At 37.4% G+C, this 115343-nt stretch carries 117 protein-coding genes and 1 tRNA gene (2 of these 118 running past the window's edge); 46 read left to right on the top strand and 72 right to left on the bottom strand.

Features of this window, described 5'->3' with window-relative positions; all coding sequences use genetic code 11:
• Positions 1-573, top strand: partial view of an aspartate--tRNA ligase gene (gene aspS, locus QF004_RS03560; protein ID WP_307422761.1) — the 3' portion only. 1188 nt of this gene lie to the left of the window's left edge; 573 of the gene's 1761 nt are visible here — the last part of the coding sequence; its start codon lies beyond the left edge, outside the window; it ends in the stop codon at positions 571-573.
• A gap of 52 nt (positions 574-625) precedes the next feature.
• On the opposite strand, the gene QF004_RS03555 is transcribed toward aspS, so the two are convergent.
• On the bottom strand, positions 626-1327 hold the full coding sequence (locus QF004_RS03555) for a hypothetical protein (RefSeq protein ID WP_307422758.1): 702 nt from the start codon (positions 1325-1327) through the stop codon (positions 626-628).
• 224 nt (positions 1328-1551) lie between these two features.
• Between QF004_RS03555 and recQ the strand changes: the two genes are divergently transcribed.
• On the top strand, positions 1552-3753 hold the full coding sequence (gene recQ, locus QF004_RS03550) for a DNA helicase RecQ (protein WP_307422755.1): 2202 nt from the start codon (positions 1552-1554) through the stop codon (positions 3751-3753).
• 148 nt (positions 3754-3901) lie between these two features.
• Here the strand turns inward: recQ and QF004_RS03545 are convergent, their stop codons facing one another.
• From QF004_RS03545 to eno, 7 genes are all read right to left on the bottom strand, one after another.
• Complete coding sequence (locus tag QF004_RS03545; RefSeq protein ID WP_307422752.1) at positions 3902-4669, bottom strand: enoyl-CoA hydratase/isomerase family protein; 768 nt, start codon at positions 4667-4669, stop codon at positions 3902-3904.
• Positions 4669-5358 carry an SMUG2 DNA glycosylase family protein gene (locus QF004_RS03540; RefSeq protein ID WP_307422749.1) on the bottom strand — a complete coding sequence of 230 codons (690 nt, stop codon included), beginning with the start codon at positions 5356-5358 and terminating at the stop codon, positions 4669-4671. Before QF004_RS03540 ends, QF004_RS03545 begins: the two co-directional genes overlap by 1 nt.
• Before the next feature lie 136 nt (positions 5359-5494).
• Positions 5495-5719 carry a DUF6150 family protein gene (locus tag QF004_RS03535; RefSeq protein WP_307422746.1) on the bottom strand — a complete coding sequence of 75 codons (225 nt, stop codon included), beginning with the start codon at positions 5717-5719 and terminating at the stop codon, positions 5495-5497.
• Between the two features lie 115 nt (positions 5720-5834).
• Positions 5835-8330, bottom strand: coding sequence for a phenylacetic acid degradation bifunctional protein PaaZ (gene paaZ / locus QF004_RS03530; protein WP_307422743.1), 2496 nt, complete (start codon positions 8328-8330; stop codon positions 5835-5837).
• Positions 8327-8611: a hypothetical protein gene (locus QF004_RS03525; RefSeq protein ID WP_133439526.1), complete on the bottom strand. Its 285-nt coding sequence runs from the start codon at positions 8609-8611 to the stop codon at positions 8327-8329. Before QF004_RS03525 ends, paaZ begins: the two co-directional genes overlap by 4 nt.
• A gap of 354 nt (positions 8612-8965) precedes the next feature.
• On the bottom strand, positions 8966-10252 hold the full coding sequence (locus QF004_RS03520; RefSeq protein WP_133439524.1) for a citrate synthase: 1287 nt from the start codon (positions 10250-10252) through the stop codon (positions 8966-8968).
• An 82-nt stretch (positions 10253-10334) separates the two neighbouring features.
• Positions 10335-11627 (bottom strand): phosphopyruvate hydratase, encoded by a 1293-nt coding sequence (gene eno / locus QF004_RS03515; RefSeq protein ID WP_307422737.1) that lies wholly within the window; start codon positions 11625-11627, stop codon positions 10335-10337.
• 177 nt (positions 11628-11804) lie between these two features.
• Here eno and QF004_RS03510 point away from each other — a divergent pair, with 177 nt between their 5' ends.
• Positions 11805-12227: a hypothetical protein gene (locus tag QF004_RS03510; RefSeq protein ID WP_307422735.1), complete on the top strand. Its 423-nt coding sequence runs from the start codon at positions 11805-11807 to the stop codon at positions 12225-12227.
• A gap of 167 nt (positions 12228-12394) precedes the next feature.
• Here QF004_RS03510 and rplQ read toward each other — a convergent pair whose 3' ends face one another.
• From rplQ to clpB, 45 genes are all read right to left on the bottom strand, one after another.
• Positions 12395-12925, bottom strand: a complete 531-nt coding sequence (rplQ, locus tag QF004_RS03505; protein WP_133439518.1) for a 50S ribosomal protein L17 — start codon at positions 12923-12925, stop codon at positions 12395-12397.
• 6 nt (positions 12926-12931) lie between these two features.
• Positions 12932-13927: a DNA-directed RNA polymerase subunit alpha gene (locus QF004_RS03500; RefSeq protein ID WP_133439516.1), complete on the bottom strand. Its 996-nt coding sequence runs from the start codon at positions 13925-13927 to the stop codon at positions 12932-12934.
• 34 nt (positions 13928-13961) lie between these two features.
• Complete coding sequence (gene rpsD, locus QF004_RS03495; protein ID WP_133439514.1) at positions 13962-14570, bottom strand: 30S ribosomal protein S4; 609 nt, start codon at positions 14568-14570, stop codon at positions 13962-13964.
• 89 nt (positions 14571-14659) lie between these two features.
• Positions 14660-15049, bottom strand: a complete 390-nt coding sequence (rpsK, locus tag QF004_RS03490; protein ID WP_027376638.1) for a 30S ribosomal protein S11 — start codon at positions 15047-15049, stop codon at positions 14660-14662.
• A gap of 12 nt (positions 15050-15061) precedes the next feature.
• Positions 15062-15439 carry a 30S ribosomal protein S13 gene (rpsM, locus tag QF004_RS03485; protein WP_133439512.1) on the bottom strand — a complete coding sequence of 126 codons (378 nt, stop codon included), beginning with the start codon at positions 15437-15439 and terminating at the stop codon, positions 15062-15064.
• A 9-nt stretch (positions 15440-15448) separates the two neighbouring features.
• Positions 15449-15565, bottom strand: a complete 117-nt coding sequence (gene rpmJ / locus QF004_RS03480) for a 50S ribosomal protein L36 (RefSeq protein WP_007839480.1) — start codon at positions 15563-15565, stop codon at positions 15449-15451.
• Between the two features lie 137 nt (positions 15566-15702).
• On the bottom strand, positions 15703-15918 hold the full coding sequence (gene infA / locus QF004_RS03475) for a translation initiation factor IF-1 (RefSeq protein ID WP_031503426.1): 216 nt from the start codon (positions 15916-15918) through the stop codon (positions 15703-15705).
• Between the two features lie 8 nt (positions 15919-15926).
• Positions 15927-17309: a preprotein translocase subunit SecY gene (gene secY / locus QF004_RS03470; RefSeq protein ID WP_133439511.1), complete on the bottom strand. Its 1383-nt coding sequence runs from the start codon at positions 17307-17309 to the stop codon at positions 15927-15929.
• Positions 17310-17317: 8 nt separating this feature from the next.
• Positions 17318-17764, bottom strand: coding sequence for a 50S ribosomal protein L15 (gene rplO / locus QF004_RS03465; RefSeq protein ID WP_307422715.1), 447 nt, complete (start codon positions 17762-17764; stop codon positions 17318-17320).
• Positions 17765-17841: 77 nt separating this feature from the next.
• Complete coding sequence (gene rpmD, locus QF004_RS03460) at positions 17842-18018, bottom strand: 50S ribosomal protein L30 (RefSeq protein WP_133439507.1); 177 nt, start codon at positions 18016-18018, stop codon at positions 17842-17844.
• Between the two features lie 11 nt (positions 18019-18029).
• Positions 18030-18551 carry a 30S ribosomal protein S5 gene (rpsE, locus tag QF004_RS03455; protein WP_133439506.1) on the bottom strand — a complete coding sequence of 174 codons (522 nt, stop codon included), beginning with the start codon at positions 18549-18551 and terminating at the stop codon, positions 18030-18032.
• A gap of 18 nt (positions 18552-18569) precedes the next feature.
• On the bottom strand, positions 18570-18917 hold the full coding sequence (gene rplR / locus QF004_RS03450; RefSeq protein WP_133439505.1) for a 50S ribosomal protein L18: 348 nt from the start codon (positions 18915-18917) through the stop codon (positions 18570-18572).
• A gap of 17 nt (positions 18918-18934) precedes the next feature.
• Positions 18935-19480, bottom strand: coding sequence for a 50S ribosomal protein L6 (rplF, locus tag QF004_RS03445; protein ID WP_133439504.1), 546 nt, complete (start codon positions 19478-19480; stop codon positions 18935-18937).
• 17 nt (positions 19481-19497) lie between these two features.
• Entirely contained in the window at positions 19498-19896 is a 399-nt protein-coding gene (gene rpsH, locus QF004_RS03440; RefSeq protein ID WP_133439503.1) for a 30S ribosomal protein S8, read from the bottom strand.
• A gap of 149 nt (positions 19897-20045) precedes the next feature.
• Positions 20046-20315 carry a 30S ribosomal protein S14 gene (rpsN, locus tag QF004_RS03435; protein ID WP_133439502.1) on the bottom strand — a complete coding sequence of 90 codons (270 nt, stop codon included), beginning with the start codon at positions 20313-20315 and terminating at the stop codon, positions 20046-20048.
• Position 20316: 1 nt separating this feature from the next.
• A complete protein-coding gene (rplE, locus tag QF004_RS03430; RefSeq protein ID WP_133439501.1) occupies positions 20317-20868 on the bottom strand; it encodes a 50S ribosomal protein L5 in 552 nt (183 codons plus the stop codon).
• Between the two features lie 10 nt (positions 20869-20878).
• Positions 20879-21205: a 50S ribosomal protein L24 gene (gene rplX / locus QF004_RS03425; RefSeq protein ID WP_133439500.1), complete on the bottom strand. Its 327-nt coding sequence runs from the start codon at positions 21203-21205 to the stop codon at positions 20879-20881.
• 18 nt (positions 21206-21223) lie between these two features.
• Entirely contained in the window at positions 21224-21592 is a 369-nt protein-coding gene (gene rplN / locus QF004_RS03420) for a 50S ribosomal protein L14 (RefSeq protein WP_133439499.1), read from the bottom strand.
• Positions 21592-21849, bottom strand: coding sequence for a 30S ribosomal protein S17 (gene rpsQ / locus QF004_RS03415; RefSeq protein ID WP_088263399.1), 258 nt, complete (start codon positions 21847-21849; stop codon positions 21592-21594). Before rpsQ ends, rplN begins: the two co-directional genes overlap by 1 nt.
• 10 nt (positions 21850-21859) lie before the next feature.
• Positions 21860-22051, bottom strand: coding sequence for a 50S ribosomal protein L29 (gene rpmC / locus QF004_RS03410; RefSeq protein WP_133439498.1), 192 nt, complete (start codon positions 22049-22051; stop codon positions 21860-21862).
• Positions 22052-22062: 11 nt separating this feature from the next.
• Complete coding sequence (rplP, locus tag QF004_RS03405) at positions 22063-22488, bottom strand: 50S ribosomal protein L16 (protein WP_133439497.1); 426 nt, start codon at positions 22486-22488, stop codon at positions 22063-22065.
• A gap of 83 nt (positions 22489-22571) precedes the next feature.
• The gene (rpsC, locus tag QF004_RS03400; protein WP_133439496.1) at positions 22572-23315 is read right to left on the bottom strand and encodes a 30S ribosomal protein S3; all 744 of its coding nucleotides are present in this window, start codon (positions 23313-23315) and stop codon (positions 22572-22574) included.
• 7 nt (positions 23316-23322) lie between these two features.
• A complete protein-coding gene (gene rplV, locus QF004_RS03395; protein WP_125024494.1) occupies positions 23323-23724 on the bottom strand; it encodes a 50S ribosomal protein L22 in 402 nt (133 codons plus the stop codon).
• A 2-nt stretch (positions 23725-23726) separates the two neighbouring features.
• A complete protein-coding gene (gene rpsS / locus QF004_RS03390; protein ID WP_039341565.1) occupies positions 23727-24005 on the bottom strand; it encodes a 30S ribosomal protein S19 in 279 nt (92 codons plus the stop codon).
• Between the two features lie 2 nt (positions 24006-24007).
• Positions 24008-24829: a 50S ribosomal protein L2 gene (rplB, locus tag QF004_RS03385; protein ID WP_133439495.1), complete on the bottom strand. Its 822-nt coding sequence runs from the start codon at positions 24827-24829 to the stop codon at positions 24008-24010.
• A 60-nt stretch (positions 24830-24889) separates the two neighbouring features.
• Positions 24890-25180: a 50S ribosomal protein L23 gene (gene rplW / locus QF004_RS03380; RefSeq protein WP_133439493.1), complete on the bottom strand. Its 291-nt coding sequence runs from the start codon at positions 25178-25180 to the stop codon at positions 24890-24892.
• Between the two features lie 3 nt (positions 25181-25183).
• On the bottom strand, positions 25184-25813 hold the full coding sequence (gene rplD / locus QF004_RS03375; RefSeq protein WP_133439492.1) for a 50S ribosomal protein L4: 630 nt from the start codon (positions 25811-25813) through the stop codon (positions 25184-25186).
• Complete coding sequence (gene rplC, locus QF004_RS03370; protein ID WP_133439491.1) at positions 25804-26430, bottom strand: 50S ribosomal protein L3; 627 nt, start codon at positions 26428-26430, stop codon at positions 25804-25806. The genes rplD and rplC overlap by 10 nt, the downstream gene beginning before the upstream one ends.
• 452 nt (positions 26431-26882) lie before the next feature.
• Positions 26883-27677, bottom strand: a complete 795-nt coding sequence (locus tag QF004_RS03365; RefSeq protein ID WP_307422691.1) for a GLPGLI family protein — start codon at positions 27675-27677, stop codon at positions 26883-26885.
• On the bottom strand, positions 27674-27946 hold the full coding sequence (locus QF004_RS03360; RefSeq protein ID WP_307422688.1) for a DUF1294 domain-containing protein: 273 nt from the start codon (positions 27944-27946) through the stop codon (positions 27674-27676). Before QF004_RS03360 ends, QF004_RS03365 begins: the two co-directional genes overlap by 4 nt.
• A 79-nt stretch (positions 27947-28025) precedes the next feature.
• Positions 28026-28853: a GLPGLI family protein gene (locus QF004_RS03355; RefSeq protein WP_307422682.1), complete on the bottom strand. Its 828-nt coding sequence runs from the start codon at positions 28851-28853 to the stop codon at positions 28026-28028.
• A complete protein-coding gene (locus QF004_RS03350; RefSeq protein WP_307422679.1) occupies positions 28837-29589 on the bottom strand; it encodes a GLPGLI family protein in 753 nt (250 codons plus the stop codon). Before QF004_RS03350 ends, QF004_RS03355 begins: the two co-directional genes overlap by 17 nt.
• Before the next feature lie 48 nt (positions 29590-29637).
• Positions 29638-29946 (bottom strand): hypothetical protein, encoded by a 309-nt coding sequence (locus QF004_RS03345; protein ID WP_307422674.1) that lies wholly within the window; start codon positions 29944-29946, stop codon positions 29638-29640.
• A gap of 340 nt (positions 29947-30286) precedes the next feature.
• Positions 30287-30592, bottom strand: a complete 306-nt coding sequence (rpsJ, locus tag QF004_RS03340) for a 30S ribosomal protein S10 (protein WP_056035238.1) — start codon at positions 30590-30592, stop codon at positions 30287-30289.
• Between the two features lie 19 nt (positions 30593-30611).
• Complete coding sequence (gene fusA / locus QF004_RS03335; RefSeq protein WP_133439484.1) at positions 30612-32729, bottom strand: elongation factor G; 2118 nt, start codon at positions 32727-32729, stop codon at positions 30612-30614.
• 6 nt (positions 32730-32735) lie between these two features.
• Positions 32736-33212: a 30S ribosomal protein S7 gene (rpsG, locus tag QF004_RS03330; RefSeq protein WP_133439483.1), complete on the bottom strand. Its 477-nt coding sequence runs from the start codon at positions 33210-33212 to the stop codon at positions 32736-32738.
• Between the two features lie 25 nt (positions 33213-33237).
• Complete coding sequence (gene rpsL, locus QF004_RS03325) at positions 33238-33651, bottom strand: 30S ribosomal protein S12 (protein ID WP_034718671.1); 414 nt, start codon at positions 33649-33651, stop codon at positions 33238-33240.
• A 412-nt stretch (positions 33652-34063) separates the two neighbouring features.
• Positions 34064-35257, bottom strand: coding sequence for an ADP-forming succinate--CoA ligase subunit beta (sucC, locus tag QF004_RS03320; protein ID WP_307422667.1), 1194 nt, complete (start codon positions 35255-35257; stop codon positions 34064-34066).
• A gap of 116 nt (positions 35258-35373) precedes the next feature.
• Positions 35374-36240 (bottom strand): DMT family transporter, encoded by an 867-nt coding sequence (locus QF004_RS03315; protein ID WP_307422664.1) that lies wholly within the window; start codon positions 36238-36240, stop codon positions 35374-35376.
• 2 nt (positions 36241-36242) lie between these two features.
• Entirely contained in the window at positions 36243-36503 is a 261-nt protein-coding gene (locus QF004_RS03310; RefSeq protein WP_307422662.1) for a hypothetical protein, read from the bottom strand.
• 23 nt (positions 36504-36526) lie between these two features.
• Entirely contained in the window at positions 36527-36913 is a 387-nt protein-coding gene (locus QF004_RS03305) for a DUF423 domain-containing protein (RefSeq protein ID WP_307422658.1), read from the bottom strand.
• A gap of 1 nt (position 36914) precedes the next feature.
• Positions 36915-37085 carry a hypothetical protein gene (locus tag QF004_RS03300; RefSeq protein ID WP_165983196.1) on the bottom strand — a complete coding sequence of 57 codons (171 nt, stop codon included), beginning with the start codon at positions 37083-37085 and terminating at the stop codon, positions 36915-36917.
• A 1-nt stretch (position 37086) separates the two neighbouring features.
• Positions 37087-38415: a hydroxymethylglutaryl-CoA reductase, degradative gene (locus QF004_RS03295; protein WP_307422655.1), complete on the bottom strand. Its 1329-nt coding sequence runs from the start codon at positions 38413-38415 to the stop codon at positions 37087-37089.
• A gap of 139 nt (positions 38416-38554) precedes the next feature.
• On the bottom strand, positions 38555-40480 hold the full coding sequence (locus tag QF004_RS03290) for an ABC-F family ATP-binding cassette domain-containing protein (RefSeq protein ID WP_307422653.1): 1926 nt from the start codon (positions 40478-40480) through the stop codon (positions 38555-38557).
• Between the two features lie 1088 nt (positions 40481-41568).
• Entirely contained in the window at positions 41569-44160 is a 2592-nt protein-coding gene (clpB, locus tag QF004_RS03285; protein WP_307422650.1) for an ATP-dependent chaperone ClpB, read from the bottom strand.
• 339 nt (positions 44161-44499) lie between these two features.
• Between clpB and QF004_RS03280 the strand changes: the two genes are divergently transcribed.
• The 9 genes from QF004_RS03280 to pyk all read left to right on the top strand — a co-directional run bounded on the left by QF004_RS03280 (position 44500) and on the right by pyk (position 52461).
• A complete protein-coding gene (locus QF004_RS03280) occupies positions 44500-45588 on the top strand; it encodes an FAD-binding oxidoreductase (protein ID WP_133439475.1) in 1089 nt (362 codons plus the stop codon).
• 27 nt (positions 45589-45615) lie between these two features.
• Positions 45616-45873 (top strand): hypothetical protein, encoded by a 258-nt coding sequence (locus QF004_RS03275; protein ID WP_133439474.1) that lies wholly within the window; start codon positions 45616-45618, stop codon positions 45871-45873.
• A 28-nt stretch (positions 45874-45901) separates the two neighbouring features.
• On the top strand, positions 45902-46843 hold the full coding sequence (paaA, locus tag QF004_RS03270; RefSeq protein WP_307422646.1) for a 1,2-phenylacetyl-CoA epoxidase subunit PaaA: 942 nt from the start codon (positions 45902-45904) through the stop codon (positions 46841-46843).
• A gap of 184 nt (positions 46844-47027) precedes the next feature.
• The gene (hutG, locus tag QF004_RS03265; RefSeq protein ID WP_307422644.1) at positions 47028-47951 is read left to right on the top strand and encodes a formimidoylglutamase; all 924 of its coding nucleotides are present in this window, start codon (positions 47028-47030) and stop codon (positions 47949-47951) included.
• A gap of 341 nt (positions 47952-48292) precedes the next feature.
• A complete protein-coding gene (locus QF004_RS03260; protein ID WP_002976354.1) occupies positions 48293-48532 on the top strand; it encodes an acyl carrier protein in 240 nt (79 codons plus the stop codon).
• Positions 48533-48558: 26 nt separating this feature from the next.
• Positions 48559-49803, top strand: coding sequence for a beta-ketoacyl-ACP synthase II (gene fabF, locus QF004_RS03255; RefSeq protein ID WP_133439470.1), 1245 nt, complete (start codon positions 48559-48561; stop codon positions 49801-49803).
• Positions 49804-49813: 10 nt separating this feature from the next.
• Complete coding sequence (gene rnc / locus QF004_RS03250) at positions 49814-50578, top strand: ribonuclease III (protein WP_307422638.1); 765 nt, start codon at positions 49814-49816, stop codon at positions 50576-50578.
• Complete coding sequence (locus tag QF004_RS03245; RefSeq protein ID WP_133439468.1) at positions 50553-51023, top strand: IPExxxVDY family protein; 471 nt, start codon at positions 50553-50555, stop codon at positions 51021-51023. Before rnc ends, QF004_RS03245 begins: the two co-directional genes overlap by 26 nt.
• Complete coding sequence (pyk, locus tag QF004_RS03240; protein ID WP_133439467.1) at positions 51016-52461, top strand: pyruvate kinase; 1446 nt, start codon at positions 51016-51018, stop codon at positions 52459-52461. Before QF004_RS03245 ends, pyk begins: the two co-directional genes overlap by 8 nt.
• A gap of 206 nt (positions 52462-52667) precedes the next feature.
• On the opposite strand, the gene groL is transcribed toward pyk, so the two are convergent.
• From groL to QF004_RS03220, 4 genes are all read right to left on the bottom strand, one after another.
• Positions 52668-54293 (bottom strand): chaperonin GroEL, encoded by a 1626-nt coding sequence (gene groL / locus QF004_RS03235; protein WP_133439466.1) that lies wholly within the window; start codon positions 54291-54293, stop codon positions 52668-52670.
• 98 nt (positions 54294-54391) lie between these two features.
• A complete protein-coding gene (gene groES, locus QF004_RS03230; RefSeq protein ID WP_133439465.1) occupies positions 54392-54670 on the bottom strand; it encodes a co-chaperone GroES in 279 nt (92 codons plus the stop codon).
• A 162-nt stretch (positions 54671-54832) separates the two neighbouring features.
• The gene (locus tag QF004_RS03225; RefSeq protein ID WP_307422629.1) at positions 54833-57205 is read right to left on the bottom strand and encodes a M1 family metallopeptidase; all 2373 of its coding nucleotides are present in this window, start codon (positions 57203-57205) and stop codon (positions 54833-54835) included.
• A gap of 81 nt (positions 57206-57286) precedes the next feature.
• Entirely contained in the window at positions 57287-57865 is a 579-nt protein-coding gene (locus tag QF004_RS03220) for a HupE/UreJ family protein (RefSeq protein ID WP_307422626.1), read from the bottom strand.
• 163 nt (positions 57866-58028) lie between these two features.
• Between QF004_RS03220 and QF004_RS03215 the strand changes: the two genes are divergently transcribed.
• Both QF004_RS03215 and QF004_RS03210 read left to right on the top strand, forming a co-directional pair.
• Entirely contained in the window at positions 58029-61274 is a 3246-nt protein-coding gene (locus tag QF004_RS03215; RefSeq protein WP_307422623.1) for a S8/S53 family peptidase, read from the top strand.
• Positions 61275-61352: 78 nt separating this feature from the next.
• Positions 61353-61868, top strand: coding sequence for a DUF6702 family protein (locus QF004_RS03210; protein ID WP_307422620.1), 516 nt, complete (start codon positions 61353-61355; stop codon positions 61866-61868).
• On the opposite strand, the gene QF004_RS03205 is transcribed toward QF004_RS03210, so the two are convergent.
• The 4 genes from QF004_RS03205 to QF004_RS03190 all read right to left on the bottom strand — a co-directional run bounded on the left by QF004_RS03205 (position 61865) and on the right by QF004_RS03190 (position 65097).
• Positions 61865-62437 carry an ACP phosphodiesterase gene (locus QF004_RS03205; protein ID WP_307422617.1) on the bottom strand — a complete coding sequence of 191 codons (573 nt, stop codon included), beginning with the start codon at positions 62435-62437 and terminating at the stop codon, positions 61865-61867. The two genes, QF004_RS03210 and QF004_RS03205, sit on opposite strands and share 4 nt — an antisense overlap.
• A 55-nt stretch (positions 62438-62492) precedes the next feature.
• Positions 62493-63071, bottom strand: coding sequence for a transposase (locus tag QF004_RS03200; RefSeq protein WP_307422615.1), 579 nt, complete (start codon positions 63069-63071; stop codon positions 62493-62495).
• Between the two features lie 58 nt (positions 63072-63129).
• Positions 63130-64476, bottom strand: a complete 1347-nt coding sequence (gene radA, locus QF004_RS03195; RefSeq protein ID WP_307422612.1) for a DNA repair protein RadA — start codon at positions 64474-64476, stop codon at positions 63130-63132.
• Positions 64477-64569: 93 nt separating this feature from the next.
• Positions 64570-65097 (bottom strand): YceI family protein, encoded by a 528-nt coding sequence (locus QF004_RS03190; protein ID WP_133439456.1) that lies wholly within the window; start codon positions 65095-65097, stop codon positions 64570-64572.
• Positions 65098-65310: 213 nt separating this feature from the next.
• Between QF004_RS03190 and QF004_RS03185 the strand changes: the two genes are divergently transcribed.
• Complete coding sequence (locus QF004_RS03185) at positions 65311-66918, top strand: CTP synthase (RefSeq protein WP_133439455.1); 1608 nt, start codon at positions 65311-65313, stop codon at positions 66916-66918.
• Positions 66919-67083: 165 nt separating this feature from the next.
• Positions 67084-68895 carry a membrane protein insertase YidC gene (yidC, locus tag QF004_RS03180; RefSeq protein WP_133439454.1) on the top strand — a complete coding sequence of 604 codons (1812 nt, stop codon included), beginning with the start codon at positions 67084-67086 and terminating at the stop codon, positions 68893-68895.
• A 644-nt stretch (positions 68896-69539) separates the two neighbouring features.
• On the opposite strand, the gene QF004_RS03175 is transcribed toward yidC, so the two are convergent.
• A complete protein-coding gene (locus QF004_RS03175) occupies positions 69540-70181 on the bottom strand; it encodes a ribonuclease HII (RefSeq protein ID WP_307422607.1) in 642 nt (213 codons plus the stop codon).
• 112 nt (positions 70182-70293) lie between these two features.
• On the opposite strand from QF004_RS03175, the gene QF004_RS03170 reads away from it, so the two are divergent.
• The 9 genes from QF004_RS03170 (at position 70294) to QF004_RS03130 (ending at position 80451) form a co-directional block, all read left to right on the top strand.
• A complete protein-coding gene (locus QF004_RS03170) occupies positions 70294-73302 on the top strand; it encodes a SusC/RagA family TonB-linked outer membrane protein (RefSeq protein ID WP_307422604.1) in 3009 nt (1002 codons plus the stop codon).
• A gap of 10 nt (positions 73303-73312) precedes the next feature.
• Complete coding sequence (locus QF004_RS03165; protein WP_307422601.1) at positions 73313-74752, top strand: SusD/RagB family nutrient-binding outer membrane lipoprotein; 1440 nt, start codon at positions 73313-73315, stop codon at positions 74750-74752.
• An 80-nt stretch (positions 74753-74832) separates the two neighbouring features.
• Positions 74833-76611, top strand: coding sequence for an arginine--tRNA ligase (argS, locus tag QF004_RS03160; protein WP_307422598.1), 1779 nt, complete (start codon positions 74833-74835; stop codon positions 76609-76611).
• A 106-nt stretch (positions 76612-76717) separates the two neighbouring features.
• Positions 76718-77752 (top strand): AMP-binding protein, encoded by a 1035-nt coding sequence (locus tag QF004_RS03155; RefSeq protein WP_307422595.1) that lies wholly within the window; start codon positions 76718-76720, stop codon positions 77750-77752.
• A gap of 96 nt (positions 77753-77848) precedes the next feature.
• Positions 77849-78241, top strand: a complete 393-nt coding sequence (gene arfB / locus QF004_RS03150; protein WP_307422592.1) for an alternative ribosome rescue aminoacyl-tRNA hydrolase ArfB — start codon at positions 77849-77851, stop codon at positions 78239-78241.
• Positions 78242-78261: 20 nt separating this feature from the next.
• Positions 78262-78618, top strand: coding sequence for a hypothetical protein (locus QF004_RS03145; RefSeq protein WP_307422590.1), 357 nt, complete (start codon positions 78262-78264; stop codon positions 78616-78618).
• A gap of 37 nt (positions 78619-78655) precedes the next feature.
• The gene (locus QF004_RS03140; RefSeq protein WP_307422587.1) at positions 78656-78910 is read left to right on the top strand and encodes a hypothetical protein; all 255 of its coding nucleotides are present in this window, start codon (positions 78656-78658) and stop codon (positions 78908-78910) included.
• Between the two features lie 30 nt (positions 78911-78940).
• On the top strand, positions 78941-79915 hold the full coding sequence (locus tag QF004_RS03135) for a deoxyhypusine synthase family protein (protein ID WP_133439447.1): 975 nt from the start codon (positions 78941-78943) through the stop codon (positions 79913-79915).
• Between the two features lie 230 nt (positions 79916-80145).
• The gene (locus tag QF004_RS03130; RefSeq protein WP_307422583.1) at positions 80146-80451 is read left to right on the top strand and encodes an MGMT family protein; all 306 of its coding nucleotides are present in this window, start codon (positions 80146-80148) and stop codon (positions 80449-80451) included.
• A gap of 108 nt (positions 80452-80559) precedes the next feature.
• Here the strand turns inward: QF004_RS03130 and htpG are convergent, their stop codons facing one another.
• On the bottom strand, positions 80560-82452 hold the full coding sequence (gene htpG / locus QF004_RS03125) for a molecular chaperone HtpG (RefSeq protein WP_307422581.1): 1893 nt from the start codon (positions 82450-82452) through the stop codon (positions 80560-80562).
• Between the two features lie 427 nt (positions 82453-82879).
• Entirely contained in the window at positions 82880-83887 is a 1008-nt protein-coding gene (gene recA / locus QF004_RS03120; RefSeq protein WP_133439444.1) for a recombinase RecA, read from the bottom strand.
• A 146-nt stretch (positions 83888-84033) separates the two neighbouring features.
• Here recA and QF004_RS03115 point away from each other — a divergent pair.
• Positions 84034-84104 (top strand) — tRNA-Gln (locus QF004_RS03115).
• Positions 84105-84589: 485 nt separating this feature from the next.
• Here QF004_RS03115 and QF004_RS03110 read toward each other — a convergent pair.
• Positions 84590-86809 carry a M1 family metallopeptidase gene (locus QF004_RS03110; protein ID WP_307422578.1) on the bottom strand — a complete coding sequence of 740 codons (2220 nt, stop codon included), beginning with the start codon at positions 86807-86809 and terminating at the stop codon, positions 84590-84592.
• Positions 86810-87195: 386 nt separating this feature from the next.
• Between QF004_RS03110 and QF004_RS03105 the strand changes: the two genes are divergently transcribed.
• Entirely contained in the window at positions 87196-87864 is a 669-nt protein-coding gene (locus QF004_RS03105) for a carbonic anhydrase (RefSeq protein ID WP_133439442.1), read from the top strand.
• Between the two features lie 102 nt (positions 87865-87966).
• Here the strand turns inward: QF004_RS03105 and pth are convergent, their stop codons facing one another.
• From pth to mfd, 4 genes are all read right to left on the bottom strand, one after another.
• A complete protein-coding gene (pth, locus tag QF004_RS03100; protein WP_133439441.1) occupies positions 87967-88530 on the bottom strand; it encodes an aminoacyl-tRNA hydrolase in 564 nt (187 codons plus the stop codon).
• Between the two features lie 9 nt (positions 88531-88539).
• Positions 88540-89418 carry a hypothetical protein gene (locus QF004_RS03095; protein ID WP_133439440.1) on the bottom strand — a complete coding sequence of 293 codons (879 nt, stop codon included), beginning with the start codon at positions 89416-89418 and terminating at the stop codon, positions 88540-88542.
• A gap of 88 nt (positions 89419-89506) precedes the next feature.
• Positions 89507-90310 (bottom strand): hypothetical protein, encoded by an 804-nt coding sequence (locus QF004_RS03090; protein WP_307422565.1) that lies wholly within the window; start codon positions 90308-90310, stop codon positions 89507-89509.
• 20 nt (positions 90311-90330) lie between these two features.
• Positions 90331-93744 carry a transcription-repair coupling factor gene (gene mfd, locus QF004_RS03085; protein ID WP_307422562.1) on the bottom strand — a complete coding sequence of 1138 codons (3414 nt, stop codon included), beginning with the start codon at positions 93742-93744 and terminating at the stop codon, positions 90331-90333.
• A gap of 273 nt (positions 93745-94017) precedes the next feature.
• Between mfd and QF004_RS03080 the strand changes: the two genes are divergently transcribed.
• The 7 genes from QF004_RS03080 (at position 94018) to QF004_RS03050 (ending at position 99229) form a co-directional block, all read left to right on the top strand.
• A complete protein-coding gene (locus QF004_RS03080) occupies positions 94018-94446 on the top strand; it encodes a hypothetical protein (RefSeq protein WP_307422560.1) in 429 nt (142 codons plus the stop codon).
• A gap of 329 nt (positions 94447-94775) precedes the next feature.
• The gene (locus QF004_RS03075; RefSeq protein ID WP_133439436.1) at positions 94776-95057 is read left to right on the top strand and encodes a hypothetical protein; all 282 of its coding nucleotides are present in this window, start codon (positions 94776-94778) and stop codon (positions 95055-95057) included.
• A 67-nt stretch (positions 95058-95124) separates the two neighbouring features.
• On the top strand, positions 95125-95493 hold the full coding sequence (locus QF004_RS03070; RefSeq protein ID WP_133439435.1) for a hypothetical protein: 369 nt from the start codon (positions 95125-95127) through the stop codon (positions 95491-95493).
• Entirely contained in the window at positions 95490-96104 is a 615-nt protein-coding gene (locus QF004_RS03065) for a hypothetical protein (RefSeq protein ID WP_307422557.1), read from the top strand. Before QF004_RS03070 ends, QF004_RS03065 begins: the two co-directional genes overlap by 4 nt.
• 69 nt (positions 96105-96173) lie before the next feature.
• Positions 96174-97673, top strand: coding sequence for a GH3 auxin-responsive promoter family protein (locus QF004_RS03060; RefSeq protein WP_307422553.1), 1500 nt, complete (start codon positions 96174-96176; stop codon positions 97671-97673).
• Positions 97674-97858: 185 nt separating this feature from the next.
• On the top strand, positions 97859-98065 hold the full coding sequence (locus QF004_RS03055; RefSeq protein WP_307422550.1) for a hypothetical protein: 207 nt from the start codon (positions 97859-97861) through the stop codon (positions 98063-98065).
• A 186-nt stretch (positions 98066-98251) separates the two neighbouring features.
• Positions 98252-99229, top strand: a complete 978-nt coding sequence (locus QF004_RS03050; RefSeq protein ID WP_307422548.1) for a T9SS type A sorting domain-containing protein — start codon at positions 98252-98254, stop codon at positions 99227-99229.
• Between the two features lie 72 nt (positions 99230-99301).
• Here QF004_RS03050 and QF004_RS03045 read toward each other — a convergent pair whose 3' ends face one another.
• Complete coding sequence (locus QF004_RS03045; protein WP_133439430.1) at positions 99302-99640, bottom strand: multidrug efflux SMR transporter; 339 nt, start codon at positions 99638-99640, stop codon at positions 99302-99304.
• A gap of 465 nt (positions 99641-100105) precedes the next feature.
• On the opposite strand from QF004_RS03045, the gene QF004_RS03040 reads away from it, so the two are divergent.
• From QF004_RS03040 to QF004_RS02990, 11 genes are all read left to right on the top strand, one after another.
• The gene (locus tag QF004_RS03040) at positions 100106-101344 is read left to right on the top strand and encodes an MFS transporter (protein WP_307422544.1); all 1239 of its coding nucleotides are present in this window, start codon (positions 100106-100108) and stop codon (positions 101342-101344) included.
• A gap of 249 nt (positions 101345-101593) precedes the next feature.
• Positions 101594-103189, top strand: a complete 1596-nt coding sequence (gene dnaB / locus QF004_RS03035; RefSeq protein ID WP_307422542.1) for a replicative DNA helicase — start codon at positions 101594-101596, stop codon at positions 103187-103189.
• Between the two features lie 2 nt (positions 103190-103191).
• A complete protein-coding gene (gene rnhA / locus QF004_RS03030) occupies positions 103192-103674 on the top strand; it encodes a ribonuclease HI (protein ID WP_307422538.1) in 483 nt (160 codons plus the stop codon).
• A 245-nt stretch (positions 103675-103919) separates the two neighbouring features.
• Entirely contained in the window at positions 103920-104549 is a 630-nt protein-coding gene (locus QF004_RS03025) for an NAD(P)H-dependent oxidoreductase (protein ID WP_133439426.1), read from the top strand.
• Between the two features lie 41 nt (positions 104550-104590).
• Positions 104591-106162, top strand: coding sequence for an L-aspartate oxidase (gene nadB / locus QF004_RS03020; protein ID WP_307422535.1), 1572 nt, complete (start codon positions 104591-104593; stop codon positions 106160-106162).
• A 71-nt stretch (positions 106163-106233) separates the two neighbouring features.
• Positions 106234-107076, top strand: coding sequence for a sulfurtransferase (locus QF004_RS03015; RefSeq protein ID WP_307422531.1), 843 nt, complete (start codon positions 106234-106236; stop codon positions 107074-107076).
• Positions 107077-107134: 58 nt separating this feature from the next.
• Entirely contained in the window at positions 107135-107995 is an 861-nt protein-coding gene (gene nadC / locus QF004_RS03010) for a carboxylating nicotinate-nucleotide diphosphorylase (RefSeq protein ID WP_307422528.1), read from the top strand.
• Positions 107996-108150: 155 nt separating this feature from the next.
• On the top strand, positions 108151-111504 hold the full coding sequence (locus tag QF004_RS03005; RefSeq protein ID WP_307422525.1) for a TonB-dependent receptor: 3354 nt from the start codon (positions 108151-108153) through the stop codon (positions 111502-111504).
• Positions 111505-111644: 140 nt separating this feature from the next.
• On the top strand, positions 111645-112091 hold the full coding sequence (locus QF004_RS03000) for a hypothetical protein (protein ID WP_133439421.1): 447 nt from the start codon (positions 111645-111647) through the stop codon (positions 112089-112091).
• A 25-nt stretch (positions 112092-112116) separates the two neighbouring features.
• On the top strand, positions 112117-113109 hold the full coding sequence (locus QF004_RS02995; RefSeq protein WP_307422522.1) for an aspartate-semialdehyde dehydrogenase: 993 nt from the start codon (positions 112117-112119) through the stop codon (positions 113107-113109).
• 78 nt (positions 113110-113187) lie between these two features.
• Positions 113188-114189, top strand: coding sequence for a cation diffusion facilitator family transporter (locus QF004_RS02990; protein ID WP_133439419.1), 1002 nt, complete (start codon positions 113188-113190; stop codon positions 114187-114189).
• Between the two features lie 102 nt (positions 114190-114291).
• On the opposite strand, the gene QF004_RS02985 is transcribed toward QF004_RS02990, so the two are convergent.
• Positions 114292-114729, bottom strand: a complete 438-nt coding sequence (locus QF004_RS02985; protein ID WP_307422518.1) for an exosortase F system-associated protein — start codon at positions 114727-114729, stop codon at positions 114292-114294.
• Positions 114716-115258 (bottom strand): exosortase family protein XrtF, encoded by a 543-nt coding sequence (xrtF, locus tag QF004_RS02980; RefSeq protein WP_133439417.1) that lies wholly within the window; start codon positions 115256-115258, stop codon positions 114716-114718. The genes QF004_RS02985 and xrtF overlap by 14 nt, the downstream gene beginning before the upstream one ends.
• A gap of 53 nt (positions 115259-115311) precedes the next feature.
• On the opposite strand from xrtF, the gene QF004_RS02975 reads away from it, so the two are divergent.
• Positions 115312-115343, top strand: the 5' portion of a protein-coding gene (locus QF004_RS02975; protein ID WP_307422513.1) for an aminoglycoside phosphotransferase family protein. The gene runs 988 nt beyond the window's last position; the window shows 32 of its 1020 coding nt (coding positions 1-32); its start codon is at positions 115312-115314; the stop codon falls past the right edge of the window.

The following is a 115343-nucleotide window of genomic DNA, read 5'->3' as shown; positions in this document are numbered from 1 at the left end:
AAAGTAAGAACCCAACTGTCCGCTCTGAGAATGGAATTGGGGAACAGATTGGGATTAAGAAATCCGAAAGAATTTGCACCACTTTGGGTGATCGATTTCCCACTTTTGGAATGGGACGAAGAAAGCGGAAGATATCACGCAATGCACCATCCTTTCACTTCACCGAAACCGGAAGATGTACATTTATTGGAAACCGATCCGGGAAAAGCCAGAGCGAATGCTTACGATTTAATTCTTAATGGAAATGAAATCGGCGGTGGTTCTGTGAGAATTTTCGATAAAGATTTACAGGCGAAAATGTTTAATCTTTTAGGGTTCACAAAAGAAGATGCAGAAGCACAGTTCGGGTTTCTGATGAACGCTTTCCAATATGGTGCACCGCCACATGCTGGTCTGGCATTAGGTTTCGACCGTTTGGTTGCGATTCTCGACGGAAATGAAGTGATCCGGGATTATATCGCCTTCCCGAAAAATAACTCGGGACGTGATGTGATGATTGATGCGCCGAGTGCGATTGCGGATGAGCAGTTGGATGAGCTATTTTTAAAAATTCAAACGAAGGCTCTTAATTAAAGATAAAATCCCGGCAAATTGTCGGGATTTTATCTTTGAAAATTTTTATTATTTATTTTCTAATTTCTGCAACTAAATTTCTAGTTGCAGCTTTGATAAATTCTTCTAATTCATTTTTTTCTACACCTTCATATGGTTGGATACCCGTTTTTCTTATCGTTTTTATTTGGTTTTTAACATCTTTAAAAGACTGAGCAATGACACATCCATCAGTACAAGGTGTATAATTAAAATCATACAACCCAGCAAACTGGTTATTTTTAATAAGAACAACTTTAAATTCCACTGTTGCTCCATATTTTCTAAAAGGACCGTTAAACTCATCCGCCTTTTCATTTCCGTTTGAATCAAAGTACTTATTAGTTTCATATAAGACACTTCTGTCAAGCTTTGTCAATTCAATAATTAAATCTGTATCCGATTTTTTATTTAAATTTTCATAGTTCACATTATTCTCCGCGTTACCAATAATTTGATTAAAAAGCTGTCTATCTCTAACAATAAAGCCACTTGCCATTAATTGATTCTCAATCGCATTATACAAATAATCGTTATTTTCTTTATCCGTAACATTATTTGAAGTTTCTCTTACCCTGAGGACAACTTTAGGGTTTTTCACTTTAGATAAGAATAAACTCAATGCATCGGTTGTCTGTACCTCATTTGATTTCTGTGTGAACTTAATCGTTTTCATTGTAGAACAACTGCTTAGTAAAAAAACCATTAAAATAATGAGGAAATAAATGTTTTTCATAATATTAAATTTTTATATTTTTTCAAAATTATCTTTATTAATTCAATTGTAATTACGGATTTCCGTAAAAGAAAATAATTATTTCTTATTTTTATTTATTTCTAAGAAAATATCATTAATTTCAAACTTATTATTTTCAAAATAGATGCGGTTTTTTTATTATATATAAAATTCATTCTCAAAATAATTAAAATTTATTATTTTTACCATAACACAAATTTTGAATGATGAAATCTCCGTTAGAAATATTACAAAAATATTTTGGTTATACTCAGTTCCGACTCGAACAAGCAAGTGCAGTTGAAAACGTAATTGCAAAAAAAGATACATTTGTCTTGATGCCGACTGGCGGTGGAAAATCTTTGTGCTACCAAGTTCCAGCGCTGGTTTTGGACGGAACAGCAATTGTAATTTCGCCCTTAATCGCTTTGATGAAAGACCAGGTTGATGCTTTGCGTACGAATGGAATCCCTGCAGCTTTCCTCAATTCTTCGATGAATCCTTTGGAGCAGAATCAAACTTTTCATCAATTAAAAGAAGGAAAACTCAAACTTCTGTATGTTGCGCCCGAAAAACTGAGTGCAGATAACGGTTCGTTTTTAAACTTGCTGTCAGACCTCCACATTTCCTTATTTGCGGTAGATGAAGCGCATTGTGTTTCACATTGGGGACATGATTTCCGTCCGGATTATTTATTTTTAAATGGATTAAAAAGGCAGTTTCCACAAACACCAATTATTGCATTAACGGCAAGTGCCGATGAAATTACGAGGCAGGACATTATTAAACAACTTAATCTCCGAGAACCGGCTGTTTTGATTTCATCTTTTGACAGAGGCAATATTAAATATTTTGTACAGCCAAAACAGTCCGTTCTCAATCACATTGTTCAATATCTTAATGAACATCCGAATGATTCGGGAATTATCTACTGTTTGTCCCGGAAAGGAACGGAAGATATGGCAAATAACCTCAAAGAAAACGGCGTAAATGCAGCGTTTTATCACGCAGGAATTCCTTCATCAGAACGGGCGCAGATTCAGGATGATTTCATCAAGGATAAAATCAGAATAATGGTGGCTACCATTGCGTTTGGAATGGGGATCGATAAGAGTAATGTCCGTTTTGTAATGCATGCAGATCTTCCCAAAAACATAGAAAGCTACTACCAGGAAACGGGAAGAGCCGGAAGAGATGGATTGCCGAGTGAAGCGATTTTATTTTACTCCAATGCGGATGTAATGAAGTTGAAGAAATTTGCAATGATCGAAGGTAACGAGGAGCAATCTACTTTGATGTTGAAAAAATTGCAACAAATGACCGACTTTGCCGAGATGCAAAAATGCAGACGACAATATCTGATGGAATATTTTGGCGAATCACATCCCGGAAACTGTAATTCCTGCGATTATTGTCTCAGCGATTTTGAAAATTGGGACGCCACTATCGATGCCCAAAAATTACTGAGTGCCATTTTCCGTTTGAAAGAACGTTACGGAAAAAATTTAATTATTGATTTTCTCCGCGGATCAAAAGGAGCGAAAATTACGGATTACATGCGTGGTTTACCAACTTATGGGATCGGCAGAAACACTGAAAAAACATATTGGCACCAATTAATAAAACAATTACTGCTCAATGGTTTTTTACAGGAATCGAACGAAGAATTCCCTGTTTTAAAACTGACAGAAAAAAGTAAAGAAGTTTTATTTAACCGGAAAAAAGTCAACCTTCAAAAAGTAAGAGCGTTCGCCAAAGCAGTGACTGTAGCAGAAACAGAAATCTCATATCCGAAAAATGAAGTAGAAGAACATCCGGAATTATTTAATGAATTAAGAGTTTTAAGAAGACAGCAAGCCGAGCACGAAAATGTACCTCCTTATGTTATCTTTTCTGATGCAACGCTGCTCGAATTAGCAAGTTATCTTCCCCATACCAAAGAAGAACTTAGCCAGATCAGTGGTTTCGGAGCCTTTAAAATTGAAAAATACGGGGAAATATTTTTAGATTTAATCTCAGAATACTGCAGCAAAAATAATCTGACCAGTAAGATCTCCGAAAAAAAGCCGAAGAAACAAAGTACGCCGAAAAAAGAAAATCAATACCAAGCCGGAACTTATACCACAACTTTTCAGATGTACAAAGCGGGCAACAGTATAGAAGATATTGCAAAAAACAGAAATTTGTCTTTGAATACGATTCAAAATCACCTAGCCAATTTTGTGGAGGTGGGCACCATTAAAGCTAGCGAACTGATGGATACCAATAAAATAGATCCGATTATTTCTTTTGCTAAAACGCAGACTATTCCATCTTTAAAAGCAATAAAAGAAGAACTGGGCGAAGAGTTTTCTTATTTTGAAATTCATGTAGCACTTGCTTTTTATAAAAGGAAGGAAAAAGAAAACAGCACAAATCAAAAGTAATCAGGTCTAATAACCGAAACCGAAAATATATTTTAGTGAAAATAAAAGAAGCGGAAAAATTAATTTCTGCTTCTTTGATAATATGTTTTGCACTATCAAAATTAGCGCATAAAATCAGAACTTTTTCTATAAATATTTGTCTTCATCACTATTTCGCACGAAGCCTTTCTTTAATTTTCCCAATATTTTCTTTGGCAGAATCTTCTAAAATCAAAGAAGCACTCATCAATATTCTTTCCGGCATTAATTGGTCAAAATGTTCGGTTCCTTCCCACGAAACTTTTTTAATTAAAGCCAAAGCATCTGAACTTCTTGAAGATAATTTTTCCATGAACGCATTAATTTTCTCATCCATTTTCTCAATATTTTCTGATACCGAATGATAAACATCGTGCATTTCACACCAGTCGGCACTTCGGAAATCTGCATCAACCGACATCGCTGAATAGGCTGATTTTCCAATTTTTCTTTCTACGAAAGGCCCGATCACAAACGGTCCAATTCCCAAATTCAATTCCGTTAAAGCCATTGCAGAATCTTTGGTAGCGAAACAATAATCTGCGGCACAGGCGATTCCCACGCCGCCTCCGGTTGTTTTTCCCTGAACTCTTACGATGACTAATTTTCCGCAATTTCGCATGGCATTCAAAACTTTAGCAAATCCACCGAAAAATATTTTTGATTTTTCCAGTTCTTCAATTTCCAGTAATTCATCGAAACTTGCTCCGGCACAAAAGGCTTTTTCACCTTCCGATTTTAAAAGGATTGCTTTTACATTTTGATCTTTGCCGCTTTCTAAAATCGTTTTTGCGAGTTTTTCTAAAATCTCTCCCGGCAAAGAATTGCTTTTTGGTGTACCGAAAGTGATTTCGGCGATGTTGTTTTTTATTTCCTGGGTTACAAATCCGTTGTTCATTATGCTTTATTTAAGGCGATTAAATATTTATCGATGTATAATTGTTTCTCTTTGCTTTTGTATTGCTGAATATATCTGGGATGTTCCAGCACCGTCATTTTATCAAAAAAATGTTCCTGACTGTTGATTTTATCAATAAAAGTAGCATTCTTTTTTCCTAAAATAAAGACCTCTGAAGTGTCTAAACCCAGACTGATATGATCCTTTAAACTTTGAATCATAAAAGGTTTTACAGCTTCGAATAGATTTTTGTCGTCGTAATAATTGGCGTTTAAATTACCTCTAACCGTATTTCTGACAATCGCTAAAGGGAAAGGCGAGTTGATATAAAACTCTTTATAAAACTGTTCCGGCCCTCCAAACTGTCCGATCACGTCATATAGGAAAACAGAGGAAATCTCATGCGTATGAGCCGATTTCATTTCGATTCCGCAAACGGTTTCCAATCTTTTGGTGTCGGTAAATGGAACGCCGGTAACTCCTGCTCCGTGGCGGCTGGGATTTATTCCGATTATGAATTTCCTCTGGTTATGGTCATTGTAAAATTTCTGATAAAATTCGGTCATCACCGTTAAAGTTTCGGGATTATCGAAGAACGGATTGAGCACGTGGAAGCCTTCAGGAAGATCGCCTGAATAATGCAACTGCCTGTTGAATGCCACAACTTGTTCTCCGATGTTTTTTTTCAAAATAGTACCTTTAGTTTAATGGTCATTAGATAGCGTTCCTCCGGAACGCAAATTCATTATTTTTAATTCAATGCTACAGAGATAATATTCCTTTGGAACATTTACACCATTAATAAATGTGTTTTAAATCATCCCTTCAATACATCAACTGCTTCTTTTCTTTCTTATTCCAGCCAGCCTGACTTTGATATTTCACAAAAAATATTTTCAAATCTGCCTGACTTTCATAATCAACGAAATAAATCTTCTTATCTGCCTGACCCGAATATTTAACAAAGAACCATTTCCCTTCATTTCCGTCTGCTTGACTTTGATAATCTACTTTATAAACATTCAAATCTGCCTGGCTTTCATATTTCACCACAAAAACTTCACATCGGCTTGACTTTGATACTCAACATAGAAAACTTTCTGCGCAGAAAACTGCAAGGCAAAAAAGACACCAAAAAAGAAGGCTAAAGATTTTCTTATGGCAATTAACTGGTAAAAAGTCCAAATTGTTCAAAGTGATGGGTCACATGCTTTTGATGAAATAATTCCATCATCTCTTTATTTAATTTTCCGAAAACAAAATGTAAATGTTCAGCTTCCGGATTTTCACGGTAATAAATCTGATAATTCTTTACCGATTCTATAAAATGAGTTTTGGCTTCATCCAGGTTTTTATATTTTAATTCGGGTAGTTTTCCCTCTTCTAAAAAAGGGGCGGGAAAATCTTTCGGCATTTTTCTGAAATTATAAAGTGAATCCTGATATTTTTCTAAATGTTCTTCCGGTGTTTTACATTCCGAAGTTTCCAATTCTCCAGTGCTGTATTTCATGGTGGTTTCTAAATGTTCCAACATTTGTTGTGCATTCATTTTTCCCCAAATCGGCGCAGATTGCTCATTTAAATTGTTTAATCTTTTCGCAAAATCTTTATAGTCAATTTTTATGAAAGGAGATTTTTTTGCTACCAAAGTCAAGATTGTGGCGACGCAAACAGTTTCTTCGCGCTGATTAACCACTTCCACCAACCACTTTACAACGCCACTCGGAATATTTCTTCCTTTCACGCCTTTGTTGATTTTCTCTTTTGCCGTTAAATAAACTGTGATTGTGTCTCCGGCGTAAACGGGTTTAAAGAAATTTGCATTTTCTAAACCATAATTGGCAATGACCGGACCTTTTTTCCCTGAAACAAATAATCCTGCTGCCGCGGAAAGAATAAAATATCCATGCGCAACCGTTTGATCGAAAATGGTTCCGTTCAGAGAAGTTGAATCGGTGTGAGCATAGAAATGATCCCACGAAACATTGGAAAAATTAACGATATCGGCTTCCGTTACAGTTCTTCCGGCTGTTTCCAATGAATCACCAACTTCTACTTCTTCGAAATATTTTCTGAATGGATGTTTGTCTGAAAAATGTTGAGTTGCCCCTTGCTGATAAATTTTGGTAATTGCCGTCAAAATATCCGGAGAACCCTGAATCGCTGTTTTCTGAAGAAAGAAATGAAGACCGTTCAATCCGCCCATTTCTTCTCCACCGCCTGCTCTTCCGGGACCGCCGTGCATTAAGGTTGGCAAAGGCGAACCGTGACCGGTCGATTCTTTGGCATTATCTCTGTTTAACACGAAAATTCTTCCATGAGAGGAAGCCATTTTCCAGGAGGTTTCTGCAACGAATTTTTCATCGTGAGAAATAATGGAACCTACCAAACTTCCTTTCCCCCGTTTTGCCAAAGCGGCGGCTTCTTCTGCATCTTTGTACGGCATAATCGTTGAAACCGGACCGAAAGCTTCTACTTCGTGGGAAGAGTTCTTTTGAAAAGGCTTGTCATTGTAGAATACTTTAGGAGTCACAAAGGCACCTTTTTCATAATCTGCATCTATCAATTCCTGTTTCCCATCGTAAATCAATTCTGTTTCGGCTTTAAGCAGTTCTATTTTTTCTTCCAAAACGGCCATTTCTTTTTTACCAACGATGGAACCCATTCTGGTTTCACGGCTTAAAGGATTTCCAATTTTGGTTTGATCTAAAGCTTTGGACAAAGCATTCTGAACATCACCCACTAAATTTTCTGGGACAATGATTCTTCGGATTGCCGTACATTTCTGTCCTGCTTTGGTCGTCATTTCTGTCCGAACTTCTTTGATGAACAGATCAAATTCCGGTGTTCCGGGTTTTGCGTCGAGACCGAGGATTGAACAGTTTAAAGAATCTGCTTCCATATTGAAACGGGCCGCATTTCTAGAAATGGATGGTAAAGATTTTAATTTTTTTCCGGTCGAAGCTGAACCTGTAAAAAGCACAGAATCGCCATCCTGAACATAATCAAGAATATTTCCCGGTTCTCCACAAACTAACTGAATTGCACCTTCGGGAAGGAAACCGCTTTCGATCATATCCTGAAAAACCGCGTTGGTTAAATAGGAACCTGGTGTTGCAGGTTTTACAATACTTGGAACTCCCGCTAATAGAGAAGTTGATAGTTTTTCTAACATTCCCCAAACAGGGAAGTTGTACGCATTAATCTGAACGGAAACGCCTTCGCTTGGCGTCAAAATATGCGTCCCAATAAAAGTTCCGTTAGCAGAAAGTTTCTGCGTATCGCTATCAACCCAAAATGGAGTGTTGGGTAACATTCTTTTTGCAAGTCCTGAATAAGTGAAGAATGTTCCGAAACCTCCTTCGATATCCACCCAGGAATCGGCGTGAGTTGCACCAGTTTTATAAGATAAATCGTAATATTTTTTCTTTCTTTCTAATAAATAAAGAGCCACTTTCTTCAACATTTCACCTCGATCGTAGAAGGTCATGGAAGAAAGATTTTGGTAACCTACAGTTCTTCCGTAATCTAAGGCTTGTTCAAAATTGATTCCTTCGGTATCTGAAATCGCGACCAATTCGCCATTTACGGCGTTATATAATGGTATTTCATTTCCTGATCCTTCGATCCATTGTCCGTTGATGTAATTTTTTAATTTCATTTTTGAGTAGGTGTGGATTTTTTTAAACTTTTGAAGAGCATTTTAATTAGGAGATAACATACAAAGAATATCAATGCAATATCGATGGTAAAAACAAGTGATGGAAAAACATCACTGAAAATTTGTTTTTGCTCTAATGACTTTAAGACTTCTTTATTTTCGGTATTTTTGATTGCTTTTGCGATCCCGATTCCTTCCTGAATAACGTAAAATGCAACCGCATTCAAAGCAATTAGAATTAAAAATGCGGCAATTATTATTTTTTTATTTTTGGGATTCATTATCAGTACTACTATTTATTTGGGATGAAGTGAAGTTGCGAAATTAAGATTTTTGATATGATTTTTTTCAAACATTAAGGTATTAAGAGGGCTAAAGCCCGTTCCTATTGAATTAAAAAACAGATGCTTTTCCGTGGGTTAAGATACAGAAATTTTCAATTTTGCTAAAATTTTGTTTTAGTTACGAATCTGCGCCCCGGATGGAACGGTATGTTTGAGCTCTTTTTCTTAGGCATGGATAAAGCTTGGGCAAGAAAAAAGCGAGTAGTGACAGCCGGAAATGTGCGCCCAAGTACTTCAAAAAAAATCCCTCTCAAAATAAATTGAAAGGGAAATTTGTAATATCATTTAAGATTATCTTGCGTTCATATCAACGTAATCACGTTTTGGCGCTCCCTGATAAACCTGTCTTGGACGTCCGATTGGATCGTTGTGCAAACGCATTTCTTTCCACTGAGAAATCCAGCCTGGTAATCGCCCTAACGCGAACATTACGGTGAACATTTCGGTTGGGATTCCTAAAGCGCGGTAAATAATTCCGGAATAGAAATCTACATTTGGATATAATTTTCTGCTTACGAAATAGTCGTCTTCCAAAGCTACTCTTTCTAACTGACGTGCAATATCTAAAGCTTTGTCCTGAATTCCTAATGAATTCAAAATATCATCTGCTGCTTTTTTGATGATGGTTGCTCTTGGATCGAAGTTTTTGTAAACTCTGTGTCCGAAGCCCATTAGACGGAAATCATCGTCTTTATTTTTAGCTTTTTCCACATATTTTGCAACATTTCCTCCATCCTGTTCAATCATTTCCAACATTTCGATCACTGCCTGGTTTGCCCCACCGTGAAGTGGTCCCCAAAGTGCAGAAATACCTGCTGAAACGGACGCGAATAATCCTGTGTGAGCTGAACCAACCATTCTTACCGTTGATGTAGAACAGTTTTGTTCGTGATCTGCGTGAAGCATTAATAATTTATCTAAAGCTCCAACAACGACAGGATCCAGTTCAAATTCCTGGTTTGGACGACGGAAACACATTTTGTAGAAATTCTCCACATAGTTTAGACTGTCATCTCCGTGATTGATCGGAAGTCCCATTTTTTTACGGTACGTCCACGCACAAAGGTGAGAGAATTTGGCGATCAACATTTCTGCGGCGTGGTCCATTTCTTCTTTTGACCGTACGTCTACCGCTTTTGGATTAAATGCAGTAAGCGCAGAAGTTAATGAAGATAAAACTCCCATTGGATGGGCAGAACGAGGGAAAACATCGATCAGTCTTTTCATTTCGTCCGCCACGAAATTGTATTTTTTAATTCCTTTTTCGAAACCTGCGAACTGATCTGTTGTTGGTAAATTACCGTTTAACAAAAGATACATTACTTCTGTAAAGTTTGATTTTTCGGCGATTTGCTCGATTGGATATCCTCTGTAATACAGTTCACCCTTGTCACCGTCAAGATAAGTGATGTCACTTAAAGTAGCTCCTGTGTTCTTATATCCTAAATCTAAAGTAATCAAACCGGTCTGGTCTCTTAGCTTTGATATATCTATTCCTCTATCACCGATAGTGCTTTCTACGATTGGATATTCAAATGCTTTACCATCATAGTTTAATATAACTTTGTTATCTGACATTATAATTTAATTTTTTACTAATTTATAAATATTGGAATAATACCGCAAGTGTTTTTGGCAGTCTTTCCATGAATTTTTTCTATTATCGTTTTATTTTGAATGCGTCAAGTCCCGGGAAATATGCAGTTTCTCCCAAAGCTTCTTCAATACGCAGTAACTGGTTGTATTTCGCCATTCTGTCTGAACGGGAAGCGGAACCGGTTTTGATCTGTCCGCAATTCATTGCAACGGCTAAATCTGCGATCGTATAATCCTCCGTTTCACCAGATCTGTGAGACATCACGGTTGTATAACGGTTGTGCTGAGCCATTTGAACAGCATCCATCGTTTCTGATAATGTTCCGATTTGGTTTACTTTAACGAGAATTGAATTTGCGATTCCTTCGTTGATTCCTCTTGAAAGTCTTTCAACATTAGTTACAAATAAATCGTCACCAACCAATTGAACGCGGTCACCGATTTTCTCAGTTAACATTTTCCAACCTTCCCAATCGTCTTCGTGCATTCCGTCTTCTATCGAAATAATCGGATATTTCGCTGCCAGGTCTGCTAAGTAATTCACCTGTTCGCTTCTGTTGAAATGCGCAGATTCCGGAGTCTCAAATTTTCTATAATCGTACATTCCGTCTTTATAGAATTCTGACGCAGCACAATCTAAGGCAAACATAATATCATCTCCTACTTTGTAACCTGCTTTTTCAACCGCTTGTGAAAGCGTATCTAAAGCGTCTTCAGTTCCTTTGAATTTCGGTGCAAAACCACCTTCATCACCAACCGCAGTTGACAAACCTCTGTCGTGTAAAATTGATTTTAAACTGTGGAAAATTTCGGTTCCTTTTCTTAGAGAATCAGAAAAAGACTCTGCTTTGACCGGCATGATCATGAATTCCTGAAAAGCGATTGGCGCATCAGAATGCGAACCACCATTAATTACGTTCATCATCGGAACAGGAAGTGTATTGGCATTAACTCCGCCAACATATTTATACAAAGGCATTCTTAATTCTGTCGCTGCAGCTTTTGCGGCGGCCAAAGAAACACCTAAAATAGCATTGGCTCCGAGATTACTTTTATTTTTGGTACCGTCTAATTCGATCATAATCTGATCGATAAAGTTTTGATCCCACACGGGAAGTCCAACTAATTCCGGCGCGATTACTTCTCTTACATTTTCGACTGCTTTTAAAACACCTTTTCCTAAGAAATCAGAGCCGCCATCACGTAATTCCACGGCTTCATGCTCACCGGTAGATGCTCCGGAAGGAACAGCAGCACGACCCATCGCACCATTCTCTGTGAACACATCAACTTCGATGGTAGGATTTCCTCTGGAATCTAAAATCTGCCTCGCTTCAATGTAAGAAATATAACTCATTGTATGATTTTTTAGTATTATTTAATATGAAGTACAAATTTAGTGAAAATTGAATGATTGTAAGGGTTATATGCGATGATTTTAAATAGGTTTGAGTTAAATTTTAGTTAATTTTAACAGGATATTGATAATTAGAAAACTTATCATTAAATTTGATTTACCACTAAAACTTTAACAATGAAAAAAATATTCATCCTCGCAGCAAGTTCATTGCTTCTTCTCACATTCAGCTGTAAAAAAAACACCGAAGGAAATAAAAGCATTATCAAACAGGAAAACGGGTATTCTGCAGATCTTCCCAAGGACAGCATGACTACTCCCGCAATTACAACCGGTGTAAACACTGATGCACCTGAATACACGGAACGCTATGTAGCAGATGATGGATCATCGGCTTTGGTTACTTTTAAAAACACGCCTAAAGAAAAAACAATCAGCATCCGAAGTAATAATAAGACCATTTCCGCTCCACAAAAAGAGGGTTGGCCAAAAGGAGGCGTTTATGGAAATTTTGATATTACGATTGTGGCTAAAAACGACTCTGTTACTATTACACAGGAAAAAAATGTGATTCATTTGAAGAAAGCGAGAGGACAATAGGAAGAGCCAAGTAAGAAATATTTGGATTTTACATTTTGATTTCAAAAGTAAATTACAACGATCAAAATAAAAAGTTAAGGCAGATAAAAACAAACCTTAATTCTTAAAATAAAAAATCCGTTCAAATTAAATTGAACGGATTTTTATGTATAAAAAGTCGGGGAATATTATTCTCCCGCTTTTTCTTCTGTAGCGTCAGCAGCTTCTGCAACTGGCTCGTCAGTTTTAACTTCTTTAGCAGGAGTTTCTTTTACTTCCGCAACAGCTTCTGCTGCTTTAGGAGTAGATCTTCTGCTTCTTCTTGTTACTTTTTTCTCTTCAGCGTTCGGGTTGTAAAGTTCGTTGAAATCTACAAGTTCGATCATTGCCATATCGGCAGCATCGCCCTGTCTGAATCCAGTTTTGATGATTCTTGTGTAACCACCGTTTCTTTCTGCGATTTTAGGAGCAATTGTTCTGAATAATTCAGTAACTGCTTCTTTGCTTTGCAGGTAAGAGAAAACTGTTCTTCTGTTGTGTGTTGTATCTTCTTTCGCTTTTGTAAGGATCGGCTCAACATATACTCTTAAAGCTTTCGCTTTAGCAACAGTTGTGTTGATTCTTTTATGCTCAATAAGAGAACAAGCCATATTAGAAAGCAAAGCACTTCTGTGAGAAGCTGTTCTAGATAAGTGATTGAATTTTTTACCGTGTCTCATTGTTTGTTATTTATCAGCGTCTAATTTATATTTAGCAACGTCGAAACCGAAGTTAAGACCTTTTGCATGCACTAATTCTTCTAATTCTGTTAAAGATTTTTTACCGAAATTTCTGAATTTCATCAAATCAGACTTGGTGTAAGAAACCAGTTCTCCTAAAGTTTCCACTTCAGCAGCTTTCAAGCAGTTTAATGCTCTTACCGACAAATCCATATCTACTAATTTCGATTTCAGTAGTTGTCTGGTATGTAAGGTTTCTTCATCGTATTGAATCGACGCTTTTACCGCTTCAGTTTCCAGCGTAATTCTCTCATCGGAGAACAGCATGAAATGATAAATTAATATCTTAGAAGCTTCAGTTAAAGCATTTTGAGGACTGATAGAACCATCAGTTTCAATATCCAAAACGAGTTTTTCGTAGTCTGTTTTTTGCTCGACACGATAGTTTTCAACACTGTACTGTACTTTTTTGATCGGAGTATAGATGGAATCAATAGCAATAGTTCCGATAGGAGCATTGTTTGATTTGTTTTGTTCGGAAGGAACATAACCTCTACCTTTCTCAATATTGAACGTGATTTCAAATTTCACGTCTTTGTTTGTTGAACAGATAACTAAGTCAGGATTCAATACTTCAAAATCTTGCATTGATTTTCCTAAGTCGCCAGCTGTTACAGTAGTTTGCCCAGATACTTTGGCAGTCACTTCTTCTGCAGTTGCAGTCTCAGATTTCGCTCTCAGTCTTAATTGTTTCAGGTTCAGAATAATTTCTGTAACGTCTTCAATTACACCTGGAATTGTTGAAAATTCGTGCTCTACGCCTTCTATTTTGATAGATGAAATAGCATATCCTTCAAGAGAAGAAAGTAAAACTCTTCTCAAAGCATTACCGATGGTAAGTCCAAACCCTTGCTCTAATGGTCTGAATTCAAATTGGCCTTTGAATTCATTGGAGTTAAGGAGGATTACTTTATCGGGTTTAATAAATGTTAAAATTGCCATATAATTTGGGTTGAGCAAAAATTTGAAAAAATTATTATTTAGAGTAAAGTTCGACGATCAATTGTTCTTTCAAATCTTCCGGGATTTGGATTCTCTCCGGAGCAGCTACGAAAGTACCTTCTTTTTTCTCGTCGTTAAATTGCAACCACTCATAAGTAGATCTGTAAGCCAATGAATCAGCAATTACTTCAAGAGATTTTGATTTCTCTCTCACTGCAACTACGTCTCCTGCTTTCATTGAATATGAAGCGATGTTTACCAATTCTCCATTTACTGTGATGTGTCTGTGAGAAACCAATTGTCTTGCTCCAGCTCTGGTTTTCGCAAACCCTAATCTGTATACTACATTGTCTAATCTCGATTCACATAACTGCAAAAGAACTTCACCTGTAACTCCTCTAGCTCTTACCGCTTTTTGGTATAGGTTAGCAAATTGCTTTTCTAAAATACCATAAGTATATTTCGCTTTCTGCTTTTCCATCAACTGAACAGCATACTCGGATTTCTTCTGGTTTCTTCTTTTATTTACACCGTGTTGTCCCGGCGGTTGGTTTTTTCTTTTCTCGAAGTTTTTGTCATCTCCGTAGATTGCAACTCCAAACTTTCTTGCAATCTTTGTTTTTGGTCCAATATATCTTGCCATATTTTTTAAGATTTTAGATTCTAGATTTTAGATTTTAGATTAATAATGTTTGCTCATTATTATTTAAAGCTAAAACATAAAATAATAGATTATACTCTTCTTCTTTTTGGTGGTCTACAACCATTGTGTGGCATTGGAGTCACATCAACGATTTCACTAACTTCAATTCCTGAATTGTGAATAGTTCTGATTGCAGATTCTCTACCTGCTCCAGGACCTTTCACGTAAACCTTTACTCTTCGTAGTCCAGCGTCGTGTGCTACTGTTGAGCAATTTTCCGCAGCCATTTGAGCCGCAAAAGGAGTATTCTTCTTTGAACCTCTGAATCCCATTTTTCCGGCAGATGCCCATGAGATTACTTCTCCACTTTTATTTGTTAAAGAAATGATGATATTGTTGAAAGTCGCCTGGATATGTGCTTCACCAATTGCTTCAACTTTTACTTTTCTTTTCTTAACTGCTTTTGTCTGTTTTGCCATAATTCTTACCGATTATTTACTTGCTTTTTTCTTGTTAGCAACAGTTTTTCTCTTTCCTTTTCGGGTTCTAGAATTATTCTTCGTTCTTTGTCCTCTTAAAGGTAATCCCAGTCTGTGACGTATTCCTCGTTGGCAACCAATATCCATCAATCGCTTGATGTTTAGTTGTGTTTCAGAACGCAATTCACCTTCCACTTTGATGTTTTCAGTGATGTAGTTTCTGATCAATGCCAATTCATCGTCATTCCATTCGTTGACTTTCTTGTCTTCGCTGATGCCGGCTGCTTTCAAGATTTCAGAAGAAGTACTTCTTCCGACACCATAGATATAAGTTAAACCGATAACGCCTCTTTTGTTTTTTGGTAAATCAATACCGGAAATTCTCGCCATAATTTAATTTTAGCCTTGTCTTTGTTTAAATTTTGGGTTCTTCTTGTTGATTACAAACAGAACGCCTTTCCTGCGAACGATTTTACAATCAGCACTTCTTTTTTTGATAGATGCTCTAACTTTCATTTGATTTTGTTTAATTTTCCAACGGTTAAATGGAATCCTGTGATTACATTCCCTTTTGTTTAAATATTTAAATGACAAATGGAATCCTGCGATTTCATTTTGTTTCCGTTTATAATAATTCCCAGATTGCTCTGAAATTAATATCTAAATGTGATTCTTCCTTTTGACAAGTCATAAGGAGATAACTCTAATTTTACCTTGTCTCCAGGTAAAAGTTTAATATAATGCATTCGCATCTTACCAGAAATGTGTGCAATAAGTACATGCCCATTTTCTAGCTCGACACGGAATTGGGCGTTCGAAAGTGCTTCCGTAATAACGCCGTCTTGTTCAATATGTTTTTGTTTTGCCATTTATCTAATTACAAATTATTGTTTGTTCTAGACAATTTAGACTGCATTAACCCATCGTAATGATGATTCAACAAATACGTATTGATTTGCTGTACAGTATCTAAGATCACCCCGACCATAATCAAAAGTGATGTACCCCCGAAAAACAGGGCAAAACGATCGGTCTGAACAAACGCTCCATGCACAAGTGCCGGAAGGATTGCAAAGATAGCTAAAAAGATAGAACCTGGCAAGGTAATTTTTGACAAAATATCATCCAGATAATCAGCGGTTTCTTTCCCGGGTCTTACCTTAGGAATCAGTCCACCATTTCTCTTTAAATCATCAGCCATTTGATTCACCGGAATCGTAATTGCGGTATAGAAAAATGAGAAGATGATAATTAATAAAGCAAACAATACATTGTACTGCCAACTAAATACATTTTTGAATCCTGCTAAGAAGGTATTTGATTCATCAACTTTCGTTAATAATCCAGGAACAAACATTAAAGCCTGCGCGAAGATGATTGGCATAACTCCAGAAGCATTTACTTTTAAAGGAATCCATTGTCTTGCACCTTGCATTAAATTTTTATTTACCCCACCTCTTGCTTGCGCTCTACTTACATATTGAATAGGAATTTTGCGAACTGCGACCGAAAGAACGATTGCCAAAAGAACAACCAACATCCAAAACAGCACTTCAATAAGGATCATAATGGTACCAAAACCACCTTTACCTGTTTGAGTTGCAACTTCCTGAATGAAAGCACCTGGAAAATCAGCAAGAATCCCCACCATAATAAGGATGGATATCCCGTTTCCGATTCCTTTATCGGTAATCTTCTCTCCTAACCACATCGCGAATACAGAACCAGCGACCAAAATTACGATACTAGGCAACCAGAACATAATGGACTGCGGATTTACATAGTAAGCAGAAGCAAACTGTGCGTGCGGCAAGAACATCTGAGTGATTGAAGTAAGGTAAGAAGGTGCCTGTACCAAACAAACTGCAATAGTTAACCATCTTGTAATTTGGTTTAAGGTATTTCTACCACTTTCTCCATCTTTCTGCAATTTCTGAAGGTACGGAATTGCCATACCCATTAACTGCACAATAATGGAAGCAGAAATATAAGGCATAATTCCGAGCGCCATAATGGACGCCCGGCTAAATGCCCCACCTGTAAACGAAGAAAGCAAGCCAAGAAGTCCTGCTCCTTGCTTGTTGCCTCCCTGGTTTTTATAAATATCCAAAAGATTCCCTACCTCTGCCATGTTAATGGCCGGTAAGGAAATATAAGATGCGAATCTATACACTAGGACGATTCCAAGAGTAAAAAGTATCTTTTCTCTCAGTTCCTTAAGACTCCAAATGTTTTTTAGTGTTTGTATAAATTCTTTCATTGTAAATATTAAAGAGTAATTGCTTTACCTCCAGCTTTAGCAATAGCTTCTTCTGCAGATTTAGTGAATTTGTGTGCAGAAATTGAAATACCAGCTTTCAACTCTCCTCTACCCATAATTTTCACGATTTCGCTTTTTTTAGCTAAACCATTTTCTACTAATACTTCTTGAGTAATTTCAGTGATATTTTTGGTATCAGCCAAAAGTTGAAGGGTATCAACATTAATTCCTCTATACTCTTTTCTATTGATATTGGTAAAACCGAATTTCGGTAATCTTCTTTGCAAAGGCATTTGTCCACCTTCGAAACCAATTTTCTGAGAATAACCAGCTCTTGCTTGCTGACCATTGTGACCTTTCCCAGCTGTACCCCCTTTACCACTACCTTGTCCTCTACCGATTCTTTTCGTACTGTGAGTAGAACCTGCTGCAGGTCTAATATTATTTAAATTCATTATTTTTAGATTTGAGATTTAAAGATTAGAGATAAGAGACTATCATTATCAAGTCTCTTGGTCTCTTTGTCAATTTTCTATTTTTGTACTTCTAATAAGTGACCTACCGCCGCTACCATTCCTAGAATTGCAGGAGTATCGTCATGTTCTACCACTTGGTGAAGTTTTTTCAATCCTAATGCTTCAAGCGTTCTCTTTTGAGTTTTGGTTCTACCAATAGCGCTTCTTACTTGTTTGATTTGAATTTTTGCCATTGCTTTACTTATTAACCGTTAAACACTTTATTTAATGAAATACCTCTCAATCTTGCAATTTCCTCTGGTCTTCTGATATCCAATAATGCTTTGAAAGTTGCTTTCACCACATTATGCGGGTTAGATGAACCTTTAGATTTTGAAAGGATATCTTTAATACCAGCAGCTTCAATAACCATACGAACTGTACCACCAGCGATTACACCGGTACCGTGAGTTGCAGGTCTCAGGAAGATATCTGCTCCACCGTATCTTGCAGATGTTTGGTGAGGAATAGTATGGTTTACTACCGGAACTTTCACTAAATTTTTCTTTGCATCTTCTACCGCTTTTGCAATAGCTGAAGCAACTTCTTTAGATTTTCCTAAACCGAAACCAACAGTTCCTGCTTCGTCTCCTACAACCACGATTGCAGAAAATCCGAAAGCTCTACCACCTTTGGTTACTTTTGTTACTCTGTTTACTGAAACGAGACGATCTTTAAGTTCTAATCCTCCCGGTTTTATTTTTTCTATATTATCTAGTCCTAACATATTTCCGAAATTTAATGATTAGAATTTTAGTCCGCCTTCTCTCGCACCGTCAGCCAGAGCTTTCACTCTACCATGATATACGAATCCGTTTCTGTCGAACACTATTTTTTCAATTCCTACAGCTTTAGCTTTTTCAGCGATTGCTTTACCTACTTCTGCAGAGATTTCTGTTTTGTTACCTTTCGCATTCAACGTTCTAGATGAAGCTGAGGCTAAAGTTTTACCATCTTTATCGTCGATCAACTGCGCGTAAATTTCTTTATTGCTTTTGTAAACTGATAATCTTGGTAATTCAGCAGAGCCAGAGATTTTTCCTCTTACTCTTCTTTTAATTCTATTTCTTTTTTGTACTTTGCTTAGTGCCATGTTCTTAAGTTTTAAAATTAAGCAGATTTACCAGCTTTACGTCTTACAATTTCTCCAACGAATCTAACACCTTTTCCTTTATATGGTTCTGGTTTTCTGAAAGATCTGATCTTTGCAGCAACCATTCCTAATAATTGTTTGTCAAATGATGTTAAAGTAATGATAGGGTTTTTACCTTTTTCAGATAAGGTTTCTACCACGATTTCTTTAGGAAGATCCAGTACGATCCCGTGTGAGAATCCTAAAGCTAAATCTAATCTGTTTCCTTGATTAGATGCTCTGTATCCTACTCCTACCAATTCCAGTTTTTTGGTCCACCCTTCGGCAGTTCCTTGAACCATATTATTGATTAACGCTCTGTAAAGACCGTGTAATGCTTTATGTTGTTTTGATTCCGACGGACGGTCTAAAGTTAGAATCCCGTCTTCTTGCTTTAGAGTGATTCCTTCGCCTAACTGCTGTGTAAGTTCGCCTTTCGGTCCTTTCACAGTTACCAATCCGTCTTTTTCGGTTACGGTAACATTAGCGGGAATTTCTATAATTGATTTACCAATTCTTGACATTTTCCTTTGATTATTTATTAATAAACATAGCAGATTACTTCTCCACCAACTTTTTCCTGACGTGCTTTTTTATCGGTCATTACTCCTCTCGAAGTTGAGATAATTGCAATTCCCAAACCGTTCAATACTCTTGGAAGTTCACCTGAACCTTTGTATTGTCTCAAACCTGGTCTTGAAGCTCTTTGGATGCTTTTGATGATAGGTTTGTTGGTTGTTTTGTCGTACTTTAAAGCGATTTTGATGTTTCCCTGAACAGCGTTATCTTCGAACTTGTAGTTCAAAATATACCCCTGATCAAACAAAATTTTTGTAATCTCCTTTTTGATTTTCGATGCAGGAATATCCACCACTTTGTGGCCTGCGCTTTGTGCGTTCCTTACTCTGGTTAGGAAATCTGAAATTGGATCTGTTACCATTTTTCTATTTTAAATTATTGGTTTGTGATGAGCAGTTTTGAAAAGAGAGCCAAGAGCCAAGAACAAAGAGCCAAGATCGAAATCCTTTCTCTTTATTCTTTTTTCTTTTATCTAATAATCAACTTGATCATCTTGATTGTTCTAAATTATTACCAACTTGCTTTTTTCACTCCCGGGATAAGACCGTTGTTGGCCATTTCTCTGAAAGTTACTCTTGAAAGACCGAATGTTCTCATGTAACCTCTTGGTCTTCCAGTTAATTTACATCTGTTGTGTAGTCTTACTGGCGAAGCATCTTTTGGTAATTTTTGTAAGCCCAGATAATCTCCAGCTTCTTTCAAAGCTTTTCTTTTCTCTGCATACTTAGCTACCGTTGCTTCTCTTTTGCGCTCGCGCGCTTTCATTGATTCTTTAGCCATCTTAGTTCTTTTTGAAAGGCATACCGAAATGCGTTAATAGTGATTTAGCTTCTTTGTCAGTTTTCGCAGAAGTTACAAAAGTAATGTCCATCCCCTGGATTTTTTTCACTTTGTCAATTGCAATCTCCGGGAAGATGATTTGCTCAGTAATCCCTAAGTTGTAATTTCCTCTACCGTCGAAACCATCTGCTTTGATACCGCTAAAATCACGGATACGTGGCAAAGCTGAAGAAGTTAACCGGTCTAAGAACTCATACATTTGATTTGATCTTAAAGTAACTCTAGCACCTACAGGCATTCCTTTTCTTAATTTGAAAGCTGCTTCATCTTTCTTAGAAAGAGTTCCAACTGCTTTTTGACCAGTGATTGCTGTAAGTTCTTCGATTCCGTAATCAACAATTTTCTTGTCAGCTGTTGCTGCACCCAAACCTTGTGACACAACGATTTTCAATAATTTAGGAACCTGCATCACAGATTTGTACCCAAATTCTTCCATCATTGTAGGAACAATTTTCTCTTTATATATTTGTTTTGGTCTTGCTATATATTCCATCGTCGTTTAATTATAAAGTTTCACCGGTTGATTTAGCAACTCTCACTTTTTTATCACCTTCTACCTTACTTCCTGTTTTTGTTGGTTTACCGTTTTTGTCGATCAACATAACATTTGAAATATGGATTGATGCTTCTTTTTCTACAATTCCGCCTTGTGGGTTACCTGCTGATGGTTTGGTATGTTTTTTAACAATATTTAAACCTGCAACGATTACTCTGGCGTCTTTGCCTTCTTTTCTGATCACCTCAATAACCTCACCTTTTTTACCTTTAATTTCTTTCTTTCCGGTAGTGATGATTACGTTATCTCCTCTTTTGATTTTTAACTTTGTCATTTTCTGTAAATTTTAAAATTAAAGTACTTCAGGAGCTAATGAAATGACTTTCATATATTCTTTGTCTCTTAGTTCACGAGCCACAGGTCCGAAAACTCTGGTTCCTCTCATTTCACCGGTAGCATTTAAAAGAACACATGCGTTGTCGTCGAATTTGATGTATGAACCATCTTTTCGTCTTACTGCTTTTTTTGTTCTTACAACTACTGCTTTAGAAATAGTTCCTTTTTTTGCAGTTCCTTGTGGTGTAGAATCTTTGATAGTAACTACGATCTTATCACCAACTGAAGCATATCTTCTTCTAGTTCCTCCTAGAACTCTAATAACCAGTACTTCTTTTGCACCTGTGTTATCAGCAACTTTTAATCTTGATTCGGTTTGTAACATTACTTAGCTTTTTCAATGATTCTTACTAATCTCCATCTTTTACTTTTACTTAAAGGTCTTGTTTCAGTAATCAATACTGTATCGCCTTCAGTACACTCGTTGTTCTCATCATGAGCGGTATATTTTTTCGTTTTCAGAACGAATTTACCATACATCGGGTGTTTTACTCTCGTCGTTTCACTTACAACAATGGTTTTTTCCATTTTATTGCTAGAAACGATTCCGATTCTTTCTTTTCTTAAATTTCTATCCATGATAAAAGGAAAATTATGATTGTTGTTTTAGTGTTAATTCAGTTTCCAGTCTTGCGATTGTTCTTCTCAAGTCTTTGATTTGAATAGGATTTTCAATCGGGCTGATGCTGTGCGATAATTTCATTTTATAGAAATCTGCTTTCACTTCAACTAGTTTGTTCTGAATGTCTCCTGCGCTTAGATTTTTGATGTCAGCTTTTTTCATTTCTTTTAAGATTATTGAGGTTGAACAAAATCGTTAGCAACTACAAATCTTGTAGTAACAGGAAGTTTCTGAGCGGCAAGACGAAGTGCTTCTTTTGCAACTTCATAAGGTACGCCACCTACTTCAAACATAATTTTACCAGGTTTCACTACAGATACCCAATATTCCACGGCACCTTTACCTTTCCCCATCCTTACTTCGGCTGGTTTTTTAGTAATAGGCTTGTCTGGAAATATTTTGATCCATAACTGACCTTCTCTTTTCATATATCTTGTTGCAGCAATACGCGCTGCTTCAATTTGTCTTGCAGTGATCCAAGCTCCTTCATTAGCTTTGATCCCGAAAGTTCCGTATGCAAGTTGACTGCCTCTTTGAGCAATCCCCTTCATTTTCATCTTGTGAACTTTACGGAATTTGGTTCTTCTTGGTTGTAACATAATTTCTAGGAATTTTAGATTTTAGATTTTAGATTTTAAAAAAGTAACGGTCATTTAAAAAGTATCCTCCAAAATTTCATTAATTATTTTCTATCTCTTGGTCTTCTATCGCCTCTGTCTCCTCTGTCATTACGATCGTTACGATCTCCTCTTCCTGCAGGTGCTTTTTTCTGTTGTCCTACTAATGGGCTAAGGTCTCTTTTACCGTACACTTCCCCTTTCATAATCCAAACTTTCACTCCTAGTTTCCCGTACTGAGTAAGTGCTTCACCGATATGGTAATCGATATCTGCTCTAAAAGTTGACAATGGGATTCTTCCTTCTTTGAAAGATTCGCTTCTTGCCATCTCAGCTCCGTTTAATCTTCCAGAGATCTGTACTTTGATTCCTTCGGCTCCCATTCTCATGGTGCTTTGAATTGACATTTTCACAGCTCTTCTGTAAGAAATTCTATTTTCGATTTGCTTTGCGATACTGTCTGCAACTAAAACTGCATCGAGTTCAGGTCTTTTGATTTCGAAGATATTGATCTGGATGTCTTTATCCGTCAATTTTTTTAATTCTTCTTTCAATTTATCAACTTCCTGTCCTCCTTTACCGATAATTAATCCCGGTCTAGCAGTCGTAATTGTAATGGTTACTAATTTCAATGTTCTCTCGATGTAGATTTTTGAAATTCCACCTTTAGATAATCTTGCCTCAAGGTATCTTCTGATCTTGTAGTCCTCTGCGATTCTGTCTCCATAATCTTTACCACCATACCAGTTTGAATCCCATCCTCTGATGATACCTAATCTGTTACCAATTGGATTTGTCTTCTGTCCCATACCTTGATTATTTATTATCTTTAGTTCCTAAAATTAAAGTGATGTGGTTTGATCTTTTTCTGATTCTATGACCTCTACCTTGTGGTGCCGGTCTTAGTCTCTTCAATTGTCTTGCACTGTCAACCATAATTTCTTTTACGATTAAGTTTGCTTCTTCGATATCAGCACCTTCGTTCTTTGATTGCCAGTTAGCCATCGCAGAAAGAAGTACTTTCTCTAATTTATTTGAAGCATCTTTTTTGGAATATTTAAGGATACTCAATGCCTTATCTACTTCTACTCCTCTAATGATATCAGCTACTAATCTCATTTTTCTAGGAGAAGACGGGCAGTCATTATGTAACGCTTTTGCTACATCCTGGTTTGCTATTTTACGTGCCAATGCACTTTCTCTTTTTCTTGATCCCATGATTATCTACCTCCTTTATTTTTGTTACCGCCGTGACCTCTAAAAGATCTTGTCGGAGAAAATTCGCCTAACTTATGACCTACCATATTTTCAGTTACATATACCGGAATAAAAGATTTTCCGTTGTGTACTGCGATGGTTTGTCCTACGAAGTCTGGAGAGATCATTGATGCTCTAGACCAAGTTTTGATTACTGTTTTCTTACCAGACTCTATATTTGTCTGAACCTTCTTATCTAAAGTGTGATGAATGAAAGGTCCTTTTTTAAGTGATCTTGACATAATTATTTTCGTTTAGATATGATATGACGGTTAGACGCTTTGTTTTTCTTTCTGGTTTTGTAACCTTTAGAAGGCATACCATTTCTTGATCTTGGGTGACCTCCAGAAGACTTACCTTCACCACCTCCCATTGGGTGATCTACAGGGTTCATTACTACTGGTCTTGTTCTAGGTCTTCTACCCAACCATCTGCTTCTACCTGCTTTACCGGAAACGGTAAGCATGTGATCGTGGTTAGATACTGCACCAATCATTGCCATACATTCTCCAAGAACCATTCTGGATTCTCCTGAAGGTAATTTAATGATTACGTATTTCTTATCTCTTGAAGTTAACTGTGCCGATGATCCCGCACTTCTTGCCATAATTCCACCTTGACCAGGCTTCAATTCGATACAAGAAATAACAGTTCCCAAAGGAATGTTTTTCAATTTCATCGCATTACCAACATTTGGCTCTGCAGTCTCTGAGGAGATTACTTTCTGATCTACTTTAATACCGGTTGGAGCGATGATATATCTCTTCTCTCCGTCTGCATATTCCAATAGAGCGATGAAAGCAGTTCTGTTTGGATCGTACTCAACAGATTTTACCGTAGCTTCAACATCAAACTTGTTTCTTTTGAAGTCGATAATTCTGTATTTTTGTTTGTGTCCACCTCCGGTGTAACGCATGGTCATTTTACCAGTATTGTTACGACCACCTGACTTACTAATACCAACGGTTAGAGATTTCTCTGGTTTGTTGGTAGTAATTTCATCAAAGTTGTTTACAACTCTGAATCTCTGTCCCGGGGTGATAGGTTTTAATTTTCTAACAGACATTACAATTATTTATAATTAATAAAATTTTATTGTTGTCATAAGGGTATCCCTTATGCTAATTTAGTTGGTTGCAAAAATATCAATCACTTCTCCTTCTGCAAGGGCAACGACTGCTTTTTTCAATTTGCTGGTTTTCCCAACTTGTAATCCTTTTTTGGTGTGTTTCGAAGAAACTTTAGGCGCATAAATCATTGTACTAATGTCTGCTACTTTTACACCGTAAGCAACTTCTATCGCCTTTTTGATCTGGATTTTATTCGATTTAGGGTTAACTAAAAAAGAATAATGTCCTCTCAAATCTGTAAGATAGTTTGCTTTTTCTGAGATGATTGGTTTAATGATAATAGACATGATTTATTTTCTTAAATTTTCTTGGAATTTTTCTATTGCACCTTCTAAGAATACGATCTCACCAGCGTTTACTAAGTCGTAAGAACTGATTTCGTTATAAGTCAAAACTTTGGTTTTTGCCAGGTTTCTTGATGACAGATAAACGTTTTTGTTCGCTTCCGGTAAGATATAAAGCGCTTTTTTACCTTCAAATCCTAACGCATTGTTCAAGCTGATAAATTCTTTGGTTTTAGGAGCTTCAAAATTGAAAGCTTCTAATACTATAATTGAATTATCTCTCATTTTTTGCGAAAGAACAGATTTTTTAGCTAATCTTTTCAAGGCCTTATTCAATTTGAATCTGTAGTCTCTTGGTTTTGGACCAAAAACTCTACCTCCACCTTTGAAAGTTGGCGATTTGATGCTACCGTATCTAGCAGAACCAGAACCCTTTTGTTTCTTAAGTTTCTTAGTTGATCCTGAGATTTCGTTTCTTTCTTTTGATTTGTGCGTACCTTGTCTTTGTGCAGCAAGATATTGCTTAACCTCTAAGTAAACCGCGTGCTGGTTTGGCTCAATTCCGAAGATAGCTTCGTCAAGAGATACACTTCTTCCGGTTTCTTTTCCTGATGTATTTAATACTACTAGTTCCATTTTCTGATAATTACATAAGAATTTTTCGCTCCCGGAACAGCCCCTTTTACTACTAAAAGATTTTGTTCTTCATCTACTCTTAACACTTCCAGGTTTTGTACGGTAACCTGCTTACCACCCATTCTTCCTGCCATACGCATTCCTTTGAATACTCTGGAAGGATCAGAACCTGCACCAATAGAACCTGGGGCTCTTAATCGGTTGTGCTGTCCATGAGTCGCTTGCATTACCCCACGGAAATTGTGTCTCTTCACAACCCCCTGGAAACCTTTACCTTTTGAAGTTCCTGTTACATCAACATATTCACCTTGCGCAAATAAGTTCACTTTCACTTCATCTCCAACGCTTAAATTTTCTACGAATTCATTATAGAATTCTACCAATTTAGCTTTTGGAGTTGAACCTGCCTTTTTGAAGTGGCCGGCTAACGCTTTACCAACGTTCTTTTCACTCTTGTCATCGAAACCAAGTTGAGCAGCTTTGTACCCATCCTTTTCAACGGTTCTGACCTGTAAAACCGAGCATGGACCTGCTTGAATAACGGTACAAGGAATATTCTTCCCAGCTTCGTCAAACAGCGATGTCATCCCGATCTTTTTACCAATAATACCTGACATTGTTTATATATATCTAATTAAGTTCTCGTTTGTCAATCAAGGTTGCAGTGTTTTCTATTTTTGAAATAGGCGCACTTCTTCCTTAAATTGAGTGTGCAAATGTATGAAGAATATTTTAATTGACAATATAAGACCATAAAATATTTTGATTTTTAACATATTACAATTTTTTATCATTTTATCACCTGAAAATATTCCGTTTCTTTTTTCTTTTCGCATTGTCGTTTTCTTGACACGAATAAAAAAAGATTCTCAAATGTGGAGAATCTTATTATTTACAAATTTTTCAACAGAAACTACTCTAAATAATTATTGTTCTTTTTCATATTATCTTGAATTCGCTTTTTGGTCATACAAGGAAACCAAAAAAGGAATCGAAATGATTCCTTTTTTGGTATTAGTTAAAAATTAACTTCAAAAGAGTATTTATAAAATGGAAAATCATCTAGTTTTCAATCTTCTGGAACAAGTTCTAAAGGATTTCTATTTTTCTCTTCTGTTCGTTGTTGATCATGAATTTTCTTTTTGGCTTCTGGAGAGTAAACTACTCCTAATTCTTCCCATTCTGCAATCATATTATGTTTTGCATTTTTCCTGATTTTTCTAAACTGATCGATAGAATTAAGTTTTACGACATCTGCATTTTGTTCAACATATAATTGCTTACTAAAATCTATTCCTAAAAATTTGAATGCATGATGTTTTTGAGTATCATACATTTCTAAAATAATACCAGGAAGTCCTCTGAAATTCATCGGTCCATCATTTAGTGGCAAATCTAAAGCATACCACGCCTCCCATGATCTACCACCAAAATCTAAGAAGGCATTTTGACATTTGTAACCTCCAATTATTTTAGATTCCTTTCCTAATCTCCATTCATTTTTCGGATAGTTTCTCGGATAAATATATATTTTGGTATTTACATCATCTTGAATGAGTATAGAGTTCGGATTCTTGAAATATACAAATTGATAGGAAGGCTTCGGTAATTGCATGGCCAATCCGGATAGCGCAGAAAAGCTTTTGTCTTTTACAGAATTTATAATTGAATCTCTTTGAGATTTATACAAACTTCTAAATACAGATTTGCCATTTCCTGGCTCAATAGATAAAACAAGCGGTTCACTTTGAAAAACATTTTTATCATTCGCCATATCATATAATGCCACGTATTGATAATACACGTTAATGTTTTGTGAATAACAATTGATGCTTAAAAACAAGAAAAATAACAGCAACTTCATTTGTAATAATTGTAAATCGAATATACAATTAAAATTTGAATCACAATTACTGCCAACATTTTGAATATGAAACTTTTCTTGTTGGTTTTTTGATTAAAGATGAGCATTCCTAATACTGACCCGATTGCTCCTCCAAAGGTAGTCATGATTAATAATGAGGTTTCGGGAACTCGGTTTTCTTGTTTTATGGCTTTGCGTTTGTCGAGTCCAAAATAGATGAAACTTCCGGTATTAACCGTAGTGAGAAAAGCGATAGAGAATTCATTCATTTTACGAAAATACTGAAAAATTATTTACAAAAGAACTGAATAATTACTAACTACTGCCCCCTAAAACTAAAAATCAACATTACGGATAATTTATTCTTTCATTCAAATCAATAGGGTTATTATTGTTTTTTATAGATAGTTTCAATTTTTTCTCTAACTCTCTGTAGTCTTGATCTGAAAATTGAGTTCCATCATTTTTCAACCTAATGGCATTTCCTTGTTTGTATTCAGGAATAGGATTATTATAATAATTAAGTAATACTTTCGGCCATTCATCTTCCTTTATTTCAAATTTTCTAACACCTAAATATTTTTCAATAATTTTCTCTGAATCGGTTATTGTTGAAAAGTTTTTATTTTGAATAAATGAAAAGTGATAATTATCATCATCATCATAAGCTTCTAAAACCAACCCTGGTAAACTATTAAAAAAATATGGACCATAAGGTAAAGCTATTTCATTTGTAAACCAGACATTCCACATTCTTTTTCCATTAGAACCAGTTGCTTTCTGCACTAAATACTCTCCTATTTTTTTCTTTTCACCCGTTAATATCCATTCTATCTTTTGGGTAGTTGAATAGAAATAATAATTCATGGAAAGATTATTATATACTTTGAAATTATTCTTTTTGTTCTCCCATGCAATAATTTTTTTAAATTTTGGATAAGCAAATTTAAAAGTAGAGTTTGTGTTATTTAAAGAATCAATTCGAAGATATTCATTACTATAAAACAAATTATTATCTGCATTAATATCTAATACTAGAATTTCTTTTTGTATTAATGAGGAATTATCACTAGGTTTGAAATTTAAATTATAATAAAATCTTTTCGTTTGTGAATTAAATAAAAAAGGAATTAGAAAAAAATATGGTAAAAACTTAACATTATTTATTGCAATCATTACATTCTTTTTTTAAAATAACTTTTTCTTTTGAATAGAATTCTCTTTGCTTATTAATTTTATTCTCAATATCAATAAGGTGATTATTTAATAGCTTTTGGTATTCTTCTTCAGTAATAGATGAGTTGAAATTGTAATTTTCAGCAAAATTTTCAATTTCTGCGCTAGACTTCTGTATTGAAATATTTTTTGCCAAAATTTTTAAATCTCCATTAACATCACTTATTTCCAAAATAATACCATTTAAACCATTAATTTTAATCGGCCCGTATGATAAGGGAATTTGGTTTGTAAACCAAGCAATGTATTCTACGTTACCTATTACGGTAGTTGCTTTTGAACATTCATATCCTAGAATGTTTTTTTCTTCAGTAGAAACCTTCCAGTTAAATTTCTTTTGATCAATGATTAAATGTTCTTTATTACCATTAATGTTATTATTGTAAAAATAATTTTTAGCATTATCAAATAAAATAAACCGTGTTTTATTTGCATTACTATCTATTGTATTAGAAGGATAGACTAAAGAACCATCTGATGAAGTATAAATTGAAGTATGTTCTTTAGCAGTTAAAAATTTATATAATGAATAATTTGAATCAAAAAGTAAAATGGCATTTAACGTTTTACCTTTATAATTTTGCTCATAAGAAATTACCCCTCCTTTATTTATTTGCGAAAAGAATAAAGAAGATATAAAAAGTACGAGAAAAGAAATTTTCTTAAACTGCATCATATAGATATAAATTAAAATGGGCGTTTGGTACCGCCCATAACTTTGTTTCTAAACCAATCTTGGCAAACTTTCACCTAAATCAGTACAAGGAACTTGGTACCAATCAGAACAAGATTTCTTTTCTGTTATAACACCATTAGAATCCGTTGAAGAGGTAATGGTACAATATCTTTCATAACAGCTTTCAACTCCACCAACAGAAACTATTTTAACCTCTTTAAAAGTAGAACCATCATTACTTTTAGAATGAACGATCTCTTTTAAATCCGCTACTTCTGGTTTATTAAATTCAGCAGGGGCAGCAATTGCGAATCCTCCACATACGACAAGCATCGTAGATAATAATACTTTTTTCATAATACATTGTTTTTGTTTTTTAATGTATCACGAATATAAAGCTAAAACTAAAACTGAACCTGTGCAAGCTATTCTTCTTAAAACAATGCGAAAGTGACATTTTAGAATGAATGTAAATTACAAAATTCTATATGCCAAAATGAGATTTACAATTAACATCCTCAACCTTTCATAGACTGAAAAGCTGGTAAAAATGGGATAGCCAGGAATCGTAATAGACGAAACTCCTGTTGCTCCAAAAAAAAAAAAAAAAATTTCATCAACAACTGAAACTTTAATCAAACAAAAAATCCCTAATCTTTCGAAAAGGGATTTTATTATCATAGCAAAGTGCAAATCATCACACTTTAATTTCTACGTCAACTCCTGAAGGTAACTCTAATTTCATTAGGGCATCTACAGTTTTAGAAGAAGAAGAATAGATGTCCATCAATCTTTTGTGTGCAGATAGTTGGAACTGTTCTCTTGCTTTTTTGTTTACGTGAGGAGATCTCAACACGGTGAAGATTCTCTTATTCGTTGGCAAAGGAATCGGGCCGTTTACAACAGCACCGGTAGCTTTTACCGTTTTTACGATTTTCTCAGCAGATTTGTCTACTAAACTGTAATCGTAAGATTTTAATTTTATTCTGATTCTTTGTGACATTTTGATCTAATTTAAATAATTAACCTCTTGCTTTTTCGATTACTTTTTCAGCGACACTTTGTGGGGCTGCTTCGTATTTTTCGAATTCCATAGAAGATGTTGCTCTACCTGAAGACAGGGTTCTCAGTGAAGTTACATAACCGAACATCTCGGAAAGTGGAACGAATCCTTTGATTACTTTCGCGTTGTTTCTGTCATCCATACCGTTTACGGTTCCTCTTCTTCTGTTAAGGTCCCCTACGATATCTCCCATGTATTCTTCTGGAGTTACTACTTCCAGTTTCATGATTGGTTCCATGATTACCGGTTTCGCTTTTTTACCTGCTTCTCTGAAGCCCATTTTTGCTGCAAGTTCGAAAGATAATGCATCTGAATCCACTGCGTGGAAAGATCCGTCTTTCAAAGTTACTTTGATTCCTTCTACTTCAAATCCTGCTAAAGGACCGTTTTTCATAGATTCTTTGAAACCTTTTTCTACCGATGGAATAAATTCTCTTGGAATGTTACCACCTTTGATCTCATTTACGAATACTAATCCAGCTTTACCGTCATCGGTTGGGCCTAATTCGAACTGAATATCAGCAAATTTACCACGTCCACCGGATTGTTTTTTGTAAACTTCTCTGTGAGCAGCAACTTGTGTTAAGTTTTCTTTGTATTCTACTTGTGGTTCACCTTGGTTAACCTCTACCTTAAACTCTCTTCTCATACGGTCGATCAAGATATCAAGGTGAAGTTCACCCATTCCTGAAATAATCGTCTGACCGGAAGCTTCGTCGGTTTTCACCTGGAAAGTAGGATCTTCTTCTGACAGTTTTGCCAAAGCGTTCCCCATTTTATCCTGATCTGCTTTTGTCTTAGGTTCTACTGCGATACCGATTACTGGATCTGGGAAAACCATCGATTCTAGAACGATTGGGAATTTCTCATCACACAATGTATCACCAGTTTTAATATCTTTAAATCCAACCGCTGCACCAATATCACCTGCTTCAATATATTCTACAGGATTTTGCTTGTTCGCGTGCATTTGATAGATTCTGGAGATTCTTTCTTTGTTACCAGATCTTGTGTTTAATACATAAGAACCTGCATCAAGTCTTCCTGAATAGGCTCTAAAGAATGCCAGTCTTCCTACGAAAGGATCGGTAGCAATCTTAAATGCCAATGCTGCAAATGGATCTTGAACGGTAGGATGTCTTTCAACTTCCTCATCAGTTTTTGGATTGGTACCATAGATTGCTTCTTTATCCATTGGTGAAGGCAAGTACTTACATACTGCATCCAACATAAACTGTACTCCTTTATTCTTAAATGAAGAACCACAAGTCATTGGGATAATCGACATATCGATGGTCGCTTTTCTCAAAGCTGCGTTGATTTCGTCTTCTGAAATTGAATCCGGATCTTCGAAGAATTTCTCCATCAAAGTGTCATCATAATCAGCAACTGCTTCAACTAATTTTTCTCTGTACATGTGTACTTCATCCAACATATCTTCCGGAATTGGAATAACGTCGAAAGTAGCTCCCTGAGTATCATCATGCCACATAATAGCACGGTTCTTAATCAAATCTACTACTCCTGTGAAAGTTTCTTCAGCACCGATTGGTAAAACGATTGGAACTGCATTGGATCCTAACATTTCCTTCACCTGGTTTACAACCATAAGAAAGTCAGCACCTTGTCTGTCCATTTTGTTTACGAATCCCATTCTCGCAACATTGTAATTGTCAGCCAATCTCCAGTTGGTTTCGGATTGAGGCTCAACACCGTCAACCGCTGAGAATAAAAATACCAAACCGTCTAATACTCTTAAAGAACGATTTACCTCTACCGTAAAATCTACGTGTCCTGGTGTATCGATAATATTAAAGTGGTATTCGTGAGAATCAGGTGTAGGCTTTCCCTCTGATCTTGGGAACACCCATTTACAGGTTGTTGCAGCGGAAGTAATGGTAATACCTCTTTCTGCTTCCTGCTCCATCCAGTCCATTTGTGATGAACCCTGGTGAGTTTCCCCTAATTTGTGAACTTTACCTGTGTAAAATAAAATCCTTTCTGTAGTGGTGGTCTTCCCTGCATCAATGTGCGCAGCGATACCAATGTTTCTTGTATACTTAAGATCTCTTGCCATTTCAGATTAGAATTTAAAGTGTGAAAATGCTTTGTTTGCTTCAGCCATTCTATGAGTGTCTGTTTTCTTTTTGTACGCAGCACCTTCTTCTTTTGCAGCAGCGATAACTTCAGTAGCTAATTTCTGAGCCATTGATTTATCATTTCTAGCTGTAGAATATTTAATTAACCATTTCATCGCCATAGAAATTTTTCTATCAGCTCTGATTGGCATTGGAATCTGGAAGTTCGCACCCCCGATTCTTCTAGATCGTACTTCTACGTGAGGCATAACGTTCGTCAAAGCATCTTTCCAGATTTCCAGAGCCGGCTTTTCGTTATCTCCTTTTTTACTTTCTACGATGTCTAATGCGTCATAGAAAATTTTGAATGCGATTGACTTTTTACCATCAAACATCAAATTGTTTACAAATCTTGTTACCAGTTGATCATTAAATTTTGGATCCGGTAACAACGGTCTTTTTTTCGCTTTTGTCTTTCTCATTGTTTCGTTTCTTAAAAATTAATGATTACTTTTTCTTACCTTTTGCAGGTGCCGCAGCTGCCTGACCTGGTTTTGGTCTTTTCGCTCCGTACTTTGATCTTCTCTGGGTTCTTCCAGCTACTCCTGCGGTATCCAAAGCTCCACGAACAATGTGATAACGTACTCCCGGTAGGTCTTTCACCCTTCCGCCTCTAACCAATACTATCGAGTGCTCTTGAAGATTATGTCCTTCGCCCGGGATATAGGCGTTAACTTCTTTACCGTTTGAAAGTCTTACCCTTGCAACTTTTCTAAGCGCAGAGTTAGGTTTCTTAGGAGTGGTGGTATATACTCTTGTACATACACCTCGTCTTTGTGGACAAGATTCAAGGGCAGCCGATTTGCTCTTCTTGGCAAGCGAGACTCTTCCTTTTCTTACTAATTGTTGAATAGTAGGCATTAAATTGCTTTTTATTTTAGGGGGCAAAAATAGGAAATTATTTTGAATTAGCAAACCCTGAATTACAATAATTTACAATTACTTTCAGCGAAATTATTTTTTATGAGATTACAAAGGCATTACCGAGAATTCTTCGAAATTATTCCACCGGCTGTTTCGCACTTTACTTCTAAAGTAGAAAAACTATCCTAAATCTCAGAAATTATAAAGCCGACGCCACTCAACATATATTAAGGAGTTGTACAATAATTCTTTGCCGCCCTCTTATTATGCAGCGGAACGAAATCTTTGTCACGATAAGCTATAAAGCAATAACCTGTCTGTAAATGTAAAATATATTTAAAAATAATAATTCATTACACAAAAAAGCCGCTCAATTACTGAACGGCTTTCATTAATTATAAATATAATTTTAGTGACCTAAAACTTCTTTTACTTTATTAGCAGCTTCTTCCAACGTGATTGCTGAATGAACCGGTAAACCGGAATGATCGATTAACTCTTTTGCTTCAACAGCGTTGGTTCCTTGCAATCTCACGATCAACGGAACCGGAAGGCTTCCCATCGCTTTGTAAGCATCTACAACACCTTGGGCAACACGGTCGCAACGTACGATTCCTCCAAAAATATTAATCAGAATAGCCTTAACATTCGGATCTTTCAAAATAATACCGAAAGCTTTCTGAACTCTTTCTGCATCGGCTGTACCACCAACGTCTAAGAAGTTTGCCGGGTTACCGCCAGATAATTTAATGATATCCATGGTCGCCATCGCCAAACCAGCTCCGTTTACCATACAGGCAACGTCACCATCAAGTTTCACAAAGTTCAAACCAGCTTCACCGGCTTCAACATCTGTAGGATCTTCTTCTCTTGTATCTCTTAATTCAGCCAAATCTTTGTGACGGAACAATGCATTATCATCCAAAGAAACTTTTGCATCTACCGCAATAATTTTATTGTCAGAAGTTTTCAATACAGGGTTGATTTCAAAAAGAGAAGCATCAATCCCAACGTAAGCACTGTATAAATTCGTAATAAATTTAACAAAATCCTTGAACGCAGCTCCTTCCAAACCTAAGTTGAATGCGATTTTTCTCGCCTGAAAACCTTGTAAACCAACACAAGGATCTACGACTTCATTATGAATTAAATGTGGCGTCACTTCGGCAACGTGCTCGATATCCATACCACCTTCTGTAGAATATACGATCATATTCTTGCCTTGTGCACGATCCAAAAGGATAGAAACATAAAACTCTTTGGTTTCTGTTTCTCCAGGATAATATACATCTTCAGCTACCAAAACGAAATTTACTTTTTTCCCTTCAGCAGAAGTTTGTGGAGTAACCAACTGCATTCCGATGATGTTTCCGGCATTTTCTTTCAGTTTTTCCATGTTCGGTGAAAACTTTACACCGCCGCCTTTTCCACGTCCACCTGCGTGAACCTGTGCTTTAACGACCCAGCCTTCGTTACCGTTCATTTCAGTCAGTTTTTTCGCTACTGCTTCTGCTTCTTCCACAGTGTTTGCAATAAAACCTCGTTGGATGTTAACTCCGTATTTTGCCAAAATCTCTTTGGATTGGTACTCGTGAAGATTCATAATATTTTAATTAGATATTTATTTTTTTTAAAGATTGACAAATTTAAGAAAATTTGAGAAGATAACAGTTGAACCCATTGAAATTTTTGGCAAAAACGGTTTTAATGTTCTTAAAATTACTGAATTGCAGGTTTTCTCTTTTCATAAAAGGTAGTTGCAATCCCGGCTAATATTATAATACTGCCAACCATTTGAACCACCGTGATTTTTTCGTTCACAAAAACTGCCGCTAAAATAGTGGCAAAAATCGCCTGACTCAACAGACTTAAGGAAACTCTGGTCGCCCGCATATTCTGGGTCGCATAACTGATGAGCAACCATGCGATTAACTGGCAAACAACTCCCTGAATAACAAGTGAAACCCAGGCCTTATCTGAAAAACCGAAAAACTGTTCTCCGAAAACAACATTAATAATGAAAAGAAAAACAGTACTGAAAATCATGCTGTAAGTAATAAAAGTAATGACTTCTAATTGCTCCAACAGCCTTTTGCTCACCAAAATATACAAAGCATACAGTAATCCTGAAAGAATACCGAGGAAGAAAGCGACGTCTAATTTCAATTCTAAAATCACATCAATCCCTACAAAAACCGTCATTCCTATTAAAGCGATTAAAGTTCCGATCCAAAAACTTTTTCGCGGCCGGTAACTCAAAAAAACAAAGGAAAATATTCCGACCCAGATCGGAGAAAGATTCGTAAGCAAAGTCGCCTGCGTGGCAGATGAATTCTGAATTGAAATATTCCAAACGGCAATATCTGAAGCAAACAAAACGCCGCAAACCATTATTGGCAAAAGCATTTTGACGTTTTCTAACTTAAGTTTGTTCTTATAAAGAGCAAATGGCAAAAGAATCGCCGTAGCAATTGCCATTCTATAGAACGCAGAAATTAATCCCGATGTGAGATTCATCCGGACGATTACAGGGAAAATGGAAATACACAAAATCCCTAGAAATAAAGCGATTCTCGGTCTCGTCATGTTCAATATTTTCTACCGACTTCTTTGCAGATTTCTAAATATTCCGCAGGCATTTTCGAGAAATAATCATTCTCGTAATACTCATCTGAATGCGGAATGTAGAAGCTGTATTTTTTACCAAGCGGAATGAGTGGAATAAAGAAAAGTGTAATATAATTATTAAAAACTTTGATTTCTGCATTCACCAAAAATCCGTTTTTATTGATTTTACGGGATTCTTTTCCGACTAATTTCTGTGAATTTCCAGCGATGAAGAAAAACATACAATAAGTTTGAAGTCCAGGATTTAAAATTTTGCTTTCACAAAATAAAAGATCAGCATCGCCCAGGAAATAATCATCAGCAAACCACCAAGCGGCGTTATTGGCCCGATCGCTTTCGATGGAATCGCTGCCACTTCACTAAATGCCAACAAATAAATACTCACCGAAAACAGAAACGTTCCCGCAATCATTAAGATAGAAATCCACTTTTCCGAAGGGGTTTCAAATTTTAAAATATATCCCACGATCAATAAAAAAAGTGCGGAATACATTTGATATTTTACTCCGGTTTCAAAACTGGCGAGCTTATCAATTGATAAAACTTTCTTTAAAGCATGCGCCCCGAATGCTCCTAAAATTACGGAAACCAAACCATAAACGGCTCCGATGATTAATGTTAAATTTTTCATATTATAATTCTCCCTGTTGATACATGATAACTAATTTTCCCATGATGGATAATATTCCGATGAGAATAAACATCCACGAAAATTTCTTTGATTTGGCAAATCCCGGGTCTTTGGTTGTTTTCAGAAAAACCCCGAAAATTAAAATTAAAAGCCCTAAAAAAAGTTGCAACATATTATTTATTCCTCAATTTATTAAACTCCGTAATCACTTCATGATGCGTCACCGTTTTGTCTTTAAAATAAGTGACAAAATGATTTTTCTCTTCTTCGGTTGCTCCCAATTGGTTCAGGATGTTGAACAGATGCATTTTCATGTGCCCTTTCTGAATTCCCGTCGTCACCAAAGAACGCAATGCGCCAAAATTTTGAGCCAAACCGGAAACCGCTAAAATACTCATCAGTTCCTGCGCAGAAGGTTTCCCGAGCAAAGCCAGAGAAAATTTTACCAGCGGATGAAGATTCGTCAAACCACCAACAACACCTACAGAAATTGGAAGATCAATCCAAAATCTGAAAATTCCGTTATCGGTTGTGCAGTGCGTCAAACTTGAGTATTTTCCGTCTTTTGCGGCGTAAGCATGCGCGCAGGCTTCGGTTGCACGGAAATCATTTCCTGTCGCAATTACAACTGCGTCAACTCCGTTCATAATTCCTTTATTATGAGTAGTCGCACGGAAAGGCTCGATTTCGGCGATGGTCACCGCGCGTTTAAATTTGGTTGCAAATTCTTCGTTAGAAATTCCGCTGTCGTCTTTCAGGTCTTCAATTTTGCAGGAAACTTCGGCACGTACAATACAATCCGGCGTGAAATTGGAAAGAATATTCATGACAATCTGCAGCGAATCTTTTTCTTCCTGCGTGAAACTTTCTTCTTTCTGAACTTCTTCTGTCAAAGTTTTTCCGAACTGTTCCAAGCAGGAATTGATGAAATTAGCACCCATAGAATCTACGGTATCGAAACTCGCTTTCAGTTGAAAATAATTTTCCAAATCCGCAGTTTTATCGATGAGACGAATGTTTAAAATTCCACCACCACGATTTCGCATGTTTTTGGTGATTTCTTCGGTCGCTTCAAACAATCTTTTCTTTAATTTAAAGTTAAAGAAATGCTGTAATTTATGAGGTTCCACATTCAGAATAAAATGTGTGTGACCTAATTTTTTGGTGTTAATAATTGTTGTTTTGAAACCACCTTTATCAATCCAAAATTTTGCGGCCTTGGAAGCGGCTGCAACCACCGAACTTTCTTCAACTGCCATTGGCAATGCCAATAATTTCCCATCAATCAGGAAGTTTGGAGCAATTCCATAAGGCATATAAAAATTAGAAATCGTGTTTTCGGAAAACTCTTCGTGGAGTTTTTGAAGGGTGTGATCGCCGTTCCAATATTGCTGTAAAATCTGCTCATAACTGCGGTCTTCATTCAGATATTCATTAATAAGCCAATCTATTTTTCTTTGTTTTGAAAGTTTAGAAAAACCTTCTACCGGACTGTGATTCATTGAAGTTTAATTAAAGTTCAAAGATAGGAATTTTTGTATGGAAGTTTTTGGTTATAACGCCACGAATGCACGAATAAAATTCATTCGTGCATTCGTGGCGATTTTTTAAAAATAAAATTTTAGAACTTCGAAGATTTTTTTAACCTTCGAACTGCGTTCCCAAAAACTCCCATTCCTGCAACGCCAAATCCAAATCTGCTTTTCTGGAATTGTAAGTTTCCAACGTTTCCGCTGAAGGATTTTCGGTGGTAAAAGTCGCTTCCATGTCCTCGATTTTCAGTTCGAGTTCAGAGATTTTTTCTTCTACTTTCTTTATTTTATTTTGAATATTCTTTTGATCTTTCGAAACAATAACCATCTTTTTTTCGATCGGTTTTTCAATTACTTTTTCTGCAACAGGTTCGTTTCTCATTTCCTGCAATTTCGATTTTTCGGCAGAAACTTCGCGGATACTTTCTTTCTGACGGAAGGCCAGATAATCATTAATATCTCCCAAAAATTCTTTCATCGTTCCGTCACGGAATTCGAAAATCTTATCACTTAAACCTTGGAGAAATTCACGGTCGTGAGAAATTACGATCAGCGTTCCTTCGAATTTCTGCAGTGCCAATTTGATAATTTCTTTGGACTGAATATCCAGGTGATTCGTAGGCTCATCCATAATCAAAGTATTAAACGGACGGAGCAACAATTTACACAAGGCCAAACGGTTACGTTCCCCTCCGGAAAGCACTTTTGTTTTCTTCGTAACATCATCACCTTGAAAAAGGAAACTTCCCAATAGATCACGAACACGAGGACGGGTTTCTTCAGTAGCAGAATCTTCAGCTTCCTCTAAAACGGTTTTATTCGGGGTTAAAACTTCTTCCTGATTTTGGGCAAAATAACCAATGTTTACATTGTGACCGAGATTCCATTCACCGGAATAATCGGTAATTTCTCCAGATAAAATTTTCGCCAAAGTTGTTTTTCCTTGCCCATTTTGACCTAGCAAAGCAATTCGCTGTCCACGTTCTATGAAGAAATCAACGCCATCAAAAATTTGTTTTTTACCGTATGCTTTTCCTAAATTTTTAGCTTCAAAAACTACTTTTCCCGGAGTTACAGCGGGTTGAAATCGAATATTAAATTTGGAAACATCATCAGTATCAACTTCAATTCTTTCTAATTTATCCAGTTTCTTTATCAAAGATTGCGCGAAAGAAGACTTAGTTGCAGAAGCGCGGAAACGGTTGATATTGTCTTCCATTTGCTTGATTTCTACATCCTGATTTTTCTTGGCTTGAATTTGTTTTTCTTTTCTTTCTAAACTTAACTCTAAATATTTGGTGTAGTTGGCTTTGTAATCGTCAACTTTTTTATTATTAATGTCGAAAGTTCGGTTACAAACAGAAGTCATAAATTGCTTATCGTGACTCACAAGAACGATGGATCCCGGATAATCTTTCAAAAAACTTTCCAGCCAAATGATGGATTCCATATCCAGGTGATTCGTAGGCTCATCGAGTAACATCAAATCGTTTTTCTGCAGAAGTAATTTTGCGAGTTCGATTCTCATTCGCCAACCTCCGGAAAACTCATCGGTGATTTTATGAAAATCATCCGCTTTAAAACCTAAACCCAACAGGATTTTCTCCACATCACCTTCCAGATTATAGGCGTCGTAATGCATCAGAAGATCATTCAATTCGGTCATACGGTGAATTATATTTTCATACGCTTGACTTTCATAATCGGTTCTGGTCACCAGCTGATGATTCACTTCATCGAGTTCATTTTTCATGGCATTGATTTGCTCAAACGCCTGCATGGTTTCATCCCAAACGGTTCTTCCTTTTACAAAATCCAGATCCTGCTTCAGGAAACCCATGGTCACATTTCCTTCGGGAACAATACTCCCTTCGTAGAAATTAATTTCGCCGGTAATCATCTTTAGCAAGGTCGATTTGCCCGCTCCGTTTTTGCCGACCAAACCGATTTTATCATCCTTTTTGATGGTGAAATTTACATTTTGAAAAAGGTAATTCCCAGAGTGATGAAGACCTAAATTTTGAACAGAAATCATATTTTTTGAATACTAATTGATAAGTGAATTTTCGAGGTGCAAAAGTAGTGAAACTAATTGAATTACAGACTAAGTTGCGCGGCCAGTTACTGAATTTTTCAAGTTAAATATTTAAATTTACCGGTATTTTAATATTCAAAATAAAGAATCTAATCAGCCTTTCCACCAAAAGTTACTGACTTGCAGAAACCTCGGGGTATGTGCTTACTTTTTATTTAAAATAAAAAAAGCGGTAAAAGGTTTTGGGCTTTCAATGTTGATCCCGGCTATATCTGAGATGCCGAAAGTTAGAATTCTTCAAAATTAATTTTAGTAAAAATAAAATCTTGCAATACATAAAATCCATCTATTTCCCCAGACCCCATACACTTATTATCATTCTGAAAAGAAACCTTACGCACTGAAAAGCACCTTTGTTGTCGTCACCGTTCCTAAAGAACGTCTTGATAGTATTTTTGTGAAAAGCTTTGTCGCAGAAGCGATTTGGCCGTCATTTATAGTTTCTTTTTTTAATAAAAAAGAATCCACCGATGAAAGTGGATTCTAAAAACACAAATGATGAAAAAAAATTATTCTTTGCTTTTACAAGCATTGAATGGTACAAAGGTCGGTATTATTGTTTGCATAACAAAACATATTGGCGGTTTATTTTTAAATTAAAAACATTTCCACCATCAATACCAAACAAAAGAATCCATCATGACTGATGGATTCTAAAAACACAAATGATGAAAAAAAATTTATTCTTTGCTTGTACAAGCATTGAACACTGCAAATATTGCGCTTATTTTTTGAATGACAAAATTTTATTCAAAGTATTTTTCATCTTTTTTCAACAACCATAAATTTTTAAAAAATGGATCCGCTGATTGCTCAGCGGATCCAAAAACACAAATGATGAAAAAAAATTTTTCATTTTAGAGAAAGCAAATACTTTGCCACATTATGTTAAATAGAAATTAACCGTTTTGTTATAAACAAAAACAAATCTCTCCGCTCCAAAAATGCAACTGCATATCAGCCTACAAACAAAACCGTCCATTTGAAAGGTCAAATGGACGGTTTTTTAATGATATATAATATTACGTTCACTCTGTCGCTCTAAAGACCAGGCCACTTTCCTCAAAGTAATCCAGAGTGATCCGGTCGCCATCATTCACATGGCCGGCCAGTATTTCCCTGGACAGTTTATTCAGAACTTCCTGCTGAAGAACTCTTTTTAAAGGCCGCGCTCCGAATGCCGGATCGTAACCTTTGTTCATCACATATTCCACGGCATCGTCGGTTGCAGTGATGATAATTCCTCTTTTCTCCAACATTCTGTTGAAGTCCTGCAATTGATAATGCACGATTTTTCCGATTTCTTTTCTGTTCAAAGGCTGGAAAAGAACTATTTCATCAATCCGGTTAATGAACTCTGGTCTTAATGTTTGTTTAAGCAGTTCAAAAACCTGTTCTTTTGTTTTGTATACGATTTCCTCTACATTATTATCTGTAATATTTTCGAAATTCTCCATAATTAACGGCGACCCTAAATTGGAGGTCATAATAATAATCGAATTTTTAAAATTGACAACTCTTCCTTTATTATCCGTTAATCTTCCGTCATCTAAAACCTGCAGCAAAGTGTTGAAAACATCCGGATGCGCTTTTTCAATCTCGTCTAAAAGAACGACTGAATAAGGTCTTCTGCGGACAGCTTCCGTTAACTGCCCGCCTTCCTCATAACCGATATATCCCGGAGGAGCACCCACGAGCCGTGAAACGGAATGTCTTTCCTGATATTCACTCATATCGATTCTGGTCATATTATTTTCGTCGTCGAAAAGATATTCTGCAAGCGCTTTTGCCAACTCGGTTTTTCCAACCCCTGTCGTTCCAAGGAATAAGAAACTTCCGATCGGTTTTTTCTCATCATTCAATCCCGCACGGTTTCTTCGGATCGCGTTTGCGACGGATTCTATCGCCTCATTCTGGCCAACGACTCTTTTATGGAGTTCGTCTTCCAGATGCAATAATTTTTCCCGTTCGGACTGTATTAATTTAGTCACCGGAATTCCCGTCCATTTTGAAATTACTTCCGAGATATTTTCTGCCATAACTTCTTCCTTAATTAATTCATTCTGGTTGTTTTGCATCTCGAGTTCAAGTTTCTGCAAATCGCTTTCTTTTTCTTTAATTTTCCCATACTGAATTTCGGCAACTTTAGCGTAATCACCAGCTCTGGAAGCTCGCTCAGCTTCTAATCTCAACGCTTCAATCTCTTTTTTAATGGAAGTTAAATCCTCTGATTTTTGTTTTTCTTTGAGCCATTTTGCGTTGATCTCATTTCGCTCCTCAGAAACTTTTGAAATATCTTCTTTCAAATGACCGACTCTGACATCATTGCCTTCCCTTGAAATCGCAGCCAATTCAATTTCCATCTGCATCAGTTTACGATCCAGAACATCCAGCGCTTCTGGTTTTGAATTGATTTCCATTCTTAATTTCGCGGAAGCCTCATCAATTAAATCGATGGCTTTGTCCGGTAAAAAACGGTCAGAAATATACCGCTGAGACTGCTCCACTGCAGCAATAATGGCTTCATCTTTAATCCGGACTTTGTGGTGAGCTTCATATTTATCTTTAATTCCTCGCAAAATGGAAATTGCAGATTCGGTATCCGGCTCTTCAACCATCACTTTCTGAAAACGTCTTTCTAATGCTTTATCTTTTTCAAAATATTTTTGATATTCATTTAAAGTTGTCGCGCCGATGGCTCTGAGCTCTCCTCTTGCCAGAGCCGGTTTCAAAATATTTGCAGCATCCATCGCTCCTTCTCCGCCGCCTGCACCCACTAAAGTATGAATCTCATCGATGAATAGAATAATTTGGCCATCAGATTTAATGACTTCATTAATGACAGATTTCAGTCTCTCTTCAAATTCTCCTTTGTATTTTGCACCGGCAATCAAAGCGCCCATGTCGAGAGAAAACAAAGTTTTGTCCTGTAAATTTTCAGGGATATCGCCGGAAATAATCCGGTGTGCGATTCCTTCTGCAATCGCAGTTTTACCGACTCCGGGTTCACCGATTAATATGGGATTATTCTTGGTTCTTCTGGAAAGAATCTGCAAAACTCTACGAATTTCTTCATCTCTGCCGATAACCGGATCAAGTTTTCCTTCAGCAGCGAGTTCATTAAAATTCTTCGCGTATTTATTTAAGCTTTGATAAGTTTCCTCGGAACTTGCTGAAGTCGCTTTCGAACCTTTGCGCAATTCTTTGATGGCGGTTTCCAACCCACTTTTTGTAAGTCCCATATCTTTGAGCATTTTCGAAACATCGGAATTCACATCGAGAAGGGAAAGCCAAAGATGCTCGATGGTTACAAATTCGTCACCCATTTTCTTGGCAACATTTGGAGCATCCAGCAACACTTTATTCGTAGGTTGTGAGAGGTAAATATTACCACCTTCTACCTTTGGAAGTTTTTCGATATTCTCGCGGTTTCTTTCTCTGACTAAAGTTAATTCGGCTTCCGATTTCTTTAATAAAAATTGAGAAATATTTTCATCTATTTGAAAAATACCTTCCAGTAAGTGTTGGGGCTCAATGCTTTGGTTGCCGAACTCCATCGCAATCTGTTGCGATTTCTGAATGGCTTCCTGCGATTTTACGGTATATTGATCTAAGTTCATAATTATATGTTTTTAGTGTTCTGAAACAGAAAGAACTCTTAACCATTTTCGAATTCTCACTATTTTTTTATCATTATTAAATTCTTATTTCTACTCCTCAAAAACTATTCTTTTGATTATAATCAAAAGAAATCAGTCAAAATTTCCGAAATCAATAAATTAAATTAAAACAGTAAGCCAATATTTCCACTTTTGAGAATCTATCAATTTCTTGCATCCCAAGATTTTCAAGAAAATGCACCTATTTAAAATAATGAATGAAATAAATACGCCGTTTTTATACTTTTCAAAAAATAAGTATATTTGTTGAACTCACTTTTATTGAGTTTTTAAAATACTATGCATCATTTTCATCAACTAAAAGCAACAAAAGTATCACGGGAAACCAATGATTGCGTACATATCGCTTTCGAAATCCCGGAAAACTTAAAACACGAATTTTCTTTTAAACAAGGACAATATCTGAATGTAAGATTTGTTTTTGGGGAAGACGATTTGCGCAGAAGCTATTCTATCATCAACGCGCCAAGCGAAGAAAATCCGGAACTGGAAATCCTAGTAAAACATCTGGACCAGGGAAAAGTTTCAACTTATCTTAACCGTGAACTAAAAGTGGGCGATAGCGTTGAAGTAATGGCTCCGAGCGGACATTTTTACACGCATTATCATATTTCGAATCAAAAAACCTACATTGGTTTGGCCGCAGGAAGCGGAATATCTCCGGTTTTGTCCAATATCAAAGAAGCGCTTTACCAGGAACCACAGAGTTCAGCTTATCTGTTCTTCAGCAATAAAAGTTTCACCGATATCATTTTTAAAAAAGAAATTGATGATTTGGTGGAGAAATTTGAAGGAAGATTAAAAGTCATTTTCCTGTTGTCCAGAGAAAAGCATTTTGAAGACGAACTTTTCGAAGGAAGAATTTCAGCAGAGAAACTCGATCTTTTATTCCAGAGATTTACCGATATTCCCGTTCAGGATTCCACCTATTTTATCTGCGGACCGTCTGAAATGATCAAAGGAATTTCGGATTATCTGAAAAAAGAAAAGAAAGTTCCGTCGCTTCAGATCATGTACGAATATTACGCAGCACCTGACGAAGAAGGAAATGCAGAAATGAGCGATGAATTCAAAGCCATTCCTAATTTAGAAAGCATGGTGACTTTAATTATTGATGATGACGAATATTCATTCCATCTGAATTCAAAGAAAAAGAGTATTTTAGACCAGGCTTTAGCAGAGAAACTTCCTGTTCCATTTGCCTGCAAAGGTGGCGTTTGCTGCACGTGCAAAGCACAGGTCATGGAAGGTGAAGTATTTATGGAAAAAAACTTCGCACTCACCGACGACGAGGTGGAGCGGGGTTTTGTATTAACCTGTCAGTGTCACCCGACCACCAATGTGGTGATGCTGAATTATGATGTTTAATCTGTTTTATTTAAAAAATCACCAATCATGAAAAACTGGAAATTTGCGTCCTTAATTGAAGAAGAAAAAGAATTTAAAGTAGAAGGAATTAATATTTGGAATCACTATTGGCATTGCGCTGACCGAAAGATTGAAGTAATTGGCCCCCTAAGTGGAAATCCATACCTCTTCAACGAATACGAAATCAGAAGTCCCGAAAAAACAATAAATTTTGTCGTCGGCGAATTCTCTGAAGGAAGAATCGGTCTTTATCTGCCGGAAGAAGACGCAATCAATGCGCAGTAAACCGGCAATTTTTAATAAAAAAAACCTCATGAATCAAGATAAATTTTTAGAATACGTACAGGCAGAAAATAAAGTGGAACCGAAAGACGTAATGCCCGATGATTACAGAAAATTATTGGTGAGACAGATTTCCCAGCATGCCCATTCCGAAATTGTGGGAATGCTTCCCGAAGCCAACTGGATTTCCCGCGCTCCTACTTTGAGGAGAAAAATGGCATTGCTTGCAAAAATTCAGGATGAAGCAGGACACGGCCTTTATTTGTATGCTGCGACAGAAACTTTGAATAACGGAGAAATTGCCGCAGACCGCGATTCTACTTATAACGATATGCTTTCCGGAAAAGCCAAATATTCGAGCATCTTCAATTATCCTGCACTTTCCTGGGCAGATATTGGAGCGATCGGCTGGTTGGTTGATGGCGCTGCAATTATGAATCAGGTTATGTTGATGGGAAATTCTTACGGCCCATATTCCAGAGCGATGGTGAGAATTTGCAAAGAAGAATCTTTTCACCAGAGACAAGGTTATGAAATTTTGATGACGCTTTGCCGCGGAACGAAAGAACAGAAAAATCTGGCACAGGAAGCCTTGAACCGTTTTTGGTGGCCGGCTCTTATGATGTTTGGCCCGAATGATGCCGATTCTCCGAACTCTCAAAAATCCATGAATTACCGGGTAAAAAGAGAAAGCAATGACGATTTGCGTCAAAGATTTGTAGATGTAACCGTTTCTCAGGCAGAGTTTTTAGGATTAAAAATTCCTGATGAAAATTTAAAATGGAATGAAGAAACCCAACATTACGATTTCGGAGATTTGCCTTGGGATGAATTCATGGAAGTTTTGAAAGGAAACGGCCCTTGCAATAAAAAACGTTTGGAAACCAAGAGAAAAGCCCAGCGGGAACATTCCTGGGTGAAGGATGCGGCGATGGCGTATGCATCGAATTCGGAAAAAACAGTTAACAGTTAGAAGTCCCACAATATCTTTAAAACCGCAAAAGGCAGAAAAGAACACCTATAATTATAAGCTATTCAAAATTTTTGCAAAAGTTATCCAAAAAAGATTTTACCTTTCTCATCCTTTTGAATAGCTTCTTATTTTTAACTTTTCTTTTCGCATTTTGAATTAAAATTAAAATTAAAAATTACGATTCATGATCTGGCAAGGACGATTCGATGGCGATGAACCGCTTTATCACAGAGTTTTTCAAAGAGTAACTTTGGAGAATAATTACGATAACATTTTGGAAAACGATTTTGTTTTGCATGGTTTTGCCGTGGATGAAGGTGTAAAAAGAAACAAAGGAAGAATCGGTGCAAAAGACGCTCCTGATATGATCCGCAAAAACAGTTCGAATTTCCCCGTCGTCAATCCGGAATTTACGCTGAAAGATTTTGGTAATATATATTGTCCGGACGAAAATTTAGAAAAAACCCAAGACGAACTCGCGAATAAAGTTGCTGAAGTTTTAAAAAGAAAAGGCAAATCAATCGTTTTCGGCGGAGGGCACGAAGTTACTTACGCTCATTATTCCGGAATAAGAAAAGCATTTCCCACTCAAAAAATTGGAATTATTAATATTGATGCTCATTTTGACAATCGGGAAATCGATCCTGAAATTGGCTCAAGTTCAGGATCTGGTTTTTGGCAAATTGCTCAGGAAGGCGGGATTCATTCCATGCATATCGGAATTCAGAGAAATTCAAATACGTTGAAACTGTTTGATACCGCTCATGAATATGGCATGAACTATATTTTGGCAGAAGAACTGTTTTTTGATAATCTCCCCAACCTATATTCTAAACTTAATGAATTTATAGAAACATCAGATGTTATTTATGTAACCATTTGCATGGATGTTTTCAATGTTTCAATCGCTCCGGGCGTTTCGGCCTTGGCTTACAACGGAATTTTTGCCGACGCAGCTTTCATGCACTTGCTCAAGCATATTCTGAAATCTAAAAAACAGGTTGCAATGGATGTTGCCGAAGTAAATCCGACCTATGATCCTAATGAAATCACAGCGAGACTTGCCGCCTCTTTGGTCAATGAATGGTTTATACTGACCGAAAATTAAATTTTTCACCGATAATTAGAAGTAAATTCACCTAATCGCAGTTTACAAAAAAGGACAGATTCCTTCCCTACTTAAAAGAGAAAAAAAAGAATGTCATTTCAGAAACTTATAGATTAAAGTTTTAACTTATTGACTTTCAATCCGTCAAAAACACCAATAAAACAACAATGTCAGTTTTGCGGTAGAAATATTACAGCGGCATTGTACGGTCAGAGCAAGTTGGAGTTCAGTCTTTATTAAAATTCATTTCACGCCTGATTTAAAATTTGGTAAAAAAAGTTCAAATCATAAAGAATTTTATATCTTTGCAGCAACTAACAATTAATTAAAAATAACTTACTATGTCAGACATTGCATCAAGAGTAAAAGCTATCATCGCTGATAAACTCGACGTTGAAGAAACAGAAGTAACTCCAGAAGCTAGCTTCACTAACGATTTAGGAGCTGATTCTTTGGATACTGTAGAACTAATTATGGAATTCGAAAAAGAATTTAACATTCAGATTCCTGATGATCAAGCAGAAAAAATAACTACGGTAGGACACGCTATTGCTTACATTGAAGAAGTAGTGAACAAATAATATTCTATCAACAAAGAACAAAATTTATGGAATTGAAAAGAGTAGTTGTAACCGGCTTTGGCGCGATTACGCCTGTTGGAAAAAACGCTAAAGAATACTGGGAAAGCCTTGTGAAAGGTGAGAGCGGAGCCGCTCCTATTACTCTTTTTGATGCCTCAAAGTTCAAAACCAAATTTGCGTGCGAAGTCAAAGACTTCGATCCATTGGAACATTTCGATAAGAAAGAAGCTAAAAAAATGGACCGTAATACGCAACTGGGTCTCGTTGCCGCAAGAGAAGCCGTAGCGCACTCTGGCATCATTGAGTCCAATGTTGACAAAAATCGCGTTGGCGTAATTTGGGGTTCTGGAATTGGTGGTTTAGAAACTTTTGAAAAAGAGGTTTTGGGTTGGGCGAATACTGATATTCCTCGATTCAATCCTTTCTTTATTCCAAAGATGATCGTGGACATTACACCGGGACACATTTCCATAGAATATGGTTTCCATGGCCCTAACTATGCAACAGTTTCCGCATGTGCATCTTCTGCAAATGCTCTTATCGATTCCAAAATGCTGATTCAGTTAGGAAAAGCTGATGTAATCGTTTGTGGGGGTTCTGAAGCCGCAGTCACTGCAAGTGGCGTTGGCGGATTTAATGCAATGATGGCACTTTCTACCAGAAATGATGATCCTAAAACTGCCTCAAGACCGTTCGATAAAGATCGTGACGGATTTGTTCTTGGTGAAGGAGCAGGTTGTATTATTTTGGAAGAATATGAGCACGCCGTAAAACGTGGCGCAACGATTTATGCTGAACTAAAAGGCGGTGGAATGAGTGCAGATGCCTATCATATGACGGCACCACATCCTGAAGGACTGGGCGCTTATCTCGTAATGAAAAACTGTTTGGAAGATGCCGGCATTACGGCCGATGAAGTAGATCACATCAATATGCATGGGACTTCTACTCCATTGGGAGATATTGCTGAATCTAATGCAATTTCAAAATTATTGGGAGAACACGCTTTCGACATTCAGATTAATTCTACCAAATCGATGACTGGCCATTTACTTGGTGCAGCAGGAGTTGTTGAAGCGATTGCAGCAATACATACCATTATTCACAACATTGTACCTCCTACCATCAATCACTTTACGGATGATGAAAACATTGACAGAAGATTGAATTTCACATTTAATCATGCCGTGAAAAAAGAAGTGAAAGTTGCCATGAGTAACACTTTCGGTTTCGGCGGACATAATGCCTGTGTACTCTTTACCAAAATTTAAGACCAATTCAATGGAGTTAAAGAAATACATTTCTAAATTCCTAGCTAAAAGAAAAAAAAACCTATCAGAGAAAGACTATTATTTAAGCAATGAAATGACCAAAATCACTGGTTGCCCTGTTCAAAATATTAATCTCTATCGGGAAGCATTTTCTTTAAAAACATCTTCTAAAAACAAGCAAACCAGAAACTATGAACGTCTCGAGTTCTTAGGAGACTCTGTGTTGGGAACGATTATTTCCTGCCATCTTTTTGCGACTTATCCCGATGCTAATGAAGGATATCTCACTCAGATGAAATCAAAAATTGTTAACAGGAAAAACCTTAATAAATTAGGGAACGAACTCTCACTGACTAAGTTTTTGCAAAATGAATCCAATACTTCTCTCAGTGAAAATATCGCTGGGAATCTTTTTGAAGCCTTAGTAGGAGCAATTTATCTCGACCAGGATTATGATACCTGCAGAAAAATACTTCTCGACCGCCTGCTGACGCCGAAAGCGATCAATCAACTTGAAAACAAAATAATCAGCTATAAAGGGCTGTTGCTGGAATGGAGTCAAAAGAAAAAAGTCACGATCAGGTACGAGACTTTAGAAGAGATCCAGGCCAATAAAAATTTTGTTTTTAGAACTCATGTCTGGCTGGATAACGATAAGATATCAAATGCTACGGAAACTTCTAAGAAAAAAGCAGAAGAAAAAGCTGCACAAAGAGCTTTCTATATTTTAAATAAAAAACAAAGTATTCTTGAAAACCCAAAAGTTCACTCTTGAGATTGATGAAGACGATGAAATTACCTTAGGTCTAGTTCGTCTTGCAAAAGAAGTTCCCGATTATGAACTTTTTTATCATCTCAATGTATTGAACCCATTCAAGTTTACCCGAATTACAGATTTAATTGATCATGGTAAGTATTATGACTATTATTTTCCGCGGTTTCGGTCATTTCATCACGATACGAAAATCTGCATTCATTTTATTGCAAATCAGTCAAGTCACAGCATTCAAAAAAGCAGTCCCGTAGAACTCTTTAATACAGAGCAGGATACAAAATATTTACTCGACCATTATCCCGATGTAAATTACCTCATCAAGACTTCGGAACCATTTGATGATTTTTCACTAATTTTGCTGCCTGAAAACCTGATGTTTCAAATACAAGATTTTCAATTAAGCCCTATCGAGGAGCTTTATCAATTAATTCAATATTATGAATAAATATATAAAAAAAACAAAAATCATCGCGACGCTCGGTCCAGCTTCTTCTGACAAAGAAACGATGATGCAACTGGTTCAAGCCGGTGTAGATATCTTTAGAATAAATTTTTCGCATGCTGATTACGATATCGTAAAAAAGAATGTAGAAACCATCCGCGAAATCAATCAGGAACTGGGACAGTCTGTAGGAATCCTGGGAGATTTACAAGGTCCGAAACTGCGCGTTGGCGTGGTGAAAGAAGGATCATACCTGAATCCAGGCGACATCCTAACCTTTACCAATGAAAAAATAGAAGGTGATTCTGAAAAAGTTTATATGACTTATCAGAAATTTCCGCAAGATGTAAAAGTTGGTGAAAGAATTTTGATTGATGACGGAAAGCTCGTTTTAGAAGTCACTGAAACCAATAATATAGATACTGTAAAGGCGAAGACAATTCAAGGAGGACCGCTAAGTTCTAAAAAAGGCGTCAATCTTCCTAACACCAATGTTTCTCTTCCGGCTTTAACAGAAAAAGATATTGAAGATGCTAACTACATACTGGATCTGGAATTAGATTGGATTGCTTTATCTTTTGTCCGCCATGCGCAGGATATTATTGATTTAAAGGAGATTATAAAAAACCATCCTACCAACAGACAGAAAACACCAATTATCGCAAAAATCGAAAAACCGGAAGGAGTCAAAAATATTGAAGAAATCCTTCTTGAATGCGATGGTATCATGGTTGCACGTGGTGATTTGGGTGTAGAAGTTCCGATGGAAGAAGTCCCGGCCATTCAAAAAAATCTGGTAGAGAAAGCCCGTAAACACTCGAAACCCGTGATCATCGCCACCCAGATGATGGAGACCATGATTACAAGCTTAACGCCGACCAGAGCAGAGGTAAACGATGTTGCGAACTCTGTATTAGATGGCGCTGATGCGGTAATGCTTTCCGGAGAGACTTCCGTAGGCCGTTATCCCGTCGATGTTGTTAAAAACATGGCTAAGATTGTTAAAAATATCGAGCAAACTCATTTTTACAGAACTAAAAACTCGCCAATTGAACATGATTTCGATTGCATCGATGAACGTTTTATTACGAAAAGAATTTGTCTTGCGGCCGTACGAATTGCAAAAACCACCAATGTGGAAGCGATTGTTACTTTAACGTATTCCGGTTACACTGCCTTTCAGATTTCAGCACACCGTCCGAATTCTAACATCATTGTATTCAGCTCAAACAAGCGCGTTATCACAATGTTGAATTTATTGTGGGGCGTTCGTGCCTTCTATTACGATATGCAGAAATCCACCGATGAAACCATTATTCAGGTTAATATGTTGGCCCACACTTATGGATATGTCGAAAAAGGCGATTTTGTGTTGAACCTGAATGCAACACCAGCTTATGAAGATGGAAAAACAAATACTTTGAGATTGACTAACATTTAATCCCATTCAAATATTAAAAAAACTGCGTTCTTTTGGATGCAGTTTTTTGTTTTAATTGAGAACCAATAAAATTTACTTTCTAAATTTCTTCAGATTTTAAGGGAGAGGCTGAAAGCTTTAACAATCATCTCTTGATAATAAAAAAATAATCCGCTCAACGAATTGAACGGATTATTTTTTTATAATTAAACCTTTAAGGTATAAAATTACATCATTCCCGGCATTCCGCCACCCATTGGCATTGCTGGTTCTGCGCTTTTTATTTCCGTAATAACGCATTCTGTCGTTAACAACATTCCTGCAACAGAAGCGGCATTTTCCAAGGCTACACGAACTACTTTCGTAGGATCAATGATTCCTGCTTCGTACATATTTACAAATTCGTCGTTTTTCGCATTGAAACCGAAATCTCCGGTTCCTTCTGATACTTTCGCAACGATTACAGAACCTTCACCACCTGCGTTGGCTACGATCTGTCTCAATGGTTCTTCGATCGCTCTTTTTACAATCTTAATACCTGTATCCTGATCCTGATTATCTCCTTTCAAAGTATCCAAAGCAGGGATACTTCTTACCAAAGCAACACCACCTCCGGGAACAATTCCTTCTTCCACTGCGGCTCTTGTTGCGTGAAGTGCATCATCAACTCTGTCTTTTTTCTCTTTCATTTCAACTTCAGAGGCTGCTCCAACATATAGAACTGCAACTCCACCGGCTAATTTCGCCAATCTTTCCTGCAATTTTTCTTTGTCGTAATCAGAAGTAGTTGTTTCCATCTGAGCTTTGATCTGGCTAACTCTTCCTTTGATCTGAGCTTCGTCTCCTCCACCGTTTACCAAAGTAGTATTGTCTTTGTCGATCACTACTTTTTCAGCAGTTCCCAACATTTCCAAAGTAGCGTTTTCCATGGTGAAACCTCTCTCTTCAGAAATAACGGTGCCGCCTGTTAAGATGGCGATATCTTCTAACATTGCTTTTCTTCTGTCCCCGAATCCCGGAGCTTTTACAGCAGCAATCTTCAAAGAACCTCTTAATTTATTTACTACTAAAGTTGCTAAAGCTTCACCTTCAACTTCCTCACAGATAATTAACAAAGATCTTCCTGCCTGTGCAACCGGCTCTAAAACTGGAAGCAAATCTTTCATTGAAGAGATTTTTTTCTCAACCAAAAGAATATAAGGATTTTCTAATTCCGCCACCATTTTTTCAGGATTGGTAACAAAATACGGAGATTGGTAACCTCTGTCGAACTGCATTCCTTCAACCACGTCAACAGTGGTATCTGTTCCTTTGGCTTCTTCAACAGTAATTACACCTTCTTTACCAACTTTTCCAAACGCTTCAGCGATTAAAGTTCCAATGGTATCATCGTTATTGGCAGAAATAGAAGCAACCTGCTTAATTTTTTCTGAAGAATCACCCACTTTCTGAGATTGAGCCTGTAAGTTTTTAACGACTTCAGAAACTGCTTTATCAATACCTCTTTTCAAATCCATTGGATTGGCACCGGCTGCAACGTTTTTCAAACCTTCGCGAACGATTGCCTGAGCAAGAACGGTTGCTGTAGTTGTACCGTCTCCTGCGATATCACTGGTTCTGGAAGCTACTTCCTTCACCATCTGAGCACCCATATTTTCAACCCGGTCTTCAAGTTCGATTTCCTTTGCGACAGAAACTCCGTCTTTGGTTACGTGTGGTGCACCGAAAGATTTTTCTATAACTACATTTCTTCCTTTTGGTCCTAATGTAACTTTTACTGCATTTGCTAATGCATCAACGCCTCTTTTCAAAGCATCTCTGGATTCGATATCGAATTTTATTTCTTTTGCCATTTTTTTTTATTGTATTAATGTATTATGTACAATGATTCTTAATTATTAATCAACAAAAAATACTTTGCACTTCGTACATCGTATTTTTCACACCTATTTTATCCTAAAATTCCCAATAAATCACTTTCTTTTACGATAAGATAATCTTTACCATCTAACTTTAACTCGGAGCCTGAATATTTTCCGTAAAGCACTTTGTCGCCTACCTGAACCGTAGTCGGTTCATCTTTTTTTCCTGGTCCTACTGCAACTACAGTTCCTTCCTGAGGTTTTTCTTTTGCGGTGTCTGGGATAATAATTCCTGAAGCGGTTTTCGTTTCAGCTTTAATCGGTTCAACTAAAACGCGATCTGCTAATGGTCTGAATTTTACTGACATATTACTTTTGTTTAAATTATTATGTTATGCTTTCTTATTCACTAAAACAATGCCACAGCGGCTTAACTGAAAATCTGTCATTATGTGTTTAATTGAATGAGAAATTTTGGCAGAAAAAAAGCCATTCAAAATTCGAATGGCTTTATATACTTTCTTTAAAAATTAGTTTTTCTTTCCTGCCGCCTGCATAGGATTGATCTTTCCATTAGCAGCTCCGCGTACGGCACCTTCCTGTTTTTGTTTGAAAACCTGAAACTTCGATGTCGGTTCCGGCACTTCTCCCCAGAAATTGTTTGAGGTATCGATGTCTGCGGTTTCGCGCATCGGGTCGAGTTGGATCGATTTTAATTTCTTGTCGAAATAATACGTTTTAGAAACTTTCTGTTCGTTCTTTCTCCAGATCTGTGCAGAAGATTTATCGTTTAATTTACTTCCGTCTTCAAAAGTAAATTCCAGAATAATCGGCATTACCAAACCTCCTTTGTTGCTGAAATCAATTTGATAAGCATAGACTTTTTCTAATTTCGATTTCTCTTTTTGAGGTACATTCTCAAAATTATCCATCTTCATTTTATATTCTTTTTTCGTATCTACTTTTTCCTGACCACGATTGTAACGCCAGTAGAAATCCTGGGATTCTTTATCGGTATCGGTATAGAAAGTGATGGTTTTATCTTCTCTGTTTCTGATTTTTGAAATATCTTCAAAATCACTTTGCAACGGTTTTTCAACCGTATAAGTAACTTCTCTGGTTTTCGGGGCAGAATCTAAATCCGGCGAAGCAACCGTAACCTTATCAATAGAAATATCGACAGGATCGATGCCATAAAACCAACCGCGCCAAAACCAATCGAGATTTTCAGCACTTGCATCATTCATCGTACGGAAAAAATCTGCCGGTTCAGGATGTTTGAAAGCCCATCTTTTGGAATAGGTTTTAAAAGCTTTATCAAAAAGTTCTCTGCCCATAATGGTTTCACGGAGAATATTCAGTCCGGTCGCAGGTTTTGAATACGCATTTGGTCCGAACTGCACAATATTTTCGGAATTGGTCATGATAGGCTCCAACTGATCTTTGGGCAACTTCATATAATCGACAATCTCATACGCAGGACCACGTCGGGAAGGGAATTTGTTATCCCATTTCTGCTCCGTCAGATATTCTAAAAAAGTATTTAAACCTTCATCCATCCAGGACCACTGTCTTTCGTCGGAATTAATGATCATCGGGAAAAAGTTATGGCCGACTTCATGAATAATCACGCCGATCATTCCGTTCTTAATGCCTTCAGAATAAGTTCCGTCTTTTTCAGTTCTTCCGTAATTAAAACAGATCATCGGATATTCCATTCCGTTTGCCGCCTCGATGGACTGCGCAACGGGATAAGGGTAAGGAATACTGAATTCAGAATAAGTTTTGATGGTATGAGCAACCGCGCGGGTTGAAAATTTCCGGTAAAGACCATACGCTTCTTTCGGATATAAACTCATCGCCATGACCTCATTGTTATTTTCAGGAATCGTAACTTTCATTCCGTCCCAAATAAATTTTCGCGAAGAAGTCCAGGCAAAATCACGGACATTTTCGGCCTCAAATTTCCAGATTTTTCTTTCTTTGGATTTGCTTTTTTCCGCTTTTTTCGCTTCGTCTAAAGTTACAATTTCCAAAGGTTCATTTGCGTTTTGAGCCTGTTTCCATCTTGCAAGTTGTGCCGAAGTTAAAACCTGCTCATAATTTTTACCCGTTCCTGTTGCAGCCACAATATGATCTGCAGGAACATTCATGGCAACTTTATAATTACCGAAAACCAAAGCAAATTCGCCCCGCCCGGTAAACTGATTATTCTGCCAACCTTTGAAATCGCTGTAAACACACATTCTCGGAAACCACTGGGTGATGGTATATAGATCATTCCCATCTTCCGGGAAAAATTCATAGCCGCCGCGACCGCCCATTTTAATCCGGTCTGGTATATTATAATTCCAGTCAATTTTAAAAGTGATCTTCTCACCTTTCTTCAAAACTGTCGGAAGATCGATGCGCATCATGGTTTTATTGACGATATATTTCAAAGGTCTTCCTGAAGCATCGGTAACTTTTTCTAAATTTACGCCGTAACCATTATCTTTTTCCGGTAAATCAGTAGCTTTTAGTCCGTCAGACGTTACCAATTTCGGCAATGTAGATTCTGATTGGTAGCCCGCATTTTTCACGGATGACTGCTCATTTTCGTCCAGCTGAAGCCAGAGATACTCTAAATCATCGGGGGAATTATTAAAATAAGTAATGGTTTCTGAAGCTTTCAAATTTCTTTTGTCTTCATCCAGAAATGCGGTAATGTCATAATCGGCTCGGTTTTGCCAATAGCCTTGCCCCGGAGCTCCCGAAGCGGTTCTGTACACATTCGGAGTTGGTAAAACAGTACCCAGCTGTTCAAACTTATTCCCGTGATTGCTTTTAGGATTGTTTTGAATATCCTGTGCGGAAATTCCCAAAGGAATAAAAAGGGAGAAAATGAGATATTTTAAATTCATTGTAAAAAGAAGTTTAAGTAATAGTATTCAAAACTAAGAATTCGTTACAAAAAAGGGATTATAAATAAAAACTTTAACATTTTAAAACGGAATTCTTTCCAAAGCCATTTTTAAAGAAAGTGCAAAAACAGCCGAGGAAACAAACAGAATCCAGTCTTTTTTGTTGACTTTAAAAAGGTTAAGCAACAGAAACTGAACGATTAAAATTACCACAACGACAACTATTTGCCCCAATTCCAGACCAATATTGAAACCCAAAAGCGGCAGAAAAATATGCTGTTCATTTGCCATCATCATTCTTGCAGTATTCGCAAATCCCATCCCGTGAATCAATCCAAAAAACAGAGCGAGATAATAATTCATTTTCATTAAATTATTTTGTCTGTTCCTCATTAAAATATTGTCCAGCGCAGTAATCACAATGGTGAGCGGAATCAAAAATTCAACCCATTTCCCCGACACCCGGACAACATCTAAAATACTTAACGCCAAAGTAATGGAATGACCAACCGTAAAAGCGGTCACAATCCACAAGATTTTTTTCCAGTCCCTTAAAGAATAAACCGCCACCAAGACCAAAACAAAAAGCTGATGATCAAGGGCATCCAACGAAATAATATGTTCCCAACCAAGGTTTAAATAAAACAAGAAGTCTGTCATTAAATTTTTTTTGTAAAAATAACATTATTGTAAAGAAAAACAAGATTATACATCATGAAAACCATATTTAACCACAAACAATACAATCATTTCAAAAATCTGGTGACAATGTTGCAATACTTAATAAATTTTAATAGTTTTGATCACAATAAAAATTGTTAATATGAAGAAAAAACTATTCTCTTCCCTATGGAATAACCATCTGATTAAGCGCCATTGGCATATGGACAAAGGGCAAAAAGCTTTAATCTTGATCTTTTTGTTATTTTTCGGTTCTGTTTTCGGGCAGTTCCAAAAAATGGACTATAAATTTGAAAAACTGATCGAAGAAAATAGAAACACTTCTCAAACTGCACAGAAGTTAAGTAGTTTCGCAAAAGACTTACACCTTGATCAACATCTCGTTGTAACTGGAAAAGGAGCACAGACCATGTATTCTTGTATTGTTTATACAGAGCATCCTGAAAAATTAAAAGCAACCGGAATCCTGGTACAAAGTACGCTGCCAAAGTTTGTAACCGCTTTGGTAACGATTGATGATTTAGAAAAAATGGCTCAAATGAAGGATGTTATTTCCATCATTTCACCAGAATTTGATGAATTGCATAATGATACCAGCCGTATTCAGTCGGGAGCAAATCTACTTCAACAAGGAGTATTAAATAACACGAATTACAACGGTGAAGGAGTTTTAGTTGGGATTTATGATACGGGAATAGACTGGAAACACCCTGATTTTAGAGATCCGAACGACCCTACTAAAAGTAGAATTATAAGCATTTGGGATCAGACCCTAACGAAAACCGGTGCAGAAGTCAGTCCTGAAGGTTTTGCAAAAGGAGTCGAATATACCAAAGTACAAATCGAAGATGAATTAGATGGCACCCCTGCAAATTTTGTAAGACAAAAAGACATCAATGGTCATGGAACACATGTTTCAGCAACGGCTGCTGGAAACGGGGCTGCTTTTGCGGATAAAAGACACAGAGGATTTGCTCCTAACGCAGGAATCGTTTTTGTAAAAGGTGGGGACGGGTCATTCCCTCAAGCAAATACAATTGATGCAATTACTTACTTTCAAAATGTTGCGACCGCTCTCAACAAGCCCATCGTTTTCAACATGAGTATTGGTGGTCAGGGAAGCGCTCATGATGGAACTTCTCCACATGAAATTGCAATTGATGAATTCACTACGTCAGGTCCTGGCCGTGTTGCTGTAATTTCTGCCGGAAATGATTATGGAACAAATATTCATAGAAAAGTTAATATTGACCCTAGTTCTACAGGAGCTTTCAGCATTACTGCAGGAAGTAGCACTTCACTTTCATCTGTATTTTCTTTTTATATGTATGGAAGCAATGACAATGATGTGACAGCAAAATTAACTACACCAGATGGTGGTGTTTATCTTTCTCCATCTGGAGCCACGACTTCGCATTCTATTCAAGGTGGAAAATTCACGGCTCTTGTCTACAACTGGGTTTCATCTGCAAATTATAAAAGATATGTGCAGGTTGTAATTACAAGAAACACAGGAACTACAGATAACAGTCAAGGTCTTTATACCATGGAACTTACCAACAACGGTTCTACCCCGATGATGGTTCACGGGTATAAGGTTACGGAAGGTGCCGCTTCAACCTTAACAGATGCGGACAACGAATATATTGTGGGTTCACCCGGTAATTCAACAAAAGCAATTACGGTTGCTTCTTATATTGCAAGGCTAACCTCTTATAAATCAAACGGTACTCCTGGAGGATATACTCTTACAAATAATTTGGCAGAAAACATTTCCTCATTTAGTGCACAAGGACCGAGAGCAGACGGTTTCCAAAAGCCTGACATTACAGCTTCCGGACAGTATGTAATTTCTGCAATGTCTTCAGACGCGATGTTAGCAGCAACTTCTTCTGATAATATTGATGGAACTTATTACAAAAAAAACCAAGGAACAAGCATGTCTGCACCAGGTGTTGCGGGGGCGGTAGCATTGCTGCTACAAGCCAATCCTAATATAACTGCTGCAGAAGTAAAAGCAAAACTTACGGCAAATGCACGACAAGATGCTATGACAGGAACTATTCCTAATCCGAGATGGGGATTCGGTAAATTAGATATTTATAAAACTGTGGCAGACGAAATCGGGTGTCAAACTTCTGAGACAGAAACAATTGCTTACGATGAGCAGTTCTACATCAGTACTCAAGATAGCAATACCACTTCTACCAATTATGTATTTGCGGTAAAATACACTCCTACAATTACAGGAAAATTAGGATCTGTACTATTTTACACGGGTTCCGGAGCATCAGGTGATATTCCGGTTACGGTTGCAATAAGAACGGTAGTAGATGGCAAGCCAGGACAGGTTTTGGCTTCCAGGACTTTCAATTCTCTTCTAAACGATTTCCAAAGAAGCGCCTGGAACTCTGTAGACTTTAGTCAGTTTGGACTTTCAGTTACAACAGGAAAGGATTTTTATGTTACCATTGATGCTTCGGGTGGAGCAATGTCATTAAGAAGAGAAAACATCAACTTAGACAATAGAAGTATGTTCTCTACTGATGCCGGAACAACTTGGACTTTGTCAACATCTGATTACAGAATTAGAGCAATGGCTTATGAAGATAAACCTCAAATTAAAGCATTAGCCACGCAAAATGAAACAGTTTCTTTCTTGGCGGCAGAAGGTAAAAACTACGCAACTACAAATTGTAATTTGCTCGGGATGGTAGAAAAAACGGCTATCAATACGATCACGGGAAATGTTACGGCAAAAGTTTGGTTGACCAATCCGGAATCAACCTATGTTGCAAGAAGATACGAAATTACGCCAGAAACCAACCCAACCACTGCTACCGGAAGGGTTACCTTGTACTTTACACAATCCGAATTTGATGCTTACAATGCAATAAATACTGTAAAACTTCCTACTTCACCGACCGATGAAGCAGGAAAAGCAAATGTCTTAATCGATAAATTCTCTGGAACAAGTTCTGATAATTCAGGAACAGCTACATCTTACACCAACGGGTTTGTAACTTTAACTCCAGGCATTGAAAACGTGAAATGGAATCCTACTTACAAATATTGGGAAGTAACAGTTGACACAACAGGATTCAGTGGATTCTTTGTGAGAACAAGTTCTTCTTTATTAGCAGCGACAAATGCAAAACAGGATCAAGTGGTGATTTATCCAAATCCGGTTAAAGACGTACTGAATATTGACCTTAAATCAAACCACGGAAACGTGAAAATTTTCGACTTATCAGGAAAAGTTGTTAAAACAGCTACCGTAAATAATTCTGGTTCAGTTGATGTTTCTAAACTTTCAAAAGGAATGTATATTGTAGAAATTACAACCGACGGAAAAGCTAAAGTGACGAAGAAAATTATTAAAGAATAAATTCATTTCTTTAATTTATATTGAAGTGGCAGTCGAAAGATTGCCACTTTTTTTATCTTTGTTTAAAATTGTCTCTCCATGATATTTAAAAGATTCCTTTTATTTTGTGCAACTGCCTTTCTAGTGCTGAGTTTAAGCTCCTGGTCAACAAGAATTCATCCTTATCACGTTGGTTCCGTTGAATTTAATTACAATCCAACATCCAAAACTTTTGAAATTACGGGGAAATTTTTTCTGGATGATCTGGAAAATGCACTGAAAGAAAAATACGGAAAACCAGTTCATTTTGATGATGCCAAATACAAACAGCAGATTAATGAATTACTAAAGAAATATTGCGAAGAATACCTGAAAGTAAAAACAGACAATAAATTCTTGAAAATCAATTATATCGGCTTTGAGGAAAACAGTGAATCAGTCAATATTTACTTAGAATCTGAAACGCTTAATCCACCCAAAAAGGTAGAAGTTGCAGTGAGTTTGCTCTATAATTTTTTTGATGACCAGATGAATATCATTCATATCATCGTGAACGGAAAAAGGGAAAGCGACAAACTGAATTATCCGAACCGGTATTTGTATAAAATCTTTTAAAACTCAGAATTTACTTTTTGAGCATACTCGAAAAGGTCGGGGAAAAACCGATCAAAATGTTTTTGCAGTTGCGGTTTGTTCGCCAGAAACAATTGAAAAACAGGTAAATCTTTCTCCAGATATTTGGCTTTATTCAATACATTCTGCATCGAATATTTGATTCCCCAATCTTCCTTGTAATTATAAAGCCAATTGTCTTTTTCCATACCATCGACCATCCTTATTAATTTTTCCGGAAGCATTTCCTGATATTTCCGTAAAACCCGATAAACCCGTTCGGCGTGATTTTTCAAAACCTCATCGGCTAAAGAATTTGCCAGAAAATAATCCATCGACACATCCACAAAAGCACCGGCATACAATCTTACAAGCGGACTGAATATTTTCTTCGCCTCACTGATTTCCGGATGAGCATCGGTAAAAGTATCGATTTCCCGGTGCAACGTAATTCCCTGCTGGATTTTTTCGGGGAAAGAAAAGCGGTCTCTGTTCGGAATCACATCTTCCAAAAACTGACCAACGATCTGTTCATCGGTAAAGGCTAGATAGGAATGGGCGAGGTAATTCATTTTTTATATTTGGGGAGCGCTGTTAGAGCTTCGAGCTCTAACAGCGCTTTTCGTTTTACACCTTATAATTTTGCAAAGCCAGTTTAAAATTATCTTTGTCATTAAATAAACAAACCACTTCTAAACGCTCAACAAATAAGCAGCTCTCATTTAATATTTCACCCACAGATGAATACGGATAACTTAAAAAATCATTTGTTATTTTATGTTTTGCGGGATTCTTATTAATATATAGAATAGTATTGATGAGTTGCTGCTCCGAGGTCATTTTTTTTCTTCGGAACGGCAATTCGAAAAGCTTCCCCGTTCTGCCAAAATGCTTGTTGATGGCCTGAGAATAACTATTAAAAGTATTTGAAAATTGCTGACTAATGATTGATTCAATATGCGAGTTTTCTTTTTCCGGAAATTTCAATCTTATTAGTTCTTCGCTTTTTATTCTCACCAGGAGATGAAAATGATTCTGCAATAAACAATAGCTGTGAATTTCAGCAACAGGTTTTACTTTTTCTGAAATAAGTTTTAGAAAATAAAGATAATTCTGATGATTGAAAAAGAGTTTTCCTCCATTTATTCCTCTGTTATAAATGTGATAAAAATGGTCCGGTTCTAAAAGGGAAATGTCTTTTTTCATAATCTAATAATAGTAAGCGCTGTTAGAGCTTAAAGCTCTAACAGCGCTCCTTACGTTATCAAAACAGCCGTTCATGAAAATCCTCAATCTTACTCACTTCTTCCACAATAATCCCATATTTCTTTTTCGGAATTTTATTTAAATTAGAAACAAATATTTTCTCATAACCCAATTTCTCCGCTTCCGAAATCCTTTGTTCAATCTGCGGAATCGGACGGATTTCTCCGCTCAACCCGATTTCTCCGGCAAAACAGAAATGTTCCGATATTGCAATATCTTCATTCGAAGAAAGAATCGAAGCGACCACCGCCAAATCCAAAGCCGGATCTCCCGTTTTTATTCCGCCCGTAATATTCAGGAAAACATCTTTTGCGCCCAACTGAAAACCAGCTCTTTTTTCTAAAACCGCCAAAAGCATATTGAGCCTTTTCGAGTCAAAACCGGTGCAGCTTCTTTGCGGCGTTCCATAAACTGCGGTACTTACCAAAGCCTGAATTTCTATCAGCATCGGCCGGTTTCCTTCTAAAGTTACCGCGACAGAATTCCCGGAAAGTTCTTCGAATTTCTTGGTAATCAAAATCTCAGAAGGATTTTTGATCTCCTTTAAACCTTGCGAAACCATTTCATAAATCCCGATTTCGGCGGTGGAACCAAAACGGTTTTTACTCGCTCTCAACAATCGGAATAAATGATTTCGGTCGCCGTCAAAATTCAGCACCACATCTACCATGTGCTCCAAAACTTTCGGACCGGCGATCTGACCGTCTTTTGTAATATGTCCGACTAAAAAAGTCGGTGTATTGGTTTCTTTAGAAAATTTAATGATCTCGTTCGAACACTCGCGAATCTGCGAAACCGTTCCGGGCGAACTTTCGATGAGTTGACTTTGCAAGGTTTGAATAGAATCGACGATCAAAAAATCCGGCTTCAGTTTTTTTGCTTCGTGCAGAATCTTTTCTACCGAAGTTTCGGTAAAAAGAAAACAATTCGGATTTTGCAGCTCTGTCAGTCGGTCGGCACGCATTTTTATCTGCGACGCGCTTTCCTCACCCGAAACATAAAGAATCTTCTTCTTCATTTTCAAAGCGAGTTGAAGCAACAGCGTAGATTTCCCGATTCCCGGTTCGCCACCGATTAAAGTGACGGAGCCTAAAACAATTCCGCCACCGAGAACGCGGTTCAGTTCTTCAGAAGGCGTTGTAATCCGGGGTTCTTCAAAAGTTTCGACCTCGATAATATTGATGATATGCTGTTTCGAGCGGTCGGTAAAACTTTTTGTGACTGATTTTTCCACAATTTCTTCCACCAAAGTATTCCACTCCTCACAATTCTTGCACTGTCCGAGCCACTGCGGATACTGCGTTCCACAATTTTGACAGACGTATGCCGTTTTCACTTTTGCCATGTTGCGAATTTCCCGCTTTTTTTTGAATTATTAAGATTTCAGCAAAAAAAATAACCGCTAAAAAGCGGCTATTGAGATTTGTAATAGAAAATATTAGTTGGCTACGATGTTTACGGTAACTTTAATAGCATCACCGGTTTTCACGCCCATGAAACCAGGTCTTTCAATTCCGTACGTTGACAATTTCATATTTTCCGTACCTGTTATATGATAAGATGCGCCGTTTTTCGTAACGGTAACAGGAAAGTTCACCTCTTTGGTAACCCCTGCGATCGTCATTTTACCTGCTAAATTTCCTTTTCCAACGGTTAATGTTGGTGCAGCAAAGATAATATTGGGGAATTTGTCGGATTTCAACGCGCCATACGCCTTGTTATCCATCATTTTTCCTTTGGTGCTTTTCAGGCTTTTTACCGGCATTGTGAACTTCACATTGGTAATGGTGTTTCCGCTGGCATTTCCTGTGAAGCTCGCTTCAGATCCGTTCATCACCCAATCATGCATTGGTGAAGTCCCGGCAATATTAACTGTTGTAGATTTTCCCGTAATGTTTTGTGCATTTACAAAACCAACAAGCGTTAAGGCAACTAATACAAGAATTGATTGTAATGAATTTTTCATTTTTTTAATATTTAACAGTTACTGAAGTGTAACTATAGTTTAGAGCTCAATTACCAGACCAAGTTAAACATGTTTCAGCCTTTTACGGAGTGACAAATCTCATGTGTCATACCTGAGAACATTTCATCTGAAATGAATGTATTTAATTAAATTTTGAACTAACCTAATTGCCCCGTTAAACTTTTTACGCTAACTTTGCCCAAACCTAAACTAATGAGCAAAAAGAACACGAAATACATCTTCGTCACTGGCGGTGTAACCTCTTCTTTAGGCAAAGGAATCGTCTCTGCTTCACTTGGCTTACTGCTGAAATCGAGAGGATTCAATGTCACCATCCAAAAGCTTGATCCTTACATTAATATCGATCCGGGAACACTAAATCCCTATGAACACGGAGAATGTTACGTGACCGAAGACGGCGCAGAAACCGATTTGGATCTCGGACATTACGAAAGATTCCTGAATTCCAATACTTCTCAAAACAATAATGTAACAACCGGTAAAATTTACCAAACCGTTATTGAAAAAGAAAGAAAAGGGGACTTCCTGGGAAAAACCGTGCAGGTTATTCCCCATATTACCAACGAAATTAAGCGCCGCATAAAAATGCTGGCCAAGCAGAACTACGACATCATCATCACCGAAATTGGCGGAACCGTAGGCGATATCGAATCCCTTCCTTATATAGAAAGTGTTCGTCAGCTAAAATGGGAACTGGGCGAAAATAATTCAATGGTAATTCACCTGACTTTGTTGCCATATCTGGCGTCCAGTGGAGAATTGAAAACAAAACCTTCCCAACATTCTGTCCGCCAGCTGATGGAATCAGGGATTCAGGCTGATGTTCTGGTTTGTAGAACGGAGCATATTATCCCGAAAGAACAGCGGATGAAGTTGGCTCAGTTCTGTAACGTAGCTTTGGAAAACGTGATTGAATGTAAAGATCTGGAAACCATTTATGAAGTTCCTCTTTATTTGCAAAAACAGGATTTCGATGATGTCGTTTTAAAAGAACTGAATCTAAAATCTGACAAACAGGCTGATTTAAAAGACTGGAAAACTTTCCTTAAAAAATACAAAAACCCGAAAAAATCAGTTGAGATTGCTTTGGTCGGGAAATATGTTTCGCTGCAGGATTCCTACAAATCTATCGCCGAAGCTTTTATTCATGCAGGGGCCGATCTGGAAACTGAAGTAAAAGTAAGATGGGTGTACAGTGGTGAACTCGACAATGGAAATGTTGCAGAAACATTTGCAGGAATCGATGGAATGCTGATTGCTCCAGGATTTGGGGACCGGGGAATTGAAGGAAAAATCGCCGCGGCGAAATATGCCAGAGAACATAATATTCCACTTTTGGGAATTTGTTTGGGAATGCAGATCATGACGATCGAATTTGCACGGAATATTCTTGGTCACAAGAAAGCCAACTCTATGGAATTTGACACATCCACGCCTGAACCTGTAATTTCTTTAATGGAAGATCAAAAAAATGTGGTTGAAAAAGGCGGAACCATGAGATTAGGAGCCTGGAAATGCACTTTGAAAACCGGCTCAAAACTGAATGAAATTTACGGCACGAAAAATATTTCGGAAAGACACCGTCACCGATATGAATTCAATTCGGAATACCGGGATGAATTTGAAAAAAACGGTTTGATTCCAACAGGTTTCAATCCCGAAACCGAGCTGGTCGAAACGCTTGAACTGAAAGACCATCCTTTTTATATCGGAGTACAATATCACCCGGAATACAAAAGTACGGTTGCTTCGCCACATCCTTTATTCAAGGCACTGATTAAGGCATCTACAAAAAAATAAGACAAGGAGATAAAAGACAAAATGTTTTTTATCTCTTTTGTTTTTAAATCATTAGTCAAAAAAATTCTTCATTGCCAAAAATTTCAGTATTTTTGTCACCCAAAATTAAAAGGGAAGAAACTGATAAATTTCAAACCCCAAATTTTAAAATTCAAATAAATAAAAATGCAGCAAAATAACGGTTTAGATAAAAATCAATTGATCATCTTCGCACTGTTTTCAATGATTATTATGGGCGCAATGTTTTACTTTCAAAACAAGCAGGCCACTGAGCAACAATTAAAAGAAGCCAAAAACAAAACCGAGGTAAAGCAAACAGCGCCAGCTACCGCCACAAAACCAGCCATGGTTACCAACCTGAACGACAGCGTAAAAACCACATCAATACAGCAGGTAGAGCTGAAAAACAAAGAACTGACTTTAGGAATTTCGACTTTGGGTGGTCAACTTACTACCGTTGAATTAAACCAGTATAAAGCTTACGATAAAAAAAACGATGTCAATGATAAGAAGCTTCTGCTTTTTGATAAAAACAACTCATCGTACGGTTTTCAGTTTAAAGATAAATCAGGAAAAACCTTTAACACTAAAGATTTAGTTTTTGCTCCGACTCAAAACGGAAATTCGGTAACGATGCAGGCTAATGTGAACGGAGCGGTGATACAGTTCATTTATACGTTATTGGATAAATATACCGTTGACTTTAATGTAAAAACGCAAAATCTGGCGCAACTGGTTTCTGATTCCAAAGCAGATTTCATCTGGGATCTCAGTGCAAGGCAAATGGAAAAAGGCCGTTCTCAGGAGCAGACCCACACCGAATTCAATTATGCTTTTAATGATTATAAAAGTTTTGATTACGACGGCAGAACCACAATGGAAGAGCCAAAAGAAACGCTGAACTGGCTGGCAATTAAACAACAGTTTTTCGCAATGGTTATTGAACCGCAGCACGGTTTCAAAAACACCCACGGCTCACAAGATACAGTCGACGAAGGTGAGTTTGTTAAAAAATTCAATTTCAATGGCCAGGTTGATTTAGCCGCAGGCGAATTGAATCAGGATTTTAAATGGTATTTTATGCCACTGGATTTACCTTTATTAAAATCTTACGATAAAAACTTTGATGAATTACTTCCTTTAGGTTGGTCATTTATCGGAACACTGAACAGATGGTTCTTTATCCCGATGTATAATTTAATTTCAAGTTGGGGACTGGCAGCAGGCTGGGTTATTTTCCTGATGACGATTATCGTGAAAATCATTTTGTCACCGGTGATGTTTAAACAACATAAACTGAGTGCAATGATGCGGGTAATTCGTCCGGAAATTGACGAAGTAAATGCCAAATATAAGAATGCGGATCCCATGAAAAAACAGCAGGAAACAATGGCTGTTTATCGAAAGGCCGGTGTAAATCAAATGGCGGGCTGTCTGCCGGGATTAATCCAGGTTCCGATTTTCTATGCTTTGTTCCGTTTCTTCCCGAATATGATCGATCTGCGGGGAAAAAGTTTTTGGTTCGCTAAGGATTTAACCGCTTACGATGATGTGATTAAACTGCCATTCAGTGTTCCATTATTAGGAGACCATTTAAGTATTTTCGCAATAGCGTGTACGGTGGTGATTTTAATCTATACGGTAATGACAGCAGGAAACATTCAGCAACCGACTCAGGAAGGAATGCCGAATATGAAAGTAATCATGTACATCTTCCCGATTACCTTCCTGTTTTTCTTAAATACCTCCGCATCAGGTTTATCTTGGTATTATTTTGTATCGAATGCCATTAATATTTTAATTATTTTGGTCATTAAATATTGGATTCTGGATGAGAAGAAAATACATGCTCAAATTCAGCAGAATAAAACCAAAGAACCAAAACCTGAGGGGAAATTCCAGAAAAGAATGCGTGAAATGATGGAAAAAGCACAGGAACAACAGAAAGTGCAGCAGCAGTCAGGAAAGAAAAAATAAAATAAAACATTTCAATAAAAAAACGGAAGAAATCAATCTTCCGTTTTTTTATTGAAATATTTACCAGGCAATTGTTTATTACTGAATTAAAATTGACAAAGAAGTCGAAAATGGATTACCGCAAAAAAGCCAATCGGATTTATGAAGATGAACAGTCAAATTTAAGACGGGAAAAGTCAGAAGAACTTTAGCCCTGGCAAACCAGTGGTGTAGCTCTTTCAGGATAACCATTTATGTATCGTTATATCAGGATTGATTAGTTATTTGTAAAGTGAGTTCAGGCCAGGCCACTCTATAGATTCTTTTGCAATACCTATGTGACATTTGCATCCATCTCCAATATACCTCCAATAAAAATCCAATATAAATCCAATAAATTATTGGAGAAATAGTGGTGATATAATGCTTTTTATTTGGATCGGTGGCCAAAGAAATACGTTTAGGGTCAAAAGATAGGAACTTCAGAAAATGACTTCTAAAGGACAGTCTAACAACTGCTGAAACGCTATACCAAATTTAAAAAAAAAGCAGCAAACTGAGCGGTAATTTCGAATATTTAAGGGGGCAGGATGTGCTTTACCGCAAAAGCCTAGGGAGAACTTTACGGTTTTATAACAGACAAAATAGGCGTGATGACCTGCTATTTAATAAGTGAGCATCTCATTAATATCGGTTTTAATGGGGTAAATAACATGATCTTCTTCTCTGTAATCCAGTCTGAAGGATTTGCGGTGATGAACGGTTGGTCCATATTTAACCAAAGCCTCCCGGTGTTGTTTGGTAGCGTAACCCATATTTTTGTTCCAACCATATTCTGGGAATTCTTCATGCAATTCGATCATCAGCTGATCGCGGTAATTTTTTGCTAAAATAGAAGCGCACGCAATCGAAAGAATTTTAGAATCACCTTTTACAATACATTGATGTGGAAGCAACTGATAAGAATGAAACCGGTTTCCATCGATTAAAAGAAGTTCCGGACGTATTTTCAGATGATCTAAAGCCAGATGCATTGCATGAATACTTGCATTTAAGATATTATGCTCATCAATAAAGGCTGGGGAAAGCTGTGCGATGGCAAAATCTTTCACATTATTTTTAATATAATCATCCAAATACATCCGGGTCTTAAATGTTAATTTTTTAGAATCATTAACCAAATTTTGGTTAAAATTTTCATCGAGTATAACCGCCGCAGCAACGACAGGTCCGCAGAGACACCCTCTGCCGACTTCATCGCAACCTGCTTCTAAATAACTGCCGGAGAAGGTTTTTAATAATTCCATTAAATTGATTATAACTGTAAAACTATAAAATTTTTAAGAATTAATTAACAAAAAGTTTGGTCATATTGCAAAAAGTTTGCACTTTTGTTGTAATGAAAAAATTTAATTTGATATGAAGAAACTAACAACAAGCGTTTTAGCTGTAGTTTTGACTGCGTCATTTGCTTTGGTAAATGCACAGAAAAAAGACACGATCAAAACGCAAGATATCGAAGGAGTCGTAGTAACGGCTTTGGGTATCAAAAGAGAGAAAAAATCGCTAGGTTATGCTTCTCAAGAAGTTAAATCTGATGCTCTATCAGACGGAACCACTAACACTGGAAACATTGCATCGCAACTTTCCGGTAAAGTAGCAGGTCTTAGCGTTATTGCCAACAGTAACTTTGCCGGATCTGCCAATATGGTGATCAGAGGTATCAAAGGTGTTGCTGGTAGTAGCCCATTGGTAGTAATCGACGGTACTCCTGTTAACAACGACTCTACTTTTGGATTTGGGAAAGATTTTGGTAATGCATTGTCTGACATCAACCAGGAAGACATCGCTTCAATCAACGTATTGAAAGGTGCAGCAGCATCTGCACTTTACGGTGAAAGAGGTCTGAACGGTGTAATTCTAATTACTACTAAAAATGGTAGAGGTGGTGAGGACGGATCTTGGGGAGTAAGCTGGACATCAGGTGTTCAGGCAGGATTTATCGACAAAAGCACTTTCTTGAAATACCAGGATAAGTATGGTGCAGGATATGAGCAAGATTTCTACACTGAAGCCCCAGCGGCGGATGGGCACCCTTATGCCAACTTTGCAGAAGATGCATCTTGGGGTCCTAAGTTCGATCCAAGTTTGCTCGTTTACCAATGGGATTCATTAGACCCAACTTCTCCTAACTATGGAAAAGCAACTCCGTGGGTAGCAGCGAAAAATGGTCCGATTAAATTCTTTGAAACCCCATTTACTTTTAGTAATACTGTTACTTTAGAAAAAGGATCAAAAGGCCAAAACATCATGTTCTCTTATGACAACATGACTTCAAGCGGATTGATGCCAAATTCTAAAATGTCTAAAAATACGTTTACTTTAAAAACGAATTATGACTTCACTCCCAAGTTACACGGTTCATTCTTTAGCACTTTAAATCTACAAGATACTAAAGGTAGAAACACAACTGGATATAGTGATAATATCGTAACCAATTTCAGACAGTGGTGGCAAACTAACGTAGATGTTCTTTCTTTGAGAGACGCTTACTTAAGAAATAGTGGGGCGAATGGTACCGCAGCAAATAACTACGGTAACGTAAGCTGGAACCCTAAAAGTTCTAGCAACCCTAACCCCATTTTCTGGAATAATCCCTACTTCCAGGTATATGAGAGCTACCCTACTGATAAAAGAACAAGATCTTTCAGTATCGCAAGTTTAACGTATGACCTTACGAAAAACATCAACTTGATGGGTAAAGTAAGTCATGACAGAACTAACTTAAGTATTGATGATCGCTTAGCGATAGGTTCACTAGCACAAACATTCGGTGCTGCAGGAAATGACATTGGATCTGGATACGGAAGACAGGACATCACTAAGACAGAGACTAACTACGACGTAATGGCTAGTTACAAATTCGACGTTACTGATAATGTTAACCTAAGTGGTGTTGTAGGAGGTACTGTACGAAGAAACAGTTACAATTCAATCTATGCTACGACCGAAGGAGGATTAGTACTAAGAAACATTTACAGTTTAGCCAATGGTGCGGCTCCGGGCTTAGCTCCATCGGAAACTGAATATATCACTCAAACTAATTCAGGATACGCTTCAGCTTCACTTGACCTCTACAAAATTTTATATGTAGATGGAACTTACAGAATTGATCAAAGTTCAACACTTCCTGCTGGAGACAATGTATACAGATACGGATCTGTCACAGGTGCATTAATTTTATCAGAATTGGTTAAAACTGATTGGTTAAAATTCTGGAAAATCAGAGCCAACTACGCGGAAGTAGGAGGAACAGCTGATCCATACCAGTTAGATTATTACTACGGTGCAGCAGGTTTCTTTGGTAATGTTGGTATGTCTGGAAGTCAAACTCGTCAACCAAACAATCAGTTAAAACCACAAAGAGCAAAAGAATTTGAATTTGGTACAGAAGGAAGTTTATTTAACAACAGAGTTACTTTTGATGTTGCTTATTATAAAACTAAAACGATTAATCAAATTCTTACATTGCCAATTTCTTCCGGTTCGGGTTTAAGCTCAGCTTCAATCAACGCAGGTCGAATTGACAACTGGGGATACGAAGTTCAATTAGGTTTTGTACCAGTTAAAAATGCTAATTTCACCTGGAATATTGACGCTAACTGGTCACAAAACAGAAACGAAGTTGTAGAATTACTTCATAATGATGTTACCGATGTATCAAACGTATTATTAGCTTCATACCAAGGCGGTGTTTCTCTTAATGCAAGAGAAGGAGAAGCTTGGGGAACTTTAGTAGGTTCTGACTACGTTTACCTTAATGGAGAAAAAGTGATTAACGCAAGTACAGGTTATTATTTACGTCAAGGAAACCAAATTATTGGAAATGTAACCCCTGATTGGTTAGCAGGCGTAAGAAACAGCATGAACTATAAAGGTGTTTCTTTAAGTTTCTTAATCGATGTAAGACATGGTGGTGATGTATTCTCTACCGATATGTACTATGGACTTGCTACAGGGTTACCTGAGGAAACAGCAACCGGCAACGTTAGAGAAGCAGGAGTTATATGGCCTGGTGTTAATCCTAATGGAAACGTAAACACCACTAACACTGCTAACCCAATGGATTTTGGTTCATTAGATGGATATGCAAGAATGCCAAATAAGAGATTCGTTTATGACGGTTCTTATGTTAAACTAAGAGAAGCTGCTATTGGATATACCTTACCTCAGTCCCTTTTAGCTGGAACTTTCGTTAGAGATGCAAAAATCTCTTTAGTGGGAAGAAACTTGTGGATTATCAGTAAAAACTTACCTTACGCAGATCCTGAAAACATGGTAGGCGGTGGCAACAGATCATACGGCTGGTCTATTGGATCTCTACCAACAACGAGAGACATCGGATTAAATGTTACTTTAAAATTCTAAGATTACAACAATGAAAAAATTACTTAATAAACTTATCATAGGTGCCTTGGCTGCAATAAGCCTCACCTCTTGTCAAAGAGACTTGCTTTCTTTGAACAATGACCCAAAGCACCCATCAGTTTTGCCGTCGGCAACGCTCTTAGCGATGGGCCAACAGCAGTTCTTCTATTCAGCTTTTACTGGAAGTGTGAATTTTAACAATTACAGATTCTTTGTTCAACAATGGGCAGAAGTAACTTATACAGACGAAACAAATTATGACTTGGTCACAAGAAACCAACCTCGTAATCACTGGAACAGAATGTATGTTAATTCCTTAAACAACTATGAAACTGCTAAGAAAAACCTTCCTTCTGAAGCAGTAGCTACTGAAGTAGAAAGAACAAACAGAATGGCTACTTTAGAAATTTCTCAGATTGCTGTTTGGGAAAACCTGGTAGATACTTATGGAAACATCCCTTATTCTGAAGCCTTAAATGCAGCTGATGGTAGTTTTGCCCCAAAGTATGACGATGCAAAAGCCATCTATACCAGCCTTTTAGCGAGAATTACAGCAGTTGTTGCTACTATTGACGAAAGCAAAAAAGGGTACGATTCAGGCGATTTGGTCTATAATGGAAATATGACAAAATGGAAACATTTGGCAAACTCTATTAAATTAAGACTGGGAGTAAATTTAGCTTCTGCTAGTACTACTGTAGATGCTACGGCCAAAACGGCAATCGAAACAGCAATCGCAAGTGGTGTAATCGCTTCTAATGATGAAGCATACTCACTAAAATTTCCAGGTGGAACTTATAGTAATCCAGTTTATGATGATTTAGTTGCTTCCAACAGAGATGACTTTATTCCAAGTGAATTAGTGATCAATATGATGAAAGGTAAAAATGATCCGAGAATGGCAACATGGTTTACCAAAGTGGGTGGAAATTATGTTGGTGGGGTTTTCGGAGACAAAAATCCTTTTGCTTCCTATTCTCACATGAGCAGTTTCTTCTTAGCACCAACTGCGCCTGCAAATTTGTTAAGCTACGAAGAGATCCTGTTTATGAAAGCTGAAGCTGCTGCAAGAGGTTACTCTGTTGGAGGTACAGCTGCTTCATTCTACGATCAGGCAGTTACAGTATCAATGACATTGAATAATGTTAGTTCTGCAGATGCTGCTGCTTATCTAGTTGCACATCCATATGATGCTGCAAACTGGAAAAAATCGATTGGCGAAGAAGCATACATCGCTATGTTTAACAAACCTTTCGCTGCATGGTTATTTTCAAGAAGATTAGACCAACCAGTTTTTGTTAATCCTAAAAACTCTAAAACAGATGGTGTTCCAGTAAGAATGCCTTATTCTGACCAGGAATACGTTCTTAATAAAGCTAATGTTAATGCTGCTGCAACTGCAATCGGTGGAGACAAAGCAACTACTAAACTATTCTGGGATAAATTCTAATATTTATTTAAAGAATTAATCTAAACCACTCCTCGGAGTGGTTTTTTTATTTCCGTATATTTGTCATTCAAAATAAAACCATGAACATTAAAGAAATCATCCAAAATAAAGTTGCTGAAATCATCGAAACCGTTTTTCAAATTGATGATGTGAATCAGAGAAATAACATCACCCTCGATGTTCAGCAAAATAAATCTGAATTCGAAGGTGACTTTACGATTGTTACTTTTCCGCTGGTCAAAATTTTAAAAAGAAGTCCGGATACTATCGCTATGGAATTAGGCGATGCTTTTACCACCCAGTCCGACTTTGTCGAAAGCTATAATGTGGTGAAAGGGTTTCTTAATTTGAAAATTAAAAATAATTTCTTCTTAGAAAACTTCCATTCCATCGAAGAGAATTTTGATAAAAAAGAAGCAAAAAACCAAACCGTAATGGTGGAATATTCTTCACCAAACACCAATAAACCGCTGCACCTTGGTCATATCCGGAATAACCTTTTAGGATATTCTGTGGCGCAGATATTAAAAGAAGACGGTTATAATGTTATTAAAACCCAGATCATCAACGACCGCGGAATCCATATCTGCAAATCGATGCTTGCCTGGCAGAAATCCGGAACCAATGAAACACCAGAATCTACCCGCCTTAAAGGAGATAAACTCGTGGGCAACTATTATGTCGCTTTTGACAAAGAGTATAAAAAAGAAATTGCGGAATTAGTCGAAAAAGGTTACGAAGAAGAAGTAGCCAAAAAACAGGCACCGATCATTTTAGAAGCTCAAAAAATGCTTCTCGATTGGGAGAAAGGTGACGAAACGGTCAAAAAGCTTTGGTCAGAAATGAATTCCTGGGTGTATGACGGTTTTGCGCAAACCTATAAACGACTGGGCGTTGATTTCGATCAGGTTCAGTATGAAAGCAACACTTATCTTTTAGGAAAAGATCTCATTCAGGAAGGTTTAATTAAAGGAGTTCTTTACAAAAAAGAAGACGGCTCGGTTTGGTGCGATCTTTCAGAAGAAGGTTTAGATCACAAATTACTGCTTCGTGGAGATGGAACTTCGGTTTATATGACCCAGGATTTAGGAACTGCTGTTCAGCGTTTCAAGGAAAACTCAATCCAGAAATTAATTTATACCGTCGGAAACGAACAGGATTACCACTTCGATGTATTGTTCAAAATTCTCAAAAAACTAGGCTACGACTGGGCAGAAAATCTTTTCCATCTTTCCTATGGAATGGTTGAACTTCCCGCAGGCAAAATGAAATCCCGCGAAGGAACCGTGGTCGATGCTGATGATTTGATGCAGGAAATGTATGATACCGCAAAAGAAAAAGCACAGGAACTGGGTAAACTGGAAACTTTATCGGACGACGAAAAAGAAAAATCCTACGAAACAGTCGGCTTAGGTGCACTGAAATATTTCATGCTAAAAGTGGATCCCAAGAAAAAAATGTTGTTTAATCCCGCTGAAAGTATCGACTTTGCTGGGAATACAGGACCATTTATTCAGTATACTTACGCCAGAATCCAATCTTTATTGGCGAAAGCGGACTATAAAAAATCAACCGTGTCCGATTACGAACTCAATGCTTCAGAAAAGGAATTGGTGATGAATCTTTCCAATTTCAAAGAAGTGGTTTCCAGAGCTGCGGAAACTTTGTCGCCGGCCCTCGTCGCAAACTATGTATATGATGTGGTAAAATCATATAACTCCTTCTATCAGAACAATCCGATTCTAAATCAAGAAGACGAAAACGCGAAAAACTTCCGCTTGGAATTATCAGAACTTACCGGTAAAACAATCAAAAAAGGCTTGGAGCTTTTAGGGATCGGAACTGTAAATAGAATGTAATAGTTGGGCGTGCCACTTCGTTTCCATCGTTGAGCGTTGTTAGGGCTTTAAGCCCTAACAGCGCTTCGCAAAGGGAATTCCGTCCATTAAAAAATTATATTTCAAAATGAACATTGATTTTTCAACCGATACAACACCATCTCCTGATACAGACTTTGATCAGCGGGTTATATCTTTCATCAAAGATTGGTTCGATGAATCTGCGACCGTAAAAGTTCAGACTTCGGGTTCAACAGGAACGCCGAAAATTTTTGAAATTGAAAAAGACAGAATGCGCAATTCTGCAAGAATCACTTGCGATATTTTAGGATTGAAAGAAGGCGATTCCGCCCTACTCTGTCTTCCCGTAGAATATATTTCCGGAAAAATGATGGTTGTCCGGGCGGTGGAAAGAAAATTAAATTTAATTATAAAAGCGCCATCAATAAATCCAATAAGTGATTTAAATGAAGAAATTGATTTCTGTGCAATGTCTCCGCTGCAAGTTGAAAACTCACTGGAGAAACTCCATTTTATAAAAAACTTAATTATTGGTGGAGCTGCAGTTTCCGAAACTTTGAAGGATAAAATTCGTCAAAGTCTCAAATCTAACATCTCAAAATCTAAAGTCTATGAAACCTACGGAATGTCGGAAACGCTTTCCCATATTGCTTTAAAAGAAATCTATCCAAACACCGAAGATTATTTTATCGTATTAGATGACATTGAAATTTCTTTAGATCAAAGAGGTTGCTTACAGATTTTCGCTCCGCAACTTAACCCCGAAATTCTTATCACGAACGATTTAGTTGATATAAAAAACGGCAAAGAATTTAAATTTTTAGGGAGAATTGACAATGTGATCAATTCCGCCGGTTTAAAAATCTATCCTGAACAACTTGAATCATTGGTCAAAAAAGAAATGGATAATGAACTTGTTTTCATGGGAATTGCAGATGAATTACTCGGTCAAAAATCAGTTCTGATTATTGAAGGTCAAGAGAATCCAGAGGTTATTCAGCGATTAAAAAAAATTGAATTTCCATCAAAAAATCACCGTCCAAAAGAAACTATTTTCATCGAAATATTTCCACGAATTCCAAATGGAAAAATAGATCGTCGTGAACTGACCGAAATGGTTTCTAATGTCTTAAAAAAATAGTTTAAAGTTCTATTCTATTATTCCTGATGCACTTTACTTTTGGGCTATTGACCGCATTATCTTTATTCTTTTATCTTTGTTCTTTATTCTCACATCATGAAAGATTTTACCAAAGAACTCACTTATAAAACTTCCCGCAGCAGTGGCGCTGGCGGTCAAAACGTGAACAAAGTAGAAACTTCGGTCACCGTGATGTGGAATGTAGCGGAAAGTGACTGTTTTTCGATTGAAGCAAAAGAAATGATCTTCAATAAACTCAAAAACCGTATCAACAGTGAAGGAATACTGCAGCTTACGGTTTCTGAAAGCCGGACTCAGCTCCAAAATAAAAAAATCGCAACGGAGAGGATTTTAGAAATAGTCAAAAAATCGTTGTTCATTCCCAAATCCCGAAAGGCAACGAAACCTTCGAAATCAAAAATCGAAAAAAGAATTAAGATAAAAAAACAACTCTCCGAGAAAAAAGAGAATAGAAGATTAAAATTCTAATATATTTGTAAAAAAATAATATGAAGAATAAATTTCTACTCCTTGCTTTGGCAGCTTTGCCTTTAAGTATTTTCGCACAAAAGAAAATCTCTATTATTCCTAGCATTGGATACGGTTTTAGAACTGCAAGCTTGCCTTCTAACCTTAATACTCAGGAAGAAACCTATCTTAAAGGCTTGAAATCAGGCATTAACTTCGATATCGGCGCCTATTATCAACTCAACAATGTGATTGGTTTAGGATTAAAATACAACATCTACTCCGCATCTTCTTCCGGTAATTTTATTGGTTATACCCCTGATGGCAATCCTGTCTCCATTTCTCTTTCTACCGATGACACCATTACTTTTGTAGGACCTGCTTTTCTTGTACTCTAATTTCAATGAGAGTACAAGACATAAATTATATTATGACATGGCCATTGGAGTCATCAGTTATAAATCCAAGACTGATAACATTTTGTTTTCGGGTTCAAATGTGGGCTTAGCAGCAAACATTGGGTACATGTACGAGATATCTCCAAGTATTTTCATTGGTCCACAAGTTGGTTATACTGGCGGAACTTTGGTAAAAGCAAAAATTAACGGTCAGCAGTTTGATTTACCTGATGATCAGAAAGAAGCGCTACACAGATTGACTGTTAGTGCAGGTGTCACAATTCGTTTATAAATTTATTACCTTTGCTGAAATCAAAAAATTATGAGTAAACCGATTACGGAATTTATCGAAAAATATTACCTGCATTTTAATTCTGCAGCTTTGGTAGATGCTTCAAAAGGATATGTTGCCCATTTGAAAGATGGCGGAAAAATGATGATTACCCTGGCTGGAGCAATGTCCACAGCAGAAATTGGAAAAATTTTAGCAGAAATGATCCGTCAGGATAAAGTACATATTATTTCATGTACGGGTGCAAATTTAGAGGAAGATTTAATGAATCTGGTAGCACATTCTCATTACAAGCGCGTACCGAATTACCGTGATCTGACGCCGCAGGAAGAATGGGATTTGATGGAGAAAGGTTTGAATCGTGTTACAGACACCTGTATTCCTGAGGAAGAAGCATTCCGTAGATTGCAGGAACATATTGTGAAAATCTGGAAAGATGCGGAAGCGAAAGGAGAGCGGTTTTTCCCGCACGAATACATGTACAAAATGATTCTGTCAGGAGTTTTGGAGCAGTATTACGAAATCCCAAGAGAGAACTCCTGGATGATTGCTGCGGCTGAGAAAAACTTACCGATTGTGGTTCCAGGTTGGGAAGATTCTACCATGGGAAATATCTTCTCAAGTTATTGTATCAAAGGTGAATTAAAACCTTCTACCGTGAAATCCGGTATTGAATACATGATGTATCTGGCAGATTGGTACCCTAAAAATTCAGGTGGAAAAGGCGTTGGTTTCTTCCAGGTTGGTGGTGGAATCGCCGGTGATTTCCCTATTTGTGTGGTTCCAATGTTGTATCAGGATATGGAAATGACGGATACGCCATTCTGGTCGTATTTCTGTCAGATTTCTGATTCAACGACTTCTTACGGTTCGTATTCCGGAGCAGTTCCCAATGAGAAAATCACTTGGGGAAAACTGGATATTACTACACCGAAGTTTATCGTTGAAAGTGATGCAACCATTTGCGCACCACTGATGTTCTCTTATATTTTGGAGAATTCTTAAGATAAGTTTATAGCGCTGTTAGAGCTCGGAGCTCTACCAGCGCTTAAAGATATAATCGCCTCAAATTTTTGGGGCGATTTTTTTGTTTTTGCTAAGTGCGGAGATTGTTATTGCACTTTTTACAAATCTGTTTTGCGAGCGTTTTTAAAAAGTAATTGACTGTAAGATTACTGCACAGATTACACAGATTTTCTATAAATGATATTGGAATAAAATCCTAACTTTATCTCATGAATAACTTATTCAACAAACAGGTTTTCGAAATCATCAACATGATTCCCAAAGGAAGAGTGACCAGTTATGGCGCGATTGCCAAAGCGGTCGGCTATCCGAATCACGCCAGACATGTCGGAAATGCTTTGCACAATTATAATGAAGACTTCCCTGCACATCGGGTTTGTAATGCATCGGGAAGAATTACGGCAAGCTGTATTCGGGATTTTGTAGGGAAATTAAAAAGTGAAGGCGTCGGAGTGAAAGACGGAAAAATTCAGAATTTTAAAAAACTGTTTTGGAATCCTTTGGACGAACTTTAATTTTAAATAAACAAAAAAACCTTGTCAAGATTACGCTCAACAAGGTTTTATTTTCTCACAAAGAATACAACTTTGAAGTCTTTTCTCTTTGTTCTTTATTCTTTAATTCTATTTACTCAACTGCTGATAACTTCTCTGGATAAAATCAGTCAGATCTTTTCCTTTCAATAAATTCTGAGACAGTTTCGCCAGGTCTAAAGCGTATTTGATCTTAGAATTCTTGTCCTCTGCATCATCAATTTTTAAAATTTCAGAAGCCAATTCACTGTTGGAATTCACGACTAAATTATACATTTCGGGGAAACCGCTCATTCCGAACATTCCGCCACCGCCGGTCGCCTGCATGTCTTTCATTCTGCGCATGAATTCCGGTTGTGTAATTAAAAACGGAGCTTCCGAGCTGTCCAAATCTTCCACCTGAACAGAGAATTTCTTGTCGTTTACGGCTTCTTCGATGTTTTTCTTCAAAGATTCTTTTTCAGTTTCATTCAATTTGGAAATTGCGGCATCTTCTTTTTTAATTAAATTATTGATGTGATCCGCATCAACCCTCGCAAAAGAAATTTTGTCTTTCGACTGCTCTAATTTCTGAATCAAATGCGGAACAATCGGCGAATCCAAAAGCAACACTTCATAACCCTTATCGTTTGCAGACTTAATGTAACCATGCTGTTCATCAGCATTTGTCGCATACAAAATAACGAAGTTTCCATCTTTATCCGTTTGCATTGGTTTTACTTTTTCTTCCAGTTCAGACCACAGATAATATTTTCCGTCGGTTGTTTGATACAGCGCAAACTTGTCGGACTTATCAAAGAATTTATCTTCGGAAATCATTCCATATTCGATCACGATTTTGATGTCGTTCCATTTTTTCTCGTAATCTTCGCGGTTTTCATTAAATAAAGAAACCATTTTGTCGGCTACTTTTTTGGTGATATACGAAGAAATTTTCTTCACCGCACCGTCGGCCTGCAAATAAGAACGGGAAACGTTCAACGGAATATCCGGAGAATCGATGACCCCGCGCAACAGCATTAAAAAATCAGGTACAATTCCTTTCACCTCATCAGTTACATAAACCTGATTTTGGTATAACTGAATTTTATCTTTCTCAATATTTAAACCGTTGGTTAATTTCGGAAAATAAAGAATTCCTGTTAAATTAAACGGATAATCAACATTCAAATGAATATTAAACAAAGGCTCCTCAAACTGCATTGGATACAGCTCGTGGTAGAATTCTTTGTAATCCGCGTCACTCAGTTCGCTTGGCGCTTTGGTCCAGGCGGGAGTTGGATTATTGATGATATTATCGACTTCTACCGTTTCTGGTTTTGCGTCTTCCGCAGCACCTTCCGGCAAAGGCAAAGTTTCTTTTCTCATTCCAAATTTAATCGGAACAGGCATAAATTTGTTATACTTCAATAACAGTTCACGGATTCTGGACTCTTCTAAAAACTCGGTAGAATCATCAGCAATGTGAAGAATGATTTCCGTTCCTCTGTCGGTTTTATCAGTCGCTTCTTCTAAAGTAAATTGCGGACTTCCGTCGCAAATCCAACGAACCGCCGGTTCTTCTTTGTAGGATTTGGTAACGATTTCTACTTTTTCTGCGACCATAAATGCAGAGTAAAATCCAAGACCAAAATGACCGATAATTCCCGAATCTTTCGCTGAATCTTTATACTTTTCCAAAAATTCTTCAGCACCCGAAAAAGCGACCTGGTTGATGTATTTCTCAACTTCCTCCGCGGTCATCCCAATTCCCTGATCGATAATTCGGAGTGTTTTTGCTTCTTTATCAATTTTAACTTCGATTTTCGGTTGTCCGTAATCGGTTTTAATTTCACCAATGCTTGTCAGATGTTTCAGTTTTAAGGTCGCATCCGTCGCATTAGAAATCAGTTCACGTAAAAATATTTCGTGATCGCTGTACAAAAACTTTTTAATTAAGGGAAAAATATTTTCCACCGATACATTAATATTTCCTTTTGTCATGTTAATTGATTTTTAAATTATGCAGTTCAGGTCTCAAAAAAAACACCAATCTCCTCAAAGTGACACATTGTCAATTTTTTTTGGGCAATCCCCTCGCCAAAGCTTTCCCACCGCTCGGGTCGGGCTATCCACTGCAACTCCTCGAGCCATTTCTTTCCCCACGCTTTCTGCGGGGTTTACGTTTCTATCCCTATTGCAGCGCGGGATTTCATTAAGAAGAAAGGATTTAAAAAAAATTACCAAAAATTTTTAAAAACCTTGGAATAAATATTAGCTAAAGCCCGCCTCTATTGAAGAAAATAATTTTCACACAATTATTCCGTTGTTCACATTCACAAAAAAGACAGCAAAAATTGCTGTCTTTAATCATCGAAAGATTCGGGGTCTATTATCTATTGCCTCTATTAGTCTACCGTCTGAAGTCTAACTAACCTTTCTTATTTTTAATCTCCTCCCGGATTTTTCCTTCCAGTTCCTCTGCAAGTTCAGGATTGTCTTTCAACATATCTCTTACCGCATCACGCCCCTGACCTAATTTGGTATCACCATAGCTGAACCAGGATCCGCTTTTCTTCACAATTCCCATCTCCACTGACGCGTCCAAAATCTCACCGGTTTTAGAAACACCTTCACCGTACATGATATCGAATTCAGCAATTTTGAATGGAGGTGCTACTTTATTTTTCACAATCTTCACTTTCACACGGCTTCCAACCGCTTCATCACCTGTTTTAATCGGCGCACTTGCTTTTCTGATATCAATCCTTACGGATGCATAAAACTTCAAGGCATTTCCACCTGTAGTGGTTTCAGGGTTTCCGAACATCACTCCAATTTTCTCTCTCAACTGGTTAATGAAGATTACGGTACATTTTGTTTTGGAAATAGTCCCTGTTAGCTTTCTTAAAGCCTGTGACATCAATCTTGCGTGAAGCCCCATTTTGGAGTCGCCCATTTCACCTTCGATCTCCGCTTTTGGCGTCAAGGCTGCTACAGAGTCGATCACTACGATATCCACAGCGCCGGAACGGATTAAATTATCCGCAATTTCTAACGCCTGCTCCCCATTATCCGGTTGTGAAATAATAAGATCATCTAAGTTAATTCCCAACTTAGATGCGTAATGACGGTCGAAGGCGTGCTCTGCATCAATAAATGCGGCGATGCCTCCCAATTTTTGCGCTTCTGCAATGGCGTGTAAAGTTAAGGTGGTTTTACCGGAAGATTCAGGGCCATAAATTTCAATGACTCTTCCTCTCGGGTAACCGCCCACTCCTAAAGCTAAATCCAATCCTAATGAACCAGAGGGGATCACTTCAATAGAAGTATCCGCGGAAGCGTCTCCCAAAGTCATCACGGTTCCTTTTCCGTAGGTTTTATCTAGTTTCTCAAGCACCAAAGCCAGTGCTTTTTTCTTATCTTCGATACTGCTCATTTGTAAAATTATTTTTTCAAAAATACGAATTTAAAATTTGAAAAAAATGCCTAAAAAAAATAAAGTTCACTTTTTTTAAAAAGTTTTTGAAAAATAATTGTTCGATAAGAAAAATTTTTCTAGATTTGCACCACCAAAATAAAGACAGACCCATGGTGTAACGGTAGCACTTCGGTTTTTGGTACCGCCAGTTGGGGTTCGAATCCCTGTGGGTCTACAAATTTTGATATAACGCTCTGAGAAATCAGAGCGTTATTTTTTGGAGTAATAGCCTGAAAGAGAAACAACAAAAACTTGGGGAGAAAGATATAAATATTTAATTTTGAAGAATGTTAACTTCTTAAATTCCTGCTGATCTAAACAACCAATAAAGAGGAGCCAGACCTTCAATTATTCTCCGAATACCGATATTCACATCCTGAATCAATGATAAGAGTCAGCATACAGTCAGCATAAGCCAGGGGTTGGTATGGGGATGAGTACACTTTGGTTATGTGGAGAAATGGGTATAGTTTGCGAAGCTCCAATATCTTTTTAGCTCCCGCACAGAAATCCGATTGCTGACTAAGGACTGTATCATTTTCAGATTATCCAAAATTTTTGCTTAGTCCCCAAGTTTTGATACTGATCCAGAGAAACAAAAAAACCGTCCCACAAAAAAATTCGCAGGACGGTTTTCAGTTATTGAAAAATTATAACTTTTTATTCTTTCGTAAATTCAAATTTTTGCCCGCCTTGGATAAGGGTGAAACTTCTCTTGTCTTTCGCGAAGTCCAGCTCAATTCCTGCCAGTTCAAAACTGAATTTATTGTCGCCTTCATACGCTAATGGAAATGGAGTTTGGCCGGTTGCCTGGGCTGTTAAATTATTTCCATCTGACTTTAATACTATTTTCAAAGGGATCTGTTTGCTCGAAAAACTTCCTTCATAATCAGTTAAAGAAATTTTTTCTGCCGGTTTATTATCCATTTTTAAAATATTATCGGCGGGATTAGCATCTGGCACACTTCCTTTTGGATTCAGCTGAACAGAAACTATTTCCTTTTTCGTCGGAACTTCGAAAGACCATTCTGAGTTTCGTTTCCAAATTTCTACGGGCAGTTTTACATTCTGAACAGTTCCATCTTTAAACGTGATATCCATATTTACCGGCATCGGCAACTGTCCGATGTTTTCAATTTTAATAATTACCCCTTTAGTAAAATCACCATTAATGTATTTCGCACTTTTTACAGCCTGATCAATTTTCCATTTGTTTAAAAACCAACCTCGCCAAAACCAGTTCAACTCTTCGCCGGAAACATTTTCGACTGTTCTGAAAAAATCATCCGGAGTCGGATGTTTAAAAGCCCATCTCCTGATATATTCGCGAAGGGCTTTATCAAAACGTTCTTCACCCAAAATATTTTCACGCAACATTTGCATTCCTGCACTTGGTTTGTAGTAACCTAAATAACCAAGATTTCTTTCTTTCAAATTGTCCGGTGCCGTCATTACAGGCTCCATGTTTTCACTGTAAAAAGCAGATGACATCGACTGAAGAGGTTTCGCCTGGTAGTATTCTCCATTATTAAAATCTTTTTCGGAAACCGAATTGATGAATGTATTCAAACCCTCATCCATCCAGGCGTAGAGTCTTTCGTTGGAACCGACAATCATCGGAAACCAGTTATGACCGAATTCATGATCGGTAACGCCCCATAAATCGGCACCTTTGGAATCCATGTGACAGAATACGATTCCCGGATACTCCATTCCGCCTTCATTTCCTGCAACATTTACCGCATTCGGATAGGTGTATTCATACCATCGTTTTGAATAATTTTCGATGGAAGTTTTGGTATATTCGGTCGATCTTCCCCAAGCTGCACTTCCGTCACTTTCCACAGGATACGCAGAAATTGCCAAAGATTTTTTCCCACTTGGTAAATTAATTTTTGCAGCATCTAAAATAAACGCAGGCGACGAAGCCCAGGCAAAATCACGGGTGTTTTCTATTTTAAATTTCCAGGTTTTGGTGGAAGTTGCCGTTTTTGGTGCAGAATTTACTTCTGCTGCTGAACGGATGATTACCGTTTTATCGCTGTTTCCTGCATCCGCCCATTTTTTATTTTGATCGCTGGTATAAACTTCTTTCGGATTTAATAATTCTCCGGAAGCTACGACATAATGATTGGAAGGAACTGTTAAATTTGCGGTGATATTTCCGTATTCCAGATAAAATTCGCCCGCTCCTAAATACGGCAAAGTATTCCAGCCCATCTGGTCATCATAAACACACATTCTTGGAAACCATTGTGCAACCGTGAATATCTTACCGTTTTTCGTAGCCTCAACTCCCATTCTGTCTGAACCATAACGCGGAGAAACAAAAGAATAATGAACGATCAACTTCACCATCCCTCCTTTTGCTTTCAGATCCTGCGGAAGATCAATCTGCATTCTGGTATCTGAAATCGTGTAAGTGGGATTTATTTTTAATTTCTTTCCGTTTGCCGAAAGAATCTCCACTGATTTTATCGTGTAACCGCCGTCGAGATCTTCACCGTGTGCGCCGTTTCTGCTTCCTGCCATGGGAATAACGGCATTTCCACGGGAATCTTTTTTAAATAAATTCTGATCCAGCTGCAGCCAAAGAAAACTCAAATTATCAAAACTATTGTTCGTATAAGTAATTTCAGCAGATCCTGAAATTTCATTTTTCGCTTCATTTAAAGATGCATTCAAAACATAATCAGCGCTGTTCTGCCAATAATGGTGACCGGGTTGCCCACTTGCCGAGCGGGCTTCTGTACCATTATTCTGGTAGAAAAATGGTTTAAAAGCTTCGGTATAACTGTATTTTGGCACCTCTTGAGCAAATGAATTCACAGAAACTGTGATTGCAAATATGACCAGTGCCCCTAAAAATTTAAATTTCATGAGTTTATTTTGTAATAAGTATAAAATAAAACCAACATTGTTACAGAGATTGGTTTTTAAATTTTAAATCGAAATCATCTTCCTTATTAGTTTTCCTATCAGTTTCCTAAATTTTATACTGCCCAAAAAGTTTTAAAACGAATTTGCTTCAGATAAAAAAAATGCTTTTTGATGCACTCTTTTTTCATAGGATGGAAAATCTGGTAGTTCAGGGATTAAACAGCATTTTTCAACTCTGAAACCGAAGATGGCATTAAGATCATGTGACACCAGTCCGAATAATTTATATTAATTCTTTTATATTTAATTTTTAGTACATATTTTTACAACGGTAATTAACCTACTTTCAAAAAGCGAAAAATCCTTTTACTCCGAAATATTATGGCATGAAAAAATCCTACGAAAAACTATTCGAAAATAATAAAAAATGGATGGAAGCACAACTGGCAGAAAATCCAGATTTTTTTAAAACACTTTCTGCAACGCAAACTCCAGAGTATTTATATATCGGATGTTCTGACAGTCGTGTTTCTGCAGAAGAAATGATGGGCATGAAACCGGGCGAACTTTTTGTTCACCGAAATATCGCCAATGTCGTGAACACTTTAGACATGAGCTCTACCGCAGTCATCCAGTATGCAGTTGAACATTTGCAAGTGAAACATATTATCGTTTGCGGCCATTACGGTTGTGGTGGAATTAAAGCGGCAATGACACCGCAGGATCTGGGTCTTTTGAATCCATGGCTGAGAACAATTCGCGATGTTTACCGGTTACATCAGGCAGAACTGGATGCCATTGAAGATGAGCAAAAACGCTACGACCGTTTGGTCGAACTGAATGTGCAGGAACAGTGTATCAACGTTATCAAAATGGCATCGGTTCAGGAGGAATATATTTTAGACGAATATCCTATCGTTCACGGTTGGGTTTTCGATATGGCAACAGGAAAAATCATCGACCTGGAAATTGATTTTGAGAAGATTCTGAAAGATATTCAGAAGATTTATAATCTCACCAATTCGGATTGGGTGATGAGCCGGAAGAAAAAATAGCGTTTATTTGCATCTAACTCATTCTTATATTGCGCACGGATTTCACAGATCATCATTAAAAAAATCTTTGAAAATCTATAGAATCTGTGCGCCATTCTGAAATTATTTCCCGTTGAAGGCCGTCATCGCATTCTGAATTCCGGCAAATACAAAGGACAAACACGCTTTAGAAAACTTCTCGATTCTCTCGGGAAGTTTTTCTTTTTCTTCGCCTTCCCATTTTCCAAGAACGTAATCCACTTGTTTTCCTTCGCTAAACTCGGCAGAAATCCCAAATCTTAATCGTGGATAATTCTGTGTCTGTAACTGCTCCTGAATGCTTTTCAGCCCATTATGACCGGCATCAGAACCTTTCATTTTCATTCTTAATGTTCCGAATGGCAAAGACAGATCATCGGTAACAATCATTAAATTTTCCACCGGAATATTCTCTTTTTGCAACCAGAATTTTACCGCATTTCCTGAAAGATTCATATAGGTATCCGGTTTCAGGATAAAGACTTTTCTTCCCTTATATTTACCTTCTGCAAGCAAGCCGAAGTTGGAGGATTTAAAAGGAGCATCAATGGTTTCGGCAATTTTCTCCGCAACTTTAAACCCGACATTATGCCGGGTTTCAGTATATTCATCTCCTTTGTTGCCGAGACCTACGATCAGGTATTTCATGTTGAAATTTTATTGGTATTGAAATGTTAAAGTTCCCAGATTACCGGAAGCAACAGCCTTTGTCGGATAACCGTCTGCATCATAAGTGTAAACATAGGTTAACGACTGTCCTTCCACCGTAACTTTTCTGTAGTTGTTTGCTGAAAAACCAATCACCGCAAAACTGTCAAATCCGTAGAGAGAACTTACAATATTATAAGCTTCTGGCAAAGTATTAAAAGGATTGATTTTGGTATCATAGTCACTCAACACACTCGAAATGACAATCGGCGGAATGCTAACCGGCGGAGTTGCAGGAAATATGGTGGAAAACTTCCATGTAGAAATATTATTTCCGGCATAAGTGATATCACTCTGTAGCGTAAACATATCGTAAGTAATATTGGGATCCGCGGTATCAATCCCTACCATTTTTGATGAAATTTTCGATACCTTATTATTGGTATAATTTGCAGTGATGGTATTGGTAAAAGAATTCCCTGTATCTTCTTTACCGGTTCCCTTTGCTTCAACAAATTTTCCGTTATTATAGGTAACTGCATAATCGGTGGTGGTGATTACCGATCCTTCTTTCTGTACAATTGTTATTTTATTAACAGTGTTATTATCATAAGACAAACTGTAAGAAATAGAGTTATCACTCGTTTTCACATTGACCAGTTTTCCCAATAAATAGCTGTAATTATAAGTTATGGTTTCGCCAGTATCTTCTTTTGAAGTAACCGATTTCAACTGCTTCACAACGCCGGTTGGTCCACCGCCGCCACCTGTTTCACCCGGATTATTGACCCCAAAAAGCAAATCGCCATTTTCATCACGACCCGGTTCGCAGGAAAACAAAATAGCTAAACTGAAAACAAAACTTAAAAATCCGAAAAGCTTTTTCATTATTAAAATTGATTTTAGCAAAAGTACTCTTTTTTTAGAAATTATATGAATCGATTTATTTCCCTAAACACTTTAAAACAATAAGTTTTTACTTCAATTCACCCGAAAGAGTATCCGCATAATCTGACCCTTTATTTTCCGGTCTGTAGAAAAGCATTAGCAATACTTCTTCATTTCTAACTTCCGAAAAAAAATCTTTTCCTATGACAAAATTTTTCTTCATTAAATTCATAATTTCTAAGTCTTTCGAACTTTCAAAATTCTGTACTGCTTCAATATGATCAATTTTCGACTTTTCATTAACCTTTAACTTATAAACTGCAAACTTATTTTTAGCATCTGATATTTCATAATCTTTAAAATCACCTTTTGAATTTTCGCTTACTGACTCATCTAAAAAGAAAACCTGATTCAATTTTTCTTTGCTTTTGCTTAAAAATTCATCAACTTGTCTTTCAGTTTTCAGCTTTTGGTCAGTTACATCAGAAATAAATGTTTTTGGAGTACATGCAGAAATCGTATATTTTTCAGAACCAAGAGATTTTCTGTTTGTTGTCATCGAAATTACATTATCTCCATCATTCTTAGAAAGATAAACTAAATATTTTTCGCCTACTTTTAAATCAACTTCACATGCTGCGCTTTGGATATCATTAATCAGTCCAGAAATTTCTACAGTTCCGAACGATTTACCTTTATAAATTTTCAAAACAGAAACATCCGCTTTATATATCCTGCTTTTCAAATTATTACCATAAATTTTGGTGATTTCTATTTCACCAACGAAATCTGCATTTTGGTATTGAATTCCAACCTCACCAGAATTCCCACATTTACACGCAAAAATTTTTACCGAGAACAGAAATAAGAAGAGTAAAATAAGTTTCTTCATTTCTAATTTTTCTAAAATTATTAATTAATTCCTAATATCCTTTCCAAAACGCCATTAACTTCATCTACATTCTGTACATTTTCTTTTCTCATCATGAGTTGATTTCCTTCCTTGCTGACTTTTTCCTTCAAAGTCGCTTCTTTCGGATTCTTTGACAAATAAGAAATAATGTTCCTGAATTTTTCACTCTGATAAAACTTATCCTGAGGATTGGATGGAAAATACCCGAGGAAAACCCCGTTTTTCACCACGATTTTATCAAAACCAATTTCCGCGGCAATCCATTTTAGTTCTACCGATTTCAGAAGATTGATCGCTTCAGCGGGCAAAGCTCCAAAACGGTCGATTAATTCACTTTCTAATTTCTGCAATTCTTCTTTGCTTTCTATTTCTGCTAATTTTTGATACAGCGATAACCGTTCTTCAATACTCTGAACGTAAGAATCCGGCAACATCAGTTCCAAATCCGTATCGATATTCACTTCTTTGCTCGATTTGAATAGTTTTTTACGGTCTTCTTCATTATCAAATAAATCTTCGAATTCCTCATCATTCTGCAATTCCTCCAAAGCTTCCTGCATGATTTTCTGATAAGTATCAAAACCCATTTCATTAATGAAACCACTTTGTTCACCTCCTAACAAATCCCCGGCACCGCGAATTTCCAAGTCTTTCATCGCGATCTGGAAACCGCTTCCCAAATCCGAAAACTGTTCGATCGCTTCCAGTCTTTTCCGCGCGTCATTGGTCACCATATCAAACGGAGGCGTAATCAGAAAACAAAAAGCTTTGCGATTGCTTCGCCCGACCCGACCGCGCATCTGGTGAATATCTGCCATCCCAAAACGCTGGGCATCATTAATGAAAATCGTATTCGCATTCGGCACATCCACTCCACTTTCAATAATCGTCGTTGAAACCAAAACGTCATATTTGCCTTCCATAAAATCCAGAACATTCCGTTCCAGTTGTTTGCCGTCCATTTGTCCGTGGCCTGTAATTACTTTCGCATCGGGAACCAAACGCTGAATCAAGCCCGCAATATCTTTCAGGTTTTCAATTCTGTTATTAATGAAATAAACTTGTCCATCTCTTTGAAGTTCATAAGAAATGGCATCCCTGATTATTTCTTCATCAAAACCAACAATCTGCGTTTCAACAGGCTGACGGTTTGGCGGTGGTGTTTTAATGACTGATAAATCTCTGGCCGCCATCAGTGAAAACTGTAAAGTCCGGGGAATTGGCGTCGCTGTCAATGTTAAAGTATCCACATTACTTTTTATTGTTTTCAATTTGTCTTTAACTGCAACTCCGAACTTGTGCTCTTCATCAATAATTAAAAGTCCTAAATCTTTAAATTTAACGCTGCTCCCAACCAATTGATGGGTTCCGATCACAATATCAATTTTACCCGATTTCAATCCTTCCAGCGTTTCCGCTTTTTGTTTTGCCGTGCGGAAACGGTTCATATAAGAAATGGTCACGGGGAAATCCTTCAATCTTTCGGTAAAACTCCGGTAATGTTGGAAAGCCAAAATCGTGGTCGGCACTAAAATCGCCACTTGTTTTCCGTCAGTCGCAGCTTTAAATGCAGCTCTAATTGCAATTTCTGTTTTCCCGAAACCTACATCACCACAAATCAAACGATCCATTACGGTATCATTTTCCATGTCCGTTTTCACATCGACCGTTGCTTTTTCCTGATCGGGCGTATCTTCGTAAATAAAGCTGGCTTCCAGTTCATTCTGCAAATACGAATCCGGCGTAAAGGCAAAACCTTTGGCCGTTTTCCGCTGTGCATATAAACGGATCAGGTCGAAAGCGATCTGTTTTACTTTCGCTTTTGTTTTTTGTTTTAAAGCTTTCCAGGCTGGCGACCCGAGTTTCGACAACACGATTTCCCGTCCGTCCGGACCATTATATTTTGAAATCTTATTTAAGGAGTGAATACTCACATAAAGCAAATCTCCATTTTTATAAGTCAGTTTAAAACATTCCTGCACTTTTCCGTTATTATTCACCTTCACCAAACCCATGAATTTTCCGATTCCATGATCGATATGCGTGACATAATCGCCCACTTTCATCTGCATTAAATCTTTCAGCGTAATCTGTTCAGATTTTGCAAATGCATTTTTGGCTTTAAATCTCTGGTAACGGTCAAAAATCTGGTGATCGGTGTAAACTGAAATTTTATGGTCCAAATCCACAAAACCTTCGTGAAGTTCTGATTTAAAAGATTTGAATAAAGTTTTGGTTTTTTCGCCAAGGAAAGCTTCATTGTTTTCTGAACCCGATTTATGTGCTGACAAATCCTCAAAAATAGACTCCAGCCGTTCTTTCTGTTTTTCCGTGGAAAATGAAATCCAGGTTTCAAAACCATCATTTTGTTTTTCTTCTAAATCCTCAAGTAACAATTCAAACTTTTTATGAAAACCCGGTTGTGGCGTTTGATTCAACTGCACAATTGCGGCATCACTTCCCTTCACTTCCTGTAAAGTAAAATCGATCCATTCAAATTGATTGATATCTTTAGCGAAATCTTCTCCGGAAACAAAAAGCTGTTCTGGCGTCAGATGTCTGATTTCAGTTCCTAATGTTCCAAACTTTTCTTCTGCTTTTGCATAGAAATTTTTAATTATATTAAATCCTGCAAAAGCATTTTTGGTGATTACAACTAAATCTTTCGGTGCCAAATCAAACAAAGAAACCTTCGTTCCCTGCGCTGAAAAATTCATATTCGAAACCAACTGAAATTCTCTTACTTTCTCTTTGGACAGCTGTGTTTCGATATCAAAAGTCTTAATGCTTTCCACTTCATTTCCGAAAAAAGTAATCCTGTAGGGCTCTTCATTGGAATAGGAAAAAACGTCGACAATTCCTCCTCTCACAGAAAACTCGCCAGGTTCGGAAACAAAATCGGTATGATTGAAATTAAACTGATGCAGTAATTCCTCAGTAAAATTAAAATCCAGCTGATCGCCCGTTTTGATCGTGTGAGAAATCGCTTTGAAATCAACCTTCTTCATCACTTTTTCAGCTAAAGACCCAAATGGCGCGATCATGACTTTTGGCTTTTTATCGTTATGAATTCTACTCAAAACTTCGGTTCTTAAAACCAAATTCGCATTTTGAGTTTTCTCAATCTGATAAGGCTCCAAATGAGTCGGCGGGAAATAAAGTACATTTTCTTTACCCAGCAAATCCTCTAATTCTGAAGTGATGTACAACGCATCTTCTTTGTCATCGGTCAGAAACAAAAGCGATTTCTTTTTAATCAGAAATAATTCTGCGGCAAAAACCGCTGGCGAAGAACCGGCAAATGACTTTACCGTAAGATGTTTATTCTGCTCGAGCTGCATAAACAGCTCTTTTCCAAATCCTAAATGAAGAAGCTGTGGGAGAAATGTATCGGTGATATTTTTTAACTGCATAAATGTTCTGACGGTAAAACCCGTCTTTAAAATGAGAAGGTCTAAAACGGGAAAAGCGATTTCGGGATTGTTCCGAAATCGTTTGAAAGTACAAATTTAAGGATTATTTGTTTATTAAATCCAGAGGTAAAATTACCCTTTATGATCGGTCGTATTCCGCATAAAGGTTTTAAATACTTCTAAAAACTCTTAATATTTTCCTAAAACTTGGGTGCTGAAAAAAGCCCGGCATAAAGTTTGGCTGGTGTTGAACTTAACTTAAAATAAAAAATTATGAAATCGAAAAATTTAAAAAACGAAAGAAAGACAACTGTTGAAAGAGCATTTAGATTTCTCGGATTATTCGTTGTTGCATTCTCTTTATTTGCGTTTACTTCCTGCAGAAGTGATGACGACCCGGCAGACAACGACTTTTTCGCCGGAACTTACAAAGGCAGCATTTCTTACAACGATGGAAATTCAACCATATCCAAAGACGGCGGAAGTGTTTTCGTAACCAAAATTGCAAGTGGTACAAAATACAATTTCCGGTTTTCTGATGGGATTCCTGATCTGAATGGTGTTGAATTCAAAAAAGAAGGTGACCATGTTTTGGTGATGGTAGGAGGAACAACCACCTCTTACATTAGAATTGATAATAATGAGTTGAAAATTTTATATACCGCTAACGGGAAAACCTGGACTGCAAACTGCACGAGATAAATTATATCACTTATTTTCACACCGACTGTTTCATTTGATTGAAACAGTTTTTTTTTGAAAGGTTTAGATAATGCATATCCGTAATTAGTACTAAAAATATATTTCTTCTACGTTTCGCTGTAACTTCCTTTTGTCCTAAAAAGTGAGTAAAACAACAAATTTGCAAATAAAAATCTTTGTGTGGTTCACGATGAGACTAAAAAATTTCAGCACTGATAAAGATGTGTTAAAGTTTGGTTAAAGTTATTCGGAAGAAATTTTCGGTACGGTAAATTATTTAATTTTATATCGTTAAAAAACATTATATCAAGCATTTAAAACATATACAAATGAAAAAACTATTAGCCGCATTGTCTTTGGTGGTAGCCCTTGGACTTGCAAATGCTCAACAGGTGACGCCAAAATCAACTGCAAAAATGGCTCCTGCTAAATCAGAGAAAATGGAAACTGCAAAAAAAGAAGCAGTCGCAAAATCTGCAACAGCAGAAAAACCGGCCGCAAAGACCTCTGCAGTAAAAATGAAAAAAGACGGAACGCCTGACAGAAGATACAAAGCCAATGCCCATCTGAAAAAAGACGGAACGCCTGATAAAAGATACAAAACAAAATAATACAGTTTGAATACGTTGAGCCCCGGAATTTATTTCGGGGCTTTTTTATATCTTTAATAAAAAATTTATGCAGCGTTTTTTTGCAATGATCCTTCTTTTTTCACTCTGCCTTTTTGTGGGTTGTACCTCGGAAAACAGAAACAATTCCCGAGCTTATGTGGAAGGAAAAATCACCGGATCTCAATCCGACTTCAATAAAATAAAAATAATTATTAAAAGCGATGAAAAAAACATCGGCGAAACCATGCCGACCGGCTCAGGCCAATTTAATGTTTCAGGTCCGCTGCTTTCGGATTCGTTTTCCTTGGTTTTAAATGAAAAAATAAAATCATTTTCTTCCTCAAAACCAGGCTGTACGATTTCTTCCGATTCTTTGGAAATCCTTATCCCATCTGGGACTACGTATATTATTTTCAATGACATAAACCTGAAATGATGAGAATTACATTTCTGCTTTTTTTCGGAATTTCAACTTTAATTTTCGGCCAGCAAAAAACAAACAAACTGGATGTTGTTTCTAATATCGAAACCAAAATGATTGTAATGAAACCCTTTGGCAATAATCATTTGGCAAAATTACTCATGCCTTTTTACGGTTTCGGTTTTGGGGGAAACTTGATGACTCCCATTAATTTCGGAATTGGATTAGATTACAATGTGCTGTTTTCTAATGTGAAATACGGCGAACAAAACCGTTACGGAAATATCGGCTCACCAACCATCACCAATATCGATTTGTACCTGACGCACCGCGAAATTATTTCCGAGGATTTTTCAATTGAAGAAATGGCGGGATTCAGCTATTACCGCCAAACTAATTTATTAGTTGACGCCGAAAATCAAAAATTAAAAGAGAATGCAACTGGCTTTAATCTTGGCGGAAAAGCTTTATATGCATTGGATCGCGAGGGTTATCAACAGGTCTTTGTCGCAGCGAAAGTCAATGTTTATTTCGGGAATGTTTACAATGAAAATCCAGAAACCAAGAAGTTTTATAACCGCTCTACCTTCCTGAGTTTAGGATTGGGATACCGCTATAATTTTTAAAACAGAAGTTCGGTGCGTAATTTTTCTTTATACTAAAGGTTTATTTCTAAAATGCTTTAAATTTGCGTTATGATCAATTTCATTAAGAAAAACATTGCTTTAATCTGGGCAAAAAATCACGTTAAAGGAACCCAATCCTTTAAAGCAAATTCAGTTAAAAACCAGGAAGAACTTTTACTTTCTCTGGTAAAAACTGCTGAGAAAACCCTGTTTGGAAGAACCCATCAGTTTGAAAATATAAAAAGCATTCAAGACTTCCAGTCGCACGTACAAATTGCTGATTATGAAGACTTAAAACCTTATATCGAAAAAGTAAAAAAAGGCCAGCGACAGATTCTCTGGACCGATACGCCGGAATATTTCGCTAAAACTTCTGGCACGACATCGGGATCCAAATACATTCCCATTTCAAAAGAAGGAATGCCTTACCAAATCGCGGCAGCACAAAGCGCGATTTTTCATTATATCGCACAAAAAAACAATGCTGATTTCGTTACCGGAAAAATGATTTTTTTGCAGGGAAGTCCTGAATTGGAAGAAATCAATGGAATTAAAACCGGCAGACTTTCCGGAATTGTTGCACATCACATTCCATCTTATTTACAGAAAAACCGCCTGCCGAGTTTAAAAACAAACCTCATCGAAGACTGGGAAACCAAAGTTGACGAAATCGTAAAAGAAACTGAAAAGGAAAACATGACTTTGATTTCGGGAATTCCGCCTTGGCTGATTATGTATTTTGAAAAACTGATCGAACGGAACGGAAAAAAAATTACAGAACTTTTCCCCAATCTTCAGCTCATTATTACCGGCGGCGTCAATTATGAACCGTACCGCGAAAAAATGAATGAACTTCTGGGAAAACCTGTGGATACTTTGCAGACTTTCCCCGCAAGTGAAGGATTTTTTGCGTTTCAGGATAATTTTGAAAAAGAAGGCCTACTGCTGCTCACCAACCACGGAATTTTCTATGAATTTGTCCCGCTGGAAGAATACGGGAAACCAGAGGCGAAAAGACTGACTTTAAAAGAGATCGAACTTCATAAAGATTACGCTTTGATTTTAACGACAAATTCGGGACTTTGGGCGTATTCCATCGGCGATGTTGTACGGTTTATTTCTAAGGATCCTTACCGGATTTTGGTATCGGGGAGAACAAAACATTTCACATCTGCTTTTGGCGAACACGTGATTGCTTTTGAAGTAGAAGAAGCTTTAAAAGCAACGGTAGAAAAATTTCCGGCACAGATTACAGAGTTTCATTTAGCTCCACAAGTAAATCCCACGGAAGGTTTACCCTATCACGAATGGTTTATCGAATTTGAAAAAGAGCCCGAAAACCTGGAAAACTTCATAAAAAATCTGGATGATGAAATGCGGAAAAGAAACACATATTATAATGATTTAATTTCCGGTAAAATCCTGCAACCTCTTGTAATTACAACATTAAAGAAAAATGCTTTTCAGGATTATGCCAGGTCTGAAGGAAAGCTTGGTGGTCAGAATAAAATACCACGATTAGCTAATGACCGCAAAATTGGCGATTTCCTTGAAACACACAGGAGCTAGTATTTGAAAAAACCTTAAATGATGAAATATTTCTTTGCTTTTTAATTCTTCTGATCAGCACTTCGTGTGTTTCGACGAAATACAGTGTTTACACAGATCAGGGGAATTTCGACAACATCAAGGCTGGAACGAGATATACTGTTTATGACAAAAGTGACCGTAAATTTTTTGTTGACGTCACCTCAGTGGAAAAAGACAGCATTATCGGAACCAGAAACGATCAGCGGCTTGCCATCTCCAAAAAGGACATCAAAGAAATTAATCAAAATAAGACTGGCGCAACCGTTATTTTAATCGGTGGAACCGTTGGTCTTTTGGTCATAACTTATATCATTGCAGACACAATGCGAGCTTTAGGTGAGGGGTTCGGGCTCGCCATCGGAGGACAATAATTAACTCTAAATAATTTCCATCCTGACAAAAACAACAGCATCTGAAATTCAAAAAACATTCTGCAGACAATCAAATTCGGATAAATACTCACACCAACACCTATTTATAAGTACCGAATTAACAAAATATTTAATATTTTAATAAATTTTTATTACATTTGAAAATATTAATTCAAATTATATTTAATGAAAAAAATCTATTTTTTAGGAACGATGTTAGCGATGACATTCTCAAATGCGCAGATTAAAAGCTTTAAAAAACCAAGCAAAAATGAGACCCATAAACCATTTGTATCCCATTTAAAAGCAAATGAAATAAAATTTGATCAAGCACCTGATTTCTCAAATGGAATCATATCAATGGTAGATCAAGACGATTATCAAATTTTTGCGGCAGATGACTTTCAACTTTCTGACGATACCAAAATTGAGAAATTTGTTTTTTATGGAACTCAGTTCTATGGTGATTTACCAGATTATTATCTGGGATTAAAAATGTATATCTTCAATGACAACAACGGTTTTCCCGCTGGAAAACCAAGTGATCTAAGCACAGCGGTTGCTGTCATAAATATCGACGAAACCAATAGCGCTGCGACCCTTTCCGCGGATGATGTGGATTTCACCTTTGAAGTTGATGTTACTAAGGCATTGGGACAAAACCTAACATTGAAAGCCAATAAAAAATATTGGGTGGCTTTTGCGCCTAAAGTTGATCTTGGTTACGATTACGGCTACGATGAGGATGAAACATTCTACTGGGCTTTAGGAAATGATAATTACTCAGAACCTGTGCTAATCGATGAGGCTGATTTATTTGAAGAAGGAGCAACCTCCTGGACAACTATTTCAAGTTTGCTAGGTGAAACTTTCGAAGGGCTTGCATTCACGATTACAGGAGAAAACCAGTTGGGTACTACAAATGTATATTCTAATCTTAGAAACGTCTCCATCTACCCAAACCCAGCAGTTAATGTAATTAACTTAAAGGCCAACAAAAAGAATTCTATTTCCAAAACTGAAATCTTTGATATGACCGGAAAACTGGTAATCAGTTCTTCTGAAACATCGATCAATATAGAAAGACTTCCAAAAGCTGCTTATGTTGTTAAAGTATATTCTGGAAGCGAATTAATCGAAACTTCAAAAATCGTTAAGAAATAGCATATTAGAAAAAATACAAATAAAAAAAGAAGCCGTTTCAATAAGTGTTGAGACGGCTTCTTCTATGTTGTCCTAATTAGAAACCACTTTCAGCCCAATCACCGAAGCGATCAAAGTGAAAACAAAAAATATTCGCCAGAAAGTCGCAGGCTCATCGAATATAAATATTCCCATAAAAACAGCACCTACCGCACCAATTCCCGTCCAGACAGCGTACGCTGTCCCAACAGGAATGGGACTGGCGCCAACAGAAATTGCCTTGTATAAAAGAAACATACTCAGAAAAAGAGAAATTGCAAAACCTGCCCACCAGAAATAACTTTCTCTTCCGGTTGTTTCTTGCGCTTTTCCGAGACAAGTGGCAAAGCCGGTTTCAAATAAGCCGCCGATAATGAGTAAAATCCAATTCATTTTTCAAAGATAATTTTTTTTGGAAAACTTAAGTGTTTCTAAAAGCCACGAATTCACGAATCTCCATTTTTTTTAACATTACTTCATTTCAATCATAGAAAACGCAACAACCTATTTTAAATAGAACAACAAGCTGTTGAAGAGAAATTCGTGCATTCGCGGCAAAATTTAATGCACTAGGAGAAGCCACGAATTCACGAATCCATTTTTTTTTAAATCACTTTTTACTTCGTTTCAATCATAGGAAAAGGTCCATTTAAAAGGAACAAGCTGTTGAAGAAAAATTCGTGTATTCGTGGCAAAAACTTAATGCAAAATGGGAAGCCACGAATTCACGAATCTCCATTTTTTTAACATTACTTCATTTCAATTATTGGAAAGCAACAACTAACTTATAGAAAAAAATTCGTGCATTCGTGGCAAATTAATAAATGATTTTTCGTTCCTAAAATTTACTTTTGCAAAATGATTTCATTGCAACCTATTCAGACCTTAAAAATAGCAGAATTTCGGAACTTGATGACCGGCCGTTTTTTTCTGATCTTATCTTTCAGAATGTTGGCAACACTGATGGGCTGGTGGATTTACAAATTAACCAAAGATCCTTTCGCCATTGGGTTGATTGGCTTGTCAGAAGTTATTCCTGCGGTATCAACTGCCTTATACGCCGGCCACGTTATCGATAATTCTGAGAAGAAAAGACTCTTGCTGATCTGCAATTACGCTTATGTTTTGCTGATCGGCTTATTGGCGGTTCCCGCTTTTTTTGGTCACAGTTTACTGCACTTCAGCAATATCCAGATTTCTTATTTTATTTATGCCGTCATTTTTTGTACCGGATTTTGCCGCGCATTTATCGGCCCTATAATTCCTTCAATGATTCCAAAGATAGTTTCAAAAGATCAACTTCCGAACGCTATCACACTCAACCAGGCGACCTTTCTTACCGCTTCGGTTTCTGGCCATGCTTTGGGTGGCTTTCTTATTCACTGGATTGATATTTCCGGAACAATCCTCGTGATTGTCGGATTAATGATTTTCTCCTCCATTTTCTTTTGGTTTCTGAAAAAACACCCTTCAGAAAACAGCGACCGAACAATGGGCGTGGTTGAAAGTATGCGCGAAGGAATCGCCTACATTTACAAAACAAAAGAAATCTTGGGCGCACTTTGCCTTGATATGTTCGCCGTCCTTTTTGGCGGTGCCGTCGCCATGATTCCGGTTTTCGCTACCGATATTTTAGATGTAGGATCCGAAGGTTTCGGCTTGCTGAATGCTGCTTCAGATATCGGCTCCATGTGTATTATCATGACTCTGGCGTTTGTACCGTTAACCAAAAATCAAGGTAAAATCTTACTCGTTGCCGTGGCAGGTTTTGGCCTGTGCATCATCGGTTTCGGTTTCTCTAAATTATACTGGCTCTCCTTTTTCTTATTGGTGGCCAGTGGAATGCTCGATGGAATTTCGGTGGTCATCCGCGGTACGATTGTACAACTGAAAACGCCCGATCATATTCGCGGCCGGGTTTTAAGCGTGAATTCCATTTTCATCATGTCGAGCAACGAAATGGGTCAATTCGAAAGTGGCGTTGCAGCCAAACTTTTAGGCGTTGTTCGATCCGTCGTTTTTGGTGGAACCATGACCGTTTTAATCGCACTTTTAGTCGGAACCACCGTTCCAAAACTCCGCAAAATGAACTATTAATTTTTTAAGACTAAACAGTGTAGAACTTCTAACCAATTCGGTCCGGCTCTTCCCTCCAATCTTTTTTGCTGCACCTTTGGCAGCGCCAAAAAAAAGAATTTCCGTTTCAATCCTCGCCAAAATAAAAACTGTTTAATTTCCGACTTATCAACACTGCAATTCACTAACAAACAACTCATTGACCTTAAAACCCAGGACATTGTTGATTAAATATTCGGAATAAAAACTTAAAAAAACTATCTTTGTCATATGGCACAAAAGGAAACTTTATCTTCACTAATTCATGGTAATTTCGCTAAGGAACTTTCTATTTCCGACGGCAAAATGCCTCCCAATGCAATAGAATTCGAGAAACTCGTTATCGGCACTTTTTTAATTGATAAAAAAGGACTGGATTATTCCATTGATTTATTGACCGCGGATGTTTTTTACGACCCAAGACACCAGGAAATCTTCCGCGTAATCGTCCGTCTCTTCGAAGGTAATCATCCCGTCGATTTAATGACGGTAATTCAGGAATTAAAGAAAACCGATAAATTAGCACTTGCAGGAGGAGATCATTACATCATTGATTTAACGATGGGAGTCTCTTCCAGTGCGCATATTGAGTACCATGTCCGGGTGATATTAGAGAAATTCATTCTGCGGAGTCTGATTAATGTTTCCGCCAATGTGATCGACAGTTCTTATAAAGAATCTACCGATGTTTTCGAGCTTTTGGATAAAGCCGAACAATCCTTTTTTGAAATTACAAACGGAACTATTAAAAAAGGTTTCGACACTGCGAATACTTTGGTTAGCCAGGCCATTGAAACCATTAAAGCCTTAAAAGACAAAGAGGGAATCTCCGGAATCCCGTCCGGATTTAAAGATATTGATAAAGAAACCGGTGGTTGGCAAAATTCCGATTTAATTATTATTGCGGCCCGTCCGGCAATGGGTAAAACCGCTTTCCTGCTTTCTATGGCAAGAAATATTGCGGTAGAACATAATATTCCGATGGCTTTATTCTCGCTGGAGATGGCTTCCGTTCAGTTGATTACCAGAATGATCGCTTCAGAAACGGGAATTTCTTCTGAGAAATTACGAAAAGGACAAATGAACGATGAAGAATGGCAACGTTTATTCTCCAATGTTTCCGCTTTAGAAAACGCTCCTTTATATATTGACGAAACACCTTCCCTTTCTGTATTCGATTTTCGGGCAAAATGCCGGAGATTGGTCATGCAGCATGGAGTAAAAATCATCATGGTCGATTATCTTCAGTTGATGACCGCAAATTCCGGAAAAGGGGGAGCAGGAAATCGTGAACAGGAAATTGCAATGATCTCCCGTTCCCTGAAAGCAATTGCAAAAGAGCTGAATGTTCCTGTTATTGCACTTTCTCAGCTTTCAAGAAGTGTGGAAACACGACCTGGAAAAAGACCGATGCTTTCTGACCTTCGGGAATCTGGAGCGATTGAGCAGGATGCCGATATTGTTTCGTTTATTTTCCGTCCGGAATATTATAAAATCACCACTTGGGACAATGATGAAGACGGCGGTGAGTCCTCCACAGAAAACCAGGCAGAACTGATTATCGCAAAACACCGTAATGGTGCTACCGCAGATGTGAGAATGTCTTTCCATAAAAATATTGCCAAATTTGCCGACCTTGATTTATTTGGTGGAGGCGGTGCCTACGGTTACCAGTCTTCGAATTTTGGACAACAGGATACTCCGGGAGGTTTTGAAAAAATCAAAACAACCATCGATCCCGGTGCTGCTTTCGATTTGCCGAGCAACCAAAACCTTTCCGGTTCGTCGATGAATGATGCGGATGATGATGATGATTTTCAATTTTAGGAATGGGTCTTAGAATTGAAATTTATACCGACGGCGCCTGTAGTGGTAACCCCGGAAAAGGGGGTTACGGAATCGTGATGAAGGTTCCCGAAAAAAATTACGAAAAAAGATATTCGCAGGGGTTTCGCCTCACAACCAACAACCGCATGGAATTGTTGGCAGTGATAGTCGCTTTGGAAAAACTGAAATCTACCGAAAATGACATTCACATTTACACCGACAGCAAATATGTTTCTGACGCGATTAATCAGAAATGGATTTTCGGTTGGATTAAAAAAGGTTTTAAAAATGTAAAAAATCCTGATTTGTGGAAAAGAATGGTTCCTTTAATTAAAGCACATCAAACCACTTTTCATTGGGTTAAAGGTCATGCAGGCCATCTCGAAAATGAAATCTGTGATCAACTTGCTGTAAAAGCCACCCAGACAGAACCGCTTCAAATTGATGAATTTTTCGAAAAACAACAGAACGGCGGGCTTTTCTGACGGTAAATTACTTTGCGTGAATTTACTTCGCAGTGAATGGTTAGTTAGCTTCGCAGTGAATGGTCAATTTAATGGTCAAGTATCGTTGCTGTGAAATGGTGAATTTTCTAAACTTAATATTTATTAAATTCACTTTTAAAATTGACCCGAAGAAATTCACCATTCACTTTTAAAATTCACCTTTAGAAATTCACTTAAAGAAATTCACCCACCCAACTTCCGGCTCATTTATTTATCTTTGTTAGATGAATTACCTTGAAGCACTCAACAAAAGATATTCGGTTAAAAAATTTGATCCTGAAAAAACAGTTTCGTCCGATGTGCTCTTCCATATCCTTGAAGCGGCAAGACTTTCGGCTAGTTCATTGGGACTACAGCCTTATCGGCTCCTTATTGTGCAAAGTCCGGAAATGAAGCAGAAACTCATTCCTGCCTTTTACAATCCATCGCAAATCTCAACATGTTCGCATTTGATTGTTATTGTTTCGAAAAACAATATTGGCAATGAATATATCGGCAATTATTTTAATCATATTTCAGAAACCAGAGAAGTTCCTCTGGAAAGTTTAAATCCATTTAAAGAAAGTATCAGCAAACATATTCAGCATTTAGATTCAGAAGAAGTGATGATTTGGGCAGATAAACAGAGCTATATTGTTTTGGGAAATCTGATGTTTGCGGCGGCTTTAGAAAATGTAGATACCTGCCCGATGGAAGGCTTCAGTCAGGAAAAAATCGATATTGTTTTAGGGATTGATACCGAAAAAGAAAAAGTCGCAGTGACTTTAGCGCTTGGGTACCGATCGGAAGAAGACCAATTTCAGAATTTAAAAAAAGTAAGAAAACCGAATGATAAACTGTTTAAGTTTATTTAAAATAAGGTCTAAATTTTCATTCATTACACCAAAATAACTCCATGATAAAAGCAGACGTACTCGTCATCGGATCAGGAATCTCCGGACTTTCTTATGCGATAAAAATATCCGAAAGAATGCCCGAGGCAAAAATAATCATCGTCACCAAAGCCGATGAAGACGAAAGCAACACCAAATATGCGCAGGGCGGATTGGCCGTAGTAACCGATTTCGACAAAGATAATTTTCAGAAACATATCGATGACACCATGAGAGCCGGCGATGGTGAAAATAATCTTGAAGTGGTAAAAATGGTCGTTCGCGAAGGTCCCGAAAGATTTAAAGAACTTGTGGACTGGGGAACTAATTTTGACCAAAAAGACGGTCACCTCTTGCTCGGCAGAGAAGGCGGACATACCGAAAACCGCATTGTTCATCACAAAGATATTACCGGCGCTGAAATAGAACGCGCTTTATTGGCAACGGTGAACAAATCACCGAATATCGAAATTATGGCGCATCATTATGTCATCGATTTGATTACGCAACATCACGTTCCCAATAAAATTTTCGATCTTGAAAAAATCGACTGCTACGGCGCTTACGTTCTTGATGAAAAAAATAAAGAAATAAAGAAAATTACGGCGAAAATCACTTTGGTCGCAACCGGCGGAGCAGGTCATGTTTACAAAAACACCACCAATCCGATTATCGCAACCGGCGACGGAATAGCCTTTGTCCACAGAGCGCGCGGGAAAATTTCGAATATGCAGTATTACCAGTTTCACCCCACCGCTTTATTTTCCAAAAGAGACGGAATGCTGTTTTTGATTTCAGAAGCAGTGCGGGGCGATGGTGCAAAATTGAGAACGAAAGATGGTGCAAAATTCATGCACAAGTATGACGAACGCGAAGAATTAGCATCGCGGGACATAGTTGCCAGAGCCATTGATAATGAATTAAAAATTTCGGGCGATGATTATGTAGGGCTTGATTGCCGCGAAATGAATCAGGAAAGATTCATCGAACATTTTCCCAATATTTATCAGAAATGTTTGGATGAAGGAATCGATCCTTTCACCCAACTCATTCCGATCGTTCCGGCATGTCACTATTTAATGGGCGGAATCGATATCGACATGGACGGCCAAAGTTCCATTAAAAATCTATTTGCCGTAGGAGAATGTACCAATTCTGGCTTACATGGCGCTAACCGACTGGCTTCAAACTCTTTACTGGAAGGGCTGGTCTTCGGTCACAACGCGGCTTTGAAAACAGTCGAACTCCTAAAAATCAATGATTTCAACTTTGAAGATTTGAAAGCAATTCCGCAATGGGACGAAGAGGGTATGAAAATGATGGACGAGATGGTGATGATTTCCTACCTTCGCAGACAATTGCAGGAAATGATGAGCGATTTGGTAAGTATCGTCCGATCAAATGACCGCTTGGCTCTGGCAAAGAGAAAACAACAGGAAATCTTCGAAGCTGTGAATGAACTGTACAACTACTCGATTCTGTCGCCAAAACTTTCGGAACTGAGAAATCTGACCAATATTTCCTATTTGATTATCAAGCATTCATTGATGATGAAAGAGAACAAAGGCGCTTTTTATAATAAAGATTTGGTGTAAATAACGATTTATAAAATAAGACTTCCGAGCATGGAAGAATGGAGAAAGAACTCAAAAAAAAGGGAAAACCCATGAAACTGTCACCAATTATCAACGCTGAAGAGTTAGCGGATTTGAACCGGGAAAATGTCGTCATCGTAGACGCCGGAAGTGGTGGTTCTGCTTATGACAGCTATTTGCATGAACATCTCGACGGAGCGCTCTATACGGATTTGAATAATGATTTAGCCCAAATTCCGAAAAACATAAAAAATGGCGGACGACATCCGTTGCCCAGTTTAGAAAAATTTGCGGAAGTCTTGATGCGTTTGGGGATCACCCAGGATTCCCACATTATTGTGTATGACAATAAAAACGCTTCTATTGCCGCAGCAAGATTTTGGTGGATGCTGAGATCTGTAGGAGTAGAAAAAGTTCAGGTTTTAAACGGCGGGATACAAAGAGCAAAAGCAATGGGACTGCCCCTAAATTCAAGAATCGTCGAACCCGAACCCGTTGATAAACTTTCATTAAAAGAATGGAAACTTCCGGTGGCGGATATTGATTTTATTGAACGTTATTCTGAGAACCCTGAATATATTATTATTGATGTTCGTGAAAAAGACCGTTATGACGGTAAAACGGAGCCCATCGATGATGTCGCAGGGCATATTCCGGGCGCGATGAATATCCCATTTAAAGGAAACCTTACTGAATACGGAACTTTTAAAAGTCCGGAAATTCTTCATGAAAAATATGCAGAAGCTTTAAAAGATATTCCATCTGAAAAAATAGCGGTGTACTGCGGATCAGGAGTTACCGCTTGTCACACTTTACTGGCCCTGGATTATGCAGGATTTGAAATCCCCAAACTGTACGTAGGATCGTGGAGTGAGTGGTTAGGCAATGGTAAACCTGTGGCTAAAAACAAATAACTAAATTTAAACTTTCACCGAACCTAAAAAAAATGAAGATTCCTTCAAATATAAAAATATGAAAAAACCGCTCTACATCACGAAAGACGCTTTAAAGACCTTTATTAAAAACGCATTGGAAGAAGATATTCAAGATGGCGACCATTCTACTTTGGCTACCATTCCTAAAGATCTACAGCAGAAAGCCCAACTCCTGGTGAAACAGGACTGTATTTTAGCCGGAGTGGAACTGGCAGAAATGATTTTCAAACAGTTTGATAAAAACTTAAAAGTAGAACGGCTGATGAAAGATGGTGACCCTGCAAAAGCGGGCGATATTGCTTTTTACATAACGGGAAGCGCCAGATCTATCCTGACTACCGAACGGTTTGTTTTGAACTGCATGCAGCGAATGAGTGGTATCGCAACCATTACCCATGAGTGGGATTCGCGGTTATTGGGAACAAAAACGAAACTTTTGGACACGAGAAAAACAACGCCCAATTTCAGACTTTGCGAAAAATGGGCGGTGGCCATCGGTGGCGGCACTAATCACAGATTTGGTTTGTATGACATGATCATGCTCAAAGACAACCATATAGATTATAACGGAAGCATCACCAACGCTGTAAAAATGGCAAAGGCATATACTGAAAAGATTAAAAAGCCATTAAAGATAGAGGTTGAAACCCGAAATTTAGAAGAGGTAGAAGAAGCTTTGAAAGCCGGCGTCGACAGAATCATGCTCGACAATATGGAGGTTGCAATGATGGCAGAAGCCGTAAAATTAATCGGCAGGAAATGTGAAACTGAGGCTTCCGGTGGCATTACCCGGGAAATGCTGAAAGACATTGCACAAACGGGTGTAGATTTTATTTCCGCAGGTGCACTGACCCATTCTGCAGAGAACATCGACCTGAGTTTGAAGGCTGTGAAATGAGAAAGTGCATTTAAACAAAGAAAGATAAATCAACAACCCTTTTATTAGAGAACAAAATCCCCAATGCTTTGATTCCCTTATGAATAGAAGGAAATTTAACAAAATTTTAAAATTTAACAATTTGTTAACGAAAGTACCATTTAATTTAGATATTTTTGCAAAAATCTTTTATAGTAAGTATAATAAAATTAACTGATATGAATTTTAATCCACTAAAGAAAACTGTTCTCGTTGCTGCTTTAGCATTTGCAGGGTATGGATCCGTAAATGCCCAGGTTACAACAAGTAACATGTCTGGTGTTGTCACAATGAGCGACGGTAAGAAAATCACTGGTGCAACAATTAAAGCGACCCACATGCCTTCTGGGACGGTCTATTCCGCAACTGCAAATTCAGCAGGAGTTTTTAACTTATCCAACATGCGTGTTGGTGGCCCATACAAAGTAGAAGTTACTTATGGTAATGAAAAGCCAATCATATACGAAGACGTATACTTGGAGCTAGGTCAACCTTTCGCACTGAATCCCATATTCGGTGAGAAGACAGCAAATATCGCAGAAGTAATTATTTCTGGAACAGGGGGCAGAAACATGAACAAGACTGGTGCTGCAACCAATATTGGTCAAAAACTAATTCAGGATCTTCCGCAATCTTCGAGAAGTATTACTGATTTTACGAGATTAACTCCGCAGGCAAACGGAAATTCATTTGCAGGTCGTGATGCTCGTTATAACAACCTTCAAATTGACGGTGCGAATTTCAATAACGGTTTCGGTTTAAGTAGCAGCCCATTACCTGGTGGCAATTCTCAACCAATTTCATTAGATGCAATTCAGGAAATTTCTGTAAATATTGCACCTTTTGACGTTACCCAATCTGGTTTTACAGGTGCTGGTATTAACGCCATTACTAAATCTGGAACCAATAAATTCCACGGTTCACTATATGGTTATTATACCGGAAAAGATTTGAGTGGTTGGAAAATTAACGGTGATGAAATTCAAAAAGTTTCCGGTGCGAAAATGACGAATGGATTTACGGTAGGTGGACCAATTGTACAAAATAAATTGTTCTTCTTTTTGAGTGGTGAAAGAGAAACCGCTACCGGTGCAAATGCCTCAGGTGCGAATCTTTGGACCGCTTCACAAGATGGAGTTGCAGATCCTGCAAATAATATTTCAAGAGTTAAAGAATCTGATCTAATTGCAGTTCAAAACCACTTGATCAACAGATGGGGATATAATCCTGGCCGTTACCAAGGGTATGCTGATGAAGCAGAACAACAAGGTGATAAATTTTTACTTCGTTTAGACTGGAACATCAGCGATAAGCACAAGTTTGCAGTTCGTTATAATATGTTGAAAGGAACATCACAGCAATTAGCGAACGCTTCTTCAGGTCCAGCACCAAGATCTTCTTGGGGACGTGTAAGTGATAAAGCAATGACTTTTGAAAGTGGAAATTATGGTTTTGAAAACACGGTAAGCTCTATTACTGCTGAATTAAATTCAACTTTCAACTCTAGTCTTTCCAATAAATTATTATTTACCTACTCAAAAATTCAGGATAAAAGAACTTCTCCTTCAGAAAAGCTTTTCCCTTTTGTTGATATCTGGGATGGTTCTGCTAATGGAGGGAATTACATCAGTTTCGGTACAGAATTATTTTCTTACTTAAATGATGTTGTGAATGACAACTTCTCTTTTACCAATAACTTAACTTATACCGTAGGTAAAAATAACTTTACTGCTGGTATTGCTTATGAAGTTCAAAAATTCGGTAACTCATACACAAGAATGGGAACAGGTTATTACCGTTATGCTTCTGTAGAAGACTTCTTAAAAACAGGTACTTCGGCTGAGGTTGCACCAATTATGTTTGGTTTAACTTATCCATATGCTAACCAAGATACTTATTCAAGAGTTAATTTCGGATTGGCTTCTGCCTATTTACAGGATAGAATTACATTAAGCGACAAATTCAACTTTACAGTTGGTTTAAGAGCAGAGCTTCCTAATTATTTAAATGATCTTACAGCCAATCCATCGATTGATGCATTAAATTTATTAGATAAAAACGGAAACCCAAGAAACTACGCTTCTGGTGAATGGCCAAAATCTAAAGTTTCTCTTTCTCCACGTTTAGGATTCAACTACGATGTAATCGGAGACAAAAGTTTAACATTGCGTGGAGGTACAGGTATCTTTACAGGACGTGTTCCTTTTGTATGGTTAACCAATATGCCAACCAATGCAGGTGTTTTACAAAACACTGTTGAACCGGGTTCTTATGCTGAGATCGCAGGATGGATCGGAAATGTAACTTTCCAACCTCAGGATATTTACTATTATGTAAACAATCCACCAGCAGGAGCAGGAAGCGTATTCATCAATAGCCCTAAAGAAGGTGCACCATCTTCATTTGCTTTAGTTGATCAGGACTTCAAAATGCCTTCTGTATGGAGATCAAGTTTTGGCGCTGACTACAAAATTCCAAACTCTGTATTCACATTGACCACAGACATTCTATATACTAAAGATGTAAATTCTGTATTCCAATATGGAGCAAACAGAAAAGAATCTACTGCAAGAATGACCAACCAAGATCGTGTTTACTATCCCAACACTGCATCATACCAGTACAATACTAAAATTGGGGCAAACAGTGCTACTGTTTTAACCAACTCTGATACTAAAGGAACTGCTTTCTCTGCAACTTTTGGAGCGAATATGAGAACTTGGAAAGGATTGTCAGGATCAGTATTCTACACGTTCTCTGAAGCAAAAGAGATTTCTGCAAATGCAGGATCAAGTGCAAGTTCAGCTTGGCAGGCATCACCAACTGTTGATTCTCCAAACCAGCAAGACTTGAGTATTTCAGCTTTCTCTGTTCCTCACAGAATTGTTGCTAATGTTAGTTATAACATTAAAAACACTACAATTGGAGTTTACTACAGTGGAGCTAACCAAGGAAGATTCTCTTACTACTATTCTAATGACGTGAATGGTGATGGTATCGCGAATGACTTAATGTACATCCCTAAAGCTGGTGAAGTAGTAAAGTTTGCTGATATCAAATCAGGTACAACTACTGTGTTTACGGCTGACCAGCAACGCGCAGCATTTGACAAATTCATCGCTGACAACGGATTAGAAGCATACAGAGGTCAAATTCTTCCTCGTAATGAATTCTTGCTACCATGGTTAAACCGTGTTGATGTTCGAATTTCACAGAACTTATTTACCGATATGGTTCAAAAAGGAGACAAAGTAGCAATCAGTTTAGATATCTTAAACTTTGGTAACCTACTTAACTCTCATTGGGGAATTCAGGATAACACAGTTAGCTCTTACGGCGCAGCAGTGTTAGGCAGATCAGGAAACCTTTCTCCAGATCCAACCTTCCAGATGCTACGTTCGGGTGCTGACCTTGTCAATGCACCGTACAGACCTGCAAGTAACAGATTTACTACTTGGAGCGCAATGTTAGGATTTAAATATTCTTTCTAAAACAAGCTTCTAATTATAGCAACTGCCTTACAATTTATTTTGTAAGGCAGTTTTTTTGTATCCACCTCTATCTTATCTTTCCTTTACCATGCTACAATCGTCGGGATTTTTTTTATCTTTGCCATTAACAAAAAATTACTATGGACACATTTAAGATTATTACTGAAGCACACAAAGGTTTTGCTTATTTAATTTTGCTTTCGGGCATTATCTTCATCGTTGCATTATTGATGACCATGTTTGGTTACTCCGGAAAAATCAAAAAATTATTGCGGACCTCCACTTTAATTACCATGATTTTATTTCACGTTCAGTTAATCGTTGGAATTTTCATGCTGGTATTTTCTCCAGGCTTAAAAGGGGCGTTGGAAACAGGAACATTAATGAGCAATGCTGCCTCAAGATTCTCTTACGTGGAACATCCGGTATCAATGCTGATCGGTGTTGTCTTAATGACCATCATTAATAAATACATGAAATCACACGAAACCCTTGCGATGAAAATCGTTATTATGGGACTTATTGCTGTAGCATTTTTTGCCTACGCATTCCCATGGTCAAGAGTGTTTCCTTCCCTTTTTGCTTAAATTAATTTAAAAACAAATATTCTTAATGAAAATAGCAGTAGTAGGCGCTACCGGAATGGTGGGACAAATAATGTTAAAGGTTCTGGAAGAAAGAAATTTTCCGGTAACCGAATTAATTCCCGTAGCCTCCGAAAAATCAATCGGTAAAAAGATCACCTTTAAAGGAAATGAATTCGAAATTGTTTCCATGCAGGACGCTTTAGACCGAAAGCCCGAAATCGCTATGTTTTCTGCAGGCGGAACAACTTCATTAGAATTTGCCCCGAAATTCGCAGCCGTTGGAACGACTGTCATCGATAATTCTTCTGCCTGGAGAATGGTTGCGGACAAGAAATTAATCGTCCCGGAAATCAATGCTCATGTTCTAACCAAAGAAGACAAAATCATTGCAAATCCAAACTGTTCTACCATCCAGTTGGTGATGGTGTTACACCCTTTGAATCAAAAATACGATGTTAAACGGGTCATCGTTTCTACGTATCAGTCGGTAACAGGAACAGGAAAGAATGCCGTAGATCAGCTGAATGCGGAGGTTATCGGAAACAAAGATGTTGTAAAAGTCTATCCGTATGAAATCTTCAAAAATGCATTGCCACAATGTGATGTATTTGCAGAAGACGATTATACCAAAGAAGAAATCAAACTGATGACCGAACCCAAGAAAATTCTGGGCGACGACACTTTCAATATTACCGCAACAGCAGTTCGAGTTCCCGTACAGGGTGGACATTCTGAAAGCGTCAATATCGAATTCGAAAATGATTTTGATTTGGACGAAGTGAAAGCGATTCTTGCAGAAACTCCTGGGGTGACCGTCTTAGATGATGTGAAAAACAACATTTATCCAATGCCTTTATATTCAGAAGGTAAAGATGAGGTTTTCGTAGGAAGAATCAGAAAAGACCTGTCGCAGCCCAAAACATTAAACCTTTGGATTGTCGCAGATAACCTTCGGAAAGGTGCCGCAACCAATGCAGTACAGATTGCAGAATATCTCTACCACAACAAATTAGTCTAAATAAAATGCTCACATCAAGTGGGCATTTTTTATGGATTAGAGTCATCAAACATTCCTAATAAGTATAATAAAACTCAAATGTCAGAAAATAAACAAATTCCAAATACCAACTTCATTTTTCAGAGAAATGTAGCCCTCGTTGGCATCCTTCTTTTCGTGGCGAAATTATTGGCCTGGCATTTCACCAATTCCGATGCAGTTTTCTCAGACGCCATGGAAAGTATCGTGAATATCATCGCCGCTTTCATGGGATTGTATTCGCTTTATCTCGCAGCAAAACCGAAAGATATCGAGCATCCTTACGGACACGGAAAGGTAGAGTTTGTAACTTCCGGTGTAGAAGGAGCATTAATTATTTTTGCCGGAATCATCATCATCGTTCAGTCTATAGATTCCCTTTTACACGGCAATATTCCAAAGCAGTTAGACTGGGGAATAGCAATTGTCGCAGTTACGGCCGTCATTAATTATTTAATGGGGCATATTTCTCAAAAGAAAGGCATTCAGGAAAATTCTCTCGTTTTACAAAGTTCAGGGAAACATCTGAAAAGTGATACCATCACCACTTTGGGAGTGGTAGTCAGTTTAATTTTAGTGCAGATCACAAGCCTGTATTGGATTGATGCTGCGGTAGCACTCCTCTTCGGTACCTATATTATATTTATCGGTTACAAAATTATTCGAAAATCGTTAAGCGGAATAATGGACGAAGCCGATTTGGGAATGCTTGAAAAATTATCAAAATTCCTGAATGAAAACCGAAAAAGACAATGGATCGACGTTCACAATATGAGGATCCAACAGCATGGCAGTGGACTTCACATCGATGCGCATCTTACATTACCGTGGTATTACGAACTTCGCAAAGCCCATAATGAAATGGAAGATCTCTATAAACTGATTGGTGAAAATACAGACAGGACCATTGAATTTAATTTTCATTTGGATGACTGCAAACCTATTTCCTGCGAAATTTGTGAATTGTGGGAATGTCCGGTACGGCAAAGACCGTTCGTTAAAAAAATAGAATGGAATGCAAAAACCATTGCGCAGGTTGGAAAGCATTCGGTTGAAGATTGAAAACCGCTCACAGAATTTTGTGATCTCTGATTTAAAAATGAATCTGATTAAACACAGGTTTAACTAATAATTCACAAAAAACATTGTTTAAGATTATCATCATTACAAATTCAATTTTTGAATGTGCGCACGGTAATAAAACAAGGGAATGATCAACAGCAAAATTAAAGGCTGAATAACGAATCTTCTCATATAAAAAGAAAAAAGATATCCGATTTCAAATTTTGTATGAATACAGTAAAGATAGATGGGAAAGGTAATTGCAAAAACAATCACCATCAAAACGACCGCCTGTAAAGTCCACTTTTTATTTTTAAAAATCAAATAAACTGCGGCGGCGGAAAAAATTAAATTTAAAGAAAACCTAAAAAAATAATTCAGAATTAAAGGGAACCATTCAAAATCCGGAAAGGAAGCATGCTTATTGGCCAGATGAAAAAAGGCCTGAAAAGGATCATAAAAGATTTCCCTTTCTACAACCCTGACCGCAATTAAACCCAACACCGCCATTGCGACCCAAATCCAGTTAAGTACTTTCATTTTCAGCGTCTTTTAGGGCGTAAAATTTAATCCAGATTAACCAGAGCAGCACAACACTTCCGTAAATAATTGCCGGGAAGAAATAATCATGGGCGATTTTAGAATATCGGGGATGCTCCACCAGTACGATATTCAGACCGACGATACGCAAAACATTCATAATGTGAAGGAAAACGACTCCTAATGCAGCAAATATAAAAGTTTTGAATCCTTCGTAAAAAGCAAAGATAAAAGCCAAAAACAAAATCATCACCGAAATTGCGTTGCAGCCTTCAACCATGCGCGAAACATATTGGCCACTCACAAAGAACCACGTGGTTTCCTGTTGCGGCTTTCCTGCAATCATTTCCGATGGATATCCGAGTAGATTCTGCAGAAAATCAACCTGCGTCATCACCCACGTCGAGAAAGCATCTAAGCCCGCATTTTTGAATCCATTGAGATAAAACTGATAGCCCAAAACCATCACCACATACAAAATGATGAAACGCAGAAGAATTTTCAGAACCGGCTTGAAGTCATTGAACATAACAACAAATATACTGTTTTCTAAAATACGTTTTTACTTATCTTTGTAAAAGTATGACTGATCAAAACGCAAAAGATTTTTTCGA

It is taken from the genome of Chryseobacterium sp. MDT2-18 (assembly GCF_030815285.1).
Classification (GTDB): Bacteria; Bacteroidota; Bacteroidia; order Flavobacteriales; family Weeksellaceae; genus Kaistella; species Kaistella salivictor.
This window is presented reverse-complemented; position numbering and strand designations above follow the sequence as displayed.

What these genes read in the sequence shown, in the direction of transcription:
- QF004_RS03555 (WP_307422758.1), bottom strand. Translation starts at nt 1,327, where the DNA reads ATGAAAAACATTTATTTCCTCATTATTTTAATGGTTTTTTTACTAAGC.
- recQ (WP_307422755.1), top strand. Translation starts at nt 1,552, where the DNA reads ATGATGAAATCTCCGTTAGAAATATTACAAAAATATTTTGGTTATACT.
- QF004_RS03545 (WP_307422752.1), bottom strand. Translation starts at nt 4,669, where the DNA reads ATGAACAACGGATTTGTAACCCAGGAAATAAAAAACAACATCGCCGAA.
- paaZ (WP_307422743.1), bottom strand. Translation starts at nt 8,330, where the DNA reads ATGAAATTAAAAAATTACATCAACGGACAATGGATCGAAGGATCAGGA.
- QF004_RS03525 (WP_133439526.1), bottom strand. Translation starts at nt 8,611, where the DNA reads ATGAATCCCAAAAATAAAAAAATAATAATTGCCGCATTTTTAATTCTA.
- QF004_RS03520 (WP_133439524.1), bottom strand. Translation starts at nt 10,252, where the DNA reads ATGTCAGATAACAAAGTTATATTAAACTATGATGGTAAAGCATTTGAA.
- eno (WP_307422737.1), bottom strand. Translation starts at nt 11,627, where the DNA reads ATGAGTTATATTTCTTACATTGAAGCGAGGCAGATTTTAGATTCCAGA.
- QF004_RS03510 (WP_307422735.1), top strand. Translation starts at nt 11,805, where the DNA reads ATGAAAAAAATATTCATCCTCGCAGCAAGTTCATTGCTTCTTCTCACA.
- rplQ (WP_133439518.1), bottom strand. Translation starts at nt 12,925, where the DNA reads ATGAGACACGGTAAAAAATTCAATCACTTATCTAGAACAGCTTCTCAC.
- QF004_RS03500 (WP_133439516.1), bottom strand. Translation starts at nt 13,927, where the DNA reads ATGGCAATTTTAACATTTATTAAACCCGATAAAGTAATCCTCCTTAAC.
- rpsD (WP_133439514.1), bottom strand. Translation starts at nt 14,570, where the DNA reads ATGGCAAGATATATTGGACCAAAAACAAAGATTGCAAGAAAGTTTGGA.
- rpsK (WP_027376638.1), bottom strand. Translation starts at nt 15,049, where the DNA reads ATGGCAAAACAGACAAAAGCAGTTAAGAAAAGAAAAGTAAAAGTTGAA.
- rpsM (WP_133439512.1), bottom strand. Translation starts at nt 15,439, where the DNA reads ATGGCGAGAATTTCCGGTATTGATTTACCAAAAAACAAAAGAGGCGTT.
- rpmJ (WP_007839480.1), bottom strand. Translation starts at nt 15,565, where the DNA reads ATGAAAGTTAGAGCATCTATCAAAAAAAGAAGTGCTGATTGTAAAATC.
- infA (WP_031503426.1), bottom strand. Translation starts at nt 15,918, where the DNA reads ATGGCAAAACAAAAACATATTGAACAAGACGGCGTTATTACGGAAGCA.
- secY (WP_133439511.1), bottom strand. Translation starts at nt 17,309, where the DNA reads ATGAAAGAATTTATACAAACACTAAAAAACATTTGGAGTCTTAAGGAA.
- rplO (WP_307422715.1), bottom strand. Translation starts at nt 17,764, where the DNA reads ATGAATTTAAATAATATTAGACCTGCAGCAGGTTCTACTCACAGTACG.
- rpmD (WP_133439507.1), bottom strand. Translation starts at nt 18,018, where the DNA reads ATGGCAAAAATTCAAATCAAACAAGTAAGAAGCGCTATTGGTAGAACC.
- rpsE (WP_133439506.1), bottom strand. Translation starts at nt 18,551, where the DNA reads ATGTTAGGACTAGATAATATAGAAAAAATAAAACCGGGAGGATTAGAA.
- rplR (WP_133439505.1), bottom strand. Translation starts at nt 18,917, where the DNA reads ATGGCACTAAGCAAAGTACAAAAAAGAAATAGAATTAAAAGAAGAGTA.
- rplF (WP_133439504.1), bottom strand. Translation starts at nt 19,480, where the DNA reads ATGTCAAGAATTGGTAAATCAATTATAGAAATTCCCGCTAATGTTACC.
- rpsH (WP_133439503.1), bottom strand. Translation starts at nt 19,896, where the DNA reads ATGGTAACAGATCCAATTTCAGATTTCCTAACCAGAGTAAGGAACGCA.
- rpsN (WP_133439502.1), bottom strand. Translation starts at nt 20,315, where the DNA reads ATGGCTAAAGAATCAATGAAAGCGCGCGAGCGCAAAAGAGAAGCAACG.
- rplE (WP_133439501.1), bottom strand. Translation starts at nt 20,868, where the DNA reads ATGGAATATATAGCAAGACCAAAACAAATATATAAAGAGAAAATTGTT.
- rplX (WP_133439500.1), bottom strand. Translation starts at nt 21,205, where the DNA reads ATGACAAAGTTAAAAATCAAAAGAGGAGATAACGTAATCATCACTACC.
- rplN (WP_133439499.1), bottom strand. Translation starts at nt 21,592, where the DNA reads ATGTTACAAACCGAATCAAGATTAAAAGTTGCTGATAACACAGGTGCA.
- rpmC (WP_133439498.1), bottom strand. Translation starts at nt 22,051, where the DNA reads ATGAAAAAAGCTGACATCAAAAATCTAAGCGCAGGAGACATTCAGAAC.
- rplP (WP_133439497.1), bottom strand. Translation starts at nt 22,488, where the DNA reads ATGTTACAACCAAGAAGAACCAAATTCCGTAAAGTTCACAAGATGAAA.
- rpsC (WP_133439496.1), bottom strand. Translation starts at nt 23,315, where the DNA reads ATGGGACAGAAGACAAATCCAATTGGTAACAGATTAGGTATCATCAGA.
- rplV (WP_125024494.1), bottom strand. Translation starts at nt 23,724, where the DNA reads ATGGGATCAAGAAAAAGAGAAAGTGCATTGGCACGTAAAATAGCAAAC.
- rpsS (WP_039341565.1), bottom strand. Translation starts at nt 24,005, where the DNA reads ATGTCAAGATCACTTAAAAAAGGACCTTTCATTCATCACACTTTAGAT.
- rplB (WP_133439495.1), bottom strand. Translation starts at nt 24,829, where the DNA reads ATGTCTGTTAGAAAATTAAAACCTATCACCCCGGGACAGAGATTCAGA.
- rplW (WP_133439493.1), bottom strand. Translation starts at nt 25,180, where the DNA reads ATGTCTATTATCATTAAACCAATCATCTCAGAAAAAGCAAACTATCTT.
- rplD (WP_133439492.1), bottom strand. Translation starts at nt 25,813, where the DNA reads ATGGAACTAGTAGTATTAAATACATCAGGAAAAGAAACCGGAAGAAGT.
- rplC (WP_133439491.1), bottom strand. Translation starts at nt 26,430, where the DNA reads ATGTCAGGTATTATTGGTAAAAAGATCGGGATGACATCGCTGTTTGAC.
- QF004_RS03365 (WP_307422691.1), bottom strand. Translation starts at nt 27,677, where the DNA reads ATGAAGTTGCTGTTATTTTTCTTGTTTTTAAGCATCAATTGTTATTCA.
- QF004_RS03360 (WP_307422688.1), bottom strand. Translation starts at nt 27,946, where the DNA reads ATGAATGAATTCTCTATCGCTTTTCTCACTACGGTTAATACCGGAAGT.
- QF004_RS03355 (WP_307422682.1), bottom strand. Translation starts at nt 28,853, where the DNA reads ATGATTGCAATAAATAATGTTAAGTTTTTACCATATTTTTTTCTAATT.
- QF004_RS03350 (WP_307422679.1), bottom strand. Translation starts at nt 29,589, where the DNA reads ATGATGCAGTTTAAGAAAATTTCTTTTCTCGTACTTTTTATATCTTCT.
- QF004_RS03345 (WP_307422674.1), bottom strand. Translation starts at nt 29,946, where the DNA reads ATGAAAAAAGTATTATTATCTACGATGCTTGTCGTATGTGGAGGATTC.
- rpsJ (WP_056035238.1), bottom strand. Translation starts at nt 30,592, where the DNA reads ATGTCACAAAGAATCAGAATAAAATTAAAATCTTACGATTACAGTTTA.
- fusA (WP_133439484.1), bottom strand. Translation starts at nt 32,729, where the DNA reads ATGGCAAGAGATCTTAAGTATACAAGAAACATTGGTATCGCTGCGCAC.
- rpsG (WP_133439483.1), bottom strand. Translation starts at nt 33,212, where the DNA reads ATGAGAAAGACAAAAGCGAAAAAAAGACCGTTGTTACCGGATCCAAAA.
- rpsL (WP_034718671.1), bottom strand. Translation starts at nt 33,651, where the DNA reads ATGCCTACTATTCAACAATTAGTAAGAAAAGGAAGAGTCTCGCTTGCC.
- sucC (WP_307422667.1), bottom strand. Translation starts at nt 35,257, where the DNA reads ATGAATCTTCACGAGTACCAATCCAAAGAGATTTTGGCAAAATACGGA.
- QF004_RS03315 (WP_307422664.1), bottom strand. Translation starts at nt 36,240, where the DNA reads ATGACGAGACCGAGAATCGCTTTATTTCTAGGGATTTTGTGTATTTCC.
- QF004_RS03310 (WP_307422662.1), bottom strand. Translation starts at nt 36,503, where the DNA reads ATGTTTTTCTTCATCGCTGGAAATTCACAGAAATTAGTCGGAAAAGAA.
- QF004_RS03305 (WP_307422658.1), bottom strand. Translation starts at nt 36,913, where the DNA reads ATGAAAAATTTAACATTAATCATCGGAGCCGTTTATGGTTTGGTTTCC.
- QF004_RS03300 (WP_165983196.1), bottom strand. Translation starts at nt 37,085, where the DNA reads ATGTTGCAACTTTTTTTAGGGCTTTTAATTTTAATTTTCGGGGTTTTT.
- QF004_RS03295 (WP_307422655.1), bottom strand. Translation starts at nt 38,415, where the DNA reads ATGAATCACAGTCCGGTAGAAGGTTTTTCTAAACTTTCAAAACAAAGA.
- QF004_RS03290 (WP_307422653.1), bottom strand. Translation starts at nt 40,480, where the DNA reads ATGATTTCTGTTCAAAATTTAGGTCTTCATCACTCTGGGAATTACCTT.
- clpB (WP_307422650.1), bottom strand. Translation starts at nt 44,160, where the DNA reads ATGAACTTAGATCAATATACCGTAAAATCGCAGGAAGCCATTCAGAAA.
- QF004_RS03280 (WP_133439475.1), top strand. Translation starts at nt 44,500, where the DNA reads ATGCATCATTTTCATCAACTAAAAGCAACAAAAGTATCACGGGAAACC.
- QF004_RS03275 (WP_133439474.1), top strand. Translation starts at nt 45,616, where the DNA reads ATGAAAAACTGGAAATTTGCGTCCTTAATTGAAGAAGAAAAAGAATTT.
- paaA (WP_307422646.1), top strand. Translation starts at nt 45,902, where the DNA reads ATGAATCAAGATAAATTTTTAGAATACGTACAGGCAGAAAATAAAGTG.
- hutG (WP_307422644.1), top strand. Translation starts at nt 47,028, where the DNA reads ATGATCTGGCAAGGACGATTCGATGGCGATGAACCGCTTTATCACAGA.
- QF004_RS03260 (WP_002976354.1), top strand. Translation starts at nt 48,293, where the DNA reads ATGTCAGACATTGCATCAAGAGTAAAAGCTATCATCGCTGATAAACTC.
- fabF (WP_133439470.1), top strand. Translation starts at nt 48,559, where the DNA reads ATGGAATTGAAAAGAGTAGTTGTAACCGGCTTTGGCGCGATTACGCCT.
- rnc (WP_307422638.1), top strand. Translation starts at nt 49,814, where the DNA reads ATGGAGTTAAAGAAATACATTTCTAAATTCCTAGCTAAAAGAAAAAAA.
- pyk (WP_133439467.1), top strand. Translation starts at nt 51,016, where the DNA reads ATGAATAAATATATAAAAAAAACAAAAATCATCGCGACGCTCGGTCCA.
- groL (WP_133439466.1), bottom strand. Translation starts at nt 54,293, where the DNA reads ATGGCAAAAGAAATAAAATTCGATATCGAATCCAGAGATGCTTTGAAA.
- groES (WP_133439465.1), bottom strand. Translation starts at nt 54,670, where the DNA reads ATGTCAGTAAAATTCAGACCATTAGCAGATCGCGTTTTAGTTGAACCG.
- QF004_RS03225 (WP_307422629.1), bottom strand. Translation starts at nt 57,205, where the DNA reads ATGAATTTAAAATATCTCATTTTCTCCCTTTTTATTCCTTTGGGAATT.
- QF004_RS03220 (WP_307422626.1), bottom strand. Translation starts at nt 57,865, where the DNA reads ATGACAGACTTCTTGTTTTATTTAAACCTTGGTTGGGAACATATTATT.
- QF004_RS03215 (WP_307422623.1), top strand. Translation starts at nt 58,029, where the DNA reads ATGAAGAAAAAACTATTCTCTTCCCTATGGAATAACCATCTGATTAAG.
- QF004_RS03210 (WP_307422620.1), top strand. Translation starts at nt 61,353, where the DNA reads ATGATATTTAAAAGATTCCTTTTATTTTGTGCAACTGCCTTTCTAGTG.
- QF004_RS03205 (WP_307422617.1), bottom strand. Translation starts at nt 62,437, where the DNA reads ATGAATTACCTCGCCCATTCCTATCTAGCCTTTACCGATGAACAGATC.
- QF004_RS03200 (WP_307422615.1), bottom strand. Translation starts at nt 63,071, where the DNA reads ATGAAAAAAGACATTTCCCTTTTAGAACCGGACCATTTTTATCACATT.
- radA (WP_307422612.1), bottom strand. Translation starts at nt 64,476, where the DNA reads ATGGCAAAAGTGAAAACGGCATACGTCTGTCAAAATTGTGGAACGCAG.
- QF004_RS03190 (WP_133439456.1), bottom strand. Translation starts at nt 65,097, where the DNA reads ATGAAAAATTCATTACAATCAATTCTTGTATTAGTTGCCTTAACGCTT.
- QF004_RS03185 (WP_133439455.1), top strand. Translation starts at nt 65,311, where the DNA reads ATGAGCAAAAAGAACACGAAATACATCTTCGTCACTGGCGGTGTAACC.
- yidC (WP_133439454.1), top strand. Translation starts at nt 67,084, where the DNA reads ATGCAGCAAAATAACGGTTTAGATAAAAATCAATTGATCATCTTCGCA.
- QF004_RS03175 (WP_307422607.1), bottom strand. Translation starts at nt 70,181, where the DNA reads ATGGAATTATTAAAAACCTTCTCCGGCAGTTATTTAGAAGCAGGTTGC.
- QF004_RS03170 (WP_307422604.1), top strand. Translation starts at nt 70,294, where the DNA reads ATGAAGAAACTAACAACAAGCGTTTTAGCTGTAGTTTTGACTGCGTCA.
- QF004_RS03165 (WP_307422601.1), top strand. Translation starts at nt 73,313, where the DNA reads ATGAAAAAATTACTTAATAAACTTATCATAGGTGCCTTGGCTGCAATA.
- argS (WP_307422598.1), top strand. Translation starts at nt 74,833, where the DNA reads ATGAACATTAAAGAAATCATCCAAAATAAAGTTGCTGAAATCATCGAA.
- QF004_RS03155 (WP_307422595.1), top strand. Translation starts at nt 76,718, where the DNA reads ATGAACATTGATTTTTCAACCGATACAACACCATCTCCTGATACAGAC.
- arfB (WP_307422592.1), top strand. Translation starts at nt 77,849, where the DNA reads ATGAAAGATTTTACCAAAGAACTCACTTATAAAACTTCCCGCAGCAGT.
- QF004_RS03145 (WP_307422590.1), top strand. Translation starts at nt 78,262, where the DNA reads ATGAAGAATAAATTTCTACTCCTTGCTTTGGCAGCTTTGCCTTTAAGT.
- QF004_RS03140 (WP_307422587.1), top strand. Translation starts at nt 78,656, where the DNA reads ATGGCCATTGGAGTCATCAGTTATAAATCCAAGACTGATAACATTTTG.
- QF004_RS03135 (WP_133439447.1), top strand. Translation starts at nt 78,941, where the DNA reads ATGAGTAAACCGATTACGGAATTTATCGAAAAATATTACCTGCATTTT.
- QF004_RS03130 (WP_307422583.1), top strand. Translation starts at nt 80,146, where the DNA reads ATGAATAACTTATTCAACAAACAGGTTTTCGAAATCATCAACATGATT.
- htpG (WP_307422581.1), bottom strand. Translation starts at nt 82,452, where the DNA reads ATGACAAAAGGAAATATTAATGTATCGGTGGAAAATATTTTTCCCTTA.
- recA (WP_133439444.1), bottom strand. Translation starts at nt 83,887, where the DNA reads ATGAGCAGTATCGAAGATAAGAAAAAAGCACTGGCTTTGGTGCTTGAG.
- QF004_RS03110 (WP_307422578.1), bottom strand. Translation starts at nt 86,809, where the DNA reads ATGAAATTTAAATTTTTAGGGGCACTGGTCATATTTGCAATCACAGTT.
- QF004_RS03105 (WP_133439442.1), top strand. Translation starts at nt 87,196, where the DNA reads ATGAAAAAATCCTACGAAAAACTATTCGAAAATAATAAAAAATGGATG.
- pth (WP_133439441.1), bottom strand. Translation starts at nt 88,530, where the DNA reads ATGAAATACCTGATCGTAGGTCTCGGCAACAAAGGAGATGAATATACT.
- QF004_RS03095 (WP_133439440.1), bottom strand. Translation starts at nt 89,418, where the DNA reads ATGAAAAAGCTTTTCGGATTTTTAAGTTTTGTTTTCAGTTTAGCTATT.
- QF004_RS03090 (WP_307422565.1), bottom strand. Translation starts at nt 90,310, where the DNA reads ATGAAGAAACTTATTTTACTCTTCTTATTTCTGTTCTCGGTAAAAATT.
- mfd (WP_307422562.1), bottom strand. Translation starts at nt 93,744, where the DNA reads ATGCAGTTAAAAAATATCACCGATACATTTCTCCCACAGCTTCTTCAT.
- QF004_RS03080 (WP_307422560.1), top strand. Translation starts at nt 94,018, where the DNA reads ATGAAATCGAAAAATTTAAAAAACGAAAGAAAGACAACTGTTGAAAGA.
- QF004_RS03075 (WP_133439436.1), top strand. Translation starts at nt 94,776, where the DNA reads ATGAAAAAACTATTAGCCGCATTGTCTTTGGTGGTAGCCCTTGGACTT.
- QF004_RS03070 (WP_133439435.1), top strand. Translation starts at nt 95,125, where the DNA reads ATGCAGCGTTTTTTTGCAATGATCCTTCTTTTTTCACTCTGCCTTTTT.
- QF004_RS03065 (WP_307422557.1), top strand. Translation starts at nt 95,490, where the DNA reads ATGATGAGAATTACATTTCTGCTTTTTTTCGGAATTTCAACTTTAATT.
- QF004_RS03060 (WP_307422553.1), top strand. Translation starts at nt 96,174, where the DNA reads ATGATCAATTTCATTAAGAAAAACATTGCTTTAATCTGGGCAAAAAAT.
- QF004_RS03050 (WP_307422548.1), top strand. Translation starts at nt 98,252, where the DNA reads ATGAAAAAAATCTATTTTTTAGGAACGATGTTAGCGATGACATTCTCA.
- QF004_RS03045 (WP_133439430.1), bottom strand. Translation starts at nt 99,640, where the DNA reads ATGAATTGGATTTTACTCATTATCGGCGGCTTATTTGAAACCGGCTTT.
- QF004_RS03040 (WP_307422544.1), top strand. Translation starts at nt 100,106, where the DNA reads ATGATTTCATTGCAACCTATTCAGACCTTAAAAATAGCAGAATTTCGG.
- dnaB (WP_307422542.1), top strand. Translation starts at nt 101,594, where the DNA reads ATGGCACAAAAGGAAACTTTATCTTCACTAATTCATGGTAATTTCGCT.
- rnhA (WP_307422538.1), top strand. Translation starts at nt 103,192, where the DNA reads ATGGGTCTTAGAATTGAAATTTATACCGACGGCGCCTGTAGTGGTAAC.
- QF004_RS03025 (WP_133439426.1), top strand. Translation starts at nt 103,920, where the DNA reads ATGAATTACCTTGAAGCACTCAACAAAAGATATTCGGTTAAAAAATTT.
- nadB (WP_307422535.1), top strand. Translation starts at nt 104,591, where the DNA reads ATGATAAAAGCAGACGTACTCGTCATCGGATCAGGAATCTCCGGACTT.
- QF004_RS03015 (WP_307422531.1), top strand. Translation starts at nt 106,234, where the DNA reads ATGAAACTGTCACCAATTATCAACGCTGAAGAGTTAGCGGATTTGAAC.
- nadC (WP_307422528.1), top strand. Translation starts at nt 107,135, where the DNA reads ATGAAAAAACCGCTCTACATCACGAAAGACGCTTTAAAGACCTTTATT.
- QF004_RS03000 (WP_133439421.1), top strand. Translation starts at nt 111,645, where the DNA reads ATGGACACATTTAAGATTATTACTGAAGCACACAAAGGTTTTGCTTAT.
- QF004_RS02995 (WP_307422522.1), top strand. Translation starts at nt 112,117, where the DNA reads ATGAAAATAGCAGTAGTAGGCGCTACCGGAATGGTGGGACAAATAATG.
- QF004_RS02990 (WP_133439419.1), top strand. Translation starts at nt 113,188, where the DNA reads ATGTCAGAAAATAAACAAATTCCAAATACCAACTTCATTTTTCAGAGA.
- QF004_RS02985 (WP_307422518.1), bottom strand. Translation starts at nt 114,729, where the DNA reads ATGAAAGTACTTAACTGGATTTGGGTCGCAATGGCGGTGTTGGGTTTA.
- xrtF (WP_133439417.1), bottom strand. Translation starts at nt 115,258, where the DNA reads ATGTTCAATGACTTCAAGCCGGTTCTGAAAATTCTTCTGCGTTTCATC.